Below are 90,380 nucleotides of genomic sequence, written 5' to 3'. Positions count from 1 at the left end.
CCGTGAGCGATTGCGGCGCGAAGAAGCGCATTCATCAGGTCGCGGTGAGAACTGAATGTTGTTGCTGCGGTGGTGATGCGGCCGGGGAGGCGGGTGGTGACTTCCTGGAGGACCCAGGTGTTGCCGTCGGGGTCGGCGAAAGTGGCGTACGAGTTGTAGCTGCCGCGGGCGGGGTCGGGACCGGGGACGGGCCGTTGGCGGTGTCGTGGAAGATGTCGCTGACGGCGACGCCCGCGGCGACCAGTTGGTCGTGGGCAGCGGTGATGTCGGAGACGATGAGGAACGCTTGGCGGATCCCGGTGCGGCGGTGGTGAGGTGGGCGCCGAAGTGCACAGAGGTGCCGGCGCCGGTTGGGGTGAACTCGACGACGCCGGAGCCGGGCGGGGCGTCATCTTGTCGCCAGCCGAGGCTGGTGTAGAAGTCGGTAGCGCGGTCGACGTCGGTCACGGGGAGGACGAGGACCTCGAACTTCGTGTCGACAGTCGCGGTGGTGGTGACCGCCTCGCCCGCGCGAATTTCGGTCGTGCTCATGTTTGCCTTCTCGGGGTTCTCGACGCGGGGTGATGTGGAAGGGCGGGGTGGGGAGCGCTGTGCTCTGCCGGTCCCCGGGGGTAAGGGCGGTCGGGCTGCTCTACATCAGGGTGCTGCTGTTCCAGCCGACCAGGACCTGGTCGAGCACGGTGGTTTCGGCGCGGCGGTCCTGACGCTCGTCACGCTGGCGGTCGTGCCGGCGTTGCTGCTGCATGTCGTTGTCGCGGTCGAGCGGACTGTCATGGGTGACTGCGGCGGCGACGGGCTGCGCGGCGTTCGGCTGTGCGGTGGTGGCGTTCGCGGCGCCGACCGGGATGAGGCCGAGTGCGACGGTCGCGGCGGCGACGGCAACCAGGCGCTTCCAAGATGTGCTGGTGGTGGAGTGGGTGATCGGGTGGAGCTGCATGGTGCTCATGGGTGGGTGGTCCTAATCCGAGTGCCGCGGGCCCAGCGTCTGCGGCTAATCGAACGGTGTCCGGAAGGGCCGGGAACGTTACACCGGCCAACCCCAGATGTGATGTGCATCACTGCAGGGAGGTTGCTGCGGTGGATCGGGGTCGAGGTAGCGCAGCGGGGTGTGGGCATTCAGCAGCCAGGCCCCACCTTGTGCGGTGTGGCCGATGGGGAATGCGCGTGTTCCGTCGGTTGGGGTGCAAGCGGCGAGTGCGGTGACGGTTTCGCCGTGGGTGCACCACAGGGTGCCGGCGAGGTCGATGGTGTCCAAGGCGGCGCACCGTTCGTCGGCAGCGGCGTCCGGGGCGAGCAGCGGGTGCTTGCGGATGCGGTGGCCGCTTTGGCTTTCGAGAGCGAAGCTGCGGCGAGGGCTTGGTATTGGATGCATGGATTGGCGGTGGCTCGACGCCTACTGACTGTCCAGACTCGAATTCTCGAGGGATGATGGGGGAGTGAGCGACGGCGAAGCACACCCTCAGGACACCGACGTCGACGTGGAGGATGGAGGACACGACGGTCGCGTCCTTGCGCCCCCGCCGAGCATCCCGCCGCCGCCTGCCGTCACCAGCACCGTGCCGAGTGCGCTCATTGACGGGCTCCCCGAAGATCGTTACCTGAACCGCGAACTCAGCTGGCTCGATTTCAATTCCCGGGTACTCGCACTCGCCGAGGACACCTCGCTGCCGTTACTCGAGCGCGCCAAGTTTCTCGCGATCTTCTCCACCAACCTCGACGAATTCTTCATGGTCCGGGTCGCGGGTCTCAAACGCCGGGACGAGACGGGTCTGTCGGTCCGGTCCGCGGACGGACTCTCCCCGCGTGAGCAGCTGGCATTGATCGCCAAGCGCACCCAGGAGATCTCGTACCGACATGCGCGGGTGTTCATCGACTCGGTGCGCCCGGCGCTGGCCGCGGAAGGCATTTCGATCGTCCGCTGGTCCGATCTCGACGACGACGACCGTAGCCGGCTGTCGGTGCACTTCCAGGACCAGGTCTTCCCGGTCCTCACGCCGCTCGCCGTCGATCCCGCGCACCCGTTCCCCTACATCAGTGGACTCAGTCTCAACCTCGCGGTGACAGTGAAGGATGCCGAGTCCGGTGGGGAACACTTCGCCCGCGTCAAGGTCCCGTACAACGTGGGCAGGTTCGTGCGGGTCCGGCGCAACGACACCCCTGCGGCGATCGACGCGTTCCTCCCGATGGAGGAACTGATCTCGGCGCACCTCGACGCATTGTTCCCCGGCATGGAGATCGTCGAGCACCACGCGTTCCGGATCACCCGCAACGCCGACTTCGAGGTCGAGGAAGACCGGGACGAGGACCTCCTGCAGGCGCTGGAACGCGAACTGGCACGGCGACGCTTCGGTTCGCCGGTGCGGCTCGAGGTGGCCGACGACATGACCGAGCACATGCTCGACCTGCTGCTGCGCGAACTCGACGTCGATCCGGGTGATGTCATCCAGGTGCCGGGTCTGCTGGACCTGTCGTGCCTGTGGCAGGTGTATGCGGTCGACCGCCCGGCACTCAAGGACACACCGTTCGTTCCGGCGACCCATCCGGCGTTCGGTGAACGCGAAACCCCCAAGAGTATTTTTGCGACTCTCCGCGACGGTGACGTGCTCGTTCACCACCCCTACGACTCGTTCTCTACCAGCGTGCAACGGTTCATCGAGCAGGCTGCCGCCGACCCGCAGGTACTGGCGATCAAGCAGACCCTGTACCGCACCTCGGGCGATTCCCCCATCGTCGACGCGCTGATCGCCGCCGCCGAGGCAGGCAAACAGGTTGTGGCACTGGTCGAGATCAAGGCGCGATTCGACGAGCAGGCCAACATCGAGTGGGCCCGCAAACTGGAACGGGCCGGCGTGCACGTGGCGTACGGGCTGGTCGGGCTCAAGACACACTGCAAGACCTGCCTCGTGGTCCGGCGGGAGGGTTCCGCTATCCGGCGTTACTGCCACATCGGCACCGGGAACTACCACCCCAAGACCGCCCGGCTGTACGAGGACGTCGGTCTCCTCACCGCCGCTCCCGAGATCGGCGCCGACCTCACGGACCTCTTCAATTCCCTCACCGGACACTCGCGGAAGACGCAGTACCGCAACCTGCTTGTGGCACCCTACGGTGTGCGCCGGGGAATCGTCGAGCGCATCGACGGTGAGGTGGCACGCACACTCCGCGGCGAGGACGCGGGTATCCGCCTCAAGGCGAACGCGTTGGTCGACGAACAGGTGATCGACGCCCTCTACCTCGCGTCCAACGCCGGGGTGCCCGTACAGATCGTCGTCCGCGGAATCTGCGCCCTGAAACCGGGGGTGCCGGGACTGAGCGAGAACATCGAGGTCCGATCGATCCTCGGGCGCTTCCTCGAACACTCACGGGTCCTGCACTTCCGCGGGGCGGACGAGTTCTGGATCGGCAGCGCCGACATGATGCACCGCAATCTCGATCGTCGGGTGGAGGTCATGGCCCAGGTGAAAGATCCCCGGCTCACCGCGCAATTGGGCGACATGTTCGATTCGGCGCTCGATCCGAGGACCCGGTGCTGGGTGCTGCACCCCGACGGCAGCTGGGTGGCGTCCCCTGCCCACGGCGAGGACGTCCGCGAACATCAGCAGGCCCTGATGCGGGCCCGAACGGGCAGCGGGTCCTGATCACGGGGACGGCCCCGGTTGCGCAGTCGTGTGCGGCGCCGGAGCTCCCTCTCCCGACGGGAACCACCGGAATCCTGCCTCGAAGGTCGTCGATTCGCTCATTGACCCAGTCTGTGGCTCGGCGGAGGATTTCTACATGACGCACGATGAAGAGCTTCTGCACATCGACCAAGTCATCGACCGCCTCGGTGCGCGGTTCCCGGAACTTCCCAGGGAGAGCATCGAACAGGTGGTGCGTTCCGCGCACGAGCATTTCGCGAAGGGCAAGGTGCGTGATTTCGTTCCGCTTCTCGTCGAGCGGCTCGCCCGCGAGAAACTTCAGGGGCTGGTGCCCGTCATGCCTGTTGTGCCCGTGTCTCCGCCGAATGCCGGTTCCGAGGTGATCGGTTCCGAGGTGATCGGTTCCGAGGCGATCGCTCGTCGCCGGTGGTGGTCAGGCTTGCTGCGCGGCTGGTACCCGGACACGCGGATCGCGGGTGTCGTGGCGGCCCTGGGATAGCCGTTCCCGGCTCGGATCGGACATGATCCTCCGACCCGGGTCACCGACCCTCGAGGTCGTGTCCGTCGCTGAAGACGAGCCGACCGTCGTCCAGCGCGACGGCCCACCGTCGAATGGGCGCCCAGTCACGGCCCAGATGGGCGTTGGCGGCGACCTCGTCGCAGTAGTCCTCGACGACCGTGCCCGGTAACCGGGCGATGTGGTTGCCGCCGGTACCGTCGCGGAACCAGACCTTCGAGCCGACCGTGAACAGGCCTGGTTCGCTGCGGTTCGGTTGGTCGGGCACGAGTGTCATTCTCGCATGGAGGCGCAATGCACATGCCCGCGAGAAGACTGTTTCCCCCGACCCCGGAAGGGGGTATCCCCGGGCAGCGTGCCGCAGACCCCCGGGGTGGGTGTTTCGGACAGCCGAGTAATCGATCGCGAGAGGGAATCTGGGACGATGCGCGAACAATTCGACGAACAGCTCGAGGAGCTCAGGGAGGATCTGGTCGAGCTGTGTGCCTTTACGGTGGACGTGATCGATTGCGCAACCCGGGCCTTGCTCGACACCGACCTGCCCGCGGCCGACCGGGCCACCGAACTGAATGCTGAAATCGACACCCGGGGTCGGGAACTGGATCATCGTGCGCTCACTCTGATTGCTCGTCAGCAACCGGTGGCGCAGGACCTGAGGGCCTTGATCGGTGGCATGCACAACATCGCGGACCTGCGGCGGATGGGCAGCCTGGCGGCGCACATCGCCGAGGTGGCACGGCTGCACCACCCCGAGCCGGTCGTTCCCTACGAGCTGCGGGGCATCATCTCGGATATGGGGGCGGCGGCCACGGCACAGGCCGCGGCGGCCCGGGAAGTCCTGCGGACCCGAGACGAGGCGGCCGCATTGGACTTGATCTGGGCGGACGAGCGGACCGACGAGCTGCTCCGCAAGCTTTTCGCCGCCACAAAAAGCGACGACTGGCTGTATGGGGCCGCGTCCGCGGTGAACATCACACTGCTGGGCCGGTTCTATGAACGCTTCTGTGATCACACCGTCGAGATCAGTCGCCGCGTCATCTTCGTGATCACGGGAGATTTTCCCGACGAATGACTATTCGGGCTGGTGGGTCAGCAGGTCGGGCTTGTGCCGGGTTTCGCCGGCCGCCGGGTCGGCGTGGCCCATCCGCTCGAGGTGGGCACCGTTGTGCGCATTTTGATCGATGGAGATGCGGAAGCTGACGTCAGGGCTTCAACCCCACTAGCGACTCGAATGAATTCTCGATGACGACCTCGACAAGACTCGATCCGGCCACAACCGAAACAGCCCTTTCAGGGACTAGGGTGACGCGGTGACGACGCGGCGGTTTCGTAAGGCATATCTCGCGGGGGAGTACGCGCTGCTGTTCTTCGGACTGGCAAGCATCTACGCCGTCCTGCTACGGGGCACCAGTCCGATCCCGTTCCTTCTGGTACTTGGCCTGGCAGTCGTGACCTATCTGCTGCGGTCTTCCGGCTTCGATCGGGCCTCGCTGTGGCGTCCGCGAACACTTCCGTCTCAGGCGCATTCGATCGCGGTGCTCTGGTGTCTCGCTGCGGTAGGGCTCACCGTGGCCGTGGCGCTCCTGCACCCGAATCTGCTATTCGCCTTTCCGCGCGAGGACCCGCTGATCTGGGCCCTCGTGATGGTGTTGTATCCGTTGCTCAGTGTGTACCCGCAGGAGCTCATCTTCCGAGGGTTCGTGTTCCACAGGTATGCACCGGTTTTCGGCGAGGGTACCCGAATGGTCGCCGCGAGTGCCGCGGCATTCGGTTTTGTGCACATCGCGTTCGGCAGCTGGATATCCGTCGCAATGACGATCGTCGGCGGGTGGATATTCGCGACGAGATATCGTCGCACCCAGTCGCTGTTGACGGTCTCTGTCGAACACGCGTTGTACGGCATGCTCGTCTTCACGGTCGGGCTCGGCCAATTCTTCTATCACGGAGCCGCAGAAGCCTAGGCAGTGGTCGAGAACTCGCGATGGCCGGGCGTGTGCCGCGCGGAGAACCGAAGAAGCGGGCACCTGGTTTGGGTCTGTGATCATGAAGTCCCCGCCCAGAGCCCGCAACGTCATCATCGCCCGCTGGGCACGGTTGCGCGGTGCACTCGTCGTCGGTCCGCGACGCAGAGGGTCATTCTCGGACCGCTGTGGTGCGCCTTCTGGGCATCGAAATCGGATTGGTGAGGTAGTTCGCCAGGTAGTGTCGGAGACTCGCCGGTGGCGAGCATTTTCACGCTCTGTGTCAGGCGGACCGACAACTGGTCGGGATCAGTCAAGCGCTCGCACTCTCATAGACGAGATGTAGTCCCATTCATTCATCGCTCGCGTGTGTGGCTCTTGCTGTGTTTGCGCAGTTCACCCGCAGTTATGACGCCCCGCTAGCCTTTGCAGCACGAGCTACCGGACATTGAGGCGGCGCTCGCCGTCGGGGAGTGACTATGGAGTTCAGACATATCGTCTCGTTCATCACTATCGCCGAGGAACTACATTTCGGGCGGGCGGCGTCGCGGCTGCATCTGACCCAGCCGTCGCTCAGTGCGCAGTTGCAGAAGCTCGAGAAGTCGTTGGGGGTGCGACTCGTCGCACGCACGTCCCACGAGGTCAAGTTGACCTCCGCGGGCCGGGAATTCGAGGCTCAGGCTCGGTTGATCGTCACTCAGATGGAGAAGGCCGCGCGGATCGCGAGGGCGACCGCGGACGGGCGCTCGGGAGCCCTGAGCATCGGGTACAACATGCCGGCCAGCCGGCATGTCCTGCCGTCGGCGCTGGCGAAGATGAGTGCCGTGCATCCGGATGTCGTGGTGTCGTTGTGGGAGAAGCGGACGGGTCCGCAGCTCGCGGATCTGGCGGACGGCACGCTCGACATCGCCCTCGTGTACGGGCACCCGCGGACGGCGGATTTCCGGTACCGCCGGGTGCTGCGGAGGATTCCGTTGGTCGCTGTCGTGGGTAAGGGTCATGCCTGGGCGGGGCGGGCTGCGGTTCCGTTCGCCGAGCTCGCGACCCAGGAGTGCGTGATGTTTTCGCGTGATCAGTGCCCGGCGATGTACGACTCCATCTTCGGTGCGGCCTCCGACAGTCGGATCTCGCTGGACGTGGTGCAGACCGCGGATGATCCGGGGGCGACCGCGCATATGGTGTCGGTCAAGCCGTTGGTGGGGTTTGCGTCGTTGCCGCGCGCCAGTTCGGGTGGGCTCGGTGCGATGGGTGCGAATTCGGTGGCGGTGAAGTTGTTCGATCCGATTCCGACGATCGATTTGTATGCGGTGTGGCGGTCCGTCGAGGTGAATCCTGCGGTGTTCTCTTTCCTCGATTGCGTCGACAATTTCGATGAATTGCAGCGCAATGAGGGCGGCCTGGTCGCTATTTGATTTCGGCGATAGAATTCTTCTTTCGCACCTTTGTTTTGTGGTCATTGCCAATAATCGGTGATTGCCGAACAATTCTAAGCATGAATACTGTTTCTTTCTCCGGAAATGGCCTCGAATTATCCGACGAGAGCGGACTCTTTTCGGTGGTGAGCGCCACTGCCGCGACGGCCCCGCATCGAATTGCCCTGTGTTCCGGCGCGGACGGCGAAGTGTTGACGTGTGGTCTGCTCGCGGAGCGCACCCGGGCCCTGGCGTCTGCGCTTCTGGAGCGAGGCGTGTGCGCCGGCGACCGGATCGCAGTGCTCGGGCGCACGAGCCTCGAATGGGCGCTGCTCGACGTCGCGGCGCTGGCGATCGGTGCGGTCGTGGTACCGGTGTATCCGACGTCCTCCGACCTCCAGATCCGGCACGTCCTCACGGATTCGGGTTCCGTCCACTTCGCTGCGGAGACCGAGGGCGACGCGGGCCGGCTGACGGCGGCCGGCGCACCGCAGGCGTGGACGTTCGCGGACCTCGCGCGGTGGTCGTTCGGCCCGGTGCACGCTGAGCTCGACCCCCGGATCTCTACCGTCCGGGCCGACGACGCCGCGATGATCGTGTACACGAGCGGAACCACCGGGCTCGCGAAGGGCTGCGTGCTGACCCACCGCAACATGTATGCGGCCGCTGCAAATACGGTCCTGCAGACCGGGACCCTGTTCGGCGGTGACGGGCAGGACCAGGCGGTGACCGCGCACGCGCTCCCGCTCGCGCACGTGTTCGGTCAGACGATCCTGTTCGCGTGCCTCGTCGGCGGAACCCGCACGCATCTGCTACCCGGAATTCCCGATCTGCTTCCGGCCCTGCCCACCGTGCGGCCGACGTTCCTCGCCCTCGTGCCGTATGCGCTGGAGAAGATCCGGAAGGCGGCGCGCCGGACGCTGACGCCGGACGTCGAACGCGCCGCGGTCGAGGAGGGACTCGCCGTGCTGCGCGGGGTATCACCCGCAGGTGCCACGGGCGGTCCCGTCGCCGACCTGATGGGCGGGCGTCTCCAACAGGTGATCTCCGGCGGCGCGTCCCTCGACGACACGACCGCCGGATTCTTCGCGCACTTCGGAGTGAACATCCTCAACTGCTACGGGATGACCGAGACGGCGACCGCGGTGACAGTCAACGAGCCCCGCACGAACAGGCTGGGTACTGTCGGCCGCCCGATCCCCGGCACGACCGTCGCCATCGCGGACGACGGTGAGGTCCTGATCCGGGGTGCCAACGTGACCCCGGGTTACTGGGGTGCGGCGGCGGACAAGACACCCGTCGACGGCGACGGCTGGCTCCATACCGGTGACCTCGGCGAAATCGACCAGGACGGGTTTCTGCGTATCACCGGCCGGCGCAAGGAAATCCTCGTCACGAGTGGTGGAAAGAACGTCGCGCCGACGCCGCTCGAGGACCGGATCCGCCTGCACCCCCTCGTGAGCAACTGCATCGTGGTCGGTGACGGCCGCCCGTTCGTTTCGGCACTGCTCACCCTCGACCGCGACCGGTACGCGACGTGGCGGGAACAGAACGGGTGGTCCGACGGCGTCGACGACACCGGCCTGCGGGCGGAACTCCAGACGGCGGTCGACGACGCGAACACCCTCGTGTCCCGTGCGGAATCGATCCGGGAATTCCGGGTTGTCGACGGTGACTTCACGCTCGAAGCCGGCCTGTTGACATCCTCGTTGAAATTGCGCCGGGCACCGATCGAAAACGCCTACCGAGCCGAGATCGACGCGCTGTACGGGGTCCGGGTGTGAACTCCGCGACGCCTTCTCCGCAACATTCTCGTTAAATTCCGCCGCGCATGTTCTTCGCTCATAGCCGGTCTCGATCGTCCGATCATTTCGGGCGCTCTGAATAGATCGACCATAATTTCCGAAGAATACTCGGTCCCAGACAGGGTGACCGCGAAATAGGGAGTGATTCGAAATGTATGACGCCATTGTTGTCGGAGCCCGAGTGGCGGGTTCACCGCTGGCGATGCTGCTCGCCAGGCAGGGCTACCGCGTTCTCGCCGTTGATCGCACCAACTTTCCCAGCGACACGATCTCCACTCACTACGTCCACCAGGCGGGGCTGTCCCGCCTGCAGGCGTGGGGCCTGCTCGATGCCGTGATCGCCACCGGATGCCCGCCCATCCGTCACCTGAACTTCTCCTACACCGACATCGCTCTCGACGGTTTCGCCGACCCGATCGACGGGATCGATGCCGTGTACTGCCCGCGTCGCACCGTGCTCGACAAGATCCTCGTCGACGCGGCCGCCGAGTCGGGGGTTGAGGTGATCGAGCGGTTCACCGTCACCGATCTGATCGAGGAAGACGGCCGCGTCGTCGGCATCCGCGGCACCGAGGGCGACGGCGCGGAACTGGAGTTCCGGGCGTCCATCGTGGTCGGTGCCGACGGCGCCAACTCGATCGTCGCGAAGAAGGTCGGTGCCGAGGTCTACCGCGGTAGCCCCGGCGGATGCTTCGTCTACTACTCGTACTACTCGGGCATCGAGTGGGGCATGCATCACCGCACCGGGTTCGGGCGCCAGCAGTTCGCGTCCTGGCCCACCAACGACGGCCTGAGCCTTGTCGCGGTGATGCGCCCGCGGGATCAGTTCCGCGACTTCCGCGCGAACCCCGACGCGGGGGTCCAGGAAATCGTCGACGCGATCGACCCGAAGTACGGTGAAGACCTGCGGGACAATGCGACTCGCGAGGAACAGTTCCGCCCCATGCTGTACCCGGACAACTACTACCGGCAGTCCTTCGGACCGGGATGGGCGCTCGTCGGAGACGCCGGTTACCACAAGGATCCCTTCACCGGCTGGGGTATCACCGATGCGTTCAAGTACGCGGAGTTGCTGTCGCAGCGGATCGCCGAGGGTCTGAGCGGCGATCGGCCGATGGAGGAGGCGCTCGCCGACTACCAGCAGTCACGCGACGAGCAGAGCAACGGCACCTACGAGCTCACGACGAGCATCTCCGAGTTGACGCTGACCCCGTACTACGACTCGGTGTTCCGCGCGGCGAGCAAGAGCCCGCGCTACACGAAGAGGTTCTTCGGGCTCATCGCGGGCGGCATTCCCGGCGAGGACTTCTTCGCTCCGGAGAACCTCGCCGAGTTGTACGCGGAGGTCGACCTGCCCGAGTCCGACCGGCACCTCACGTCGGCATGACGGGGCAGGGCTTGACCGTCCTCGGCGACAGTTTCGTCGAGGGGAGGGGCGACCCGGTTCAGGACGGCGGTTACCGGGGCTGGGTGCCGCGGTTCGCAGGACAGATCGGTCTGCGCAGCAGCAGGGTTCGCAACCTCGGTACCCACGGCGCCACGACGGGCGATGTCGTCGAGACCCAGCTGGCGTCGGCGCTCGGTTCACGGGCACCGCTGGTCGGGGTGGTCGTGGGCGTCAACGATCTCGTCAGCGACTACGCGCCCGACCGCTTCGCCCGCAACCTGCGAACGATCTTCGGGGACCTGCGGGGCTCGGGTGCCACGGTGTTCACCGCGACCTACCCGGATATCCCTGCGAGGCTTCCCGTTCCGGACGGCTTCAAGTCTCTGCTGCGCGAGCGGTTCGCCGAGGCCAACGACGTTCTCGTCGACGTCGTCACAGACACGGGCAGCCTCCTGATCGACCTGAGAGCTGGCACCGAATGGGGCCGCGACGACATGTGGACGTCCGACGGGCTGCATCCGAGCCCGGAAGGCCACCGATCCTTCGCGGCCGCGGCCGCGGATCTGGTGTCCCGGGCCTCCGCCACCACCCTCGCCGCCTGAGCGACCCCGCCTTCATCCGAGAGGAACATCGTGACCACCGCATCGCCCGTGAGATCCGATCGCCTGGACGACCGACGACTGGCCCGCAACCCGATCGCCATCGTCGGTATGTCCGGACTCTTCCCCAAAGCCCGCAACCACCGGGAGTACTGGCAGAACATCGTCGACGGTGTCGACTGCACCGAGGACGTGCCGGCATCACGCTGGAGCCTCGAGGACTACTACGACGAGAATCGAGACGCACCCGACAAGACGTACTCGAGGCGCGGTGCGTTCCTTCCCGACGTCGACTTCGATCCGCTCGAGTTCGGTCTGCCCCCGAACCAGCTCGAGGTCACGTCCACCATGCAGACCCTGTCCCTCGGGGTGGCACGCGACCTCCTGGCCGACGCCGGCGCGCAGGATTCGCCGTGGTACGACCCGAGCCGGACCGGTGTGGTCCTCGGCACGACCGGCCCGGTGCCGCTGATGCATCCGCTCGCGGCGCGCCTGTCGACGCCGGTGCTGAAGGAGGCGGCGCGCAGCTGCGGACTGTCCGATGCCGACGCGGACGCCATCGCCGACAAGTTCGTGACCGCGTTCGCGCCGTGGGAGGAGAACTCGTTCCCGGGCCTGCTCGCGAACGTCGTCGCGGGACGGATCGCCAACCGCTTCGGGCTCGGCGGAATCAACTGCACGGTCGACGCCGCCTGCGCGGCGTCGCTGGCAGCGATGCGGACCGCGGTGGCCGAGCTGCTCGACGGTCGCGCCGACACGATGATCACCGGCGGCGTGGACACCGAGAACTCGATCTTCATCTACATGTGCTTCAGCAAGGTGGGGGCACTGTCGCCGACCGGCCGGATCAGTCCGTTCTCGGATCAGGCGAACGGAACTTTGCTCGGTGAGGGCATCAGCATGCTCGCCCTGCGCCGACTCGAGGACGCCGAGCGCGACGGCAACCGCATCTACGCCGTGATCAAGGGTCTCGGCTCCTCGAGCGACGGCCGCTCGAAGAGCATCTACGCCCCCCGCGCGGAAGGTCAGCGGATCGCGCTCGACCGCGCCTACGCGGACGCGGAGTGCTCACCTGCCTCGGTGGAGCTGTTCGAGGCCCACGCGACGGGAACGGCCGTCGGTGACCGCACCGAACTCTCGGCCCTGGGCGGCCTGCTCGCGGACGCCACCACCGAGACCCGGTTCGCGGCACTCGGCAGCGTCAAATCGCAGATCGGGCACACCAAGGGGGCAGCGGGTACCGCCAGCGTCATGAAGCTCGCCCTCGGTCTCCACCACCGCGTGCTGCCCGGCACGATCAACGTCGACCAGCCCCATCCCGCGATCGGGTCGGCGGACGCGCCGTACTACATCAACACCCGCACCCGTCCCTGGATCCGCGATCCCGAGCGTCCGGTCCGCCGCGCCGCGGCCTCGGCGATGGGCTTCGGCGGCACAAACTTCCACATCGTGCTCGAAGAGCACGTGGCCTCGCGGCCACAGCTCCGTACCCTGCACGGCACCCCGACCGCCCATCTCTGGCACGCCCCGGACGTCGCCGGTCTCGTCGAGCTGGTGCGGACGGAACCCTCGTCGGACGGCGGCGCCGTCCCGGAGGATCACACGCGTATCGGATTCGTGTCGGTGGACGCCGAGAACGAGGAACATCTGCGCGCGCTCGCTGTCGAACAGCTCACCCAGAATTCTTCGGCCGAGCAGTGGAATCACCCCGAGGGCATCTACTTTCGGTCCGCGGCGCCGGTCGACCTCCGGATCGGTGCGCTCTTCTCGGGGCAGGGCAGCCAGTACGTCGACATGGGATCGGCCGTGGCGCTGAGCAACCCCGTGGTCGCCGAGACGTTCGACCTCGCGAATGCAGCCTTCGCCGGTGAACCGCGCCGCCTCGCGTCGATCGTGTTCCCGCCGCCCGCATTCGACGACGCCGCCCGCGCCGAGCAGGACCTCACGCTGCGTCGCACCGAGTACGCGCAACCGGCCATCGGAGCGCTGTCCGCCGGCCAGTTCCGGGCCCTCACCGAACTCGGGTTCCGCGCCGACGGCTACCTCGGTCACAGCTTCGGTGAGCTCACGGCTCTGTGGGCGTCGGGGGCCGTCGACGCAGCCGACTTCTTCACCCTGGCGCGCGCTCGCGGCCAGGCCATGGCCCCGGAATCCGGCGCGGAGACAGGCACGATGCTCGCCGTCGCAGCGACCCGCGCCGAGGTCGACGCCCTGATTGCCGAGGTCGAGGACGTGTGGGTGTGCAACCACAACGCGCCCGACCAGATCGTCGTCGGCGGCGGAGCGGACGCCGTCTCGACCGTCGCAGACAAGTGTGCCGAAAGCGGGTTCGCCACCCGGGATCTGCCGGTCGCGGCGGCGTTCCACACGCCGTACGTCGGGCACGCGGTCGACGCCTTCGGTCCCGCCGTCGAATCGGTGCGGATCGGGGAACCGGACGCGCCGGTGTACGCTAACTCACCCGGTGCGGGGTACGGCGCGGACGTCGACGCCAACCGCAAGACCCTGGTCGGCCAACTCCTGCAACCGGTCGAATTCGTCGGCGCCGTCGAGAGCATGCGCGCCGCGGGCTGCACGGTGTTCGTGGAGTTCGGTCCCAAGCAGGTTCTCACGTCCCTGGTGCGTCGCACTCTCGGTGACGACGTGATCGCCATCCCCACCGATGCCGGACCGCTCGGAGACGGTGACCTCACGTTCACGCGGGCCGCAGTCCAGCTCGCGGTGCTCGGAGTCGAACTGCACGGCATCAACCGCTACCAGGACATCGCACCGGCCGCGCCCGCACGCGGCGGCATGAGCGTGACGCTCTCGGCCCCCGAGTATGTCCCCGACTCGCGGCGCCGGGCCTACGCCGACGCTCTGGCGGACGGCTACCGCGTGTCCCCGGATGCCGGGGCCGCGCCGCAGCCGGTAGCGCCGGTCGCCGCCACCCCGGCGGTGTCGGCGCCGGCCGCCGCCGCACCGTCCCCAGTCGTCCCAGCAAGGGAGAACGCCATGTCCCACCCGTCCACGGGGTCTGCACCAGGCCTCGACACCGCTCTGTCGCAGCATCTTGCGACGCACAACGACTACCTCGACGGGCAGCTCGACATGGCCCGGGAACTGGCCCGCGCCCTCGGTGCGGGCACCCTCGACGACGGAATGGTCCGCGCGATCGAGGCGGTGAAGGACCACGGTGTGGCGATCAGTCACTCGCATGCCCGGGCGACCGAGGTCCTCGGACAGCTCGCCGACCTCGACGTCGGGGCCGCGCCCGTCGCACGGGTCGCGGTGTCCGCGCGGGTCGACCACCTTCCCGCACTGCCGCAGCGCCAGGACCCGGAGCCCATGCGAACTCTCGCCCCCGCCGCACCTGCCCAGGCGAGCGCGGCTCCCGAACCCGCTGCGGTTGCGGCCGTGACCACGCCGCAGCATGATCAGAGTTCCGCCGGCGTAGGCGCAGACGCCCTGCGGATGGCGCTGCAGGAGGTGGTGGCGGACAAGACCGGGTATCCGGTGGAGATGGTGGATCCGTCGATGGATCTCGAGGCGGATCTGGGTGTCGACTCGATCAAGCGGGTGCAGGTGCTCGGTGCGGTGCAGGAGCGGTTCCCGCACTTGCCGAGTCTCGGTCCCGAGCAACTCGGCACCCTGCGGACGCTGGACCAGATCGTCGACCTCCTCGCAGAAACATCGGCCGCGGATGCGGAACCGGTGACGAGCGCGGATACCTCAGCCGCGCAGCATGATCAGCGTTCCGCCGCCGTAGGCGCCGACGCTCTGCGGATGGCGCTGCAGGAGGTGGTGGCGGACAAGACCGGGTATCCGGTGGAGATGGTGGATCCGTCGATGGATCTCGAGGCGGATCTGGGTGTCGACTCGATCAAGCGGGTGCAGGTGCTCGGTGCGGTGCAGGAGCGGTTCCCGCACTTGCCGAGTCTCGGTCCCGAGCAACTCGGCACCCTGCGCACACTCGACCAGATCGTCGACATCCTCGCCGAGGGGAGTGATGTCCACCCAAAAGCTGAGGCCGCGGCCATCGCGCCGCGGCATCTCGTCGAACTCGTCGCACTGCCCGCCATCGACCTGCGGGACGACGCGTTCCGCACCGGCGGCGAGGCGGTGATTGTAGAACTCGGAACGACATCCGCTGACGACGCCGATGCACTGGATCGTGCCCTGACCGGGCGCGGCGGGACGATCCGCCGCATCCTCCCGACCGGCACACTCGACGAGATCGAGGCCACGCTGGCTGCCGAGTTCACCGCGCCGATCGACCTGTGCGTGGTTGTTGTCGGCACGTGCGCCGAGTGGACCACCGCGCAACGAGCACTGGCCACCACGATCCTCGTCGCGAAACACGCCCACACCCGCCTCTTCGACATCGCTCGGAACGGCACGCGCGCAGCGTTCGTCACGGTCACCCGGATCGACGGCGCCCTCGGATTCGTCGGAGACGGCGACCCCGTCGAGGCGCTCGTCGGCGGCGTCGGAGGTGTGGTCAAGACCCTTTCCGTGGAGCACCCCACGCTGTTCTGCCGCGCCGTCGACGTCCACCCGTCGGTCGATCCGGAACGGTTCGCGGATGCCGTCCTCGACGAACTCCACGACGGTGCCGTCGACACCCCCGAAGTGGGCGTAGGGGAACTCGGCGACCGGCACACGGTGGTGCCCGGGATCCACGCACCATCCGGGACCCGGACTACGGTGCGGTTGGACACCCCGATCGACGCATCGACGCTCACGTCGGACGATGTCGTCCTCGTCACCGGCGGGGCACGGGGCGTCACCGCGCTCTGTGTGCGCGACCTCGCACACCACTGCGACGCGCGTTTCGTTCTGATCGGACGGACCGAACTGGTGGCCGAACCCGGTTGGGCGCAGAACGTCGGTCCCGACGACCTCCGGGGAGCCGCCATTGCCGCACTCGCCGGGACCGGGGCCACCCCACGAGAAATCGCTCGCGCCTGCTCCGGGATCCTCGCGACCCGGGAAATCCGCGAGACCCTGACCGATCTCGGCGACCGTGCGGTGTACCTCGCGGCGGACGTGACCGATGCCGAGGGAATTCGTGCCGCGCTCGGCGACCACCGCGCCACGATCACGGCGGTCGTGCACGGGGCGGGTGTCCTCGCGGACGCGTTGATCGCGTCCAAGACCAGCGCGGACATCGACCGGGTGCTCGATCCGAAGATCGGTGGCCTCGCAGCAGTACTCGCCGCCCTCGAGGGCGGCGATGACGAGTCACCCCTGCGACACCTGGTGTTCTTCACCTCGGTTGCCGGCCTGTACGGCAATTCCGGTCAGTCCGACTACGCGGCGGCGAACGAGGCGCTCGGCCGGTTCGCCGCGACCTGGAAGCATCGGAGTCCCGACCACCACGTGACGGCGATCGACTGGGGCGCCTGGGACGGTGGCATGGTCACTCCCGAACTCCGCGGGTACTTCCTCGACAGGGGAGTGGCGCTTCTGGACCCGCGTGTCGGTGCCCGTGCGTTTACGCAACAGTTCACCGAGGCGCGCCGTGACGACGTCGTCGTACTCGTCGGAGAGGCGGAGTCGCTGGCGGAGAACGGCAGACCTGCCCAGTCCGACACCATAGTGCGCCGCAGCCTCACCGATCTGGGTGACCACCGTGTCATCTCGGCGCACCGGATCGGCGAACACGCGGTCCTCCCTGCCACCTTCGGACTCGGCGGCATGATCAACGTCGTCGAGCGGGCACATCCGGGACTCTGCGTCGTCTCGGTCCGCGACTTCCGGGTCCAGAAGGGAATCGTGTTCGACCACCCGGTCGGAGATGTCTCGATCGAGACCGTGCACGAGGCCTCCGACAGCACGGTCGTGCAGGTGCGAGTGTCCGGATCGGGTGGGGGCAAGCGGATGCCCCATTACGCCGCGACGTTCCAGCTCGCACCCTCCCCGGATGCGGCACCGTCCGTGCCGGTCACCTGGCCGGCCACGGGTCCGGACGCCGGCACCCTCTACCGGGACGCCACCCAGTTTCATGCCCCGCCGTTGCAGGGGATGCGGCGCATCCTCCGCGACGACACCGACTCGCTGGTGCTCGAATGTGCCCTGTCCGGCGCCCCTGTCGCGCTGGGAGCGTTCGGCGGGGTGCTGCACAATCCCGTTCTCGCGGACGTGATCCTGCAGGGCCCACCCGTCCTCGGTCACCGCCTCCTCGGCTCGGCCTGCCTGCCCTTGGGAGTGGGCCGAATCGACTACTTCGACACCCTCCCCGACGGCAAACCCTTCGTTCTCGTCGTCGACAACGCCCGCACCGGCGCGGCCGAGTCGCTGGTGGATGCCTGTGCCGTCGGACTCGACGGCAGGGTGCTCCAGCGTTTCACCGACGTCACCGTGGTCACCACCCCCGACCTGTCCGAGAAGTTCCGTGAATCAGTGAGGCAGTGGAACGTATGAGTACCGTGCCGACGACCAGCCCCGATGCCCTCGGCTTCGAGGGGACACCGTTCGATCCCGTTGCCGTCGCGTCACCCGGCTCGGGCACTCTACCGACACCGGTCGCCCGGCGGGCGCCGTCCCAGCCGACCGGTCCCGCGTCGACCGTGACGCCGCTGGCCGAGTTGCGGGCGGGCATCGCTACGGCCCATCGCGCCGCCCTCTCGGCGCAGGTCGCCCTGCAGCGCCGCATCTTCCGGCAGGCATTCGACACCGGCGTGGTCACCGTGCAGGCGTTGTCACCTGCACGGCTCGACGCGGTGACGACGCCGGCGCCGGAAGGTGCGTTCAAACCCCCGGCCCGCACCACCGTCGATCGCCTCGACCGCGGCGCGCTCGAGGCACTGTCTCGGGGTGAGGTGTCCGCCGTCCTCGGGAACGCCTACCGGCAGCCCGGCGCCAACCCCGACATCCGGCTCGCGAGCGACACCCCGCTGGTACTCGACGAGGTGACCGAGATCGGGCTCCGTGCGGGAACACTCGGTCTCGGGCACCTGCGGGCGGCCTATACCGGCAACGCCGTCGCCGCGGCAACGCAGGCGGTCGAGGTGTTCGCCCTCTACGCCGGGCTGCACCTGTGCTTCGCCGATGCCCGGCTCGTCGCGTCGGCCGCGGCGGATGTCGGCGGGGACGACTCACCGACCGGCGCGGAACTCGAACTGATCGTCACCACCATCGATCTGGTGCCCCGACCGCACGTCACCGCCGAGGTGCTGTGCGGCGGCGGGGGACCGAGCGTCGCGGTGACGGTCACCGTCACGGAGAACCCCGGTTCGGTGATCGGCCCGGGCCCGGGCGGCACCCTCGACACGTGGACCGGGCGAATCGATGCCGGTGGCGGTACCGCCCTGCTGAACGAATTCCACATGGCCCACCTCGCCCGCGGAGAACAGGGCATCGCCCTCGGACCGGAGTTCGCTCACTACACCGGTGTGCGGGCCACCCGACTGCCCACGGGCGGGTTGCTCCTCGTCGACCGCATCACCGCGTTCGACGGCGCCCGCGGAACCCTGGACACCCAGGTGTCGTACCGCAGCGAGTACGACTCACCCGCCGACTCCTGGTACTACACCGACAGTGCGAACGAATCGATGCCCCACTTCGTCTACATGGAGACGTCGCTGCAGGCCGCCCTGCTGATGGGCTACTACCTCGGACCCACGCTCACCGAACCGAACACCACCCAGAGCCTCCGCAATCTCGGGGGCACCGCCACCGTGTTGCGGCGAGTGGACCTGCGGGACAGGACGATCACGCAGGAATCCCGTCTGCTGTCGACGACAATGCTGCCCGGTTCGTCGCTGCAGAGTTTCGACTACACGCTGTCGGTGGACGGCGAGCCGTTCTACGAGGGCGAGACGATGTTCGGCTACTTCAGCGACGAGGCACTCGCCAACCAGACCGGCCTCGACGCCGGCCGCCACCGGCCGTCCTGGCTGGACGTTCACGCGAACGACGTCACCGTCCGCCGGATCGACTTGGACGCGCGACGCGCGAACCCGGCCGATCGGCTCTGCTCGCGCCGCACACTGGCGCTGCTCGACTGGATCGATGTCGTCGACGGCGGTGGCACCTTCGGCAACGGATACCTGCACACCCGGCGTCGGATCGATCCGCACGACTGGTTCTTCACCCGGCACTTCCACCTCGACCCCGTCATTCCCGGATCGCTCGGGGTGGAGTCGGTGATTCAGGCCATGCAGGAATGGGCCGTCGACTCCGGACTCGCGGACGGTCTCACCGACCCGGTGTTCTCGATTCCGCCGGGCATCGCCTTCGCCTGGAAGTACCGCGGCCAATTCCTCCCGTCGGACGGGACGTGCGAAATCGAGGTCCACATCAAGACCGTCACCTCGTCGCCGGACGGTGTGATGGTCACTGCCGACGCATCGTTGTGGAAACCGGGACTGCGGATCTACGAACTCCAGGACATTGCCATCGAACTCACCGAGCGGAAGGCCCCGGAATGACCATTTCCATGTCCGCCCCGACCCGTGACACCGCGGGAATCCGGGAACTGCTGCTCGATCTGAGCGCACCCTGCTGGGTGGTCCGTGATGCCGACGGTGTCGGGGTCACGTCGGACAGGGCGCTCGCGTCACGCCTCGAGGTGCTCAGTGCCGTCGCACCACTACCGGCACAATCGCTGGGGGACAGCGCGTTCCGTGCGTTCCACGGAGTGCGCGCGGCGTACGCGGCGGGGGCGATGGCCAACGGAATCGCCTCGACCGACCTGGTCACCGCGCTCGCGCGCGCGGGGTACTTGGCTTTCTACGGCGCGGCCGGTGTGGTGCCGGCACGCGTGGACGCGGCACTGGCCAGGCTCGCCGCCGACCTCGGCGACACACCCCATGGCTGCAATCTCATTCACAGCCCCACCGAACCTGCCCTGGAACGCGCCATCGTCGACGCCTGCCTGCGCCACCGGGTACGGAGTGTCGAGGCCTCGGCGTTCATGGACCTCAGTCCCGAAGTGGTTCGGTACCGGCTGTCCGGGCTGTCGTCCGACGGCGCCGGCCGGGTGATCCGGGCGCACCGGGTGATCGCCAAGGTCTCCCGGGTGGAGGTCGCCGAGTTGTTCCTCCGTCCCGCCCCCGACACCCTGGTGCGGACACTGGTGGAGCGCGGTGACCTCACCGAAGAGCAGGCCCGGCTCGGACGGACGGTCCCGATGGCCGACGACATCACCGCCGAAGCCGACTCCGGCGGCCACACCGATCGACGGCCGCTGATGGTGCTGCTCCCCGACCTCATCGCGGCACGCGACCGCATCCGGCGGGAACTGCCCGAACTCGGTGAGGTGCGCGTCGGGGCCGCCGGCGGCATCGGCACCCCGGCCGCGGCCGCCGCCGCATTCGCCCTGGGAGCCGCGTATGTCGTCACCGGCTCGATCAACCAGGCCTCGATCGAGGCCGATCAATCCGGGGCGACCAAGGCGCTTCTCGCCGGTGCCGGCGTCGCCGACTGCACGATGGCCCCGTCGTCCGACATGTTCGAACTCGGCGTCCAGGTGCAGGTGCTTCGACGCGGGACCATGTTCGCCTCCCGGGCGCATCGCCTCTACGACACCTACCGCGAGTACGCGGGCATCGAGTCCATTCCGGTTGCGACCCGGCGGGACCTCGAGTCGGCGGTATTCCGCCGTCCGCTGGACGAGGTGTGGAACGACTGCGTCAGCTACTTCAGCGAGCGCGACCCCGCGCAACTCCGCGGAGCGGAGAACGACCCGAAACGCAAGATGGCACTCGTCTTCCGCTGGTACCTCGGGCTGTCGTCGGGCTGGAGCATCCGCGGCGAGGCGGAGCGGACGGCCGACTACCAGATCTGGTGCGGCCCGGCGATGGGGGCGTTCAACGGCTGGGTCGCCGGCACGCACCTGGCCGCCCCCACGAATCGCCGGGTGGCCGACATCGCGCACCACGTACTCGAAGGCGCCGCCTACCTCACCCGGGTCGCCCAATTGAGGACGGCGGGGGTCCGGCTCCCGTCCGACGTCGCCCGTTACGTCCCCGCGCCGCGGGAGGAACGGTGACGGACGCCGGCGCCCGCGAGGTAACCGTCGACCTGTTGCGGGCTGTCGGCGACTACAGCTCGACGTATCTCCGGGATCCGCGATCCGAGCGCACGGGCTCGGTCGTGGATCGCGCCGAACTCCGCCGCGGACTGGCCGCCCCGCTGTCCCGGAACGGAGTCGACGCGCAGACCGTACTGAGTGAGCTGATCGAGCACGGCGAGCCGGGACTCCTGCATTCGGGTGCACCGACGTTCCTCGGATTCGTCATGGGCGGGGCGTATCCCGTCGCGGTGGCAACCGAGTGGCTCACCTCCGTGTGGGACCAGTGCGGCGCCCTGTACGCGACGAGCCCGACGGCGGCGGTGGTCGAGGAGGCCGTGTCGCGGTGGCTGGTCACGCTCTTCGGACTTCCGCCGCACACGTCGGTGGGGATCACGACGGGCTGCGCGACCGCCAATCTGACCGGGCTGGCCGCCGCCCGCCACCACGTGCTCGCCGCCCACGGGTGGGACGTCGAGCGGGACGGGCTGATCGGCGCACCCCCGCCGAGAATCCTGGTGAGTCAGGGCTGTCACGTCACGGTTCACCGGGCACTGCGGCTGCTCGGGCTCGCCGGGCAGGTGACACCAGTGGAGACGGACGATCAGGGCCGGATGCGCGTGCGCGCGCTCGAGGCCGAGCTGACTCGGACGAGTGGGCCGCTCATCGTCTGCGGTCAGGTCGGCAACGTCGACTCGGGTGCCGTCGATCCCCTCGAGGCCGTGTGCGATCTCGCGCACGAGTACGACGGCTGGGTACATTTCGACGCCGCATTCGGAATGTGGGCAGCGGCGAGTGACACTGTTCGCCACCATGTTTCGGGGTTGGAAAAGGCCGATTCGTGGGCCACCGACGCCCACAAGTGGCTGAACGTCCCCTACGACTGCGGAGTCGTGCTGTGCGCACATCCGACGTCCCACCGAGCCGCGCTGCGCACCAGCGCCGAGTACCTGACCCCGGCGGTCGACGGCGGCCTGGACCCCGTCGACTACACCCCGGACATGTCCCGGCGCGCCCGCAGCCTCGTGCTGTGGGCCACGCTCCGGCACCTCGGCGCCGACGGCGTCGCCGACCTGATCGACCGCTGCTGCACCCTCGCCCGGCGTCTGGCCGCGGGATTGGCCCACACCGACGGTGTCACCGTCGTCAACGATGTCGTGCTCAACCAGGTGCTGGTCGCATTCACGCCGGACGACCAGACCACCGACGCGGAACACCTCACCCGCATCGTCACCGCCCTCCAACGCGGACCCGTCGCGTGGGCGAGCCCGACGACCTGGCGCGGCAGGCCGTGCCTGCGCCTGTCGGTCTGCAACTGGCAGACCACCGCCCACGACATCGACCAGTGCCTGGCCGCGATCGTGTCCGCACACCGCGACGCCGGAGCTCGTCTCCACACCCCCATCGAGGAGTTCGCATGACCCTGCCCGACATATCGACGACAGATCCTGTCGTCACCGGAAGCCCGGATCTGGATGCCGTGGTCGCGACCCTGGTGGCCGCCTTCCGCGACGATCCGATCATCGAATGGGCGATCCCGCCGACCACACTGGGACGGGATTACCACCTGGCCGCCTTCTTCGCGTCGACAACCGAATTCCTCTTGAATCACGGCGGCGTCGTCGCTGCGCCGGAAGACTATTCTGCCGTGCTGGTCTGGTCACCACCGGGGGAGCCCGCAGTGTCCGACGCCGAGAACCAGGCCTTCGTCGATCGGCTCGCCGCATCCACCGGCGCGTGCGGCGCCCGGGTACGGGCATTGATGGAGGCACTCGACGCGCACCACCCCGCCGACCTTCCGCCGCACTGCCACGTCATGTTCGCCGCCGTCCGGCCCGAGAGCCGCGGCACCGGCGTGCGGGCGTCACTGACCGGCGCGCTGCGCGCGATGCGACTGCACGACGGGGTCGGGGTGTACGCCGAAGCGTCCAGTCCCCGTAACCTGCGGCTGTGGGAGCGTCTCGGCGGCAGGCGGGTAGGCGCGGAGATAGCCCTCCCGGAGGGCGGTCCGTCGCTGTACCCGATCTTCTTCGGCCTGCCGTCCGACTCGGTCGACGCCCCCTGATCCGACCTCGCAGACAGCGGAGCCGGTGCCCCGATCGATGGGCACCGGCTCCGCTGCGTTCCGAGACCTGATGTTTCGAGACCTGATGTTTCGAGACCTATTTCAGTCCGGATCGAACGAATGCGTTGACGATGTGCCGCTGCAGGACGACATACAGCGCGAACACGGGGAGACACGCGAGACCTGCGACGGCCATCATCGGCCCCCAGTCGTTGCCCTCGGTTCCCATGAAACTCCTCAGCCCCAACTGAACGACGGCGTTGCTGCGCTGCAGGACCACTGCCGGCCAGAAGTATTCGTTCCAGGCATTGATGAACAGCAGGATCGACAGCGCGGCCAGTGCGGGGCGCAGATTCGGCACTACGACGGTCCAGAGAATCGACCAGGAGGAACGGCCGTCCAGCTTCGCCGCCGCGACCAGTTCTTTCGGGAAGCTGTTCATGTGCTGCCGGAGCATCAGGACACCCAGCGCAGAGCACAGCGTCGGCACGATCACGCCGACAAGGTTGTTGATCAATCCCATTCGGTACAGCAGCACATAATTGGGAAGCATGGTGACTTGGAACGGCACCAGCCAGGTTCCGACGAACGCGAGGTAGAGCAGCCGTTGGAAGCGGAACGAATACATCGCGAACGCGTAGGAGGCGAGCAGCGCGACGAGGAGCTGACCAGCCGCCGATACGAGGGAAACACCGAACGTGTTGGCGAGCAGTCGGATCACGTCGACCTTCTCGGTCGCGTCCACGTAGTTGCCCAGTGACAGCGGCCACGGCACGGGGGAGAGGGAGCCGACGTCGTCGGGCCGTCGCAGTGACGTCGCGAGCAGCCAGTAGATGGGGAACACGCACACGGTGGCGATGGCGACGAGAATGACATGTCCCCGCGCCCGTCGCCACAGCGGCTCGGGTACGGACGGCTCACTGATCGTCATGGAACGAGATCCTTTCCGAGATCCACACGAGAACCCCCGCCACGAGACCGAATCCGACGAACAGCATGATTCCCGCGGCGGCACTCAGGCCTGCATCGAAGCTGTGGAAACCGTAGTCCCACAACAGGTAGTAGATGTTTGTCGTCGCCTGCGACGGTCCACCCTGAGTCAGGGTGTCGATCAGCGGAAAGGTCCACTGCGCGCTCAGCAGGACGGTCATGAGTCCGAGGAACACGAGGGTGGGCGACAACAGGGGCAGGGTGATCCACCAGTCGATCTGCCGTCGCGTCGCTCCGTCGACCTGCGCGGCCTCGGAGTAGTCGCCGCTGATGCCGGCCATGCCTGCGGAGACCACCAGCACAGCGAAGCCCATGAAATGCCAGCCGGTGATGGCGACGATCACCCACTGCGCCGATGCCGGGTCGTGGATCCAGTTGGTGTCCGAGCCGAGCACCCGGTTCACGATCCCGGCACCCGGATCGAGGAGCCACTGCCACACGGCCGCGCTCGCTACCGGGGCGACGAGGAAGGGGGCGAAGATCAGGCTCTGGTAGATCGCACGGGCCCGGCCGTGGACGCCGCGCGTGGCGAATCCGACGATCACCGGTAACACGAGCGTGAAGGGAAGCAGACCGACGATGAGGACGACTGTCCGCCAGACGGAGTCGCCGACCGCGGGAAGTTCGAGGAGCCGGCGGTAGTTGTCCGTGCCGACGGGAACCATGGGGGTCGTCGGAAGCAGGTTCCAGGAGTAGGTGGAGAGTTGGGCCGCTTGAACGAGCGGGCGATATGTCCACACGACCAGCAGCGCAACAGCCGGCGCCAGGAACAGGTACGGCTCTGCCACCCGCCCCACCCTCTTCAGAGGGTGGGTACGGATGGCAGGCACCGCCACCGGTTCCCGGACGGGTGTCGTCGCGTCAGCGAAGTCCGGTACGGCAACGAACACGATGTTTTCCTCACCCCGCCTGTAGCTCGAGGGCATGCAACCGGTCGAGCATGTCCTGTTCCGGTATGTCGTAGACCGCCTCGGCAGGGGTCGCCTCGACCGCGGTCGCGACCACCCCGGACTCGAGGACGTCGATCCTGCTGAATCCGTATCCGGCGACGCCGCGGTGGCGGCCCACTTCGGCGATCGGGTCCACCCGGTAGGACAGCGCCGGACCGACCCACACCGGGATCCCCGCCACCGTCCCCGAACTCGTCAGGTGGGAGTGCCCGCAGAGGATCATTCGCACATCGGAGCCGTCCAGTACCTCCGCGAGTCGGCCGGGATCCTGGAGACGCAGGTAGTTCACCGTGGTGACGGGTGACGAGATCGGCGGGTGGTGAAGTACGAGAAGCGTTCCCCGCTCGCTCGGACGGGACAGCTCGTCGTCGAGCCACGTCAGCTGCTCGTCCGTCAGCCCACCGTCGTGCCTGCCGGGTGTGGTGCTGTCCAGCACGACCACCCGGAGACCATGGATGTTGTGGACCGCGTCGTGTGGAGCGGCGAGATCACCATCGCCGGAGTCGAGTCCGAGCAGTTCGGTGTGGAAGGCGGTGCGGTCGTCGTGATTGCCCACCGCATAGACGATCTGTGCACCGAGGTCGGCGGCCGCCGGCTCGACGACCTCCCGCAACCGCCGGTATGCCTCCGGCGCCCCGTTGTCGCTGAGATCGCCCGACAGCACCACCGCGTCCACACGCTGACCGGATCCGACGATGCGGTCGAGTACGCGGCGGAGGTTGTCGAGGGTGTCGATCGTGCCATGGACGAGGTCACCCTCGGCGCGGATGTGAGTGTCCGTCAGGTGAACCACCGTGACGGCTGCGGGGGTCATTGGGTGGGCAGAAGCGCGCTGGCCTGCTTCTGGGCGGCTTCGAGAGTGGATTTCGGGTCGGCATCCTGGTAGACGACCGCCTCGACGGCGTCCATCATGCCGTCCCGGATCTGCAGGTAGTTGTTGCCGGGCATCGAGATCCACGGCTCCATCGAGCCGAGCTGGGCGATGTTCGGCGCGAGCAGCGGGTTCTTCTGCGACCATTCCTTCAATCCGGCGGGATCGTCGACGAGACCGGTGCGCAGCGGCAGATACCCGATTCCCTGGGCGATCTTGGTGTAGGCCTCCTCGCTGGTGAGGAACTTGATCAATTCCCACGAGGCGCGCTGCTTCGCGGGGTCGGAGGCGAACGTGAAGAGGGAGGCGCCGGAGTTGGTGGGAACGGGGGTCTTGCCGGCGAAGCTGGGCATCGTGGTGGCGCGCAGGTCCCACTTGTCCTTGGCGCCCTTGACGAAGGTGCCCTGGATCGCGCTGGTCTCGAGGATCATGCCGACGTCTCCGCGGGCGAAGGCTTCGTAGCCCTGCTGTTGGCTGAGCTTGGGTGTCGATCCCGACTGGACCAGGTTCTGTGCCATGTCCGCGACCTGCACCGCGGGGTCGTCCGCGAAGGTGAGCGAGGCGCGGTCGTCGGCGATGACCTGTCCGCCGTTGGACCGGACGAGGCTCTGGAAGCACCAGTCCTTCGCCGTCTTGGTCAGGCAGTCGAGGTAGACGCCGCCCTTACCGGTCTTCGCGGTGATCGCGGCCGCTGCTTCCGCCACCTCGTCCCACGTCTTCGGCGGTGCGGCCGGGTCGAGGCCGGCCTGCTCGAACAGTGTTGCGTTGTAATAGAACACCGGCGTCGAGAAGACGAAGGGCACACCGTACGTGGTGCCCTCCCAGTCGGCCAGGGTGCGCGCCGTCGGGGCGTACGGGTACTTGGCGCCGTCGAAGTTCTTCTGCACGGCCTCCTTGCCGACGAGATCGTCGAGCGAGTGTGCGCCGAGCTGGTGAATCGTGAAATCCAGGTCGCTGAACCCGAGCTGCGCGACGTCCGGCGGCGAGCCGGCCACCGTCTGGCTCTGGATGCTCGAGATCGTGTCGGTTGCCGGGTTCGGGCTGTTGCCCTGCGGCTTCTGCGCCGTGACGGTGATGTTCGGGTTCTGCTTGGTGAAGTCGTCGATCAGGGCGTTGAAGGTGTCGGTCCACGCTCCCGCCATACCGTAGTTGTAGCTCTCGAACACGATCGACACCTTCTGGTCCGGGGCGAGTTCGGGCACCGGATCAGTGCTGTTCGACGCGGAATCCGTGGTGGTGGTGCCGAGTCCGCCGCAGGCGGTCAGGACCAATGCGCTGGTCACCAGCGCGCCCAGCCCGGGCAAGGTTTTCTTCACTGTGTTTCTCCTGTTGTTCGTGTGTGGGCGGGGCTTGTGAACGTGCCGGTGGTCATGCCACCGACAGCGAGGCGTCTCGTGACGATGCCTCGTGCTCGTGGAGACGGTGCCAGACCAACCGACGGCCGGTCGTCGAGTCGAAGAGTTGAATGTCGGCGGGGTCGACGCACAACGCCGCCGCGTCGCCGATCTGGGCGGGAACCGGGCGCAGAGCGCGCACGCGGATGACGGTGCCCCCCACGGTGACATGCACGATCTCCTCGCTTCCGAGGTTCTCCGATGCGGTGACGACACCGCGGAGTCGGGCATCGGCGCCTCTCAGCCGGAGGCGTTCCGGCCGGATGCCTGCGGTCACCTTCTGTGGTCCGGTTGCCGAGTCGGCGGGCAGCCCGAGGGGTACGTCGACACCGTCCGCGACGAGGTGTAGTTCCCCGGCCCGGACGATCACCGTCGCATCGAACAGGTTCATCGGTGGCGCGCCGAGAAAAGCCGCGACGAATGTCGAACGCGGAGTGTCGTACAGCTCGGTCGGGGTACCGACCTGCTCGATCCTTCCGTTGTTCAACAGTGCAATTCGTGTCGCCATCGTCATCGCCTCGACCTGGTCGTGGGTGACGTACAGGAACGTCGATCCCAGGCGGCGATGCAGGTCGATCAGCTCGGTGCGAGTGGCGCTGCGCAGCGCGGCATCCAGATTCGACAGCGGCTCATCCATGAGGAATGCCCCCGGGTCGCGGACCATCGCCCGGGCCAGCGCCACCCGCTGACGTTGTCCGCCGGACAGCTGGGCCGGTCGGCGGTCCAGATGGTTCTGTAAACCGAGCGCCGACGCCACTGCCCGGATCCGCTCCCCGATCTCGTCCTTCGAACGCCCGCGGGCACGCAAAGGGAACCCGATGTTCTTCGCGACGGTCAGGTGCGGGTACAGAGCATAACTTTGGAACACCATCGCAACGTCCCGCTGTCGAGGCGACGTCCTGGTGATGTCTTCGCCGCCCAGCAGGATGCGCCCCGCAGACGGGGTCTCGAGGCCTGCGATCAGCCGCAGCAGCGTCGATTTTCCGCAACCGCTCGGTCCGAGTAGGACCATGAACTCTCCGTCGGCGATGTCGAGGTCGACGTCTCGCACCACCTGCGCGGTGCCGAACTGCTTCGACACACACTCGAGTCTTATCTGCGCCACCCGCGTCTCCTCGGTTGTTCCGTGTTTCCGGGAGAAACCACAGCAGCCGTGGGTGACGGCGCAGTGAACACCACACAGCGACCGCCCGACCCGACACCGCCTCGTGCGGGTGCATCCAGCGACGATAGGGGGAGTGCGCCCGCGCGATCGGAAACTCCTCATGTCTGCGACAAGGCGGCGATAGCCGAATTCGATGGAGCGCGGCGAAAATGATTGCGGAGTAGTCGCTTCGGGCCGGCAATCCTACGCTGACTCCGTGACTTCGTACCCAGCTCCCGGAATCCGCCCCCCTCTTCTGCTCGGTATCTGCGCCATGACGTTCGTCGTCTACCTCGACACCAGCATCACCCCGGTCGCGCTCCCCGACATCGTTCGCGACCTCGGTGGTGGCGGCACGGCAGCGCAGTGGATCCTCGACGGCTACACCTTGGCGTTCGCCTGCCTACTCCTCGCAGGCGGGCTGCTCGGCGACCGGATCGGCGCACGACGGGTACTGCTGGCGGGAACGGTCCTGTTCACCTTTGCCTCGTTGCTGTGCGCGATCGCGCCGGGAATGGGGGCGCTCGTCGCCGCCCGGGCCCTGCAGGGTGTGGCTGCGGCGGCGATCGTGCCACTGTCGGTCGCCGCGCTCAGCACACACATCCCGGACCCCGCAGCGCGGGCGCGGGCGATCGGGCTGTGGGGAGGCACGGCCGGCGTCGCGCTCGCGGTCGGCCCCCTGCTCGGTGGCGTTCTCGTGACGACGGCGGGCTGGCGGGCGTTGTTCTGGATCAACCTCCCCGTGTGCCTTCTCGCCTGGTTGTGCCTGCGGTCGGCGCTGCAGACCGGGCGGCCGCAGACGGGTCGCGGCCTCGACGTTCCGGGCCAGATCCTGTTCGTGGTCGCCGGCTGCAGCCTCACACTCCTGCTGATCGAGGGTCCGCATCGGGGGTGGACGTCGCTGTTCGTGCTCGGATGCGCAGTCACCGCCGCCGTCGTGGTCGCCGTCTTCGTGGTGTGGGAGACCCGGACCCGCCACCCCCTGCTGTCACCGGATCTGTTCCGTATCCCCGAGGTGACCGTCGCGTGTGCGGTGAACTTCCTCGGACTCTTCGGTCTCTACGGTGTGCTGTTCGTCCTGACCCTGTTCTTCCAGCGGGACCTGGGCCTGTCCCCTCTGCAGACGGGCCTCCGCTTCCTCCCGCTCTTCGGCATGCTGGGCGTCGCGTCTCTGATCGCCGCGATCGTCGCCCGCCGCTTCGGCACCCGCCGGACGATGGTGACCGGCCTCGGGCTCATCTGCGCGGGACTCGTCGGGCTCGTGTCCGTGACCCTCGACGTCCCGCCGATCGGGTACCTGATCGCCCTCGGTCTGCTGGGCGGCGGCATTCCGCTGTCGGGTGGCGTCGTCGCGATCCAGGCGATGGCCGACGCCGTGCCGACCGCGGCGATGGGGGCCGCGTCGGGGGCGATGAACACCTTCCGTCAGTTCGGCGCGGTGTTCGGGGTCGCGATCGCCGCGCTGGCCTCCCCGCCCGCCGGTGACGCCGCGGTGACCAACCTGCCCGCGACCTTTCTCCTCGCCGCGGCAGGCGCAGCGCTCGGCGGCGTTCTCACCGCCGTCGCGCTGCGCCCGAAACGGGTTCCGGCTCAGGCCGAGACGGAACCCGAGCCGATCCACTCCGAGACCCGCTGAGCGATCACCGGGGAGTCCGCGAGCCACTCGAAGTGGTCACGATGAGTCACCGGTGAGTCGCCGTCGACGTGCCATTGCGTGACCTGAGCCGCGGGCATGCGGGCGACCAGGAAGTCGACGTTGGTTTTCGGCCCGAGGCGGTCGTCCTCGAGGGAGACCGCGAGGACCGGGAGCGTCATGTCGGCCAGCAGACGATCGTAGTCGAGTGAGCTGCCCTTGGGACGGTAGCGGCTGGTGAGCGAATGCAGCGACCAGTCGACCATCACGCCGCCGGCCATCGCGCCGGGGATCAGCACCCCACCGGGCCAGTACCCCTTCACGCGGGAGACCAGCCCGATCCACTGGATGTCGGTCAGTGCCTCCACCCAACGCCGGGGCCCGAATGCCCGCCAGAAGACGGTGCCGGTGCCGATCACCGTGACACTGGTTGCCGCGGTCGGCCGGGCTGCCGCGAAGAGGAGCGCGAGCTGCCCGCCGAGGCTGTGCCCGAAAAGGTGGAGCGGTGCATGAGGAAAGCGCTGGCGCAGGGCCGCCACGATCGCGGGCAGATCGATCTCGAGCATCTCGCGGTACCCGAAGTCTTTTCCGTCCCGGAGCGACGGGCGGCTTTCACCCTGGGCGCGCAGATCGCAGGTCGCGACCGAGAGTCCCTGTGCGTGGAGCGACTTCGCCAGTGCGAGGTAGTGCTTCGCCTTCATCGCCATCGCGGGGAGGATCAGGATCAGCGGAGCGTCCGGCTGCGGTGCGGGGAGTACGCGCACCCGGAACGTCACGTCGTCCGTGGTGCGGACCGGCAGCGACTCGAGTGTGGAGTATTCGGACGGGGGCCGATTCTCGGAACGCGTCGTCATCGTCGCTCACCGTCCGTGGCGATCACGACGTCGCAGACGTAGTCGAAGGTGAACTTGGCGACGATCACGTCGGCGTCGTCGAGGAGTAACGCCTTGCCGGACAGCTCGAAGCGCTGGTCGACGTCCGCGGCGAGGATCTCGCGCAACTCGCGCTCGTCCACCGTCGCGACGGCGCGGATTCGTCCGACTGCGGGCTTGCGGTAGGACGCCGTGCCCGCTTTGAGCACCAATCGGGCGATCGTGTCGAGGCGGGTCGCGGCGGCGCCGACGAATGCGGCGGCCCCGGCGATGTCCGCCGCGGTGAACAGGGCGCCCGCGTGCACAGTGCCCATGTGGTTGGTCACCGATGCGACGGCAGGGATTTCCACGACCGCACGCTCGGGTCCCAGCTCGGTGATGCTGGTGCCCACCTGGTTGCCGAACGGAACCATGCCGTCCGACACGGTCCGGAGATGTTCGTAATCGAGTGCGGTGTAGTCGAGCTCGCCGTAGACGTCGGCAAAGCTCGGGGTCGGAGCAGAGGTCTGTGTGATCATGGAATTCTCCTCGAGTGGATGTCGATGTTCAGGTCAGCGGACCGCACGCAGGACGCGGCGGGCGATCGACCACCGCAGCACCTCCGACGGCCCCTCGTAGATCCGGAAAGCGCGTGCTTCGACGAGGAACCGCGCGACGAGGTGGTCCTCGCACACACCGAGCCCCCCGTGCAACTGCACCGCGCGATCGAGGATCCGCCACACCGCCTCCGACACGAACGTCTTGGCGATCGACGCGTGGTGCCGTGCCGCAGACGACGACGGACCGGCTGTGTCTATCGCCTCCGCGGCGGTGCGGATCAGTCCGCGGGACGCGGCGATGTCGATCTCGCTGTCCGCGACCAGTCCCTGCGCCATTCCGTGCTCGGCGATCGGCACACCGAACGCCGTGCGGCTATTGATGTGACGGGCGGCCATCTCGTGGGCGCGGACGGCAAGTCCGAGCCAGTTCATGCAGAACACGAGCCGCGACGGCGCAAGACGCACCTGCGCGTACTCCATACCGAGGCCGACCTCGCCGAGCACTGCGTCACCCGTGACCTCACAGTCCACGAATTCCACTTCGCAATGCCCACCGGGAACGCTGTGGTCCAACGTGGGCATGCGGCGTCCGACTGTCAGGCCGGGGTTGTCCTGATCGACGAGGAACATGGTCGGACCATCCGCAGTGGCGGCTACGCAGATGGTGAAACCGGCGCCGTCCGCACCGGTCGTGAAGTGCTTCGCCCCGTTGATCACCCACCCGGAACCGGTCCGCTCCGCTCGGGTACGGAGAAGCGACGCATCCGACCCGGCCCCGGGGGCGGGTTCCGTCATGGCGATCGAGGACCGGATCTCACCCGACGCGAGGGGCGCCAGATAGCGCTCCTTCTGCTCGGGCGTGCCGGCGTGTGCCAACAGGTGGATGTTGCCGTCGTCGGGGGCCGAGCCGTTCACGGACAGCGGCCCAAGGAGACTGGCTCCCGCCGCCTCGAGAACGCGGGCCTGTGCGCGCGTATCGAGACCGAGCCCGCCGTAGCGCACGTCCGACAGTGGACCGAACACCCCGGCGTCCTTGGCCTTCTTCTGTAGGTCCAGGCGAAGCGCGTCGTCGACGACACGCCCGTGGACGATGACGTCGCGCTCGACGGGAATGACGGAGTCGCGGATGAAGTCCGAGGTTCTCTCGACCAGCGGTTCGAGTGCAGTCATGAATTGATGTCACTTCCGTGTTGGTGGGGATTGTGCCTGGGAGTCGTCGACACCGGTCAGTGTCACGCCGGGTGCTTCCACGGGAGCGTCGTGATAGGGAACGCCGATCGCCCGAGTCGATTGCACGTCGCCGTAGGCGGGTTTCCGGAGCATCGGTGACGCTGGACGGCAGGACTTCTGCTTCGAACCGCCCGTAGTCCTGCGGATCCGTCTCATCAGGAGGAGATCAGATGCTTTCGGCGAACGGCACCTTTTCCGTCATTGTCGTTGCACGGCATGACGAAACTCCCGAGGTGGTGTCCCTGGAGCTCTCTTTGCCCGACGGGGGAGAGCTGCCCGCCTGGGCGCCGGGAGCGCACATCGACATCGCGGCCGGTGAGGCGGGTGTTCGGCAGTACTCGCTGTGCGGTGATCCGCAGGACCGGCTACGGTGGCGGGTCGGAGTACTGCTCGAACCGGACGGACGCGGGGGATCGCGCTACCTGCACCGCGAAGCAGTGCCGGGCAGCACCCTCACGGTGTCACTGCCCCGCAACAACTTCGAACTCGAGCCCAGCGCGGAGTACGTCTTCGTCGCCGGAGGTATCGGCATCACACCGATGCTGCCGATGATCGCGGCAGCCGAGGCCGCAGGAGCGGCATGGACCCTGCACTACGGTGGTCGGTCCCGGCAGTCCATGGCATACCTCGACGAGGTCGCCGCCCATAGTGACCGGGTCGGCGTGCAACCCCAGGACGAATGCGGCATACTGCCGGTCTCCGACATTCTTGCGCGTAGCGCCCCGCGAGCCCAGGTGTACTGCTGCGGACCTGAGCCGTTACTCGCGGCGGTCGAATCCGCCATCGGACCGGGGGATGCGCAGCGGCTGCACGTCGAGCGGTTCCGGCCGCGCTCCGCGGACGAGGAATCCGCACCCGACCGCGACTTCACCGTTCGGATCGCGAGTACGGGTGCCACAGTCCGCGTCGGCGAAGGGCAGTCGATCGTCGACGCCCTCGCGGGTGTCGGGATCGCGGTCGAGACGTCGTGCCGCGAAGGCACGTGCGCGAGCTGCGAGACCCCCGTTCTCGAAGGCGAGGTCTGCCACCGCGACTCGGTGCTCTCCGCCGGTGAGCGCGAACAGAGCGTGTCGATCATGCTCTGCGTCTCGCGGGCGCGATCGGACCTGTTGGTGCTCGACCTGTAGAAATTCCTGATTCGACCGCGGCGCTGTCGAATCAGCGGCGCAATCCGTCTCGACACACCGCGATCTGCAGCGTGATCAAGAACGCGAACTGCACCACCGTCGCCGACCTGCCCAGCTCGTCCGGACACCCTGTGCCGCGACCGATGACGAGGCTGATGTCGGACAGTTCCACCAGCGGCGAACGGGCGACACCGACAACCGTTGCTCCCGCCGCGCGGGCCGACTCCGCCGGACCCAAGGTCGCCGAGTCCGTCCCGCTGTCGCCGACCACGAGGCACACGTCCCGCGAGGTGAGGTGCGCCGCGGTCATTTGCTGGATCACGGCGTCGGTGGGCGCCACGGCCGTCCGTCCGTTCAGAACGAAGTGCACCGCCATCGCCGCCGCGGATGCGCCGGATCCACCGTTGCCGATCACCAGGATCCGGTCCGCTGATGCCAGAACTCGCACCGCCCGGTCGAACGCTCCGTCGTCCAGCGGGGCGAGCGCACCGGCAACATCCGTGGCCATCTCGGCGAACGCTGCCTGCAGATCCCCGGCACCATCTCGACAACCCGATGACGGATCGATCAAGGGGACGGTCGCGGCGCCCAATTCGCGCACCAGCAGCGTACGCAAGTGCTGAAACCCGCTGAACCCGAGTCTCTGACACGCACGGGTCACGGTGGCCGTCGACGTTCCGGCATGCTCGGCAAGTTCCGCGACCGACCACCAGGCCACCGCACGGGACTGCTCGACGCAGACATCGGCCACACGGCGTTCACTCGGGGTGAGCGATGGTGCACTGGCACGAATCGCGGACAGGGTTGAACCCACAGGCGGGTCGCTCGAGATGGAACGCATACGGCGTGGATAACAGACGAAAGGGGTGCAGGTACGGTGCATGACCGCCAGATCAGCGGTAGCACTTGTGCGATAGGACCTACGAACCCGGGGATGCTGACAACCCAACGGAGAATCGGCTCGGTATTGCGTCAGCCACCACACGTCGACGTGAACGAGGTGATCTTCCGGGCAACCGGACAGTCCTTCTGACACCGTCTGGTCCACATAGAAGTCGCCCCGCTGTGTAGAGATTCTCCATAGCCTGCTTCCCGATGCCGTACTACCGTCGCAGTGACCGCAGGCGGGCACGGTGTCGCGTCGGCGCGGCAGTCTTCGGCGACAGGAGAAGCAGTGCCTTCCATCGAAACTGGCGGGGGTCGAATCGACTACACCGTGTACGGCGACGGCAGAGCGGCGTCGAGCGTGGTCTTGCTGGCGGGCTTCACAGCGCCCGCTACATCGTGGCGCTATCAGATCCCGTCTCTGATCCAGGCGGGCCACCGCGTGATTGGTGTGGATCTGCCGGGCCACGGGCCGGCGCCCGACCTGCCGCACGGAACGACGATGCAGACACGGGCCGGTCATCTGCACGCACTCATGGAGGAACTCGATCTGCAGGGTGCGGTTCTGATCGGAGGATCGACGGGCGGAAACACGATCTGGTCGTATGTGGACGCGCACGGAACGGGACGGCTGGCGGCGGCTGTTGTCGTCGATCAGACTCCGAGGATGCTCAACACACCGGACTGGACGTACGGGTTCTACGGCTACGACGGGGACACGGTGGACACGTTCTTTGCCGACGTCATTCCCGCGACCGGCCACGGCACGCCGATCTGGAAACGCGGGATGCGGTTGGTCCGACTGCTCGCCGCGATGGGCCGCGTCGACCGGACACTGTCGCCGCCGGAACTCGCCCTGTTGAACGATCACGCGAAGCGCGACTGGCGTCCGACGATCCGTTCGAGCGATCTCCCCGTCCTGTTCGTCGCCGGCTCCGAAAGCGAATTCTGGCCGTCTGCACACGCAGCGGCCGCCGCAGCACTTGCGCCGAACGGAGCGTCGACCGTCGTTCCGCGCGCAGGGCACGCGACAAACATGGAGCGACCCGATTCGGTCAACAAGGCTGTCGCCGAGTTCCTCGATTCCGCTGTGTGAGCCACAGCGGCCGGCCGGGCTCAGCTCCTATTCGGCGTTGCCTGTCGGGAAGTAGACCGATCCGTCACTGCCGACGCAGCCGCCCTGCACCGGGCCGGGACCGAAGTAGGCACCGTTGACCTGGCCGGCGCCACCGGAGGAATTCGACCCGACTCCCGCTCCCGCGACGCCGACTGCCCCACAGGTGTAGCTGTTCGAGTCGCCCGGTTCGCTCTCGACCTGAACCTGTGTGCCCGGAGTCTTCGGATCGCCGTGGAGGTTCGGTGCCGCGGCTGCGATGCCGGGTGTGGCGAAGACTGCGAGTGCGGCGGCTGATGCTGCGATCGCCGAGCGCACTGCGAAGGTGTTCATGCGAAGTCACTCTCGATTCGGTTGTCGCCTCGAGTTCAGCTCGCCGAGTTCCGGCGGGTCATGGCCCGTGGCGCATTCGTCTCACGGTAGGGACCCATTATCGTCCGTTGCACCCGGGAATCCCACCCCCGGAGTCGCCGACCGCCTGCGTGGTGCGTGCGCCCTTGACATGAAGTGGACTCGAGGTTTCAGGATGGTCCCAGATGTCACTGGAGGCAAGGAGTCTGCGATGAACGGCACCAGAACGGCGCTGATCACTGGGGGATCGGCCGGGTTGGGAAGGGCGAGCGCGCTCGCGCTCGCGGAGCTCGGCTGGGAGGTGATCGTCACCGGAAGGCGCGTCGAACCCCTCGATCGGGTCGCCGCGCGGTCGCGCACCATCACCGCGCTCCCCGGCGATGTGGCCGATCCGCGGCAGCGGGGGCGCATCGCCGAGGAGATATCCGCGCGGGGACGCCTGGATCTGCTCCTCAACAACGCCAGCGCGCTCGGGCCCAGCCCGATGCCCCGCCTCGCCCGGTACCCGGAGGACGCTTTGGCGCAGGTCTTCGCCACCGATGTGCTCGCCCCGCTCGCGTTGATCGCCGCACTTATCGAGCGGGTGCGCGCGGTGGGCGGGACCGTCGTCAACATCTCGTCGGACGCCGCGGTCGAGGCCTATGCGGGCTGGGGCGGCTACGGGGCGGCGAAGGCGGCGCTCGACCACGCCACCGCGGTACTGGCGGTCGAGGAACCGGACCTTGCCGTCTACGCGTTCGATCCCGGCGACATGCGCACCGAGATGCACCAGGCGGCGTTCCCCGGCGAGGACATCTCGGATCGGCCCGAGCCGGAGACCGTGGTTCCGGCGCTGCTGCGTCTGCTCGACACCCGTCCGCCCAGCGGCCGCTACCGTGCGTCGGACTTCGCAGTCGCAGCGAATACGGGAGTGCCGTCGTGACCGGCGCCCGAACGGCCGCCGCGGCCGAGCTCCGGTTCGTCCTGCCGCGGCGGTTGGAGGCGAGCGGTCCACCGGAGAGTCGGGGGCTGCGACGCGACGCGGTCCGGCTGCTGGTATCCGATCGAGGTAGGGTGGAGCACAGCAGATTTCATGAACTTCCGCGGTACCTCCGTCCGGGCGACGTGGTGGTGGTCAACACGTCGTCGACCTTGGCGGCGGCAGTGGACGGGACCGTCGCCGGGGTGGGACCGGTGGTCGTGCACTTCTCCACGGAACTCGAGCACGGCGAGTGGGCGGTCGAGGTGCGGGCGCCGGGACCGGTGGCCGGCGCCCTCGGCTCGGTCGGTGCGGGAACGCGAATCAGTCTGCCGCTCGGCGCTGTTGCCACGCTCGCAGAACCCTGGCCCCGAGGTTCGACCCGGCTGTGGCGGGCCGGAATCGACGGCGTCACGGACGTGCCCACGGAACTGCTCGCCACGTCGGGCCGTCCGATCACCTACGCGTACGTCCCCGAGCACTGGCCCCTGCCGGACTATCAGACGATCTTCGGCCGCATCGGTGGCAGCGCCGAGATAGCTAGTGCTGCACGGCCGTTCACCCACGCGGTTATCACCGAACTCGTGACGTCGGGGGTTGTCGTGGCGCCGGTACTGCTCCACACGGGCGTCTCCTCGCCGGAGCGGGGGGAGCCGCCGATCCCGGAACGGTACGAGGTGCCGGAGCCGACGGCCCGGCTCGTCAACGACCGCCGAGCCGCCGGCGGCCGCGTCATCGCAGTCGGTACCACCGTGACCAGGGCCCTCGAGACGCGGGCCACCTCCGACGGGCGGGCGGTCGCGGGCGCCGGCTGGACGGACCTGGTGCTGAGCGCCCGGCGGCCGACGCGGGTGGTGGACGGTCTGATCACGGGCTGGCACGCGCCGGGCGCATCACATCTGATGCTGCTCGAATCGGTGGTGGGGGCGGCGGCTGTCCGCCACGCCTACGACGAAGCGCTGGCGGGCGGATACCTGTGGCACGAGTTCGGGGACAGCGCGCTCCTGCTTCGGCGGTGCCGGGACCTCACTGCTCGGGCAGGTTGCCCGTCTCCAGGAAAATGACGCGTCTGCCGATCTCCACGGTGTGGTCACAGAACCGCTCGTAGAATCGGCCGAGCAACGTGATGTCGACAGCCGACTGGACACCGTGCGGCCAGTTGTCTGCCTGTGTGATCGTGAACAGGCTCCGATGAAGTTCGTCCATCGTCTCGTCCGCGGTCAGCAGATCGCGCGCCCGCTCCGGATCGCGGTACCGCAGCACCTCCTCGGTTTCCTTCGCCTGAGCGACGGCGACGGCGCCCATCTCGGTGAATACGTCCAGTACCTCGTCGGGCACCACGTGATCGGGGTGCCGTCGACGGGCGATCTTCGCGATATGGACCGCGAGACCGCCCATGCGGTGCACGTCTGCGGAGATGTGCAGCCCACCGACCATGAAACGGAGATCGTGCGCCACCGGGGCCTGCAGGGCCAGAAGCGCGAATGCGCGTTTCTCCCAGTGGGCGGCGGCATCGTCGAGCTCGCCGCTCACGTCGATGACGTGTTCGGCGAGCTCGAGGTCTGCCTGCAGCAGTGCGTCGCTCGCCTCCGACATCGCGGTGACGGACAGCCTGCACATGCCGGCGAGATCGCCGGCGAGGCTGTCGAGGTTTTCCGCGAATCGAGTACGCATCGGCTCAGCCTAGGTGTGTTCGGTGACAACTGACTGTTTTCTAGCGGGGGTCGGCGTGGGCCAGCTTCCGGTACCCCCGTGCCCCGGCCCGGTCGATCGCAGCCCTCACCAGTCCGAAAATGATGCCCTGCAGTGCGGCCGCGATCAACACTTCACGCGTACTCCGGGAGAGATCCTTCGGGTCGGGAGCCTCGGATTCACCCGCGACCCGCTTCCACAGCTGACCGAACACCGCACCCGCCACGATCCCACCGCCGACACTCGCAGCGAGTGCCAACGGTGTGTACATTGCCTTCGATACGGCACTCATGTTCGCGCCCTTCGCATTCGGCCTCGTCGATCGTTCTCGGCAAGTCGAGTACCCGCATTCTCGCGTCCTCACACCGCGCGGCCGGTTGTTTCGTTCGACACCGAGTTGGGAAATGACTCCTACATGACCCACGAAGCAGCTGGACAGTCGACACGCATCGTCGTGGTGGGAAGCGGCTTCGCCGGATTCGAGTGCGCCCGTGCCCTGACGCGGCGTCTCGCGGGGACCGATGCCCGCATCACCATGATCTCCCCGCACGACTACATGCTGTACACACCGCTGCTGCCCGAGGTGGCGGGCGGAATCCTGGACGCACGGTTCGTCACCGTTCCCCTGTCCGAGGCACTGCCGAATGTCGAACTGGTGAAGGGCCGCGTCGATTCCGTCGACCTCGACTCCCGGACCCTGCACGTCACCGACTGCGAACAGGGAGTCGAGAACGTGTCCTGGGACAGGGTGGTGCTCACCCCGGGATCGGTCACTCGCCTGTTCGACATCCCCGGTCTCGCGGAGCACGCCAGGGGCCTGAAGACTCCGGCCGAGGCACTTTTCTTCCGCGACCAGCTCCTCACCCAGCTCGAACTGGCCGAGCGGGACACCGACCCGCTGGTCGCTCGGGCACGCCGGACGGTCGTGGTGGTGGGCGCATCCTACGCAGGGACGGAACTCACGGCACAGCTGCGTGCCCTGGCCGACGAGGCAGCCTCCCGGCGCGGCCTGGACCCGAAGGAGGTCCGTTTCCTTCTGCTCGACGCCGCCGACACGGTGATGCCCGAGGTGGGGGAGAAGCTGGGCAGAAAGGTGCTGGAGGTATTGCGCTCACGTGGCATCGACGTGCGGTTGGAAACCACGCTGACGGAACTCGGTCCCGACCACGTCACGCTCGACGACGGCACCGTAGTTCCCACACGCACCGTCGCATGGGTGACGGGAGTGACCGCCGGCCCGCTCATCGACACGCTCGGGTTACCCACCGAGAAGGGGAGGCTGACGGTGCGCCCCGACCTCTCGGTGGAGGGGCATCCCGACGTCTTCGCGGGCGGCGACGCGGCGGCAGTTCCCGATCTGCGGAACAGCGGATCGATCACCCCGCCGACCGCCCAGCACGCGGTCCGGCAGGGACGGGCCCTGGCCCGCAACGTCGCCGCGAGCCTGGGAATCGGCGACGCGAAGCCCTACACCCACCGCGACATGGGTCTCGTCGTCGATTTGGGTCCGGGGTTTGCCGTCGCGAACCCCCTGAACATCCAACTGTCAGGGTTCCTCGCGAAGGTGGTCACGCGGGCATACCACCTCTACGCCATGCCGAATGCGGCCAACCGCTGGGCGGTCGCGCTCGCCTACCTCACCGATCTGCTGTTCCCCCGCCCACTCGTGTCGATCGGGCTCGTCACCGACGAGGAATCACGGTTCGCGGCCAGCGAGGGCGTCGGAGCGCAGACCTGAACACGACGACTACTCGTCGACAAGGAAAGGACAGATGATGAGTGAGAGTAAGAAGGAATTCGTGGCCCTGCGCCTCGACGAGGTCATTCACGAATGGGAAGCGAACGCACCTGCCGGCGGCTCCGGCACCGAAGGTGCGGAGGGTCCGCTGGTCACAGCGCAGCGCCACCGGGCCGAGATCGACACAGCGACCGACGATCGTGTCGACGAGATCGCCGCCGTCTATCCCGAGATCGCGGAGGCATGGGCCTCGCACGAGGCCTAGGCCCGGCGTACGTTTTCGATCCGGGGAACCGGGGTAAGCGCCGAACGTCCGTCACGTTCCGGTTCGAGGGAGAGATCGTCATCGAGGCACATCGAGACACGTCGGCTTCGGCCTCGGACGTGTGGTCCGTTCTCGCCAACGGGTGGCTGTACCCGTCCTGGGTGGTCGGGGCGTCACGCATGCGTGCCGTCTCCGCCGACTGGCCTGCGGTCGGAAGTCGCCTGCACCATTCGGTCGGTGCCTGGCCCGCGCTGATCGACGACTCCACCGAAGTTCTCTTCGCCGAAGAGAACCGAGAACTCCGACTCCTCGCTCAGGTGTACCCGGCGAAGGCGGTCGTCTGTCTGCGACTGGAACCCCGTGAATCCGGATGCCACCTCGCCATGTCCGAGGGCGCTGCCTCCGCTCCCCTGAAGTGGGTTCCGCAGACGGCGCAAGACCTCGCCGTCCTCCCACGAAACCTGGAATGCCTACGCCGGCTGTCGTTTCTCGCCGAGCACAAGACGAAACCCTGACCGCCGTGACAGTGCACACAGTCGACGCCGTCGTCATCGGTGCCGGACCCAACGGTCTCGCCGCGGCGGCCACCCTGGCGGAGGCCGGCTGGGATGTCGCCCTCCTCGAGCACCAACCGGAACCGGGTGGCGCGGTCCGCTCCGCAGAACTGTTCCCGGGGTTCCGCACCGACCTGTTCAGCGCGTTCTATCCTCTGGCGGCGGTGTCTCCGGCGATCCGCCACCTCGACCTCGAGGGTGTCGGTCTGCGGTGGAGCAAGGCGCCCGCGGCGGTCGGGCACCCCAGAAGCCCGGACGACGACGACGCCCCGTTGATCCGCGAGGATCCGGCCGACACCGCGGCCGACCTCGAACGGAGGCAGCCGGGCGACGGGCAGGCATGGCTCCGGTTGTTCGAGCAGTGGAAGGACGTGAAGGAACCCTTCCTCGACACCCTGTTCAGCCCGTTTCCCCCTGTCCGTGGTCCTCGGCGACTGCTGTCCCAACTCGGCACCGCGGAAGCCCTCCGGCTCGTCCGCTTCCTGATGCTCCCCGCGCGTCGGATGACGCACGAGTTGTTCGACGGGGAGGCGGCACGGGTGCTGTTGCTGGGCAACGCGATGCACGCCGACACACCCGTCGATGCACCGGGCAGCGGAGTCATGGGATATCTGCTGACCATGCTCGCGCAGGACGACGGGTACGTGGTCCCGGTCGGCGGGGCAGGCGCCCTCTCGGCGGCGATGGCAGAACGGGCGAGACGGAACGGCGCCGAGATCCGCTGCGGCGAGGAAGTGACGTCGATACACGTGACCGGGGGAGCGGCCCGAGAGGTGCGGACCGCGGGCGGCGACCGATACATTGTCCGGCGCGCCGTGCTCGCCGATGTCTCGGCGCCCGCGTTGTACGGAGGATTGCTGGAGCCTTCCGTGGTCCCGGGTGGTGTCCGGCGCGACCTCGAAAAATTCGAATGGGACACCCCTGTCGTGAAAGTGAACTACGCGCTCGACCGCAAGATTCCGTGGCGGTCGCGGAGTCTCGAATCCGCCGGAACCGTGCATCTGGGCGCCGACGACGACGGACTGGTCCGATGGATGGCCGACCTCACCACGGGTGTCGTCCCGACCCATCCCTTCCTGTTGTTCGGCCAGATGACGACGTCGGACCCCAGTCGTTCGCCGGAGGGGACCGAAAGCGCGTGGGCCTACACACATCTCCCGCGTGGGATCACCGACAACGAGTCCGCGGAGTTGCTGGCGCACCGCGTCGACGCAATGCTCGAGTCGCACGCGCCGGGATTCGGAGACCGGGTGGTCGGACGCACCGTGCAGCGCCCTTCAGACCTGGAAGCGAGCAACGCCAACCTGCACGGGGGAGCCGTCAACGGTGGCACCGCCCAGCTCTACCAGCAGCTCGTCTTCCGTCCGACTCCGGGTTCGTCCGGGCCGGACACTTTGATCGACCGGCTGTACCTTGCCAGTTCGGCCACCCACCCGGGAGGTGGCGTCCACGGCATGTGCGGATACAACGCTGCGCACGCCGCACTGGCCGATCACGGGCGGTGGGGATGGGCGCGCCGGAAAGTTCGTGGCCGCATACTCGACCTCGTCGTCACGCCCCAAAAGGGCCATGGCCCCTAAAGCTCGATGCGATCCAGGAGCCAGCGCGGGCCGACGGTACGGGCTCCGAGCGCCTCGACTCGATGGCGGAGCCCGCGATCTGCCGTGACGACGGTGATCAGCCGGTCACGGTCCTCCCCGACCGCCGACGCGACTACATCGACGATCGTGTCGTCACCCGAGCCTTCCGCGGGCACCACCTGCACGCTGTCGGGGTCCTCGCTACCGATCGCGGCTTTCGCTGCACCCTCGAGTACGACCACCACGTCGGCTCGTCCGTCCGGATTCGGTTCCCACGTGCTCAGCTGTGTGAGCAGCCGTCGGGCCGCGCCGGCACGATCACGCCACCAACCGTTCGGCCTCGAGCCGACGACATTCGCAGCATCCACCACAATCAGCGCAGCCCTGTCATCTGTCACACCCTGAGTCTGCTCCGTCCGGATTCGGCGGGTCACCCCAACTGCACGGGTGCGGGTGCTATGACGGAGATGAGGCTCGTCGTGCGAGGAGGCCGATATGGACGTCCGGTTCATCTCCGACGAGGGTGTGCGTTCGTGTGCGGTGTCGGATCTGAGAATGTTGCTCGACCGGCCCGACGGATTGGTCTGGGTGGATATCCCCACCTGGGACGACCAGGCGGAAGACGCATTGACCACCGTTTTCAGGTTTCATCCACTCGCCGTGCGGGATTCGAGGGACCGCAATCAGGTGCCGAAGGTACACAGATATGAGGATCATTTCTTCGTGGTTCTGCACGCACCGCAGTCGGGAGCGCACGGGCACGTGCACTACATCGAGTTGGACCAGTTCATCGGTGGCAGGTATCTGGTGACGGTGCACGGCCCCGTGAACCCGGCGATCGACCCCTCGACGGCGATGGTCGAGGTGAACGCGGTGCTGGGTCGGCTGGAATCGGGCAAGCTGCAACCCGACACCGGATTCGAGTTGTCGTTCGCGCTGCTCGCTGCGTTGACGGCGCGGATGCGCGCCTACACGGCAGACCTGACCAAGGACGTCTGGAAACTCGAGCAACAGGTTACCGGTGGGCACCTCGGCGACCCGGAAACCTTTCTCGACGAAATGTTTCGGGTCCGACATGGTTTGCTCACAGTCGGCACGATGGCCGCATTGAGCCGCGAGGTGTACGGCCGGATGGTGACCATCGAAGCGTTCGGCTCCGGAAAGGGGCAGGATCTGCTGCTCGACGCAGTCGATCAGTTCCAGCATCTGACCGTGATGGCCAAAGGCCAGAAGGACTACCTGCAGGGCACGATCGAGTTCTATCAGGCGCGTACGAACACCAAGATGACGATTGCCGCCGAGCGACTCGCCGTCATCGCGGCTGTCACCCTGCCGATCACGGCCCTGTCTTCAATCATCGGCATGAACGTCATCGTCAACGAACGAACGCAATGGGTGTGGGTGGCTGTGATCGTCCTGGTGATGCTCGCGATGTCCGGGGCGCTTCTCGTCTGGGCGAAGCGCAAAGGCTGGTTCTGAGTCGCAGGGCTGGTAGCAGGAGGTCGCCTTACGGGGGAGGGGACACGTCCGTGTAGCCGCGCCCACGTGGGGAGTGCATGCCTCGAAGTGTCCGGCTTTCTGATCCATGGAGGTCCGCGCTCGCCACACTCCCGAAGTCGCAGGGTGAGGACTGGCTGCCGTGGTCCGACAGCTAGAGTTCCCAGATCGGACCCGGACGGAACAGCGAAGTTTTGCGAACCTTAGGTGGTCGCCTCCGGTACTCCTGGGGGAGTGGCCACCAAATCCTGAGTCTCACGACCCAAATGTGACCTGTCCGTCGCGCATTTACGGCGGGTAAGGAGGGCAGGGGAGAGGGGGCCGCTGGCCGGCCCTGAGGTTCTCGGAGGGGACTGGCGCGGCCCCCTCGCGGCCGAGCCGCCGGTGAGTTGCCGATGGCGGGCGCGGTCAGGGCGCTGCCATTCCACCAGTCGCGATCCCTCGGGAGGCCTATTTTCAGGAATATAACTCGGTCTGTGACGGAACACCATGGTTTAGCGAATACTCCGTGGTCGCCAACGGTTGATGCCATCGGTAGTCACCACAGCCCGCAGATTCCGACACTCCATGATCACCACTCGAGCCAAGCGCAGAGGCACAGGTCGGCGGCTTTCCGTCGAGCAGTGGTAGGCCGGAGCGCGATTGCCGGCCAGTCGCCCGAACTGGACGCTGGGCAGTGGGGGAGCGACCGCCACCCGGATGTGGATCGCACCGACTGGCGCGCGGGGCATGTTGTGATGTACAACATACTCGTAAGTTTGTGACTCAGGTCACTTGACTGCTACCACGGGGTACGCCAACACATGACCCGCACGACCGTGCACCAGGACGACCAGCACATCGCGTCGCCGCCATCTGACGAGCCGCCACGCCACACCCTGCGTCCGACCGTGTACATCGCTTCTGTCTCGGCAGCAACCGCCACCGCGCCTGCCGTCGTACTGACGGGATCCATCCTGGTCGCGGTAGCGACCTCGGTGTCAGTTCTCGCGGCCGTTGCGCTCGCCGCACTCCTCATCTGACCGTGTCCGCCTCGCGGATGCACCCCTCGACCACCACGCGGCGCTTGCCGGCACAGAAGACAGAAAGCACTTACATGGACACATTCTCGACCCCCACCTCTGCCCGCCACCGCAGCTTCGCTCCTACCCGCGGCTCGATGAGCACGCTGGAGATCAAGAATCGCATCGAAGCGATGTTCCGCGAGGACGACGAGCGCGAGCGCGTGGCGGCCACCGCCGGAGCCGAGTAGGCCACACTGATCGCGTTGCGGCACGTCACCGTTTCGTGAGGGGCTTGCCTGTTCGTACGACAAAGGGGAATGGCAAGGAGGTTACTCACTCCTTGCCATTTTCAGCATATAGCGCACCGGGGGCCTTGCGGCAAGGCCCCGGTCTTGCTGCAGAATCTCCAGCCGAAGCCAGAACCTGCGGAAATCGCGGAGTGACTTAGCTGGCTGAAATGCACTTTTGTCGAGGTGGGGGTTCTCATGATTGACGTGATCGTTGCCGGCGGTGGGCCGACCGGATTGATGCTGGCCAGCGAGTTGCGGCTGCACGGCGTGCACGCGGTCGTGCTGGAGAAGGAGACGGAGCCGACCAGGCATGTCCGGTCTCTCGGTCTGCATGCGCGCAGCATCGAGGTGATGGACCAGCGGGGTCTGCTGGATCGGTTCCTCGCGCTCGGCAAGCAGTACCCGGTCGGCGGCTTCTTCGCCGGCATCACCAAACCGCAGCCCGACCGGCTCGACACTGCACACCCGTACGTCCTCGGCATCCCGCAGCCCGTCACCGAGCGCCTGCTGACCGAGCACGCCACCGAACTCGGCGTCGACATCCGGCGCGGCTGCGAACTGGTCGGGCTGAGCCAGGACGACCACGGGGTGACCGCCCTGCTGGCCGACGGAACGCAGCTGCGCTCGCGCTACCTCGTCGGCTGCGACGGCGGCCGCAGCACGGTGCGCAGGCTGCTCGGCGTCGGCTTCCCCGGCGAGCCCACCCGGGTCGAGTCGCTGCTGGGCGAGATGGAGGTGGCCGCGCCGCCGGAAACGCTGGCCGCCGTCGTGGCCGAGGTCCGCAAGACCCACAAGGGGTTCGGCGCCGGGCCATCCGGGGACGGGTTGTACCGCGTCGTCGTGCCCGCCGAGGGGGTGGCCGAGAACCGGTCCCTCCCGCCGACCCTCGAGGAGTTCAAGCAACAGCTGCGGGTGTTTGCCGGCACCGACTTCGGCGTGCACTCACCGCGTTGGCTGTCCCGCTTCGGCGACGCCACCCGGCTGGCCGAGCGCTACCGGGTCGGCCGGGTGCTGCTGGCCGGTGACGCGGCCCACGTCCACCCACCGATGGGCGGGCAGGGCCTCAACCTCGGCGTCCAGGACGCGTTCAATCTGGGCTGGAAACTGGCCGCCGAGGTCAACGGCTGGGCACCGGCGGGGCTGCTGGACAGCTACCACACCGAACGGCACCCGGTAGCCGACGACGTGCTGAACAACACCCGGGTGCAGTCCGAGCTGATGTCCACCGAGCCGGGTCCCCGCTCCGTGCGCCGGCTGCTGTCGGAACTGATGGACTTCGAGGAGGTGAACCGGTACCTGACCGAGAAGAGCACCGCGATCGGGATCCGCTACGACCTCGGCGAGGGGCACGAACTGCTCGGCCGGCGGCTGCGGGACATCGGGCTGAAGCGGGGGCGCCTCTACGAACTCATGCATGGCGGCCGCGGACTCCTGCTCGACCAGACCGGTCTGCTTTCCGTGGACGGTTGGGCTGACCGGGTCGACCACGTCGTCGACGTCAGCGAGGAGCTGGACGCGCCCGCGGTGCTGCTGCGGCCGGATGGCCACGTGGCGTGGGTCGGTGAAGATCAGCAGGATCTGCTCGGCCAGCTGCCAAGGTGGTTCGGCGCCGCCGACAGCTGATCCTCCCTTTCAGGTGTGCGTGATCTTCTCCACCTTGTCGAACGCTGCGCTCACAGTGCTGCAGATGGGGATCATCGCGGCGAGACCGGTTGCCTCGAGCGGCCGGAGCACCGCCCTGCTACCCGCCAGCACCCACGTAATATGGTGTCGCCTAGCGGTTTCCGCGAACTCGGATAGCACCGACAACCCCGAGGTCCCGACGAAGTCGACTGTGGTCATGTCCACGATGATGCGCGAAGACGAGCCCCCGTCCGTGAGGTGTGCAAGGGCGAGCGCGAAAGACGGGGCTGCCAGCACGTCGATGTCTCCCGTGATGCGACCCACGGTGGCGTCGACGGTCTGCGCGACTTCGACGGCCATTCGAAGACCCCTGTCGGGGGAGGGTGTCTCGCGGGTGGCGTACAGCCGCGGTGCCGTCGGGGGGTTGACACAGCGCGGCGTGCAGGTTGGTTTCATGACCCTCCGATCGCGTGCAATCTGTGGGTGTCCGTGCGCCTTGGGCAAGAAGATTGGGCCTCGACGCGGACGCCACGAGGGAGTGCACGCATCTCGGTCCACCGCGCACCGCTGCGGCCCGGACAATCTGCGGCTGTGTTCTCAACCACGCTGGATCAACCCTACTTCTCCGTCAGGTGGGCATCAACCGATTGCCAACTTCACCCAACCCTGGCCACACGCCGCGAGCGTAGCCGGCTCGAGTCCGGATCAGTCGAACTTCGAATTGTGGTGTGCGATGACTTCCCGGGCGACACTGGTGAGTTTGATATTCATGTCTTGCGACGTCTTGCGCAGCAGGTCGAACGCCCTGTCCTCGGAGATGTCGTGAAAGGCCATCATCAATCCGATCGCTTTTCCGATTTCACGGTTGCTGGCCAGGCCCTCACGCAGCGTCTGGGCTTCCTGGTGTTCATGAAGTGCGGTCAACGTGACCGCGGCGAACGCCGTGATCAGAATCGCCTGGTCTATGGATTCGTCGGTGAATTCACCCGGATTGTCCGAGAACAAATTCAGTGCGCCTACCTTGCGCCCCTTGATCAGGAGCCGGAAGCCCGCGGCACCGCGGACGGTGGTTTCCGCAATCACCCGCTGCGCAAGGCGTGGCCATTGCGTCGACCGAGCTAGCTCGGCCTCGACCTGCGGCGATGCGTTCTCGATGGCATCGAGGCACGGCCCTTCCTGCTCGGCCCGCTCGAGCGCGTCTATGTGAGCGGCGATGCCGTCGCTCGCCGCCACCGTGAGGTGCTGGTCGTTCTGCTTCAACATGAGGCTGGCATGCGTACACCCGGGGACGAGGATCGCCGCGGCATCGCAAATCGCCTGATACACCTGGGCGAAGTCGTCCCCGTTGTAGACCGTCTCGGCCAGCTTCGCGAAGACAGCGCTCGGAGAATCGCTTGGCATGACTCGCCTCCTGAGGTGCTACAACGCGGCATGAGCCGGGCGCCGCAGTTCTCGCGACGTCCGACCAAGTCTGCCAGAACGGCGGAAGTCACATATTCCTGGCGCCCGGCCGTCGGGCATTCGGAGCCGGCAATAGTCGACAGCGCCGACTATTGCCATCTTCCCGCTCGAGGGGCTATATTCGAACACATATTCGAACGACCTTGGGGGAGGTTGGTTGTGGGGGAATTGATGGCGCCGGATTTGGAGGAGTTGCGTGTGTTCACGGCGCGGCTGCGGTGTGTCGAGGCCGGCGGGGATGCGGGCTCGGGGATCGAGTGGCTCGATGCGATCGAAACCCTGAAGTCGGTGGGGTGCGCGGCGCAAGCGGTGATCACCGATGCCGTCGCGACCTGCATTCGGGCGGAGCGGAAGGCTGACAGTGTGCCGCGTACCGAGTGGGACCGGGGGATCGCGTCGCAGATTGCGTTGGCGCGCAGGGAATCACCCAACCGCGGTGGGCGGCATCTGGGGTTCGCGCAGGCTCTGGTGCACGAGATGCCCCATGCGTTGGACCTGTTGCGGTCGGGTCGGTTGAACGAATGGCGTGCCACGGTGCTCGTGCGTGAGACGGCGTGTTTGTCGATTGAGGATCGGGGGATCGTCGACCGCCGGTTGTGCGCGGACCCGGACATTCTCGACGGGGTCGGCGACCAAGGGCTGATCGCGCGCGCCAAGGCGTTGGCGGTAGAACTCGACGCCGCGGCCGTGGTCCGCCGGAATAAGAAGGCGGTGTCGGAACGGCGGGTGACGCCGCGGCCCGCACCGGACTCCATGGCGTACCTCAGCGTGTTGATGCCGGTGGAGCAGGCGGTGTGCCTGCAGGCGACGCTGGGCCGGGATGCGGACAATCTCATCGCCACGGGAAGTAGTGGTGGCCGCACCCGGAATCAGCTGATGGTGGATTTGCTGTTCGCACGCGGCACCGGACAGGCCGTGGCTTCCGGTGTGCCGGTGGCGGTGAACCTGGTGCTGTCGGACGAAACGCTGCTGACCGGCGGGAACGAGCCGGCGCAGTTGCAGGGGTATGGGCCGGTGCCGGCGGGGATCGCCCGGCAGTGGGTTGCCGACGCGGTCGACGCCGAGGTCGGGGCCACGTTGCAGCGGCTGTACTCGTGCCCGCAGTCGGGGGCGTTGACGGTGATGGAATCGCGGTCCCGGACGTTCCCGAAGGGTTTGGCGAAGTTGATCGACCTCCGCGACCGGACGTGCCGGACTCCGTGGTGTGACGCCCCGATTCGGCATCACGATCACATCCGCCCGCACGGCAAATTTGGCCGGACGTCGGTGCGCAACGGGTCCGGGTGGTGCGAGGCCTGCAACTATCCAAAGGAGGCTCCGGGGTGGACGGCTCGCTCGATACAAAGACCGGGCCGCCGGCATGTGATCGATCTCGGCACCCCGACCGGGCATCACTACCGGTCCACCGCGCCGCCGTTGCCGACTCCGGCACGCCATTCGGCGGTCGAGGCGGTCCTGATCGCACACCTCCGCGCGTCATGAAGAGGGATGCGGACGGGGAACGTGTGTAACGCCGCTGGCGCGATGTGCGACTTGTCTGTTAACGCGTTGACACCTACTCGGGTGCTCGACACGCGCCACGAACGGATGGGGTAGACCATGGAACGTCGTGTTTCCGCACGCAAGGTCGCGCATCGACGAAGGATCGCAGGCACTCTAGTCGCGCCCGGTGCTTTGGGACTGGCAGCACTGCTAGTGACACCGTGGTCGAACCCGGGCTCACCGGCCACGACGGCGACGGCGCTGACAGCAGCGGCCTCGAACGCGTGTTACGACATGGTCAGCATCGCCGTCGCCGGTCGCGGGGACACCCCGCGTCAGGGAACGCATCAGATGCTCGTGGCGCCCGACGGAACTACGCTTCCCGCGTCGTATTCCAGCAACTACAGCAGCCCTTGGATCGACGAGGTGGTGAACGCGCCGCAGCAAGCTGTCGGGGGTGGGTCCTATGCCGCGGTGTACGTCGAGTATCCGGCGAATATGGACTCCTACGAGGACGCCGTGAACGCTGGCGTCGACAACACCGAAACCGTCATGCGCTCGATCCATGCGTCGTGTCCCGACACGAAGTTCTCGATCGTCGGTTACAGCGAGGGTGCCGATGTCGCGCGGCGGGTTGCGATGGAGGTCGGCAATCAGGACGGCGAGGACGGGTCGTACGAGATCCTCGATCCCGCCTCCGTGGTCGGTGTCGTCATCCTGGCGGACGCGGGCCGCGACGTGGGCGGGGGACCTTTTCCGGGGGCCGAGAACGAATTCCGCAGTCCCGACGGCTTCGACCTCGCCTACCAGTCGGGTCAGTCGGGCACACCGGGGCGGGGTGCGCTTCCCGGCACGTCCGGCAGCTTCGGCGCGCTGGACGGGAAGGTGGCGTCCTTCTGTTCGGAGGGCGACCTGACCTGCTCCGCGCCCGAAAACATCGCTCTGCTGCAACTTGCGATCAACGTGGGACGGCAGCTGAATGTCGACTCCCTGCAGAAAGACGGACTGACCCCGGCGACGGGCCAGGATCTCGCCGTGGTGCTCGGGCAGGTCGCCCTCGCCGCATTCGCAGACATTCAGGCGCAAGGCGACTGGATGCAGTCCGACGAGACCTTCCTCGACGTCCTGGTCAAGGTGTCTGACCCGGCCTACAAGCCCGGCACCGTTACGACGCAAACGGATACGCCGACCGGTCCGATCTCCTCGAACAAGGCGGTCGACTTGGTGTACCTGCCCACGAAGGTCCGCAACGAGATCATCGGTTTCATCGAGGACAACGAGAACACGATCCAGGTGGCGATGAGCGATCCGTACCAGCAGACGCTGGGGGAGGGGACGGGTCACCACTTCGACTACTGGCGCGATGCGAACGTGGGCAACGGGAAACCCCTGACGTCAGCCCAGTACTCTGCGGCCTGGCTGACACATCTTGCGCAGGAGGCGGAGAAGGGTGAGCAGCGTGTCGCTGCCACAGAACCGTCGACGGCGAAGCTAGCTGCGGCATCCACGAAGCCGGCGGAGGTCACTACCGTGGCTCCGACCACCACCGACAGCGCGAAGAAACCTCAGCTGGCGAGCAGCGCGGTCACCGCGTCTCACACGACCAGCAGTACGACGACACCCACACCCACAACCACGATCGCGACGACCAGTTCGCCGGAACCCACGACGGCCGCCGCGTTAGTGGCGGAAACCGCAGTCCCGGCGTCGGATCCGCAGACTGCGGCGGAAACATCCGTGACGACCACGACGGCGGCGAAGCCCACCGAAATCGAGGAGTCCCAGTCGGTGACAACCACCACCCCGGACGTCACCACGACTCCTCAGCCGGCGGCGGGCTGACAGGGGCTCAGCTCGGATCGGCCTCCCGCGCCGCACGTTCGAGCGTGTTCCGGTAGTTCTCCCACCACGTTCGGTCCTCTACCGGCATGTTGTCGTTGTCCGCCCGCAGTCCGACGGTTCCGTCGACGAGTTCCCGCACGATGTCCGCGTGCCCCGCGTGCCGGTGCGTCTCGGCGATCACGTGCACGAGAATGCGGTGCAGCGTGACGTCGCGGCGATCATCCGGCCATCGCGGTATCCGGCCGGGCGCGTCCAGCGGCAGGGCCTGGATGGTTGCGTCCGAATGCGCCCACGCCTGGCGGTACTGCTCGACGATGAACTCGCGCGATTCGTCGGCGGTCGCCCACATGTCGACATTGGCGTCGGCATCGTCGGTGAACCACAGGGGCAGGTTGTCGACGGGTCGGTCGAAGGTGTCCCCGAAGTAGCCGATCTCGACGCCCGTCAGGTGTTTGACGAGGCCCAGCAGGTTCGTGCCCGTCGGGGTGACTGGTCTGCGGATGTCGTACTCGGACAGCCCGTCGAGTTTCCACAGCAGCGCATCGCGGGCGGATTGCAGGTAGGAGAGAAGGTCCGCCTTCGGGTCTGTCAATGCCCTTCCTGATCGGTCAGCGTCCCGCCCTCGAGCGCTTTGACCCGTCGCCGTTCGAGAAGTACCAGCGCCGTGCCCAGCACGAGGCACAGAATGCACGCGATACCACCGATGAGCGTCCACCCTTGGAATCCGTAGCCTGCTGCGACGAGAGTCAACCCGAGCACGGCGACTCCGGTGGCGATCAGGATGTATCCCGGCCAGTTGCGGCCGTCGGTGATCGCTTCACCGGCATGACTACGCATGGTGTGCGCGTCGTCCCGAGGGGCGTGCTCGGCATTCAGCTTTCGGCTCGGTCCGTTGTCCGGCTGATAGGTCACTGCAGTCCTCCTGTGCTCGACCGGTATTTCGTCAGTCGGTGTCGACGGTGTCGGATTCCTCCGCCAGCTCTGATGCGTTCTCTCGGGTGGCCATGCCGCCGTCCTTGCCGTGGTCTACAGGACCCGGGCGGCCGCCCTTCGGTTCGTCCTTGTCGGTGTGCTTGTCCTCGGTCACGGTGCGTCACTCCTCTCTCGTCTCCGCTCCGCCTACCCGGGAGCCCGTGGGGCGAAACGCGATGCCGACCCGCCGTGCTCACCGAGCGGAGGCTGCGTCGTCGGTTGTCGGGGCGTCTCCGTTCTCGGGCGGACGGTGCCGCGACTGCAGGATCGCGGCGAAGATCCCGAGTCCGCTGAACATGGCGAGCGCGGCCGCGGCGGCGACGGCCCCGGCGAGGGGCGAGAGCACGAAGCTGAAGATCAACGCCACCACGCCGATCAGCGCCAACCCGAGGGTGGCGATTCCGCACATCGCGAGCCGGTGCGATGCGGCGACGAGTTCTCGGAGCGCATGGCGACGGAAGAGCATGCGGTGCAGACCCGCCGGCGCGACCAGCAGCATGGTCGACGTGACCGACAGCGCGACGGTGGCGAGGTAGATGGCCACCTCGCCGTCCGTGAGGTCCTCGAAACGCTGCTGGAACGGCAACGTCAACAGGAAACCGGTGAGGAGTTGCACCCCGGTCTGCACGACACGCAGTTCTTGGAGCAGACCGTTCCAGTTGCGGTCGAGCCGCTGAGTCTCGGTCTCGTGCCGGGCGCGGAAGTTCCAGTTCGCGTCGTCCCGATCGAATCCTCGACTGTCCATCCGCAACGAGTACCCCATTCGACCGGTTTCGGCGACGAATTGGCGTGAATTCTCGGATCGCGTGACGTATCCGGGCCCGCCCATCATTGCGATGGGAGGGCCCGGATCGGGAAAACGAGGACTAGCGTCTGCCGGTGACGAGCTTGACCAGGAACAGGAGTATCACGGCGCCGAGGAGGCACGTGAAGAAACTGAACCAGAGACCGCCGCCCTCCACGTCGGTACCGAAGAGGCTGAGGATGAAGCCGCCGAGGAGTCCGCCGATGACGCCGACGACGATGTTGAGGAGGATCCCCATCTGGGCGTCGGTTTTCATGATCTTGCTGCCGATCCATCCGGCGAGACCGCCGATGATGATCCAGCCCAGAATTCCCAGTCCTAGCACGTATCAGTCCTTTCGAGAGGTGAGTGGTGGCCTGGTGCGGCCGGTGCGGGCCGGACGTGATCCGGCCCGCACGTGTCTCACTGTTCGGCGCGTTGACGTGCTTCCTGCGCCTCGGCCTTGCCGCGAGCCTTTTCCGCTTCGGCTTCCTTCTCGGCAACCTCGCGCTGGGCGGCGGCCTTGTCCTGCTGCGCCTTGCCCTCGCGGGTGAGATCGTCTTGGCCGGTCACCGCACCCGCGGCTTCCTTCGCCTTACCTTTGACGTCTTCGACGACGCCCTTGACGGCCTCTGCCGGACCGCTCGTGTTCTCAGCCATGTTCTTTGCCTTTCGGTTGCGGAAGGGGGGAACTGACGGTTCTCAGCGCGCCTGGGTGGCGGCCTGCTTCTCGGTGTGGGCGCCGTTGGTGGACAGGCTGCCGCCGGAGTTCTCGAGGTGGGCGCGCACGAACCACTGGAACTTCTCGAGTTCACCGGTCTGTCCGATGAGAAGGTCCTCGGTGATCGGGTCGAGGTCGCCGGTCTCGGAGATTGCCTTGCGGTTGTCTCCGACGACACCGCTGTACACGAGATCGAGTGCGCCCAGGTGCGCTTGCGCGGTATCGCGCTTCACCGAGTAGTCGTCCCAGGTGCGGTCACGGGCGATCGCGGCTGGGGTGCCGTCGGGCGATTGCCCCAGGGCTGCGATGCGTTCGGCGACCGCGTCCGCATACCCGCGCACCAACTCGACCTGTGGGTCGATCATCTCGTGCACGCCGATGAAATTCGGACCCACCACATTCCAGTGAATGTGCTTGAGCGTCAGATGCAGATCGTTGTAGGCGCTGAGCCGCTTTTGCAGTATGTCGGCAACTCGCGCTCCCTGCTCGTCGGAAAGACCTGGCACGGTGAACTTCGACATTCTCGGATCCTCTCTTTCGCTACTGCCTGCCGTCGGAACCTCTACGTCGTTCGAGGAACTCCGTGCCACACGGTGTGAGGCGGCGGATCACCAGTCCGCGTACCCCCGGTCGGGATTCTCGAATCAACCGGGTCCGCATTCGGTGACGCATCGTTCCTTGCTTGTCCGCTGAAGTTCCGACGATTCGACGGTACTACAAAATCTATGTCGCGCAAATCAGATCTTCTGCCTTTCGGACGCTCGATGCGAGCGGGGTGGCACATCTCGATTCGGCAAACGCTCGGCCCGAACGGCCGCGCACCCGACAGGAAGGCACTACGTTCGGTGCAATTCGACCAGGGTGTCGACCGCTTACGCCGAGGAGAAGCGATGATCAACGTGGCTCTGCTTGTGGTCCTACTCGTCGCGAGCCTGGGGAGCGGCGCCGCGCTCCGCGGCCTGGCCGATCGGAGGGCCCCCCGATGAGCGCGGGGGACACGTTGTCGGCCCGGCAGTCGACGACGCTGCGCACGGGCACGGTGCGATGGTTCAACGCAGAACAGGGCTTCGGATTCATCGCACCGGCTGACGGATCCGACGACATCTTCGTGCACGTTTCCGAAATCGCCGGCGACGGCCACCGCATCCTCGTCGAAGGTCAGCGCGTGCGTTTCGCCGTCTGCCGAACCGAGACGGGGGATCAGGCCCGGGACGTGCGGATCGCCTGACTCACCGGCTGGTGAGGGTCGATCGCGTGGAGCATCCGCACTTAGTTTCGTCGGCGGGTTGAGGGTCCCGGCAGCTGGGTACGCTGCCGGAAGTCGCAGAAACCGACGACACAGACGTGGAGTGCAGATGGCCGAGGTCGGCGAGGTAAGACGAATGAAAACGAGATCCGGTGTGCCCGTGGAACTTCGTGTGGCAGCGGAGTTCGAACAATTGCCCGTCGTGCGCGCCGTCGCAGAAACTCTCGCCGTCCTGGGAGACTTCACGCTCGACGACGTGGCCGATATCAAACTTGCAGTGGACGAAGTGTGTTCGGAACTGATCGCGGCGGCGCCCGGAAGTGCCGAACTCACGTGCTCGTTCGCTGTCACGGAGACGGGGTTGCACGTGACGATCAGTGCGCCCCTCACCCGAGGTGGGGTACCCAACCGGGAGAGCTTCGGTTGGCACGTGCTCGAAACACTGATGAACGCTGTCGAGGTATCGGAGAGATCCGTCGCCGGCGACGGTTCCGCCGCGCGGGCCGTGTCCGTCGAACTCGTCAAATACCGGGGCACCATCTAGTGTCACCGGTCTCCGAGCGCGGCGAACGGCACCACCCCGGCAGAGACGACTACAAGGACGTGGCGCCCGCGATCGCGCGCCTCCGAACGTCGAACGCGTCCGCCGGGGAAACGTCCGCGTTGCGCGACGACATCATCACCCGCTGCCTGCCGCTCGCCGATCACATCGCGCGCCGATTCGGCGGTCGCGGCGAGGCCCACGAAGATCTGCTCCAGGTCGCCCGGCTCGGGCTGGTCAAGGCCGTCGATCGCTTCGACCCGGACCGCGGTTTCGACTTCGTGTCCTACGCGGTGCCGACGATTATGGGGGAGGTGCGCCGCTACTTCCGCGACACGGGCTGGTCGATGCGGGTGCCCCGGCGCATGCAGGAACTCCACGCGTTGATCACCAAGGCTGTCGACGAGCTCTCGCAGGAACTGGGGCGGTCACCGTCGGCCAGTGAGATCGCGGCCGAACTCGAACTCGACGTCCGGGAAGTGTCCGAGGGCCTGCTCGCGAAGAATGCCTACCAAACCTTGTCGATGGATGCCGCCATGGGTGATGATCCCGACGACCTTCCGCTCGCCGAGACACTCGGCGAAGAGGATCCCGAGCTCGCCAACGTCGAGAGCCACGCCTCGGTGCGGCCCGCGCTCGAGAAACTGCCGCCACTCGAACGTCGCGTGCTGATGTTGCGGTTCTTCGGATCGATGACGCAGACCGAAATCGCCCAGCGCGTGGGTGTGTCGCAGATGCAGGTGTCGAGAATCCTGTCGCGCACGCTGTCAGGGCTGCGGGAGCAGCTCGGCGGCGGCTGACCGGCACTCCGCGTCAGCCGCCCAGTCCCGCGACAGTCGATTCGAGTGAGGCGGCTGGAACTCCAGATCGCTCTGCGAACAGTCGCGGTCCTGGGGAAGCTGCTCGCGTAGCTCCGCTCGGGTCACGATGACCAAGACCTGATTCTCGTCGGCCTGTTCACTCGAACCGACGATGGTCGGCGCGCCGTTCTGCAGGATCAGAGCGGGATCGGGCAGTGACGAATCGAGCAGGTCCTGTAGGTGTGTCGCAGTTACGTGCGTGTTCATGGCGCCGTCCTCGGGGTCGATGTCCCACTTCATGCGCGGCATATCCGGGCACGACTCGGTCGAATCTTCAGGTTGCCGGGTTCCCGGCGTCGGGCACACGACCCGTGCCGAATCGATGAAGGGAGAAGACACTGTTGCACCTACGGACCTGGGCGAGACCGGGCCGGCACACCGTGGTGGTGCAGTCGGCCAAGGCTGCCGCCGCCGCTGTGCTCGCGTGGATTCTCGCCGACCGCATCCTCGGGTTCCCGCAGCCGTTCCACGCGCCCTACGCAGCGGTGTTCATGGTCGAGGTCACCGCGTCGCGATCGCTGCGGGTGGCTGGTGAACAACTCGCTGCGGTCTCACTCGGCGTGGTGCTGGCCGCTGTGGTCGGCGCCCTCGTCGACTCGGTCACCGTCGGGGTGGGCGCAACGGTACTGGTCGGCTGGCGTCGATTCGGTGCAAGCGGAGTGTGGGTGGCTGTCACCGCGCTGCTGATGGTGACGTACGGCGATTCGGACCAGCTGGGGATGCTCGGAGATCGCATCCTGGAGATCGCGCTCGGCGCTGTCACCGGCGTTGCCGTGAATGCGGTGCTGCTGCCCCAGCTCTTTCTGCCGCGATCGGAGCGAGCACTGGCCGGGCTGGGTTCGCCGGCCACCGCGCTGCTTTGCGACGTCGCACGGGAGCTGAGAGAACCGGGCACCGCTGGAACGCCCAGCCGCTGGAGTGAGTGGGCGACGCAGGTCCGGTGGCAGCTGGACGACGCACTCGATGAGGTGGCATGGACCGAGGAGAGCGCGCGAGGTAACTTACGGCGGTCGGCCACTCCCGTTACCGAAGGAAAGCAGTGGGGACGAACGGTCGTGGCCCTGTCGGAAGGCCGGCCCCAGTGCGCGGAGATCGTGTGCGCCACGCGGCTCGCGTTGGAACCGCGGCCTCCGTTCGACCCCCTCGAACCCCAGATCCGGGGCAGGGCGGCAGCGTTCGTCGAGGCGCTGGCCGCCATGATCCGTGCCGAATTCGCCTTCCACAACGACCGCGAGGGTTGCTTCGCCGCTGCCCGGGCCGCGGACGCGCGGCCCCGCGACTTCGAGGACGCCGTCGCCTGCGACAACGGTCCGACCCGCGGGTCGTCGATGGGCGCCGGCAGCGTCCTGCGGCCGTGCTCGGCGGCGCTGAGCCTGCTCAGCGGGGAATCTGCTGCCGCGCACGGAGGGCGCCGAAGTTAGTGCGGACGGGGCTGCGGGCCGTGCGGGGATCGGTGGGCGGCGAAGGCTTCCAGGTCGAGTAAAGTCTTCTCGACGGTAGAGACAACTGCTGCGTTCGTTCAGTGGGTGTCCTGTCGGTTACACCCGGAATTTGAGGTGTACCCGAGAATGACCGAGACTGCAGGTGAGCGCCCGGGGTCGCTGTCCCCTGACCTGGACAGCGCGACGATCGCCGCTCAGTTGGGTTCCCTGGCAACCGCACTCGACGAGTTCAATCGGAACTCCGGTTCGCAGGTGGAGATGAGTCTGCTGCTGCAGCGGGTCTGCGAGCAGGTGGTGGATGCGATTATCGGTGCCGACATGGCGGGTATCTCGCTGTTGCAGGACGGGCGAGTGGTGACGGTCGCGGACACCGACGAGGCGGTCCGTGCGATCGACATCGACACCTTCCAGGCGATCGACGGTGACTACTTCGGAGTCGCGGGGGCCAGGAAGGTGGTCAAGGCGCGGGTGGGCGAAGCCGCGGAACGCTGGCCGTCGGTCGCCGACAATCTCGACCAGGCCGGCATGCGCAGTTTCCTGTCCGCGCCGCTCGCCGTCGACGAGGCCCTCGCCGGCACGCTGAACATCTACGGGAAGGGCGACCACGGCTTCAGTGAGCTCGACGCCGTGGTGCTGCTCGTCTACACCACGGCGATCGAAGGCCTGCTGAGGAGTGCCCGCAGCGTGGAGTTGGCCAGGAACGAGGTCTCGGGCCTGACGAGGGCGATGAAGACCCGGGCGGTCATCGAGCAGGCCAAGGGAATCGTGATGGCGCTCCGAGGGGTGTCCGCAGACCAGGCGTTCGAGATCCTCGTCGCCCAGTCTCAGCAGGAGCACGTCAAGTTGGCGGAGGTGGCACGGCGGATCGTGGAATCGGTCACGAAGAATCCGGAGTGACCCGCGGTGACCCGGCACCGATCGGTCAGTCGGTGGCAACCGGCGCGAGCGTGCCGAGGAACGACTGCGCCCACCGGTGCACGTCGTGGTCGAGGACCTGCCGGTGCAGCCGCGACATGCGGCGTCTACCCGGCTCCCGCTCCTGGTCGAGTGCCGCCACGATCGTGTTCTTCACTCCGTCGAGATCGTGGGGGTTCACGAGGTAGGCACCCCGCAGTTCGGCGGCGGCTCCGGCGAACTCGCTGAGCACGAGGGCGCCGCCGAGGTCGGCCCGGCACGCGACGTACTCCTTCGCGACGAGATTCATTCCGTCACGCATCGGGGTGACGAGCATGACGTCCGCAGCCAGGAACAGTGCGATCAACTCGCTCCGATCGACCGGCTGATACAGGTAGTGCACCACCGGCCGGCCGATCTGACCGTGATCGCCGTTGATGTGGCTGACCTGCTCCTCGATGGAACTGCGCATCTTCATGTAGTGCTCGACGCGTTCACGACTCGGTGTGGCGAGCTGCACCATCACCGTGTCGGACGGGTCGAGACGACCTTCGTCGAGCAGTTCACCGAGCGCCTCGAGCCGGAGGTCGATGCCCTTGGTGTAGTCGAGTCGGTCGACTCCGAGGAGGATCTTCCGGGGGTTTCCGAGTTCGCGACGGATCTCCGCGGCCCGTTCGACGATGTCGGGGTCGGTGGCCTGCTCGACCAGCTGCCGTGAGTCGACGGAAATGGGGAACGCGCCGACCTGCACGACCCGGTCGTCGAGCTGTACCCGGCCGAGTGCACTCCGCACACCGACGCCTGCCGTCGTGGTGTCGAGCCCCAGGAGCTTGCGCGCCAGGAACAGGAAATTGTTCGCCCCACCGGGCAGGTGGAAGCCGATGACATCGGCGCCGAGCAGTCCCTCCACGATCTCCCTGCGCCACGGCAACTGCATGAACAGCTCCACCGGCGGGAAGGGGATGTGGAGGAAGAATCCGATCGTCAGGTCGGGACGCAGCTCGCGGAGCAGGCGGGGGACCAGCTGCAGTTGGTAGTCCTGCACCCACACCGTGGCGCCCTCGGCGGCGGTGCGCGCGGTCTCTTCGGCGAAGTGGCGGTTCACATCCAGGTAGGTGTGCCACCAGACCCGGTCGAAGACCGGTGCCACCAGCACGTCGTGGTACAGCGGCCACAGCGTCGCGTTGGAGAAGCCCTCGTAGTACCGCGACAGCTCGTCCGCACTCAACTCCACCGGGTACAGGTCGAGCCCGCCGGAGGAAATGGGTTCGACCTTGGTGTCGGGCACCCCGGGCCAGCCCACCCACGATCCGCGCTCCCGGCCGAGAAGGATGGGCTCGAGGGCGGTGACCAGCCCGCCCGGGCTCCGCTTCCACCGCGTCGAGCCGTCGTCGAGTGTCTCCATATCCACCGGGAGGCGGTTGGCAACCACCACGAAGTCGGATGAACCGTGCGGAGCAGTCTCGTTCACGCCGAGCGCCCACCCTGGTGAATCTCCTTGGCGACCAGGCGGAAAGCGTCCTCGAGATCGGTGCAGAAGGGGATCGTCACGGCCATGCCCATCGCCGTCAATGGTCTGCGGACGGAGTTGTTCCCGGTCACGGCCCACGGCACAGCGAGCCTGCGGGCTCGAGCGGCCATGACGTCGAGGATCGACAGCGCCGCCGCACAGCAGAACTGCACGTCCGTCAGGTCGAGCACGAACGGTAATCGCTCGTCGATCGCCTCGACGAGATGACTTCCGAACGACGGGAGCGTGGTGACGTCGATGTCGCCGGATATCCGGACGACGAGGATCCCACCCGCGCCCGGCGCGCAGGCGACGGTGAGCCGCCCGTACTCGGGCTCGAGGGCCCAGCTGAAGAGCGTCGAATTCTCGGTGGGGTCATGTGGTCGTGGTAGTGCACTGAGACCAGATTTCATCACGTACTCCTCACGGTCGAGCGACGAAGGAGACGGGCACGAAAGAGGGTGCGGCGACCGTGCCCGTCCATTGCGGCTGGGGGCTCAACCGTGCAGGACTCCGACGTTACCCCATGAAGTCGACGGCAGTCGGGCACATTCGCCGCCGTGGACGGCCTCGGCCCACCGAGTTCGGCGGGATACCTTGTTTACCAATGAGTCTCGCAATAATCGGCCGCGCGGGAATCAGGGCCCTGGGTAGCTTTCCGGCGGATGGGTAACCGTACGAATGGAAATCATCGCCCTCGTGATACTCGTCGCTGTCGTGGCGTTCGTCGTCGCACGCCGGCGGGCATAGCTACACCAGGAGAGATCATGGGTACCGAACCAGGCGAGCAGTTGCACGAGGAGCCTCAGTCCGAGCGAGGCCCCCAAGACTCGCGAGACGCGGGCCCGGGCGAACCCGGAACAGGTCAGACGGACCGCGAGCCGGGTTCCCTGGACCAGAAGGAAGTGCAGTCCACCGCGGAACCGGGGGCCGATCCCGCTGCTGCCGGCGGGTCGCTCCCACCCGGAGACGCGGAACCGGCGACACCGCCGTACGAAGGTCGGACGACGAGCACGAAGGATGGGCGCCCGGAGCACGACGATCACGTGGACTCCGGCGGAATGCAGTAGGGAGGTGGCGGCCGCTACGGGCGCCGCCGCTTCTTCTTGTGCGAACTGTCGCAGAAGGGCGCGATGCTCGTCCGCCCGCAGCGGCACAACGCCACGGTGGCCCGATGGTTGCCGATCGGGTTACCTTCGGTGTCCAGGATCCGCGCAGCACCACGCACCAGGAGTGGACCATCAGGGCAGACTGTGATCGTCACGTCGGAGTCGTCGGTCCCGGCAGTGGGAATGGAGCTCATATGACTACCTTGCACTCTCGGTCGATGTCGGACACGGTGGCGCAATCGGGAACCTCGATGCCCCTTCCGGCGCCGCGCGGTCCCGTGAGCGAACTGCTGTTCTCCATTCTGCGCGGAGAGCGCGCGGACGCCGAACCGTTCGTGTCGGCGGCGCGGTCGCTCGCGTCCACCGCGCACGAGGATCCCCGCGCGATCCTGGTCGACGACGACGCGCAAATCTGTCTCACCGCCCTGTACGAGCTGCACCTGCAGGGGATCACCGGGGTCGGCGACGAATGGGAGTGGAACAGTGATCTGATCGCCGCCCGGTCGGCGCTCGAAGTTCCGTTCGACGCCGCGATCCGCGACCTCGCCGACCCGCCGACCGGCGCGGACGACGTGGTGGCGGCCCTGTGGGACATGACGGCCCCCAGCACGGCGCCGGGACTGTCGGGTTACATGGCACACGACGCGGATCTCACGCAGTTCCGCGAACTGCTGATCCACCGCTCCCTCAACCAGTTGCGGGAGGCCGACGTGCACACTCTCGGCATCCCGCGGCTCGCGGGCGCACCGAAGGCGGCGCTGGTGGAGGTGCAGTCCGACGAATACGGCGGCGGCAGGGCCGAGCGCATGCACTCGGCCCTCTTCGCGACGACGATGCGCGAACTGGGTCTGTCGGACCGCTACGCGCACTACATCGACGCGGTGCCCGCCGTGACACTGGCGTCACTGAACGCGCTGTCGCTGTTCGGTCTGCACCGCAGCCGGCTCGGCGCCCTGGTCGGGCACCTGTGCGCCGTCGAGACCACGTCCGCGCTGCCGAGCAAGAAGTACAGCGCCGGCTTGCGCCGCCTCGGATTCGGGACGGCGGCCACCCTGTTCTTCGACGAGCACGTGGAGGCCGATTCCGTGCACGAACAGATCGTCTGCCGGGACCTCGCCGGCGGTCTGGTGGCCGCCCGGCCGGAGGTGGGTGACGACATCCTGCTGGGGGCCGCGGCCTGCCTCGCGTTCGACGACCTCGTCGGCGACCACGTGGCACAGTGCTGGGAACAGGACCGCAGTTCGCTGCGGCGTCCACTCGGATAGCGGTCAGGTGCCGGAGGCGGCCACCGCGTTCTCGAGGTCGCTCAGCGACGTCTCCAGGTGCGTGATGATCCGCTGCAGATGCGGGACCGCGTGTCGATCGCCCACGACACCGACGTCGAGCTGACCGGACCGGCTCGTGAGGGTGATGCTCAGCGCCTGACCTCCCAGGACCGTCGGCGCCGGATACACCGCGTCCAGGCGGGCGCCGTTCCAGTACCGGGGCCGCGACGGGCCCGGCATGTAGGAGATCATCACGTTGAACGGTGGGGGAGTGTCGTCGACGAACCGGCGGACCGGCTCCAGCAGGATCGGGCTGATCGCCAGCGCACTCATCAGCTGGAACTGGGTGTGACTGAGCGCGCCGAACACCCGGTTGGTGTGCTCGACCGATTCGCTGATCCGCGCGAGGCGCGCGGCCGGATCCGATTCGTCGGTGGCCAGTCCGACGACCATCGCGCCGACACCGTGGTCGCGGCCGCGCGGTCCGATCATGGTTCCCCCGAGGTCCAGCGGCACCGGCAGCATCGCCGTCAACGGTGCGTCCGGGAGGGCGTACTGCTCGAGGAGATACTGTCGCAGCGCCCCCGAGCACATCGCGAGCACCACCGCGTTGATCGTCGTGCGGGCCGCGGCGGCCACCGACACCAACCGGCGGATCGGCCACGACCGCGCCGCCAGTTTCCGGGCCCGGCCCACGGGAACGTTGAGCATTGTCGGCGGCGATTGCAGCGGCAGCGTCAGATGCTGCTCGCGCACGCCGTCGTAGGCGACTTTCGCGAGTGCCGGCAGCACACCGACGATGCTGGTGGCGGCCCGCACCCCGGCGCGGACCACGGCGACCGGGAGCGCCGATTCGCGCTGCGACGTCCCCGTCACCCCCGGCGTCCACGGTGCGGGACAGTCGAGCACGTCGGGGTCGGTCGACAGGGCGTGGTGGAGGAGTCGCAGCCCGGCCGGTCCGTCCATCAGCGACAGGTGGATCTTCGAGAACACCGCCGTCCGCCCGTCGGCGAGACCTTCGATGACGTGCATCTCCCACATCGGGTGCTGCGGATCGAGCGGCATGCCGTGCATCTGCGACACCAGCGACAGCAGGTCCTCCATCCGGCCCCGGCCCGGGACGGCCGTGTGCCGCACGTGGTAGCCGAGATCGACCCGCTCGTCGAACGACCACCACGGGTAACTGGCCCCGCGGAGCGGGCGCACGGCGCGTCGGCGGAACATGTCCGACGCCGCCTCGTGCGACATCAACGCCTCGAACATGGCCCGTGCGTGGCCGGGGCCCGCCTCACGCGGCGGTTCGAACAGTTCGAGCGCCCCCACGTGCATGGGGTGGGAGGGCGTCTCGAACAGCACGAACATCGCCTCGGTGGGGCTCATCACCGACATCCAGCGCCTCTTTCTCCGCTCGGGACACGGCCCGAGCATGCCCCGGCGCATCCCACGTCTCCAGGGTAAGCAGAACACGGAAACTTATTCCACAAGGCCGTTTTCGCGCCACGACTCGTCAACCGCGGTCGAGCTGCGGAAACACCGTCTCGCGGGCGAGGAGCAGAACGGCGGCGGCCACCGGAATCGCCAGCAGCGCCCCGACGATGCCGAGCAGCGCCCCACCGATGAGGACGGCGACGACGGTGACCATCGGCGGCACCTTGACGGTCCGGCCGATGATGCGGGGCACGAGCAGGTAGTCCTCGAACAGACGGAGCGCGATGAAGAAGACGATGGTCGCCAGCGACACCGGGAGGGAGACGGTCAGGGCGACCAGCGCCACCACGATGCCGGCGAGGGTGGAACCGACCACCGGAATCAGGTCCAGCACGGCGACCAGGACGGCCAGCAACAACGGGTAGGGGACGTCGAAGGCCACCAGCCACACGAACGTGAGGACGGCGGTGATCAGCGAGATCAGGAGATTTCCCAGCACGTAGCCGCCGACCTTGGCGAAGATCTCGTCGCCGATCAGAATCGTGCGCGGGCGGCGAGAATTCGGTGCCAGGCGGTAGATCGACGACCGGATGTGCGCGAAGTCGGCCAGGAAGTACGCGGTGAGTACGACGACGATCACCGTGCCGCTGACCGCGCTGAACACGAACTTGCCCGCACCCACGAGCCCGCCGACCACCACCGGGACGTTCCCGGCATCGAGCGCCTGCCGCAGTTGGTCCTGCAGATGGAACCGGGTGCTGAGCTCCCCGAGGGCGGGGTAGCGCTGCTCGAGGTGGCCCAGGTAGTCGGGGGCGTTGTGCACGAGAGCACCGCCCTGGGTGACCATCGGCGGGATCGCCGCGGCCAGGAACCCGGCGAGTATTGCGAATGCGATGACGAAAACCGTTGTGACGGCGACCCACCGGGGGAATCCGTGCCGCACCAGCCAGGACACGGCGGGTTCGAGACCGATCGCGAGGAACGCGGCGACGGCGATGAGGACGAGCACCCCGCGGGCCGCCAGCACCACTTCGATCAGGGCGTAGGTGACGGCGACCCCGGCGGCGCCGGCCATGCCGATGAAGAACGGGGAACGGCGATCGAACCGTGGCCCGGGCCTGCCGAGCGGATGCGACTCCGTGCTGATGCGGGCCGCGCTCTCCTCCGCGGCGACGATCGGCCCCTCCACCGCGGGGGAATGCGGTTGGGCCACCGTGTCGTCGTGACCCTCGGCGCCACCGGTCACGGTCGGCGGACGACCCTGTCCCGCCGTCCGCGACCGGCATTCTCCCCGCCGATGCGCCGGCACCGATCCGCGGCGGTCGGGTTGCCGGTGTCGGCGACCGGGGCGCCCGGCAACGCCGGTGTCGAACGGCGGTAGTCGTCGATCAATTCCACCGCGCGCTCCGCGCACCCGGCGGGCGACGGCATCCGCCCGAGACCGAGGCCGTCGATCACGATGACACTGCGGCGGCCCAACCCCTCGACGCCGAGAGACCACCCGAAGTTCCGGTTCCACGCCAGCACCGCACTGCGCCCCGGCAGATAGTGCAACCGGAACGGCAGGACGAGGACGGCCTCGAGCGCGTCGCCGTCCCACCAGTCGACGGAGTCGGCATGAACACTGCGGGCCACCGCGTGGATGTAGTCCCGAACGGTGCGGGTGTCGGCAACGCCTGTTCCGCTCTTCATCGTCCACCGCCTCAGCTATTTGACGATCGACATACCCCTCCCGGCGACAGTTGAAACTTCACTCACCGGGGTGTGTGCTCGAGGGGCGCGCCGTCGTCGTCTGCGGGTAGCCTCGCCGCATGCCTTACTTGGAGCGCTCGGGAGATGTGTTCGTCCTGTACTTCGGTGAGGAGGGGGAACGCGACAGCGAGAACGCCTTCCATCCGGACTGGATCGAGAAGGTGGATGAACTCCTCGATCAGGTCGAGCGGCACGACGGCCCCGCCGCCCTGGTGACGACGGCAACCGGAAAGTTCTACTCCACCGGCCTCGACACGGGGTGGGTCGTCGCCAATACCGACAAGCTGAACTCCTACATCGACCGTGTTCAGGCCCTGTTCGCGCGGATCCTCACATTCCCCCTGCCCACCGTGGCCGCGCTGGCGGGGCACACGTTCGGCGGCGGCGCCATCCTCGCCGCGGCCCACGATCACCGGGTGATGCGGGAGGACCGCGGTTACTTCTGCCTACCCGGGATCACCATCGGGGCGAGCTACGCGCCCGGCAGCATCGCGCTGCTCGCGGCCCGCCTGCCCGCGCGGGCCGTGCACACCGCCCTGGTCACCGGGCACCGGTACGGCGGCGTCGAGGCGCGCGCACTCGGGTTCGTCGACGAGGTCGCCCCCGAACACCAGGTGCTCGCCACCGCCGTCGAACACGCTCAGGGCCTGGTCGCGACGCGGGGCCGCACGCTCGGCGAGATCAAGTCCTCGCTCTACGCGGATGCCGTCGCCCTGCTCCGCACCCCGGTGGCAAATCTGGAGACGCAGGAGGCGCTGAACGGCCGCTGACGTCCCTCGGGAGTTCTCGCCGAGGGGTGCCGTCCGCGAAAACGGGTACTACTCCGGCGAGGAACGGTGCGTCGGGCATCCGTTCCCACCGGCACCCCGGAGGCGAGAACCATGAAACGCGTTCTGACACTTGTACTGCCGATTCTGTTGGCGGCCCTCGCGCTGACCGCGTGTGGCAGCGACAGCGGAGACTCGTCGGGTTCGTCCGAATCGACTCACGGCGGCGACCACTCCATGTCGGGCATGCCGTCGATGTCCATGTCGATGCCGATGTCCATGCCGGCGGGTGCCGAGCAGCCGGGTGACCGGGAGATCGTGATCACCGACTTCAAATACACCCTGCCCGGCACGTTCGCACCGGGAGAACAGGTCACCGTCCGCAACAACGACACCGCCGAACACACCGTGACCGCGGACACCGGCGACCTGTTCGACGTGGAGATCGAACCGGGCGAGACCGCCACGTTCACCGCTCCCGGCCAGCCGGGGACCTTCGCCTTCCATTGCACCTACCACCCGAACATGGTGGGCGTCCTCGAGGTTCGGTGACCCCGTCAGTCGAGCGGCTCGATGCGGAACACCGCGCACCGGTCCGCGGCGGCCGCGAACGCCTCCGGGGAGGCGTTCGCGACGGTCCCGGCCTTGAGGAACATGGTGACGCCGCGCGGCACCCGTGCCGGGAACTCACGGAGGATCCGGCCCCGCTCCTCGACCGGCAGCGCAACCAACCGGACGCGCTCGCGGTGCCGGCCGCGGGTCAACTCGCCGCGCCCCGCCGCCCGGGCGTTCTTCGCCCAATCCGATTTCGCGTAACCCGCGACGACGTAGCGCCGGCCGTCCACCTCGTACGGTGTGACGGGAGTAGACCGCAGCACCCCCGACTTCCGGCCGGGGACGGTGAGCGCCTGCATCGGCAGGGGAACGCCCAACCGGTGCAGGCCGACGATCACCTTGTTGACGGAGGCGAGGTACCGCGGCGGCATCACTCTGTCGGTCCGGCGCTCCATGCCCTCGACTATTCCGAAGTCGTCGCTCTCGTGGCAACCACCTCGATCTCCACGAGGGCATCCGGGTGGGGGAGCGCGCGCACGGCGATGCAGGATCGGGCGGGTGTGATGCCGGTGAAGGCTCCGGTGTACACGGCATTCACGGCGTCGACATGATCCATCGAGGTGAGGTAGATCGTCGTCTTGACGACGTCCCCCAGGGAACTGCCCGCCGCCTCGAGCACTGCGGTCAGGTTGGCGAGAACGTGCCGTGTCTGGGCTCGGGGATCGTCCTTGCCGACGAGCCGGCCCGACTCGGCGCAGAGTGGCAGTTGGCCGCTGCAGAACACGAGGTCGCCGACCTGTACGCCTTGGCTGTAGAGATGTGCCGCGGACGGCGCTCGGGTGGTCGCGATTGCGGTGGTCATGTGATGTGAGTCCTTTACGTCAGCGTGCAGGGGTCGAGGTCGGTGAGTGCGTCGGTGATTCCCGAGAGCACTCGTTCGAGAAGCGCGTCCGACGTGGCGAAGTTGATCCGGATGAACCGGCCGTCGGTCTTTCCGAAGGGGTCGCCGCCGTCCACCAGTACGTGTCCGGAGCGGCGGATCCGGTCGATGGGATCGGCGACAGGCAGCGTCGAGACGTTCACCCAGCTGAGGTAGGTGGCCTCGGGCAGGTGGTGTCGGGCCGTGGGTAGCGTCCCGGTCAGGGTGTCGTGCACGCGTAGGCGATTGCGGTCGAGGACGCGCGTGAGGGTGTCCTGCCAGCCATGCCCGTGCTGCCATGCGGCGAGGGTCCCGGTGACCCCGAGCACCGACACCGCGCCGTAGAGATCCGGGGGTTCGCCGTCCCGGATCGCCAACAGATCTTTGGGGCCGTAGTGCACTACCGCGCAGCGCAGACCTGCGAGGTTGAAGGCTTTGCCGGCGGACGTGAAGGTCACGGTCCGGGATGCGGCATCGTCGCTGATCGAGGCGAACGGAATGTGCCGGTGCGGTTCGTAGATCAGTTCGGCATGGATCTCGTCGCTGATCACGAGGAGCGCGTACCGCTCGGCGAGTTCGGCGATGCGTTCGAGTTCGCGGCGTGTGTGCACTCGACCGGTCGGATTGTGCGGGTTGACGAGGACCAATACTTTGGGGCGACTCTGCGCCAGTGTCCGCTCGAATTCGTCGAAGTCGAGAGCCCACCCGTTCTCGGTATCGACGAACGGGAACTCGACGGTTCTGCGCCCCATGGTTTCGATCGTTGCCAGGAACGGCGGGTAGTTCGGGGTCTGGATCACCACCGAATCCCCCGGTCGGGTGGCGAGATGCAGGATCAACTGCAGGGCCTGGATCAGATCGGTCTGCTCGCGCACGTCGGCGGGGTCGACCTGCCAGCCGTAGCGGTCGGACATGCGCCGGGCGAACTCGGCACGCAAGGGGGTGCCGTGCAACCAGTTCGGGTACCCGAGGTCTCCGCGGTCGATGACGTCCTTCAACGCGGCGCGGATCTCCGGTGCGACGGGAAAGTCCATGTCGGCGACCCAGGACGGGAGGGCTCCGGCTTCGACGGCGCGCGCCCATTTCACCCCGGTGCGCCGGGACAGTTGGCTGATGTCGAGATCGTCGAATCCCGGGAATCGAGGGGCGGGGGTGATCGAGGTAGTCACAATGCTGCTTCCACGGGGACGGTCGACAGGGCGTCGCGGGATACCTCGACTTGGCCGTGGTGCTGCGCCAGTTCCTCGAGGACATGAAGGAGGACACCGTTCGGTGTCAGTGCCCGACTCGGCCCCTCATAGTCGGCGGGCGGGGTATTCGCCAGCGGCGCAACGGGATCGAAAAGCTCGAGATCATTCTGCAGCCGCGAACGCAGTTCGGTGACCACGCGGGTGAGGTCGGCGATGGTTCCCGTGGCAGTGAACTCGGCCGCACGGTCACGGTTACTCTCGCGGCCCCCGATGAGGTGCCCGATCCAGTAGTCGGCCACCTCGGTGCAGTGGTAGGTGATCGCCCACGGGGAGTTCGCGCCGTCGAAGGGTGGTGCCTGATTGGCGCGCTCGTCGCCGAGTTCGCCCAGGACCGCGAGCATGCCGTCGAAGGCGCGGTCGAGAAAGTACAGGTATTCGTCGCTGTTCATGGGTTTCGCTTTCGTTGTGCGATGCGGGCGAGTGTCAGTGAATCTGTTCGAGGACAGCGTCCTTCGTCTCCGGCAATCGGGTTAGGACGATCAGTGCACCGATCGCGAACAGGACTGCGCTGGTGGAGAAGACCAGTCCGGTGCCGCCGAAGGAGAGCAGGAAGGGGACCGCGATGGGTCCGAAGACCGAACCCAGCCGCCCCAGCGCTGTCGCGGAGCCGACTCCCGCGCCGCGACTGCGGGTGGGAAACAGCTCCGGGGTGTACGCGAAGATCGAGGAGAACATGCCGAAGAAGAAGAATTGCAGGAACGATCCGGCGAGGATCAACTCGACGGTGCCCGCACTCTGGCCGTAGAAGAAGGCTGCGATGCCCGCTCCGATGGTGTATCCGGCAAGGCAGTAGCGCCGTCCGAGCCGCTCGATGAGGTACGCGGCCGAGAGGAAGCCGGGGATCCCCCACAACGCCATGGCGAGGACGAACCCGATGCTCCTGGCGACGTCGAGGCCGTTGTCGGTGAGGAGCTTGCCGATCCAGGTCGTCAGCCCGTAGTAACCGGTCATCAGGCAAAACCACACTGCCCATACCGTCAGGGTGCGCGCTTTGTGTTCCGGAAGGAAGAGTGCGCGAAAGCCGCCCTGCGTGATGTCTTCACCCTGTGCGCCGGGAACGGGCTCGGGTTCGGGTAGCGGTCGGCCCGTCGCTGTCCGTACCGCGCTCTCGATGGAGGTCAGGGTGCGTTCCGCTGCGACCGCGTGTCCCCGCGAGACCTGCCATCGTGGTGACTCCGGCAGGTTTCGCCGAATGATCAATGCGACCACGGCCAGGGCCGCCTGCATGAGGAAGAATCCGCGCCACCCGAACGTCGAGGCGACCAGGAGGTAGGACACTGCGCCGGCCGTGATGAACCCGATCGGCCACGCTCCCTCGAGCAGGGCGGCGTAGCGCCCACGCTTCGACGAGGGCATGAACTCGGCGAGGATGGCCGCGGCTACCGGGAACTCCGCGCCCATGCCGACACCGAGCAGGAACCGGAAGGTGAGCAGGGCCTCGAAGTTCCAGGACAGTGCCAGTCCGATGCTCGCCAGGCCCCAGACGATGATGCTGTATTTGAACACCCGCCTGCGGCCGAATCGGTCGGCGATCGCGCCGGCCCCGACTGCGCCGAAGAACATCCCGGCGAAGCTTGCGCTGCCGAGCACTCCGGTCTGGGCCGCGGTGAGCGAGAAATGGTGGCTGATCGGCGACAGCAGGAACGTCATCGCGCCCAGGTCGATCGAATCGAAGAACCATGCGGTCGCAATCACCAGGAAGAGATTTCGCTGGACCCGACACCACGGCAATCGCTCCATCCGGCTCGCGATCGAGGCGGTCGTTATCGAGGGCGAGGTGGACTCTCGGGTCGGCGCAGGCACGCGCGCATCGTCGTACATGGAATCCGGGCTCCTTAGGTGAGAACACTGGCTGAATGAGTTCCCGCAGCCGCCACTGATCGAAAGGGGATCAGGGTTCCAGTAGCGTCACCACCCTAGGGGGTGACGGGAATCATGGAAGAAGTTTGAACTCGTTCGCGTCACCTGTCAAGATGGTGACGTGAACGAGTTCGTGTATGTGAGTGGGCGGCATTGCCTCGACTTCGCCGGCACCATCCTGTGGCGTCGAACGCTGCGCACCGAACTACTCGAGAAGCCGGAAGACCTTCGGCACTGGGTCGACGGAGCGAACCTCTGCGACGAGATGGACCCGCCGTCGTCCGGCAGCGTCGCCGACGCACAGCGCCTCCGGGAGGCGATCTACAGCGCCGTCACCGCGTCGCTGACCGGAAGCGCTCACCGCGCGACCCAGGAGGAGGTCAGCCTTCTCAACATCGCCGCCGGGGGTCCGCTGCCCGCCCTGACCCTCTCCCGCGAGCGCGACACAACCAGCACCGGCTCGCCCGACAACGTCCTGAGTCTCCTGGCCAGAGACACGATCGAGCTGATCGGATCGGCGGAGATGACGAAGGTGAAGGAGTGTTCGAACCCGGACTGCACCCGGTTGTTCGTAGACCTCTCCCGCGGCTTCTCACGCCGCTGGTGCGGAATGGCGGAGTGCGGCAACCGGATCAAGGCCGCAGACTATCGCCGGCGCAAGAAGTTGCAGAGCATCGACTGAGTGCACTCAGGGGGTCGGCGCCTCGCTGTCGCGCCACCAGCAGAACACGAAGAGGGCCAAGGACGCGACGAGGGTGGCGACCACCCACACGGTGAGGGCGATGTCGACCCACGACCCGATCGGCGGGCTGCCCGGGAGTATTCCGCGCAACGGCACCACGGCGAACAGCATCGCGGCCATCCATCCGAGCATGTCGGTGTTGACGGCCCGCTTGCGCCGGAAGGTCTGCAGTGCGACGAACGCGGCCAGCACGGCGAGCGTCGTCATCATCAGCAGTAGGATCCCGGCGTAGATGAGGTTTCCGCCGGTGCGTGCGAACGTCACCTCGGCGCCGGTGCCGTTCCGGGAAACGTCGGTGTCGACCTCCACCGGTTCGGCGCGCGCCTTCCAGCCGTCGACCCGGCCGTCCAGCAGCAGGCCCGTCGGCACCAGTTCGCGGGCGGCGCCGAGACCCTCGTACGCCTCCACCACCATCGGATTCACCTCGAACCGGTCGAACGGCCACAGGGCCGCGTTCCCATCCGTGATGAATTCGGTGTCGAACGTGGTGGGGGTGGCGCCCTCCCGGAACACGATTTCCTCGTGGCTGGTGGTGGGGAGGAGCAGGAGGGTGATGTTCCGGTTCAGCGTGTCGCCGTTGGCGTGAAGGTAATCCGCACCGACGCCGATCGTCACCTCCGCCTGCAACCGGTCCGTCGCCGGCTGCAGGGACTTCGCCGTCACCAGCACCATCACCTCGTCGTGGCCGGCAGCGATCGGTCCGTCGTCCCCGGTCTCCCGGCTGCTCAGCCCGTAGACGGTGAGCGACGCCGCGTAGATGAGCGCGAGCAGAAGCGCCGGCGCGACCCACACGAGCCGGCTGCGCGCGGAGACCGGAGACGCGGCTGCCATCGTCGCAACATACCGCCGTCCGCCGTGGCTGGTCGGGTTTCGTCTCGGGATCAGACTCCGGTGTAGACGGTCTTGCCCCAGGTGTAGAAGTCCACCGCGGTGCGGCCCTGCTCCCGGAACGTGTTGGTGGAGGAGTCCTTCACGCCGCCGAACGGCACATTCAGGTCCAGCCCCGCCGTGGGGCGATTGATCTTGACAATGCCGGCCTGCGCTCGGGCGGCGAAGTCCGTCGACCGGGCCAGGCTGTCCGTGCAGATGCCCGCGGTGAGCCCGTAACGAGAATCGTTGACGGCGGCGAGGCCCGCCTCGTAGTCGGCGACCTCGACGACGGCGACGACCGGGCCGAAGATCTCGTCGGTGACCGCCGGGTCGTCGAGCGGCAGATCGGTGAGCACCGCGGCGGGGAAGAAGAACCCGGCGGACGGGTCGCCGTCGTAGTCGCCGTGCCGCAGTGTGGCGCCGCGCTCCACGGCCGACCGCACCGCCGCCTGGTCCTGCTCGAACTGTCGGCGGCTCACCACGGCACCCATGCGGGTCGTGTCCGCCGAACCGTCACCCGGAACGCAGAGCGCGGCCTGCTCGATCAGTTCGTCGAGGAACTGGTCGCGGATTCCGGGTGTGACGTACACGCGGGACGTGGCGGTGCAGGCTTGCCCGGTGAGACCGAACGCGCCTGCGGCCACGACCTGGGCTGCGTTGTGGGCGTCGTCGAGCACCAGGACACCGTTCTTACCGCCCATCTCCAGCTGGACCCGGGCCCGGCGGGCATTGAGGATGTCCTGCAACCGCAGCCCGACGGCGGTGGACCCAGTGAAGGACAGTCCCGCGACCCGGGGATCGCGTGCCAGGGCGTCGCCCACGACCTGCCCCCTGCCGTGCACCACGTTCAAGACCCCGGCGGGAAGGCCCGCGTCGTGGAGGGCGCGGGCGAGGTGCGTGGCGGACAGGGGGGTGAGTTCGGCGGGCTTGAGCACCACCGTGTTCCCCGAGATGAGTGCGGGGGCGGTCTTCCACGCCGGGATGGCGATGGGGAAGTTCCACGGCGTGATGAGCGCGAAGACGCCGAGGGGCTCGCGGCGTGTCGTGATACCGGTCCCGGGCAGCCCGCTGGGCAGGACCTCGCCGGTGCTCGCCCAGCCGAGGGAACCGAAGAACCGCAACACGTCCACGGCACGTTTCACTTCGCCGCGGGCTTCGGCGAGGGTCTTGCCTTCCTCCCGGACGAGATCCGCCGCCACCGCGGATTGGCGTTCCTGCAACAGGGCGGCCGCCGCGATGAGGATCGCGCCCCGCGCCGGTGCGGGGAGCGCCGCCCAGGCCGGCTGGGCCGCGGAGGCGGCCGCAACGGCCGCGTCCACCTCTGCGGCGGTGCCGCCGGGGGAGTAGGCGGCGAGCTCGTCCGGGCGGGCCGGGTTCCAGCGCGGGGTGTCGGCCCCGCCCAGCCATTCGCCGTCGATGAGGTGCTGCGCCGTCGGCGTGGACTGCGGGAGATCGGAGACGGTGGTCTCGGGAATGGTCGTTGTCATCGTGGTCCTTGGGTCCGGAGGGCTAGAGGTTGCGGATCAGGCCGCCGTCGCATCGGAGTGCGACGCCCGTGATGTACGACGCCGGGGCGCTGCACAGGAATGCGGCGGCGGCACCGAATTCCACGGGGTCGCCGTAGCGGCGGGCCGGGATCGTCTTGCGGGATTCGAGTTCGATGTCGGTGACGGTGACACCCCGCCGCTTCGCTGCGGCGACGTCGAGTTCGGCGACCCGGTCGGTCGCGATCCGTCCCGGCAGCAGCAGGTTGACGGTGACGCAGTCGAGGGCCACCTCGGCGGCGAGGGTCTTGAGGTAGCCGGCCAGCGCGGCCCGCCCCGTGTTGGACACCGCCAGGTTGGGCAGTGGGGCGGCGATACCGGACGATCCGATGGCCAGGACTCGACCCCAGCGGCGCTCGCGCATGCCGGGCAGCACCCGGGAGACGAGCGCGTGGTGCGGGCGGAGCAGGAGATCGAACGCCGCCGTGAGATCGTCCGAGCCCAGGGTCGCCGCGGCGCCCGGTCGCGGTCCCGGACCGTTGAGGACGAGGATCTCGACCGGTCCGAGCTCCGCCTCCGTGCGGGCGATGGCGGTCGAGGTGCCCTCCGGTGTGCTCAGGTCGGCCTCGACGGCGATGGCACCGTCGAGTGACGTCGCGATCTCCTCGGCACGATCCCGGCGCCGTCCGGTGATCGCGACGCGGGCACCTTCGGCGGCCAGGGCGCGGGCGACCGCGAGGCCGAGCCCGCCCGTCGAGGCGGCGACGAGAGCCGCCTTGCCGGCAATCCCGAGATCCATCAGATCCTCCCGGCCGTGAGCGCCTCGCATGCTCGCGAAGCCTCGGACAGGTGCCTGCGCAGACTGTCCCGGAGCGCATCCGGGAACCCTGCGGCCGGTGCCCGGACCGCGGAATCGCGGATCAGACCGCGCTGCAGCAACAGTTCCTTGCGCACGGCGAGAGCGATCTTGGCCTGCTGCTCGAAGTTGACGAGCGGCAGGAAGGGCTGCAGGACGTCGCGTGCGTCCTCGTACCCGCCCCGCCGCCAGGCCCGCACGCAGGCCACCAGCGCCTCCGGATAGGAGAATCCCGTCATGGCGCCGGCCGCACCGGAGGCCAACTCGTCCAGCAGGCCCTGCCCGCCGAGCCCACCGAAGACCGAAACATCCACGGCAGCAGTCAGTTCGGCGATCGCCACGGATGTCGGCGGCGCCTCGGCCTTGACCGCCGTCACGAACTCGCAACGCCGCACGACGGCCGCTACCGACGCAGCGCCGATGGTCACACCGCTGGCCGCGGGATAGTCCTGGAGGACGATGCGGGCGCCGGTGACACGGTGGACGGCCTGCAGATGGTCGGTGACGACGTCGGGGTCGGCCGAGTTGGCCTGCACCATGAACGCTCGGATCCGGTCGCCGGCCACGGACTGGGCGGCGCGGATCTCCTCGACGACCGGTCTGGTGGCGAGGGCGGTGACCCCCACCACGAGCGGGAGATCCGAAGCCTCGGTCACCGTCTCGAGGACCAGTGCCCGTTCGTCCGTGGACAGTGCCGCGGCTTCACCGAACACCCCCAGCACCGTCAACCCGACGGCGCCGACCGTCCCGTAGTGCTCCACGAGATTCGCGAGGCTGTCGGTGTCGACATCCTGCGTGCTGCCGATGAACGGTGTGGCGACAACGCCCCACACCCCGTGTTCCAGTGATTCACGCATAAGTGCTTCCTTTCCCGTTCCGCTATTCGCCGGACCACACCGGGGCGCGCTTCTCCTGGAACGCCAGCACGCCCTCGGCGGAGTCCTTGCTGTCCAAGGCGTCCATGAGCGCGGGAAGCCGCAGCCCCCGCGCCTCGACGGCGGTGAGATGCCCGGTGCGCGTGACCATCTGCTTGACCGCCCGCACCGAGGTGGGTGCGCACGCCAGGATCTGCTCGAGCCACCGGTCCACGGCGGCGTCCAGTTCCTCGGCCGGGACCACCTCGTTGACCAGTCCCATGGCCTGCATCTCGGCTGCGCCGGCTTTACGTCCGGTCAGCAGCAGTCCCATGGCCTGGGTGTAGGGGACCCGGCGCACCAGTTGATGGATACCGCCGTCGAGCGCCAGCCGACCGACGCGCGGTTCCGTCAGCCCGAAACGGGCGCTGTCCGATGCCACCACGATGTCGGCACCCAGAACGATCTCCATGCCGCCGCCCAGCGCGTAGCCGTTGACCTTCGCGATCACCGGCACGTCGAGGGTGGTGCGCAGGCTCAGTCCGCCGAAGCCGTTGGCGTCCAGCTCGGCCCAGTACTCGAGGCCGGTCTTGTCCACCGCCGAGGAGCTCATGTCCGCTCCTGTGCAGAAGGCCTTCGGCCCGGCACCGGTGACCACCACCGCGCGGATGCCGCGGTCGTGTTCCAGCTGCTCCCAGATGTCGTTCAGGCGTGCGGTGGTGGGTCCGTCGACGGCGTTGAGCACGTGCGGGCGATTGATCGTTACGGTGGCCACACCGTTGTCGATCGTCAGGATGACGTCGTCGGCGTTCCCGGTCATGCGAGAACCCCCAGTTCGATCAGACGGCCGATCGCGTCGTCGTCGAAGCCGTGTTCCTTCAGCACCTCGGCGTTGTGTTCGCCGAGACGGGGTGCGCTGTGCCGGATGGAGGGTGGGGTGGCCGAGAGCCGGATGGGTGCGTTGAGCATCTTCACCGTGCCGACGCTGGGATGTTCGGCTTCCACGATCATGCCGTTGACCCGGGTCTGCTCGTCGGCCAACGTCTGCTCGAGGGTGTTCACCGGCGCGTTCAGCAGGCCCTCCTCCTCGAGTTTCTGCGTCCAGTACTCCGTGGTGTTCGTCGCGAAGCGGTCCCGGAAGATCGCCTGCAACGCCGGCTTGTTGTCGAACTGGAGTTCCTTCGTGGCGAACTCCGGCCGGAGCGTGAGATCCTCGTCCAGGCCGAGGGCACGGGAGATGTGCAGGAGCGGGTCGGCGGTGAATCCGCCGACCATGCAGACTGCTCCGTCCGTGGTGGGGAAGACGCCGGTGAAAGGCATTGCGCCCCAATTGACTTCGTAACCGCGGTTGAGTTGCATGCATGCCTCCTGCATCTGCATGTGCAGCATGGAGTCGTACATGGTCACCTCCACCTTCTGCCCGGTGCCGTACTGCTCGCGAGCACGCAGCGCCAGCAGGATCCCCTGCATCAGGTGCATGCCGGTGGTGTAGTCGCACAACGTGGTGGGGTAGACGACGGGCGGCGCGTCGTCCGACTCACGACGCCACATGACACCGGAATATGCCTGCGCGATCGCGTCCTGACCCCCCTTGTGGGAGTAGGGACCTTCCGTCCCGAAACCGGTACCGGACGCCCAGATGATCCCGGGGTTGTCCTGCTTCAGTTCGTCGTAACCGAAACCCATGCGTTCCATGACACCGGCCCGGAAGTTGCTGACCACCACGTCCGCATCGCTCATGAGCCGGCGCAGCACCGCCCGGCCGTCCTCGCTGCGTGTGTCCACGCTGATGCTGCGCTTGTTGCGGTTGATCGCCAGGAAGATCGGGTTGTCCTGCCCGTCCGGGTCGGGGAACGAGTTCCGGGCGATGTCACCGGCACCGGGTCGCTCGACCTTGATGATGTCCGCGCCGTAGTCGCCCAGCATCTGCGTCGCGCTGGGGCCCATGTAAACCTGGGTGAAGTCGACGATCTTGATCCCGGCCAACGGCAGCCCGGGGACCCCGCGGTCCGAGACCACGGTCGGGGCCGGGCCGGCGGGTGCTGCGGACAGGTCATGCAACTCTGCGGTGGTCGTGCTCATGCCGATACCGTCGCTTCCTGGTCGATGGTGGCGTTGGCGGAGGGAATGTCGCCCGGGTCGGCGCCGTGACTGCGCATGCCTGCCTGGATGTCGAGGGCGGACACCCCGCGGACAATCACGTCGTCCCGGACGGCGATGGCCGCCGCGACGCCGACGGCCTGCCCCATGGCCATGCACGGCGGGATCTCGCGGGACATCTTCTGCGCGTCGGGTGTCGCGGAGTAGTGGCGCCCGGCCACCAGCAGTTGGTCGACTTCCTTGGGGAGCAGCGACCGGTACGGGTAGTAGTAGTCGCGTCCGCGGGCCACGGAGTCCGCGAAGTGCCGCCGCGTGGTCACGTCGTCCTTGGTCATGACGTACTCGCCCTCGAGGAGGCGGGTCTGCCGGACCCCCAACTGGGACGCGACGTCCACGATGTAGCAATCGCCGAAGCCCGGAAGGTGCTCCTTGACGTAGTCCACGGCCTCGCTGATCCGGTCGCGGGCCGCGAACTCGGCGGACGTGAGGTCACCGGGATCGGTGCCGTCGAATCCGCTCATGTGCGGGGCGTTGCACCAGACCACACCGTTGAGCGGGGTCTTGAGCCACCACAGTTCCCAGGCGCCGCCGAGGAGTCGCTTGATCTTGCGGTTGATCGCCCGGGCTTCCTTCGGATTCTCCTGTTCGAAGCGTTCGGCCGCCGCCGTGTCCACACCGCCGAGGCGGAACACGAGCGTGGTGATGTAGCTGTCCTTGATGTGGCCGGCCCCGGCCCGGGATGCCACGTCGATGTCACCGGTGGTGTCGATGACGACGTCGGCGAGAAACGCCTGGGGACCGGACTTGGTTTCGCACACCACACCTGTGACGACACCGTCGTCGACGATGGGACGGGAGAACCAGGTGTGCAGGCGGAGGGTGACGCCGGCCTCGCGAACGAGGTCGTTGGAGACGCGCTTCCAGCCGTCGGGATCGAAGGCGGCGGCGTAGCAGATCGGTTTGGGAGTGGTGTGGGAGTGGAAGTCGAAGGTTCCGTAGCGGCCCCACTTGTTCCACAGTTCCGTGGAGGTCGTGCGGTCCTCTCGGGGCGGGACGACGGCGAGGCCCAGGGCCTGGAGTCGTTCGACGTACTCGGAGACAATTCCGGTGACCGTGATGTCCTGGCCGTTGATCATGTCGTCGAGGACCAGCACCATGCCGCCGGACGCCAGTCCGCCCAGCGACGAGTAACGTTCCAGCAGCGTGACACTGGCTCCGGAACGGGCCGCGGTGACGGCGGCCGCCACACCTGCGGGGCCACCGCCCACCACGAGTACCTGGGAGCGGTTGACGACGGGTGCCACGAGGTCGTGGCTGGTGATGCGCAGATCGAGAGTGCTCATGGGTGGTGAAGTCCTTACTTTCCGACGAAGATGCCGTTGACACGGCGGGCAAGCAGGTAGAAGACGATGCTGAGGATGGAGAGAACCGCGACGTAGACCGGGAAGATCCAGGTGGCGTTCACGGATTGGAACCAGACGAGCAGGTAGGACGCGGTGCCCCCGAAGAGCGCGACGCCGACGCCGTAGCCCAGTGACACCCCGGCTCCGCGGCAGTTCTTCGGCATCAGTGAGGTGCTGACCACGTTGTACAGGGTCATGTTCAGCACCAGGATCACCGAGCCGCCCAGCAGCACGACCGCGAAACCGCCGATTCCGGGTCGGACGTACATCAGCATGAGGAAGACGGCGGGGACGGCCAGGGCTCGGGTCCAGAGGAACCAGGTCGACATGGCCTTGCCGTCCGTCAGCTTGCCGACCACCCAGCTGCCGACGACCAGGACGACACCGAGTGCCGTCGTCCAGGCGAAGACCGCGGTGGGATTTTCCTTGAAGTTGCTGCGTGCGGCCGTCGGCAGCCCGACGTTCCACGCGTAGTTGTAGGCCTGGGCGGCACCCACCACGAAGATGATGGCGAGGACGCTGAGCCAGTGCTTGCGGACCCCGGTCCAGACGGCACCGGTGGTGTTGTCCGCCAGTTCCTCCGGGCGCATCGTCTCGGGGAGTGCGCGGCGCAGGTACACGACGACGATGCCGAAGACGGCGCCGATGGCGAACGGAATCCGCCAGCCCCATTCGCCCATGGCCGCCCCGCCGAGGGTCAGGCTGCACAGGAAGCTGACGAGGGACGCCAGGAGAACGCCGAGGTTGACGTAGAACGACATGACGCCCGCCACGAGGCCTTCCCGTCCGGCGGGGACGAGTTCCACGGCGTGGGCGGTCGAGAGCGGCGCTTCGATGCCGGTGGAGACGCCCTGGACGATCCGGCATGCGACCAGAATGGCTCCGGCCCAGGCGCCGATGTGGGCGTAGCCGGGGGTGATCGCGATGATGAGGGTGGTCACGGCCATCGTGCTGATGGAGATCAACATGACCCGGCGGCGGCCGATCCGGTCCGCCAGGGTGCCGAGCATGACGCCGCCCAGCGGCCGGAACGCGAAGCCGACCGCGAAGACGGCCAGGGTGTTCAGCGTCGCGCTGAGTGGGTCGGTGGAGGGGAAGAAGTTGGGTCCGATGAAGGCCGACAGGAGTCCGAAAACCATCCAGTCGTACCATTCGAGGGCATTGCCGAGGCCGAGGCCGAGGAGGCCTTTGCGGACCTCAGGGCTGAGGTGTTGCTGCCTTTTCGCTGCGGTGACAGTGGTGTCGAGCAATGGTCTTGTCCTTACGCTGGCACCTCGAGGGTGCAAGAGGGTATGACGCATCACGGCAACGGGATGCGTTGTGTCCGGTCGCGTAGGCGACCCGACAGTAAGGAAGGTTGGAACGACGGCCGGCGGTGGTCGCCGGACTCACCACGGTGTGGTGCGTCGACCCAATTCGCTACGCATACCTCTTCGTAGCTGTAGTGGTACCGGGCGCGCTCGGCGCCGAGCTCACCACGCGTGTGGCGCGTTGACCCAGATCGCTACGCAGACCTCTTCGTAGCTGTTCTTGTACCAGTGCGGAATGTCCGAGGAGAAGGTGATCGAGTCACCCGCCTCCAGGGAATGGCATTCCCCGTCCAGGTAGATGTCCTTGCGGCCGGCCAGAATGATGCCGAATTCTTCGCCGCTGTGACGGAACGGGGTTGCGCTGGTGTCGTGCCCGGGCGGGGTTTCGATCCACTGCGCCTCCAGAGCGCCGTTCTGATCGGGAGTGAGCAGTTCGTAGACCGCCTCACCCATCGACTTCTTGGTGACGCCGATGAGATTGCGCCGCTCGTGTTTGCGCACGACAGGCGACTTGCTGTCCGGCTGGCCGATGAAGAATTTTCCGACCGGGATGTCCAGCCCGTGGGCTAGCTGAGCCAGGGTGGTGAAGGACGGGTTGGCCAGACCGCGTTCGATCTGACTGACGCTCGCCTGGCTGAGACCAGTGACTTCCGAGAGTTGGGCAAGCGTCATTCCCTTCTCCTTGCGCATCGAGCGAACCTTGTTACCGACGGTGGTCAGCAGCGCGCTCGTTGCTGCGGGAGTGTGCGCCGGGCTCTCGGTGGTCATTGGCGTTCCTCCCGCTGGGGTGACCTGACTCACCGAACTATAGTGAAGATCTTCAGCGAGTCAATGACTTTCTTGAATATCGTAAAAAAATTCAGTAAATCCACCATTCCGGATGTCGGTGCGACGAAAGACGGTGCCGGATTCACCGCCCGGTGGTCAGCAGCTGCGGGACCGCGACAATCCGCCGAGCACGAAGCCGAGCCCCATCCCGAGCATCCACACGTCCTTCGCGACGGCGATGCCGTTCTCGTTGGGCCAGATGCTGCCGGGATTCCGCAGAGCAGGTGTCCGGGCGTACATCGCCACGAGTCCCCCGGAGAACGCGGTGAGTGCCGCACCCGCCAGTGGGGTCGGCACTATCGGAGTGAGCAGCGCTGCGCCGGTACCGATCTCGGCGGCCGACAGCAACTTGATGAATCGTTCCGGCGGAATCGCATTCAGGAACGGAAACGCCCCCGCCGCCATGCCGTGAATGGCCCCGGCGGTCTGCTCGTCCGCCGACCTCTTCTGCATCCCCGAGTGGAGGATGAAACCCCCGGTCGCGATCCGGCCGGGTAGGTCGCCGAGTGTGGGAAGTTGCATGGTGGTCTCCTGTCGTCCGAGTCGAGCCGGAGAGCGGTCTCCTCTTCCCAGCCTCCCACTCGGCCGGCGGCCGGGAGTGGTTTCGACGGAGTGCGGGACACGTCGTCGCCGCGACCCCCGGGGGAGTCGCGGCGACGACGGTGTCGGGTGGCTAGTGGGCGAGGACGACCGCCGCGTCCTCGTCGGCCGTGGTCGCCGCGCCGGGTGCGCTCAGCTGGGAGATCCGTCGGGGCAGCGCAAAGGCCACGATCGCACCGAGCAGAGCGGAGATCGCGCCGATGACGAACGCGATCGTGATACCGGTGTCGGTGTAGAAGACCGCACCCTGCATGACGGTCGCGATGTGCGAGTTCAGCACGGAGAAGGCGATCACCGGCAGGATGGCGGGCAGGATGCTCTGGAACACCGCCACCATGCTCGCCGTCGTCGCCTGCAGCTGCGGCGGCACCGCGGCGATGAGCAGGTTCGGGATCGACGCGTAGCCCATGCCCATTCCCACGCCGAGGAGGGCGGCGAAACCGATGAGGAGCGCCTTGTCGTCGTGGATCGTCGCCGTGAGCAGGCAGGCCGCGGCCATCACGAGCATGCCTACGATCATCAGGATCCGCGGGCGGACATTGCGGGGCACCAAGGTTCCGACGATCAGTCCGCCGATCACCACCGCGCCACCCAACGGCGCCTGGAAGATCGCGAATCCTTCTGCGCTGATTCCGAATCCGTAGCCGAGTCCCAGGATCGCCGGGGTCATGCACATCATCGGGAGCATGATCGTGAACACCGAGGACGTGCCGTAGCAGAATCCCGCGCCGAGCGCCGTCAGGAACACGGGCCGCTTGCCGAAGAACCGAATGTCGATCAACGGGTCCGCGAGCAGGCGGGCAGACACGACCCACGCCACCAGCAGGGCGACACCGCCGGCGATGAAACCGATCGTGGACCCGGACTTCCATCCCCACGACGGTCCGAAGCTCACCCCGACGAGAATGCCCGCGAGTCCGACGCCCAGGAGCGCCGCGCCGATCAGGTCGATCCGCGACCGCAGACGCACCGACGATTCGGCGGTCGTCGCCCGGATCAGCACGCTGAGGATCACCAGGCCTGCCAGGAAGAACCAGAAGATGCTGCGGAACCCGAAGTTGTCGATCAGCCAGCCGGTGAAGAACGGCGCGGGAATCGCGATGAGTCCCATGCCACTCGTGGCGATACTGACCGCCAACGCCACCGTCCGGGTGGGGAAGACGTCCCGGATGAGCGAATAGCTCAGGAACAGGCAGGGCACGAGCAGACCCGTCAGGGAGCGGCCCGCGATCAGCACCGCGTACGTCGGTGCGACCGCGGAGATCAGCGAACCCAGCGCCGACAGGCCGACGGCGATCAGCAGAAGCCTGCGTTTGCCGTGTGTGTCGGCGAGTTTGCCGATCAGTGGACAGGTGATCGCACCCACCAGCAGGAACGATGTGAGCAGCCACGCACCCTGGGTCGTCTGGTAGTGGGTGACGATCTGCGGCAACGCGATCGAGATCATCATGTAGCTGACCGCGAGCATCTCCAGGAGTAACACGATCGAGGCGAGCGAGAAGATCAGGCGCGGCGTCCATCGCTCGGCAGTGCTGTCCTGCTGTCGCGAGTGAGCCGATCCGCCGCTGGGCGCATGGGTGACCATCATCGAGGTCCTTTCGGGTACCTGCACGGGAACTCCCGGCCCCGCCGCGGCACTGCGGCAGGCCCGAGCCGGGCGGTAGGGGTGGGTGGTCACATTCGGTGGTCGAGGTCTCGTGAATGTGTAATTGACATCACAGTTCTCGGGCATCCGGCACGCCATGCGGCGTTCCGCCCAGCGGGAGGCCGACGCATCCGACGTGCACGCCCCCCGGGAAAAGGCCAGTTCGCGCACTCGAATCGGGCGTAGCAGACGCCTCGGTCGGTTTCCTCGCCGGGCCGGACCAGTTGACGCGAACCACTGATTCCGGCTCCGCCCTCGAGCGAGGATTACCTCATGGCCGACACGCAGGACCAGAAGCAGTTCCGCCTGCTGAGGACGCCGCGCTCGGCGGCCGTCGCGGGAATCGTCTTCGCCGCACTCTTCTCCACCAGCCTCGTCCTGATACACACCGCACTGCCGGCCGACCCGTTCGACGAAACACCCTGGGTGGGAAGCGGGGAGACGCGGATCAAGACGGCCCTCGTGCTCGCCCCCTTCGCGGGAATCGCCTTCCTGTGGTTCATCGGCGTGATCCGCGACCGTCTCGGCGACCTCGAGGACCGCTTCTTCGCGACGGTGTTCCTGGGCAGTGGACTGCTCTTCCTCGCGATGGGTTTCGTCTCGATGGGAACGGCGGGCGGCGTCCTCGCGATCGCCCGTCACTCCGGCAGTTCCGCGGACGAGATCGTCTACTTCGGCCGCGAGATCATGCTGCAGATCAACCACGTGTACGCACTGCGCATGGCCGCGGTGTTCATGATCTCGCTGGGAACGATCTGGCTCCGGACCGGACTGATGCCGCGCTGGCTCGTCGTGACAACCTACCTGATCGCCCTGGCCCTGCTGGTCGTCGTCAGCTTCAGCATCTGGACGACGTTGGCGTTCCCGGCCTGGGTGGCGGTGATCAGCGTCTACATCCTCGTGACCGGACGCCGCGTGAGGGCCGAAGCCGCACGATCCGTGGCGCAATAGCGTCCCGGTGGCCCGCTCAGCTGCGCGCCGGCGTCGTCGAGACGAAGTCGTCGATGATGTCCACGACCGCGGCGGGATCCTCCAGGTGCGGGTAGTGTCCGACACCGCTCAGGACGGCGAGCCGGCTCCCGGGCATCGCCTCGTGCGCCGCATACCCGTGCGCGACCGGGATGATGCCGTCCGAGTCACCCCAGATCAGTTGCGTGGGAAGACCGGCGTTCAGGTACAGGCGGTTCAGTGCGCTCACCGCCTGCCCCCGGTGATCGACCACGGCGCGCAAGGTCCGCAGGAACGCCTGACGGGTCTCCGGATCGGACAGGGACGAGTAGGCGTGCCACATCTCGTCGCCGCGCACCGACTGGATCCCCACCGCCGCCAACCAGCTGCGGACCTTGTTGCCGGCGTCGCGAATCGCGGGGGGCGCCATCAACGGCAGGAGAAACTCCGACCCCGGCGCGGCCAGCAACCGCAGCGTCCAGTTCACATCCGGTCCCAGCCCGCCGCTGCCGATGAGGACCAGGCGGTCGCACAGTTCGGGATGCTGATAGCTGAACTGCATCGCCACCCCGCCGCCGAGTGATTGCCCGACCACAGTCACCCGATCGATGTCCAGTTCCTGCAGGAGGTCCCGCAGCCACGCGGCGAACGCGCCCAGCGAGTAGTCGCCGCGCGGTTTGGCCGAGTCGCCGTGGCCCGGCAGATCCGGCGCCAGCACCCGGTACCGCTGCTCCAACTGAGGGAGAACAGCACGCCACGTCGCGGAACTCCCCGCCATCCCGTGGACCAGCAGCAGCGTCTCGCCCTCACCGCTCATCCGGTATGCGACTTCGTCCCCGTGCAGCGCGACGTACTGGAGCTGGGACATACAGCGACCTCCCGATCGGGTGATGCAGCGGTCTCCACGGTAACGATAGGGGAGTTCCGGTCGATATCGTCATCAACTGCGGCGTGGGAACTTGATCTTCGCCGCCTGTTGATCTGTCCGGCACACCCACAGCGAGGCTCGAAAACAGGAGGAACCCGCATGAACTCTGTGTCGAGCCCGGCCGTCGCCCGTCCCCGTGTGCTGCTCATCGACGCCGACGTGGACAGATCCGTCGTCGACCGCCTGCGGAATGCGGGGTTCTTCGTCACCAGAACCTACGCGGAACCGGTGCGGTCCCGCCTCGAACCACCCGACGTCGTCATCGTCGACGCGCGATCACCACACCTCGACGCCCTCACCACCGTGCGCGCGTTGAAGGCAATGCGGTTCGCGCTCGCCGTCGTCGTGATCGGCACCTTCCGGTCCGGAAACCGTCGCAGCGACCTCCTCGAGGCCGGCGCCGACGACGTGATGGAGATTCCGGTCGGTGCCGACGAACTCGTCGCACGACTCCGCGCGATCCTCCGGCGCGTCAAGCCCGACGTCCCCGCGACCACACCTGCCGACGCGCAGGACCTCTGCCTGTGCGAAGAGCCTCACGAACCCGACCACGACGGGCTGCGCACCACGCTGACCAGAACGGAATTCATCCTCTTCACCGTGCTCGCCCACAACGTCGACAGAGTCGTCACCCGCCGCGACCTGATGCTCATGGTGTGGGGTGTGACCGTGGAGTCGAAGACGAACGTCCTCAACGCGTACATCTGCTCGCTCCGGCGGAAGCTGGTGGCCGTCGGTTCGCCGTATGTCGTCCACACGGTGCGCGGCGTGGGATTCTCCCTGGGAGAAGTCGACCATTCGGGGAACATCGTGCCGACACGTGAGGTGCCGGTCGCCGCCTCGTAGAGTGCGCTGGGGCACGACAGTCAGGACGAGGCGAAGAATTCGAGCACGTATTCGAGCACCGCGTCCGGCCTTTCGTCGACGACGAAGTGCGAGGCGCCGTCCACGAACTCGATACCGAAATCGTCGGTGTGCTCCTCGAATCCGCCGAGGAACTCCGGGCGCACGATGGGGTCTTCCGCGCCGACGAGCACCCGAGTGGGTGCGCGAAGCCGACTGTGCCCGTACGCCCCGGTCATGATCCGCGCGGCCTCGGGCATGACGAAACGGCGGTACAGCGCGGACGCGGCGCCCGCGCGGGCCGGTTCACGCAGCCGGCCGACGAAGAGTTCGACGTCCTCATCCGACCACGTGTTCCGGTCGCTGGTGAAGCCCCGCAGCAGGTGGTGCGTCAACCGTTGACGTCCCCGGCCCAGCAGTCGCGGGCCGAGGACAGGTGCGGCGATCACCGGTTCGAACCACCCGCGCCGCGCGATCGTTCGCAGGAACCGTGAGCCGAACCGGACGAACGGGTGGGGGACAGCGAGGCTCTCAACTGTTGCCACCATTTCTAATACTATCGAGTAGGTTCTGACACTGTCTGTCGATGCGAATTGGTGAGACTGGGGAATACTTGGGCATGTCGGTAGTGGGGGTGCGCAAGTCGGCATAGGAGGGCCGGTTGCCTTCCCGGCGCACCGGTTCGGGTCACCGAATCTGCGGGACCATCGCCACGCGTGCGCCGTGGCGACGGAACCACTCCGCCAGCACGATCCACGCGTTCCGGGTCGGCTCGACCACCACGGTCAGCTCAGCCGGATCGGGCAGGTCCAAGTCCGCCCACAACCGTTCCAGATCGGCCGGCCGTGTCCAGAACTTCCGGCCACGCCATACCGTGGCACCATCACGGGCCAGCGTCGCCTGATGCTCCGCCCGGACGGCCACGTCGATCCCCAACGTCCATGCCATCGTCATCGCTCCTGTCGGTCCACATCCCTGTTCACCAGGTGACTGACCATCGCGGCCACGGCCCAGACATTCTCCAAGCAGGGGTCCAGGCCTACCGGCCGGCTCCACTTTCCCGAACAAGGACACCGCTCGACCAGACACCGAGCCCGCAGACGACCCACTTAAAGGCCAGGGATCACCAAGTGTCCCGGTCGGACGTTCGGCCCTGCGGACTCCTCTCAGAGGCTAAGTGTCGGAGGTCGGCGTTACAGTCGAGGTCCTGCGAGGCAAGCGCGGCACATCGCTTGGGGGGGAGTTTGATGGAGGACGTCATGGCACGGCTGGCATCGTTGTCCGGCCGGTTCTCTCCGCCGGGGTCGAAGCAGAATCATCACTGGCTTCGGGGCGACGCCGCCGCACGGCTGGAACAGGGTTAACCGATGAGCATCTCGGGCGATCGCAGGTCATCTCCGAACGCAACGGTGCTCGCCGATCGTGCATTGTGCCCGGCATGACCAGGCCGGGATCGACTGCGCCGCGGCAGTTCGCGTTCACCACCCGCGCCCATGTGGCGGTCGACGGCGTGACCGGGGAGCCGATCGGCCTCGACGACGTCGACACCCGGGTGGGGTGGCTGCTCGACCTGATCACCGCCGCGAGTGGCGAGTTGGTGTCGCGGCTGTGGCAGCCGGCGACGTTCGATGTCCTCGCCGCCGGGCTGGACCGCCAGGACCGCAGGCTGCCCGCACAGGGGCATGTCGCCGCGGCCCGCCTCGGCTGGACTCCGATCTACCCGGTCGGGGTCTATGTGCCGTCGCGGGTGAGCCGGGTGGTGACGGCGCAGGTGATGGCCACCTTGCGGACCCTGGCCTACCGCGACACCGCGATCACGGCACTGTCGGCCCGATTCGATCCGACCACCGGGGTTGTGGCGCCGCCGGCCGGGCCGGGCGACGCTGTGCCACCGGCTTTCGCGCGGGGCGTGCGGCGCCAGCTGATTGCCCGCGCCCGCCGCGGTGGCGGGGCACCGGGCGGCCCGTTGCGGATCACCGACGTGCGGATCACCGACGTGCAGGAACCACCGCAGACGAGCGCGATGGCCCGGCTCTCGGCGGCCGATCGGCAACTCGCGCAGATCACCTCGACGAACGGTGAGCTGGTGTTGACGGTGAAGCTGCCGACCTGCCCCGTCCCGGCGGGGCGGGCGCAGTGGCGCAGTGTCCGGCTGACCGCGACCATCCCTGCGCATCTGTTCGGCCGGGCGATCACCGATTGGCATCTGCCGACCCTGGTCATCGACGGCCGGGGCCTGCTGTGGCGGTGCGCGGCCACCGAGATGGTGCCTGCCGCCGACCTCACTGCCGGGGCGGTCGCGGTGGGGGTCGATTGGTCGCCGTCCACTCTGGGTGCCGCCGCCATCGTGGCAGAGGGTCCCGGTGGGTTGTCCTCGGATTACCGGGGATGGACCTACGACGACCGCGGCCTCGGGATCAAACTGGCCCGCCTGCAGGCGGAGGGGCAGCTGCTGCACGCCAAGGCGGCCCGGTTGACACGGCTGGCCGCCACCGCCCCGCCCGAGGTTCGCGCTCAGCTGGAGGAGAAGATCGCCGTCCTCGACGAGCACCGCACCGCGGTGGGTATCAAGAGGGGGTGCCTCTCTATTTGTCAAGCCGCCCTGTCGGATTCTTTCTCGTGTTGTC

At 67.4% G+C, this 90,380-nt stretch carries 91 protein-coding genes and 2 pseudogenes; 42 read left to right on the top strand and 51 right to left on the bottom strand.

The features are described 5' to 3' along the window. On the top strand, positions 1-314 hold a 314-nt coding region (locus RJ1_RS47300), incomplete at its 5' end, for a hypothetical protein (protein WP_218026506.1). 317 nt (positions 315-631) lie between these two features. Here the strand turns inward: RJ1_RS47300 and RJ1_RS23125 are convergent. Together RJ1_RS23125 and RJ1_RS23120 are read right to left on the bottom strand one after the other, a co-directional pair. Beyond that, entirely contained in the window at positions 632-946 is a 315-nt protein-coding gene (locus RJ1_RS23125) for a hypothetical protein (RefSeq protein WP_073364310.1), read from the bottom strand. Positions 947-1,024: 78 nt separating this feature from the next. Next, entirely contained in the window at positions 1,025-1,372 is a 348-nt protein-coding gene (locus tag RJ1_RS23120; protein ID WP_240320111.1) for a hypothetical protein, read from the bottom strand. 64 nt (positions 1,373-1,436) lie between these two features. On the opposite strand from RJ1_RS23120, the gene RJ1_RS23115 reads away from it, so the two are divergent. Then, a complete protein-coding gene (locus tag RJ1_RS23115; protein ID WP_073364308.1) occupies positions 1,437-3,638 on the top strand; it encodes an RNA degradosome polyphosphate kinase in 2,202 nt (733 codons plus the stop codon). A gap of 136 nt (positions 3,639-3,774) precedes the next feature. Beyond that, the gene (locus tag RJ1_RS23110) at positions 3,775-4,137 is read left to right on the top strand and encodes a three-helix bundle dimerization domain-containing protein (protein ID WP_073364307.1); all 363 of its coding nucleotides are present in this window, start codon (positions 3,775-3,777) and stop codon (positions 4,135-4,137) included. A gap of 40 nt (positions 4,138-4,177) precedes the next feature. On the opposite strand, the gene RJ1_RS23105 is transcribed toward RJ1_RS23110, so the two are convergent. Further along, positions 4,178-4,423 (bottom strand): hypothetical protein, encoded by a 246-nt coding sequence (locus RJ1_RS23105; RefSeq protein ID WP_073364322.1) that lies wholly within the window; start codon positions 4,421-4,423, stop codon positions 4,178-4,180. A gap of 156 nt (positions 4,424-4,579) precedes the next feature. On the opposite strand from RJ1_RS23105, the gene phoU (RJ1_RS23100) reads away from it, so the two are divergent. From phoU (RJ1_RS23100) to RJ1_RS23050, 11 genes are all read left to right on the top strand, one after another. After that, positions 4,580-5,227: a phosphate signaling complex protein PhoU gene (gene phoU / locus RJ1_RS23100; protein ID WP_073364305.1), complete on the top strand. Its 648-nt coding sequence runs from the start codon at positions 4,580-4,582 to the stop codon at positions 5,225-5,227. A gap of 238 nt (positions 5,228-5,465) precedes the next feature. Next, a complete protein-coding gene (locus tag RJ1_RS23095; RefSeq protein WP_073364304.1) occupies positions 5,466-6,116 on the top strand; it encodes a CPBP family intramembrane glutamic endopeptidase in 651 nt (216 codons plus the stop codon). A gap of 479 nt (positions 6,117-6,595) precedes the next feature. Beyond that, the gene (locus RJ1_RS23090) at positions 6,596-7,528 is read left to right on the top strand and encodes a LysR family transcriptional regulator (RefSeq protein ID WP_073364302.1); all 933 of its coding nucleotides are present in this window, start codon (positions 6,596-6,598) and stop codon (positions 7,526-7,528) included. Between the two features lie 80 nt (positions 7,529-7,608). Continuing rightward, positions 7,609-9,312: an AMP-dependent synthetase/ligase gene (locus RJ1_RS23085; RefSeq protein WP_073364300.1), complete on the top strand. Its 1,704-nt coding sequence runs from the start codon at positions 7,609-7,611 to the stop codon at positions 9,310-9,312. Between the two features lie 172 nt (positions 9,313-9,484). Next, a complete protein-coding gene (locus tag RJ1_RS23080) occupies positions 9,485-10,720 on the top strand; it encodes an NAD(P)/FAD-dependent oxidoreductase (RefSeq protein WP_073364299.1) in 1,236 nt (411 codons plus the stop codon). Further along, positions 10,717-11,322, top strand: a complete 606-nt coding sequence (locus tag RJ1_RS23075) for an SGNH/GDSL hydrolase family protein (protein ID WP_073364297.1) — start codon at positions 10,717-10,719, stop codon at positions 11,320-11,322. The genes RJ1_RS23080 and RJ1_RS23075 overlap by 4 nt, the downstream gene beginning before the upstream one ends. Before the next feature lie 30 nt (positions 11,323-11,352). Next, positions 11,353-17,724 carry a type I polyketide synthase gene (locus tag RJ1_RS23070; RefSeq protein ID WP_255284899.1) on the top strand — a complete coding sequence of 2,124 codons (6,372 nt, stop codon included), beginning with the start codon at positions 11,353-11,355 and terminating at the stop codon, positions 17,722-17,724. Continuing rightward, positions 17,721-19,733 (top strand): beta-hydroxydecanoyl-ACP dehydratase, encoded by a 2,013-nt coding sequence (locus tag RJ1_RS23065; protein WP_073364294.1) that lies wholly within the window; start codon positions 17,721-17,723, stop codon positions 19,731-19,733. The genes RJ1_RS23070 and RJ1_RS23065 overlap by 4 nt, the downstream gene beginning before the upstream one ends. Then, the gene (locus RJ1_RS23060; RefSeq protein WP_073364292.1) at positions 19,730-21,295 is read left to right on the top strand and encodes a PfaD family polyunsaturated fatty acid/polyketide biosynthesis protein; all 1,566 of its coding nucleotides are present in this window, start codon (positions 19,730-19,732) and stop codon (positions 21,293-21,295) included. The genes RJ1_RS23065 and RJ1_RS23060 overlap by 4 nt, the downstream gene beginning before the upstream one ends. Further along, on the top strand, positions 21,292-22,737 hold the full coding sequence (locus RJ1_RS23055; RefSeq protein WP_073364291.1) for a pyridoxal phosphate-dependent decarboxylase family protein: 1,446 nt from the start codon (positions 21,292-21,294) through the stop codon (positions 22,735-22,737). Before RJ1_RS23060 ends, RJ1_RS23055 begins: the two co-directional genes overlap by 4 nt. Then, complete coding sequence (locus RJ1_RS23050; protein ID WP_073364289.1) at positions 22,734-23,381, top strand: N-acetyltransferase; 648 nt, start codon at positions 22,734-22,736, stop codon at positions 23,379-23,381. The genes RJ1_RS23055 and RJ1_RS23050 overlap by 4 nt, the downstream gene beginning before the upstream one ends. Before the next feature lie 97 nt (positions 23,382-23,478). Here RJ1_RS23050 and RJ1_RS23045 read toward each other — a convergent pair whose 3' ends face one another. From RJ1_RS23045 to RJ1_RS23025, 5 genes are read right to left on the bottom strand one after another with little or no spacing between them, the layout of a single operon-like run. Further along, positions 23,479-24,312 (bottom strand): carbohydrate ABC transporter permease, encoded by an 834-nt coding sequence (locus RJ1_RS23045; RefSeq protein WP_073364287.1) that lies wholly within the window; start codon positions 24,310-24,312, stop codon positions 23,479-23,481. After that, complete coding sequence (locus tag RJ1_RS23040; RefSeq protein WP_174695012.1) at positions 24,299-25,297, bottom strand: carbohydrate ABC transporter permease; 999 nt, start codon at positions 25,295-25,297, stop codon at positions 24,299-24,301. Before RJ1_RS23040 ends, RJ1_RS23045 begins: the two co-directional genes overlap by 14 nt. Then, positions 25,272-26,135 carry a metallophosphoesterase gene (locus RJ1_RS23035; RefSeq protein WP_073364285.1) on the bottom strand — a complete coding sequence of 288 codons (864 nt, stop codon included), beginning with the start codon at positions 26,133-26,135 and terminating at the stop codon, positions 25,272-25,274. The genes RJ1_RS23040 and RJ1_RS23035 overlap by 26 nt, the downstream gene beginning before the upstream one ends. Further along, positions 26,132-27,508, bottom strand: a complete 1,377-nt coding sequence (locus RJ1_RS23030) for an ABC transporter substrate-binding protein (protein ID WP_073364283.1) — start codon at positions 27,506-27,508, stop codon at positions 26,132-26,134. Before RJ1_RS23030 ends, RJ1_RS23035 begins: the two co-directional genes overlap by 4 nt. A 52-nt stretch (positions 27,509-27,560) precedes the next feature. Further along, entirely contained in the window at positions 27,561-28,667 is a 1,107-nt protein-coding gene (locus RJ1_RS23025) for an ABC transporter ATP-binding protein (RefSeq protein ID WP_255284898.1), read from the bottom strand. A 280-nt stretch (positions 28,668-28,947) separates the two neighbouring features. Here RJ1_RS23025 and RJ1_RS23020 point away from each other — a divergent pair, with 280 nt between their 5' ends. Further along, a complete protein-coding gene (locus RJ1_RS23020; RefSeq protein WP_073364280.1) occupies positions 28,948-30,366 on the top strand; it encodes an MFS transporter in 1,419 nt (472 codons plus the stop codon). Here RJ1_RS23020 and RJ1_RS23015 read toward each other — a convergent pair. The 3 genes from RJ1_RS23015 to RJ1_RS23005 are packed head-to-tail and all read right to left on the bottom strand — an operon-like array spanning position 30,321 to position 32,944. Next, on the bottom strand, positions 30,321-31,217 hold the full coding sequence (locus RJ1_RS23015) for an alpha/beta hydrolase family protein (protein WP_073364279.1): 897 nt from the start codon (positions 31,215-31,217) through the stop codon (positions 30,321-30,323). The genes RJ1_RS23020 and RJ1_RS23015 overlap by 46 nt on opposite strands. After that, on the bottom strand, positions 31,214-31,753 hold the full coding sequence (locus RJ1_RS23010) for a YiiD C-terminal domain-containing protein (RefSeq protein ID WP_073364277.1): 540 nt from the start codon (positions 31,751-31,753) through the stop codon (positions 31,214-31,216). The genes RJ1_RS23015 and RJ1_RS23010 overlap by 4 nt, the downstream gene beginning before the upstream one ends. A gap of 33 nt (positions 31,754-31,786) precedes the next feature. Beyond that, on the bottom strand, positions 31,787-32,944 hold the full coding sequence (locus tag RJ1_RS23005; RefSeq protein WP_073364276.1) for an acyl-CoA dehydrogenase family protein: 1,158 nt from the start codon (positions 32,942-32,944) through the stop codon (positions 31,787-31,789). A gap of 230 nt (positions 32,945-33,174) precedes the next feature. On the opposite strand from RJ1_RS23005, the gene RJ1_RS23000 reads away from it, so the two are divergent. Beyond that, on the top strand, positions 33,175-34,131 hold the full coding sequence (locus RJ1_RS23000) for a PDR/VanB family oxidoreductase (RefSeq protein ID WP_073364274.1): 957 nt from the start codon (positions 33,175-33,177) through the stop codon (positions 34,129-34,131). A 31-nt stretch (positions 34,132-34,162) separates the two neighbouring features. Here RJ1_RS23000 and RJ1_RS22995 read toward each other — a convergent pair whose 3' ends face one another. After that, a complete protein-coding gene (locus RJ1_RS22995) occupies positions 34,163-34,972 on the bottom strand; it encodes a MurR/RpiR family transcriptional regulator (protein WP_073364272.1) in 810 nt (269 codons plus the stop codon). Positions 34,973-35,305: 333 nt separating this feature from the next. On the opposite strand from RJ1_RS22995, the gene RJ1_RS22990 reads away from it, so the two are divergent. Further along, positions 35,306-36,112 carry an alpha/beta fold hydrolase gene (locus RJ1_RS22990; protein ID WP_073364271.1) on the top strand — a complete coding sequence of 269 codons (807 nt, stop codon included), beginning with the start codon at positions 35,306-35,308 and terminating at the stop codon, positions 36,110-36,112. 27 nt (positions 36,113-36,139) lie between these two features. On the opposite strand, the gene RJ1_RS22985 is transcribed toward RJ1_RS22990, so the two are convergent. Then, a complete protein-coding gene (locus RJ1_RS22985; protein ID WP_073364269.1) occupies positions 36,140-36,463 on the bottom strand; it encodes a hypothetical protein in 324 nt (107 codons plus the stop codon). Positions 36,464-36,692: 229 nt separating this feature from the next. Between RJ1_RS22985 and RJ1_RS22980 the strand changes: the two genes are divergently transcribed. Both RJ1_RS22980 and RJ1_RS22975 read left to right on the top strand, forming a co-directional pair. Next, positions 36,693-37,403 (top strand): SDR family NAD(P)-dependent oxidoreductase, encoded by a 711-nt coding sequence (locus RJ1_RS22980; protein WP_073364268.1) that lies wholly within the window; start codon positions 36,693-36,695, stop codon positions 37,401-37,403. Beyond that, a complete protein-coding gene (locus RJ1_RS22975; RefSeq protein ID WP_073364266.1) occupies positions 37,400-38,503 on the top strand; it encodes an S-adenosylmethionine:tRNA ribosyltransferase-isomerase in 1,104 nt (367 codons plus the stop codon). Before RJ1_RS22980 ends, RJ1_RS22975 begins: the two co-directional genes overlap by 4 nt. On the opposite strand, the gene phoU (RJ1_RS22970) is transcribed toward RJ1_RS22975, so the two are convergent. Together phoU (RJ1_RS22970) and RJ1_RS22965 are read right to left on the bottom strand one after the other, a co-directional pair. Further along, on the bottom strand, positions 38,466-39,113 hold the full coding sequence (gene phoU / locus RJ1_RS22970; protein ID WP_073364264.1) for a phosphate signaling complex protein PhoU: 648 nt from the start codon (positions 39,111-39,113) through the stop codon (positions 38,466-38,468). The genes RJ1_RS22975 and phoU (RJ1_RS22970) overlap by 38 nt on opposite strands. A 40-nt stretch (positions 39,114-39,153) precedes the next feature. Beyond that, positions 39,154-39,423, bottom strand: a complete 270-nt coding sequence (locus tag RJ1_RS22965) for a DUF4235 domain-containing protein (protein WP_073364263.1) — start codon at positions 39,421-39,423, stop codon at positions 39,154-39,156. A 123-nt stretch (positions 39,424-39,546) separates the two neighbouring features. Here RJ1_RS22965 and RJ1_RS22960 point away from each other — a divergent pair, with 123 nt between their 5' ends. Genes RJ1_RS22960 through RJ1_RS22945 form a run of 4 tightly spaced genes read left to right on the top strand, consistent with a single transcriptional unit; the run spans position 39,547 to position 43,268 of the window. Then, a complete protein-coding gene (locus RJ1_RS22960; RefSeq protein ID WP_073364261.1) occupies positions 39,547-40,869 on the top strand; it encodes an NAD(P)/FAD-dependent oxidoreductase in 1,323 nt (440 codons plus the stop codon). A gap of 37 nt (positions 40,870-40,906) precedes the next feature. Continuing rightward, on the top strand, positions 40,907-41,134 hold the full coding sequence (locus tag RJ1_RS22955) for a hypothetical protein (protein ID WP_073364319.1): 228 nt from the start codon (positions 40,907-40,909) through the stop codon (positions 41,132-41,134). Next, positions 41,113-41,649: an SRPBCC family protein gene (locus tag RJ1_RS22950; protein ID WP_378382181.1), complete on the top strand. Its 537-nt coding sequence runs from the start codon at positions 41,113-41,115 to the stop codon at positions 41,647-41,649. The genes RJ1_RS22955 and RJ1_RS22950 overlap by 22 nt, the downstream gene beginning before the upstream one ends. Before the next feature lie 5 nt (positions 41,650-41,654). Continuing rightward, positions 41,655-43,268: a phytoene desaturase family protein gene (locus tag RJ1_RS22945; RefSeq protein ID WP_073364259.1), complete on the top strand. Its 1,614-nt coding sequence runs from the start codon at positions 41,655-41,657 to the stop codon at positions 43,266-43,268. On the opposite strand, the gene RJ1_RS22940 is transcribed toward RJ1_RS22945, so the two are convergent. Continuing rightward, positions 43,265-43,666 carry a PIN domain-containing protein gene (locus RJ1_RS22940; protein ID WP_073364258.1) on the bottom strand — a complete coding sequence of 134 codons (402 nt, stop codon included), beginning with the start codon at positions 43,664-43,666 and terminating at the stop codon, positions 43,265-43,267. The two genes, RJ1_RS22945 and RJ1_RS22940, sit on opposite strands and share 4 nt — an antisense overlap. Positions 43,667-43,763: 97 nt before the next feature. On the opposite strand from RJ1_RS22940, the gene RJ1_RS22935 reads away from it, so the two are divergent. The 4 genes from RJ1_RS22935 to rox all read left to right on the top strand — a co-directional run bounded on the left by RJ1_RS22935 (position 43,764) and on the right by rox (position 47,682). Continuing rightward, positions 43,764-44,747, top strand: coding sequence for a magnesium transporter CorA family protein (locus tag RJ1_RS22935; protein WP_073364256.1), 984 nt, complete (start codon positions 43,764-43,766; stop codon positions 44,745-44,747). Between the two features lie 821 nt (positions 44,748-45,568). Then, positions 45,569-45,787: a hypothetical protein gene (locus RJ1_RS22930; protein ID WP_073364254.1), complete on the top strand. Its 219-nt coding sequence runs from the start codon at positions 45,569-45,571 to the stop codon at positions 45,785-45,787. A 74-nt stretch (positions 45,788-45,861) separates the two neighbouring features. Further along, positions 45,862-46,017, top strand: a complete 156-nt coding sequence (locus RJ1_RS46820) for a hypothetical protein (RefSeq protein ID WP_162850421.1) — start codon at positions 45,862-45,864, stop codon at positions 46,015-46,017. Positions 46,018-46,254: 237 nt separating this feature from the next. Then, complete coding sequence (gene rox, locus RJ1_RS22925; protein WP_073364253.1) at positions 46,255-47,682, top strand: rifampin monooxygenase; 1,428 nt, start codon at positions 46,255-46,257, stop codon at positions 47,680-47,682. Positions 47,683-47,691: 9 nt separating this feature from the next. Here rox and RJ1_RS22920 read toward each other — a convergent pair whose 3' ends face one another. Continuing rightward, positions 47,692-48,042: an STAS domain-containing protein gene (locus RJ1_RS22920; RefSeq protein ID WP_073364251.1), complete on the bottom strand. Its 351-nt coding sequence runs from the start codon at positions 48,040-48,042 to the stop codon at positions 47,692-47,694. Between the two features lie 345 nt (positions 48,043-48,387). Next, on the bottom strand, positions 48,388-49,083 hold the full coding sequence (locus RJ1_RS22915; protein WP_073364249.1) for a GAF and ANTAR domain-containing protein: 696 nt from the start codon (positions 49,081-49,083) through the stop codon (positions 48,388-48,390). 231 nt (positions 49,084-49,314) lie between these two features. Here RJ1_RS22915 and RJ1_RS22910 point away from each other — a divergent pair, with 231 nt between their 5' ends. Both RJ1_RS22910 and RJ1_RS22905 read left to right on the top strand, forming a co-directional pair. Beyond that, the gene (locus tag RJ1_RS22910; protein ID WP_378382176.1) at positions 49,315-50,625 is read left to right on the top strand and encodes a DUF222 domain-containing protein; all 1,311 of its coding nucleotides are present in this window, start codon (positions 49,315-49,317) and stop codon (positions 50,623-50,625) included. 117 nt (positions 50,626-50,742) lie between these two features. Further along, positions 50,743-52,467, top strand: coding sequence for a cutinase family protein (locus RJ1_RS22905; RefSeq protein ID WP_073364246.1), 1,725 nt, complete (start codon positions 50,743-50,745; stop codon positions 52,465-52,467). A 7-nt stretch (positions 52,468-52,474) separates the two neighbouring features. Here RJ1_RS22905 and RJ1_RS22900 read toward each other — a convergent pair whose 3' ends face one another. The 7 genes from RJ1_RS22900 to RJ1_RS22875 all read right to left on the bottom strand — a co-directional run bounded on the left by RJ1_RS22900 (position 52,475) and on the right by RJ1_RS22875 (position 55,465). Then, the gene (locus RJ1_RS22900; protein WP_073364245.1) at positions 52,475-53,059 is read right to left on the bottom strand and encodes a DinB family protein; all 585 of its coding nucleotides are present in this window, start codon (positions 53,057-53,059) and stop codon (positions 52,475-52,477) included. Further along, positions 53,056-53,379 carry a hypothetical protein gene (locus tag RJ1_RS22895; protein WP_073364243.1) on the bottom strand — a complete coding sequence of 108 codons (324 nt, stop codon included), beginning with the start codon at positions 53,377-53,379 and terminating at the stop codon, positions 53,056-53,058. The genes RJ1_RS22900 and RJ1_RS22895 overlap by 4 nt, the downstream gene beginning before the upstream one ends. Positions 53,380-53,410: 31 nt before the next feature. After that, positions 53,411-53,554: a hypothetical protein gene (locus tag RJ1_RS46815; RefSeq protein ID WP_162850423.1), complete on the bottom strand. Its 144-nt coding sequence runs from the start codon at positions 53,552-53,554 to the stop codon at positions 53,411-53,413. A gap of 78 nt (positions 53,555-53,632) precedes the next feature. After that, positions 53,633-54,184 (bottom strand): DUF6328 family protein, encoded by a 552-nt coding sequence (locus RJ1_RS22890; protein WP_073364316.1) that lies wholly within the window; start codon positions 54,182-54,184, stop codon positions 53,633-53,635. A 121-nt stretch (positions 54,185-54,305) separates the two neighbouring features. Next, positions 54,306-54,569, bottom strand: a complete 264-nt coding sequence (locus RJ1_RS22885; protein ID WP_073364241.1) for a GlsB/YeaQ/YmgE family stress response membrane protein — start codon at positions 54,567-54,569, stop codon at positions 54,306-54,308. A gap of 77 nt (positions 54,570-54,646) precedes the next feature. Continuing rightward, positions 54,647-54,883, bottom strand: a complete 237-nt coding sequence (mbp1, locus tag RJ1_RS22880) for a microaggregate-binding protein 1 (RefSeq protein WP_073364240.1) — start codon at positions 54,881-54,883, stop codon at positions 54,647-54,649. Between the two features lie 42 nt (positions 54,884-54,925). Next, complete coding sequence (locus tag RJ1_RS22875; protein ID WP_073364238.1) at positions 54,926-55,465, bottom strand: Dps family protein; 540 nt, start codon at positions 55,463-55,465, stop codon at positions 54,926-54,928. A gap of 503 nt (positions 55,466-55,968) precedes the next feature. On the opposite strand from RJ1_RS22875, the gene RJ1_RS22870 reads away from it, so the two are divergent. The 3 genes from RJ1_RS22870 (at position 55,969) to RJ1_RS22860 (ending at position 57,531) form a co-directional block, all read left to right on the top strand. Then, positions 55,969-56,172 (top strand): cold-shock protein, encoded by a 204-nt coding sequence (locus RJ1_RS22870; protein WP_162850425.1) that lies wholly within the window; start codon positions 55,969-55,971, stop codon positions 56,170-56,172. A 127-nt stretch (positions 56,173-56,299) separates the two neighbouring features. Beyond that, on the top strand, positions 56,300-56,734 hold the full coding sequence (locus RJ1_RS22865) for an ATP-binding protein (RefSeq protein WP_073364235.1): 435 nt from the start codon (positions 56,300-56,302) through the stop codon (positions 56,732-56,734). Further along, positions 56,734-57,531 (top strand): SigB/SigF/SigG family RNA polymerase sigma factor, encoded by a 798-nt coding sequence (locus RJ1_RS22860; RefSeq protein WP_073364233.1) that lies wholly within the window; start codon positions 56,734-56,736, stop codon positions 57,529-57,531. Before RJ1_RS22865 ends, RJ1_RS22860 begins: the two co-directional genes overlap by 1 nt. Here the strand turns inward: RJ1_RS22860 and RJ1_RS22855 are convergent. After that, positions 57,499-57,831: a hypothetical protein gene (locus tag RJ1_RS22855; protein WP_240320115.1), complete on the bottom strand. Its 333-nt coding sequence runs from the start codon at positions 57,829-57,831 to the stop codon at positions 57,499-57,501. The genes RJ1_RS22860 and RJ1_RS22855 overlap by 33 nt on opposite strands. Before the next feature lie 101 nt (positions 57,832-57,932). Between RJ1_RS22855 and RJ1_RS22850 the strand changes: the two genes are divergently transcribed. Together RJ1_RS22850 and RJ1_RS22845 are read left to right on the top strand one after the other, a co-directional pair. Further along, complete coding sequence (locus RJ1_RS22850) at positions 57,933-59,012, top strand: FUSC family protein (RefSeq protein WP_240320116.1); 1,080 nt, start codon at positions 57,933-57,935, stop codon at positions 59,010-59,012. Positions 59,013-59,159: 147 nt separating this feature from the next. Beyond that, a complete protein-coding gene (locus RJ1_RS22845) occupies positions 59,160-59,930 on the top strand; it encodes a GAF and ANTAR domain-containing protein (protein ID WP_073364230.1) in 771 nt (256 codons plus the stop codon). A gap of 25 nt (positions 59,931-59,955) precedes the next feature. On the opposite strand, the gene RJ1_RS22840 is transcribed toward RJ1_RS22845, so the two are convergent. Both RJ1_RS22840 and RJ1_RS22835 read right to left on the bottom strand, forming a co-directional pair. Then, the gene (locus RJ1_RS22840) at positions 59,956-61,398 is read right to left on the bottom strand and encodes an alpha,alpha-trehalose-phosphate synthase (UDP-forming) (protein WP_073364228.1); all 1,443 of its coding nucleotides are present in this window, start codon (positions 61,396-61,398) and stop codon (positions 59,956-59,958) included. Further along, positions 61,395-61,850 (bottom strand): STAS domain-containing protein, encoded by a 456-nt coding sequence (locus tag RJ1_RS22835; protein WP_073364226.1) that lies wholly within the window; start codon positions 61,848-61,850, stop codon positions 61,395-61,397. The genes RJ1_RS22840 and RJ1_RS22835 overlap by 4 nt, the downstream gene beginning before the upstream one ends. A 354-nt stretch (positions 61,851-62,204) precedes the next feature. On the opposite strand from RJ1_RS22835, the gene RJ1_RS22830 reads away from it, so the two are divergent. Continuing rightward, positions 62,205-62,507 (top strand): hypothetical protein, encoded by a 303-nt coding sequence (locus RJ1_RS22830; RefSeq protein WP_073364225.1) that lies wholly within the window; start codon positions 62,205-62,207, stop codon positions 62,505-62,507. Positions 62,508-62,521: 14 nt separating this feature from the next. Here the strand turns inward: RJ1_RS22830 and RJ1_RS22825 are convergent, their stop codons facing one another. Next, the gene (locus tag RJ1_RS22825) at positions 62,522-62,740 is read right to left on the bottom strand and encodes a CDGSH iron-sulfur domain-containing protein (RefSeq protein WP_073364223.1); all 219 of its coding nucleotides are present in this window, start codon (positions 62,738-62,740) and stop codon (positions 62,522-62,524) included. 24 nt (positions 62,741-62,764) lie between these two features. On the opposite strand from RJ1_RS22825, the gene RJ1_RS22820 reads away from it, so the two are divergent. Then, a complete protein-coding gene (locus RJ1_RS22820; protein ID WP_073364222.1) occupies positions 62,765-63,811 on the top strand; it encodes an iron-containing redox enzyme family protein in 1,047 nt (348 codons plus the stop codon). A 3-nt stretch (positions 63,812-63,814) separates the two neighbouring features. Here the strand turns inward: RJ1_RS22820 and RJ1_RS22815 are convergent, their stop codons facing one another. The 3 genes from RJ1_RS22815 to RJ1_RS22805 form a co-directional block, all read right to left on the bottom strand. Next, positions 63,815-65,200, bottom strand: a complete 1,386-nt coding sequence (locus tag RJ1_RS22815; protein ID WP_073364220.1) for a wax ester/triacylglycerol synthase family O-acyltransferase — start codon at positions 65,198-65,200, stop codon at positions 63,815-63,817. Between the two features lie 118 nt (positions 65,201-65,318). Further along, complete coding sequence (locus RJ1_RS22810; protein WP_083400833.1) at positions 65,319-66,485, bottom strand: AI-2E family transporter; 1,167 nt, start codon at positions 66,483-66,485, stop codon at positions 65,319-65,321. Next, complete coding sequence (locus tag RJ1_RS22805; RefSeq protein ID WP_073364219.1) at positions 66,482-66,931, bottom strand: DUF6292 family protein; 450 nt, start codon at positions 66,929-66,931, stop codon at positions 66,482-66,484. Before RJ1_RS22805 ends, RJ1_RS22810 begins: the two co-directional genes overlap by 4 nt. Before the next feature lie 119 nt (positions 66,932-67,050). On the opposite strand from RJ1_RS22805, the gene RJ1_RS22800 reads away from it, so the two are divergent. After that, on the top strand, positions 67,051-67,761 hold the full coding sequence (locus RJ1_RS22800; protein WP_073364217.1) for an enoyl-CoA hydratase/isomerase family protein: 711 nt from the start codon (positions 67,051-67,053) through the stop codon (positions 67,759-67,761). A gap of 111 nt (positions 67,762-67,872) precedes the next feature. After that, positions 67,873-68,310 carry a cupredoxin domain-containing protein gene (locus RJ1_RS22795; protein WP_073364216.1) on the top strand — a complete coding sequence of 146 codons (438 nt, stop codon included), beginning with the start codon at positions 67,873-67,875 and terminating at the stop codon, positions 68,308-68,310. A 5-nt stretch (positions 68,311-68,315) separates the two neighbouring features. Here RJ1_RS22795 and RJ1_RS22790 read toward each other — a convergent pair whose 3' ends face one another. Genes RJ1_RS22790 through RJ1_RS22770 form a run of 5 tightly spaced genes read right to left on the bottom strand, consistent with a single transcriptional unit; the run spans position 68,316 to position 72,177 of the window. Beyond that, a complete protein-coding gene (locus tag RJ1_RS22790) occupies positions 68,316-68,768 on the bottom strand; it encodes a nitroreductase family deazaflavin-dependent oxidoreductase (protein WP_073364214.1) in 453 nt (150 codons plus the stop codon). A gap of 8 nt (positions 68,769-68,776) precedes the next feature. Next, entirely contained in the window at positions 68,777-69,175 is a 399-nt protein-coding gene (locus tag RJ1_RS22785) for a RidA family protein (protein WP_073364213.1), read from the bottom strand. A gap of 14 nt (positions 69,176-69,189) precedes the next feature. Then, positions 69,190-70,401 carry a MalY/PatB family protein gene (locus RJ1_RS22780; protein WP_073364211.1) on the bottom strand — a complete coding sequence of 404 codons (1,212 nt, stop codon included), beginning with the start codon at positions 70,399-70,401 and terminating at the stop codon, positions 69,190-69,192. After that, entirely contained in the window at positions 70,398-70,871 is a 474-nt protein-coding gene (locus tag RJ1_RS22775) for a DinB family protein (protein WP_073364209.1), read from the bottom strand. Before RJ1_RS22775 ends, RJ1_RS22780 begins: the two co-directional genes overlap by 4 nt. A 34-nt stretch (positions 70,872-70,905) precedes the next feature. After that, complete coding sequence (locus RJ1_RS22770) at positions 70,906-72,177, bottom strand: MFS transporter (protein ID WP_240320118.1); 1,272 nt, start codon at positions 72,175-72,177, stop codon at positions 70,906-70,908. A 286-nt stretch (positions 72,178-72,463) separates the two neighbouring features. Here RJ1_RS22770 and RJ1_RS22765 point away from each other — a divergent pair, with 286 nt between their 5' ends. Then, positions 72,464-73,024: a CGNR zinc finger domain-containing protein gene (locus RJ1_RS22765; protein ID WP_073364206.1), complete on the top strand. Its 561-nt coding sequence runs from the start codon at positions 72,464-72,466 to the stop codon at positions 73,022-73,024. A 6-nt stretch (positions 73,025-73,030) separates the two neighbouring features. On the opposite strand, the gene RJ1_RS22760 is transcribed toward RJ1_RS22765, so the two are convergent. The 11 genes from RJ1_RS22760 to RJ1_RS22710 all read right to left on the bottom strand — a co-directional run bounded on the left by RJ1_RS22760 (position 73,031) and on the right by RJ1_RS22710 (position 84,977). Continuing rightward, complete coding sequence (locus tag RJ1_RS22760) at positions 73,031-73,915, bottom strand: DUF8686 domain-containing protein (RefSeq protein ID WP_073364204.1); 885 nt, start codon at positions 73,913-73,915, stop codon at positions 73,031-73,033. Between the two features lie 50 nt (positions 73,916-73,965). Next, positions 73,966-75,441 carry an aldehyde dehydrogenase family protein gene (locus RJ1_RS22755; protein ID WP_073364203.1) on the bottom strand — a complete coding sequence of 492 codons (1,476 nt, stop codon included), beginning with the start codon at positions 75,439-75,441 and terminating at the stop codon, positions 73,966-73,968. Positions 75,442-75,463: 22 nt separating this feature from the next. Then, positions 75,464-76,237: an SDR family oxidoreductase gene (locus RJ1_RS22750; RefSeq protein WP_073364201.1), complete on the bottom strand. Its 774-nt coding sequence runs from the start codon at positions 76,235-76,237 to the stop codon at positions 75,464-75,466. After that, a complete protein-coding gene (locus RJ1_RS22745) occupies positions 76,237-77,151 on the bottom strand; it encodes a dihydrodipicolinate synthase family protein (protein WP_073364200.1) in 915 nt (304 codons plus the stop codon). Before RJ1_RS22745 ends, RJ1_RS22750 begins: the two co-directional genes overlap by 1 nt. 22 nt (positions 77,152-77,173) lie before the next feature. After that, positions 77,174-77,968: an enoyl-CoA hydratase-related protein gene (locus tag RJ1_RS22740; protein ID WP_073364198.1), complete on the bottom strand. Its 795-nt coding sequence runs from the start codon at positions 77,966-77,968 to the stop codon at positions 77,174-77,176. Continuing rightward, a complete protein-coding gene (locus RJ1_RS22735; RefSeq protein WP_073364197.1) occupies positions 77,965-79,230 on the bottom strand; it encodes a CaiB/BaiF CoA transferase family protein in 1,266 nt (421 codons plus the stop codon). Before RJ1_RS22735 ends, RJ1_RS22740 begins: the two co-directional genes overlap by 4 nt. Beyond that, on the bottom strand, positions 79,227-80,591 hold the full coding sequence (locus RJ1_RS22730) for an FAD-dependent oxidoreductase (protein WP_073364195.1): 1,365 nt from the start codon (positions 80,589-80,591) through the stop codon (positions 79,227-79,229). The genes RJ1_RS22735 and RJ1_RS22730 overlap by 4 nt, the downstream gene beginning before the upstream one ends. A gap of 14 nt (positions 80,592-80,605) precedes the next feature. Continuing rightward, positions 80,606-81,901 carry an MFS transporter gene (locus tag RJ1_RS22725; RefSeq protein ID WP_143049037.1) on the bottom strand — a complete coding sequence of 432 codons (1,296 nt, stop codon included), beginning with the start codon at positions 81,899-81,901 and terminating at the stop codon, positions 80,606-80,608. 222 nt (positions 81,902-82,123) lie between these two features. Continuing rightward, positions 82,124-82,762 carry a helix-turn-helix domain-containing protein gene (locus RJ1_RS22720; protein WP_240320120.1) on the bottom strand — a complete coding sequence of 213 codons (639 nt, stop codon included), beginning with the start codon at positions 82,760-82,762 and terminating at the stop codon, positions 82,124-82,126. 123 nt (positions 82,763-82,885) lie between these two features. Then, positions 82,886-83,311, bottom strand: a complete 426-nt coding sequence (locus tag RJ1_RS22715; RefSeq protein WP_073364190.1) for a hypothetical protein — start codon at positions 83,309-83,311, stop codon at positions 82,886-82,888. A 151-nt stretch (positions 83,312-83,462) separates the two neighbouring features. Continuing rightward, entirely contained in the window at positions 83,463-84,977 is a 1,515-nt protein-coding gene (locus RJ1_RS22710) for an MFS transporter (protein ID WP_073364189.1), read from the bottom strand. 330 nt (positions 84,978-85,307) lie between these two features. Between RJ1_RS22710 and RJ1_RS22705 the strand changes: the two genes are divergently transcribed. Continuing rightward, positions 85,308-85,985, top strand: a complete 678-nt coding sequence (locus RJ1_RS22705; RefSeq protein WP_073364187.1) for a hypothetical protein — start codon at positions 85,308-85,310, stop codon at positions 85,983-85,985. A 16-nt stretch (positions 85,986-86,001) separates the two neighbouring features. On the opposite strand, the gene RJ1_RS22700 is transcribed toward RJ1_RS22705, so the two are convergent. Then, the gene (locus RJ1_RS22700) at positions 86,002-86,850 is read right to left on the bottom strand and encodes an alpha/beta fold hydrolase (protein WP_073364185.1); all 849 of its coding nucleotides are present in this window, start codon (positions 86,848-86,850) and stop codon (positions 86,002-86,004) included. 159 nt (positions 86,851-87,009) lie between these two features. On the opposite strand from RJ1_RS22700, the gene RJ1_RS22695 reads away from it, so the two are divergent. Continuing rightward, positions 87,010-87,756: a response regulator transcription factor gene (locus RJ1_RS22695; RefSeq protein WP_073364184.1), complete on the top strand. Its 747-nt coding sequence runs from the start codon at positions 87,010-87,012 to the stop codon at positions 87,754-87,756. 20 nt (positions 87,757-87,776) lie between these two features. Here the strand turns inward: RJ1_RS22695 and RJ1_RS22690 are convergent, their stop codons facing one another. Together RJ1_RS22690 and RJ1_RS47835 are read right to left on the bottom strand one after the other, a co-directional pair. Then, positions 87,777-88,301, bottom strand: coding sequence for an alpha/beta fold hydrolase (locus RJ1_RS22690; RefSeq protein ID WP_240320122.1), 525 nt, complete (start codon positions 88,299-88,301; stop codon positions 87,777-87,779). 151 nt (positions 88,302-88,452) lie between these two features. Continuing rightward, positions 88,453-88,701 (bottom strand): annotated as a pseudogene (locus RJ1_RS47835) (IS110 family transposase); the annotation flags it as partial. A 490-nt stretch (positions 88,702-89,191) separates the two neighbouring features. Here RJ1_RS47835 and RJ1_RS22680 point away from each other — a divergent pair. Next, positions 89,192-90,380, top strand: a pseudogene (locus tag RJ1_RS22680) (transposase); the annotation flags it as partial.

The organism is Rhodococcus jostii NBRC 16295, assembly GCF_001894825.1.
GTDB lineage: Bacteria > Actinomycetota > Actinomycetes > Mycobacteriales > Mycobacteriaceae > Rhodococcus_F > Rhodococcus_F jostii.
This window is presented reverse-complemented; position numbering and strand designations above follow the sequence as displayed.

Coding starts and splice junctions, on each gene's coding strand:
- RJ1_RS23065 (WP_073364294.1), top strand. CDS start 17,721: ATGAGTACCGTGCCGACGACCAGCCCCGATGCCCTCGGCTTCGAGGGG.
- RJ1_RS22890 (WP_073364316.1), bottom strand. CDS start 54,184: ATGGACAGTCGAGGATTCGATCGGGACGACGCGAACTGGAACTTCCGC.
- RJ1_RS22855 (WP_240320115.1), bottom strand. CDS start 57,831: ATGAAGTGGGACATCGACCCCGAGGACGGCGCCATGAACACGCACGTA.
- RJ1_RS22980 (WP_073364268.1), top strand. CDS start 36,693: ATGAACGGCACCAGAACGGCGCTGATCACTGGGGGATCGGCCGGGTTG.
- phoU (WP_073364305.1), top strand. CDS start 4,580: ATGCGCGAACAATTCGACGAACAGCTCGAGGAGCTCAGGGAGGATCTG.
- RJ1_RS23125 (WP_073364310.1), bottom strand. CDS start 946: ATGAGCACCATGCAGCTCCACCCGATCACCCACTCCACCACCAGCACA.
- RJ1_RS22820 (WP_073364222.1), top strand. CDS start 62,765: ATGTCGGACACGGTGGCGCAATCGGGAACCTCGATGCCCCTTCCGGCG.
- RJ1_RS23035 (WP_073364285.1), bottom strand. CDS start 26,135: ATGACCCCCGCAGCCGTCACGGTGGTTCACCTGACGGACACTCACATC.
- RJ1_RS22965 (WP_073364263.1), bottom strand. CDS start 39,423: ATGAGTGCCGTATCGAAGGCAATGTACACACCGTTGGCACTCGCTGCG.
- RJ1_RS22750 (WP_073364201.1), bottom strand. CDS start 76,237: ATGGATCTCGGGATTGCCGGCAAGGCGGCTCTCGTCGCCGCCTCGACG.
- rox (WP_073364253.1), top strand. CDS start 46,255: ATGATTGACGTGATCGTTGCCGGCGGTGGGCCGACCGGATTGATGCTG.
- mbp1 (WP_073364240.1), bottom strand. CDS start 54,883: ATGGCTGAGAACACGAGCGGTCCGGCAGAGGCCGTCAAGGGCGTCGTC.
- RJ1_RS22695 (WP_073364184.1), top strand. CDS start 87,010: ATGAACTCTGTGTCGAGCCCGGCCGTCGCCCGTCCCCGTGTGCTGCTC.
- RJ1_RS22705 (WP_073364187.1), top strand. CDS start 85,308: ATGGCCGACACGCAGGACCAGAAGCAGTTCCGCCTGCTGAGGACGCCG.
- RJ1_RS22745 (WP_073364200.1), bottom strand. CDS start 77,151: ATGCGTGAATCACTGGAACACGGGGTGTGGGGCGTTGTCGCCACACCG.
- RJ1_RS22865 (WP_073364235.1), top strand. CDS start 56,300: ATGGCCGAGGTCGGCGAGGTAAGACGAATGAAAACGAGATCCGGTGTG.
- RJ1_RS22755 (WP_073364203.1), bottom strand. CDS start 75,441: ATGACAACGACCATTCCCGAGACCACCGTCTCCGATCTCCCGCAGTCC.
- RJ1_RS22995 (WP_073364272.1), bottom strand. CDS start 34,972: ATGCGTTCCATCTCGAGCGACCCGCCTGTGGGTTCAACCCTGTCCGCG.
- RJ1_RS23040 (WP_174695012.1), bottom strand. CDS start 25,297: ATGCCCTCGAGCTACAGGCGGGGTGAGGAAAACATCGTGTTCGTTGCC.
- RJ1_RS23090 (WP_073364302.1), top strand. CDS start 6,596: ATGGAGTTCAGACATATCGTCTCGTTCATCACTATCGCCGAGGAACTA.
- RJ1_RS23050 (WP_073364289.1), top strand. CDS start 22,734: ATGACCCTGCCCGACATATCGACGACAGATCCTGTCGTCACCGGAAGC.
- RJ1_RS22915 (WP_073364249.1), bottom strand. CDS start 49,083: ATGCCAAGCGATTCTCCGAGCGCTGTCTTCGCGAAGCTGGCCGAGACG.
- RJ1_RS46820 (WP_162850421.1), top strand. CDS start 45,862: ATGGACACATTCTCGACCCCCACCTCTGCCCGCCACCGCAGCTTCGCT.
- RJ1_RS22935 (WP_073364256.1), top strand. CDS start 43,764: ATGGACGTCCGGTTCATCTCCGACGAGGGTGTGCGTTCGTGTGCGGTG.
- RJ1_RS23120 (WP_240320111.1), bottom strand. CDS start 1,372: ATGCATCCAATACCAAGCCCTCGCCGCAGCTTCGCTCTCGAAAGCCAA.
- RJ1_RS22715 (WP_073364190.1), bottom strand. CDS start 83,311: ATGCAACTTCCCACACTCGGCGACCTACCCGGCCGGATCGCGACCGGG.
- RJ1_RS23075 (WP_073364297.1), top strand. CDS start 10,717: ATGACGGGGCAGGGCTTGACCGTCCTCGGCGACAGTTTCGTCGAGGGG.
- phoU (WP_073364264.1), bottom strand. CDS start 39,113: ATGCGTACTCGATTCGCGGAAAACCTCGACAGCCTCGCCGGCGATCTC.
- RJ1_RS23110 (WP_073364307.1), top strand. CDS start 3,775: ATGACGCACGATGAAGAGCTTCTGCACATCGACCAAGTCATCGACCGC.
- RJ1_RS22790 (WP_073364214.1), bottom strand. CDS start 68,768: ATGGAGCGCCGGACCGACAGAGTGATGCCGCCGCGGTACCTCGCCTCC.
- RJ1_RS23005 (WP_073364276.1), bottom strand. CDS start 32,944: ATGACTGCACTCGAACCGCTGGTCGAGAGAACCTCGGACTTCATCCGC.
- RJ1_RS22760 (WP_073364204.1), bottom strand. CDS start 73,915: ATGGCAGCCGCGTCTCCGGTCTCCGCGCGCAGCCGGCTCGTGTGGGTC.
- RJ1_RS22930 (WP_073364254.1), top strand. CDS start 45,569: ATGACCCGCACGACCGTGCACCAGGACGACCAGCACATCGCGTCGCCG.
- RJ1_RS22875 (WP_073364238.1), bottom strand. CDS start 55,465: ATGTCGAAGTTCACCGTGCCAGGTCTTTCCGACGAGCAGGGAGCGCGA.
- RJ1_RS23085 (WP_073364300.1), top strand. CDS start 7,609: ATGAATACTGTTTCTTTCTCCGGAAATGGCCTCGAATTATCCGACGAG.
- RJ1_RS23010 (WP_073364277.1), bottom strand. CDS start 31,753: ATGATCACACAGACCTCTGCTCCGACCCCGAGCTTTGCCGACGTCTAC.
- RJ1_RS22690 (WP_240320122.1), bottom strand. CDS start 88,301: ATGGTGGCAACAGTTGAGAGCCTCGCTGTCCCCCACCCGTTCGTCCGG.
- RJ1_RS22985 (WP_073364269.1), bottom strand. CDS start 36,463: ATGAACACCTTCGCAGTGCGCTCGGCGATCGCAGCATCAGCCGCCGCA.
- RJ1_RS22955 (WP_073364319.1), top strand. CDS start 40,907: ATGAGTGAGAGTAAGAAGGAATTCGTGGCCCTGCGCCTCGACGAGGTC.
- RJ1_RS22805 (WP_073364219.1), bottom strand. CDS start 66,931: ATGAAGAGCGGAACAGGCGTTGCCGACACCCGCACCGTTCGGGACTAC.
- RJ1_RS22835 (WP_073364226.1), bottom strand. CDS start 61,850: ATGAAATCTGGTCTCAGTGCACTACCACGACCACATGACCCCACCGAG.
- RJ1_RS23000 (WP_073364274.1), top strand. CDS start 33,175: ATGCTTTCGGCGAACGGCACCTTTTCCGTCATTGTCGTTGCACGGCAT.
- RJ1_RS22920 (WP_073364251.1), bottom strand. CDS start 48,042: ATGGCCGTCGAAGTCGCGCAGACCGTCGACGCCACCGTGGGTCGCATC.
- RJ1_RS22910 (WP_378382176.1), top strand. CDS start 49,315: ATGGCGCCGGATTTGGAGGAGTTGCGTGTGTTCACGGCGCGGCTGCGG.
- RJ1_RS23045 (WP_073364287.1), bottom strand. CDS start 24,312: ATGACGATCAGTGAGCCGTCCGTACCCGAGCCGCTGTGGCGACGGGCG.
- RJ1_RS22950 (WP_378382181.1), top strand. CDS start 41,113: ATGGGCCTCGCACGAGGCCTAGGCCCGGCGTACGTTTTCGATCCGGGG.
- RJ1_RS22775 (WP_073364209.1), bottom strand. CDS start 70,871: ATGAACAGCGACGAATACCTGTACTTTCTCGACCGCGCCTTCGACGGC.
- RJ1_RS22830 (WP_073364225.1), top strand. CDS start 62,205: ATGGGTACCGAACCAGGCGAGCAGTTGCACGAGGAGCCTCAGTCCGAG.
- RJ1_RS22710 (WP_073364189.1), bottom strand. CDS start 84,977: ATGATGGTCACCCATGCGCCCAGCGGCGGATCGGCTCACTCGCGACAG.
- RJ1_RS22825 (WP_073364223.1), bottom strand. CDS start 62,740: ATGAGCTCCATTCCCACTGCCGGGACCGACGACTCCGACGTGACGATC.
- RJ1_RS22815 (WP_073364220.1), bottom strand. CDS start 65,200: ATGTCGGTGATGAGCCCCACCGAGGCGATGTTCGTGCTGTTCGAGACG.
- RJ1_RS22730 (WP_073364195.1), bottom strand. CDS start 80,591: ATGAGCACTCTCGATCTGCGCATCACCAGCCACGACCTCGTGGCACCC.
- RJ1_RS22795 (WP_073364216.1), top strand. CDS start 67,873: ATGAAACGCGTTCTGACACTTGTACTGCCGATTCTGTTGGCGGCCCTC.
- RJ1_RS22700 (WP_073364185.1), bottom strand. CDS start 86,850: ATGTCCCAGCTCCAGTACGTCGCGCTGCACGGGGACGAAGTCGCATAC.
- RJ1_RS22735 (WP_073364197.1), bottom strand. CDS start 79,230: ATGAGCACGACCACCGCAGAGTTGCATGACCTGTCCGCAGCACCCGCC.
- RJ1_RS22800 (WP_073364217.1), top strand. CDS start 67,051: ATGCCTTACTTGGAGCGCTCGGGAGATGTGTTCGTCCTGTACTTCGGT.
- RJ1_RS22740 (WP_073364198.1), bottom strand. CDS start 77,968: ATGACCGGGAACGCCGACGACGTCATCCTGACGATCGACAACGGTGTG.
- RJ1_RS22785 (WP_073364213.1), bottom strand. CDS start 69,175: ATGACCACCGCAATCGCGACCACCCGAGCGCCGTCCGCGGCACATCTC.
- RJ1_RS23080 (WP_073364299.1), top strand. CDS start 9,485: ATGTATGACGCCATTGTTGTCGGAGCCCGAGTGGCGGGTTCACCGCTG.
- RJ1_RS22845 (WP_073364230.1), top strand. CDS start 59,160: ATGACCGAGACTGCAGGTGAGCGCCCGGGGTCGCTGTCCCCTGACCTG.
- RJ1_RS22960 (WP_073364261.1), top strand. CDS start 39,547: ATGACCCACGAAGCAGCTGGACAGTCGACACGCATCGTCGTGGTGGGA.
- RJ1_RS22905 (WP_073364246.1), top strand. CDS start 50,743: ATGGAACGTCGTGTTTCCGCACGCAAGGTCGCGCATCGACGAAGGATC.
- RJ1_RS23015 (WP_073364279.1), bottom strand. CDS start 31,217: ATGACGACGCGTTCCGAGAATCGGCCCCCGTCCGAATACTCCACACTC.
- RJ1_RS23060 (WP_073364292.1), top strand. CDS start 19,730: ATGACCATTTCCATGTCCGCCCCGACCCGTGACACCGCGGGAATCCGG.